Source organism: Nocardia tenerifensis NBRC 101015 (assembly GCF_000308715.1).
Classification (GTDB): Bacteria; Actinomycetota; Actinomycetes; order Mycobacteriales; family Mycobacteriaceae; genus Nocardia; species Nocardia tenerifensis.
Genome location: NZ_BAGH01000615.1, coordinates 57,672 through 140,519 on the forward strand (window position 1 = coordinate 57,672; position 82,848 = coordinate 140,519).

General features: G+C 67.2%; 71 protein-coding genes (1 of these 71 cut by a window edge). 38 read left to right on the plus strand and 33 right to left on the minus strand.

What is annotated here, in order from left to right; genetic code table 11:
* A protein-coding gene (locus ON39_RS49560; RefSeq protein WP_146251014.1) for a hypothetical protein crosses the window boundary here: on the minus strand, positions 1-425 show its beginning. Its footprint begins 442 nt before the window's first position; the window shows 425 of its 867 coding nt (coding positions 1-425); its start codon is at positions 423-425; the stop codon falls past the left edge of the window.
* A gap of 367 nt (positions 426-792) precedes the next feature.
* Here ON39_RS49560 and ON39_RS45165 point away from each other — a divergent pair, with 367 nt between their 5' ends.
* On the plus strand, positions 793-1,215 hold the full coding sequence (locus tag ON39_RS45165) for a hypothetical protein (protein ID WP_040743579.1): 423 nt from the start codon (positions 793-795) through the stop codon (positions 1,213-1,215).
* Positions 1,216-1,321: 106 nt separating this feature from the next.
* Here ON39_RS45165 and ON39_RS45170 read toward each other — a convergent pair whose 3' ends face one another.
* Positions 1,322-2,587 carry a KasA/KasB family beta-ketoacyl-ACP synthase gene (locus tag ON39_RS45170; protein WP_373283806.1) on the minus strand — a complete coding sequence of 422 codons (1,266 nt, stop codon included), beginning with the start codon at positions 2,585-2,587 and terminating at the stop codon, positions 1,322-1,324.
* Positions 2,588-2,608: 21 nt separating this feature from the next.
* On the opposite strand from ON39_RS45170, the gene ON39_RS45175 reads away from it, so the two are divergent.
* Positions 2,609-3,274: a TetR/AcrR family transcriptional regulator gene (locus ON39_RS45175; protein ID WP_051187959.1), complete on the plus strand. Its 666-nt coding sequence runs from the start codon at positions 2,609-2,611 to the stop codon at positions 3,272-3,274.
* A gap of 87 nt (positions 3,275-3,361) precedes the next feature.
* Here ON39_RS45175 and ON39_RS45180 read toward each other — a convergent pair whose 3' ends face one another.
* On the minus strand, positions 3,362-3,991 hold the full coding sequence (locus tag ON39_RS45180; protein WP_040743580.1) for a winged helix-turn-helix transcriptional regulator: 630 nt from the start codon (positions 3,989-3,991) through the stop codon (positions 3,362-3,364).
* 75 nt (positions 3,992-4,066) lie between these two features.
* Here ON39_RS45180 and ON39_RS45185 point away from each other — a divergent pair, with 75 nt between their 5' ends.
* Complete coding sequence (locus ON39_RS45185; RefSeq protein ID WP_040743581.1) at positions 4,067-4,957, plus strand: alpha/beta fold hydrolase; 891 nt, start codon at positions 4,067-4,069, stop codon at positions 4,955-4,957.
* A gap of 152 nt (positions 4,958-5,109) precedes the next feature.
* Here the strand turns inward: ON39_RS45185 and ON39_RS45190 are convergent, their stop codons facing one another.
* Complete coding sequence (locus ON39_RS45190) at positions 5,110-5,844, minus strand: cyclase (protein ID WP_146251013.1); 735 nt, start codon at positions 5,842-5,844, stop codon at positions 5,110-5,112.
* Between the two features lie 1,020 nt (positions 5,845-6,864).
* On the opposite strand from ON39_RS45190, the gene ON39_RS49565 reads away from it, so the two are divergent.
* The 4 genes from ON39_RS49565 (at position 6,865) to ON39_RS48065 (ending at position 11,715) form a co-directional block, all read left to right on the plus strand.
* Positions 6,865-8,526, plus strand: a complete 1,662-nt coding sequence (locus ON39_RS49565) for a hypothetical protein (protein ID WP_146251012.1) — start codon at positions 6,865-6,867, stop codon at positions 8,524-8,526.
* Complete coding sequence (locus ON39_RS45205; protein WP_040743584.1) at positions 8,519-9,514, plus strand: nucleoside hydrolase; 996 nt, start codon at positions 8,519-8,521, stop codon at positions 9,512-9,514. The genes ON39_RS49565 and ON39_RS45205 overlap by 8 nt, the downstream gene beginning before the upstream one ends.
* Positions 9,515-9,750: 236 nt before the next feature.
* Positions 9,751-10,788, plus strand: coding sequence for a hypothetical protein (locus ON39_RS45210; protein ID WP_146251011.1), 1,038 nt, complete (start codon positions 9,751-9,753; stop codon positions 10,786-10,788).
* 171 nt (positions 10,789-10,959) lie between these two features.
* Positions 10,960-11,715 (plus strand): histidine phosphatase family protein, encoded by a 756-nt coding sequence (locus ON39_RS48065; protein ID WP_157195671.1) that lies wholly within the window; start codon positions 10,960-10,962, stop codon positions 11,713-11,715.
* 225 nt (positions 11,716-11,940) lie between these two features.
* On the opposite strand, the gene ON39_RS45220 is transcribed toward ON39_RS48065, so the two are convergent.
* Together ON39_RS45220 and ON39_RS45225 are read right to left on the minus strand one after the other, a co-directional pair.
* Positions 11,941-12,849 carry an MBL fold metallo-hydrolase gene (locus ON39_RS45220; RefSeq protein ID WP_040743587.1) on the minus strand — a complete coding sequence of 303 codons (909 nt, stop codon included), beginning with the start codon at positions 12,847-12,849 and terminating at the stop codon, positions 11,941-11,943.
* A gap of 10 nt (positions 12,850-12,859) precedes the next feature.
* Positions 12,860-13,393, minus strand: a complete 534-nt coding sequence (locus ON39_RS45225; protein WP_040743588.1) for a YbhB/YbcL family Raf kinase inhibitor-like protein — start codon at positions 13,391-13,393, stop codon at positions 12,860-12,862.
* A 106-nt stretch (positions 13,394-13,499) separates the two neighbouring features.
* Here ON39_RS45225 and ON39_RS45230 point away from each other — a divergent pair, with 106 nt between their 5' ends.
* The 3 genes from ON39_RS45230 (at position 13,500) to ON39_RS45235 (ending at position 16,538) form a co-directional block, all read left to right on the plus strand.
* A complete protein-coding gene (locus ON39_RS45230; RefSeq protein ID WP_040743589.1) occupies positions 13,500-14,198 on the plus strand; it encodes a GntR family transcriptional regulator in 699 nt (232 codons plus the stop codon).
* Between the two features lie 292 nt (positions 14,199-14,490).
* Positions 14,491-14,667 (plus strand): hypothetical protein, encoded by a 177-nt coding sequence (locus tag ON39_RS49570; RefSeq protein WP_157195672.1) that lies wholly within the window; start codon positions 14,491-14,493, stop codon positions 14,665-14,667.
* The gene (locus tag ON39_RS45235) at positions 14,664-16,538 is read left to right on the plus strand and encodes a CheR family methyltransferase (RefSeq protein ID WP_040743590.1); all 1,875 of its coding nucleotides are present in this window, start codon (positions 14,664-14,666) and stop codon (positions 16,536-16,538) included. Before ON39_RS49570 ends, ON39_RS45235 begins: the two co-directional genes overlap by 4 nt.
* A gap of 12 nt (positions 16,539-16,550) precedes the next feature.
* Here the strand turns inward: ON39_RS45235 and ON39_RS45240 are convergent, their stop codons facing one another.
* The 4 genes from ON39_RS45240 to ON39_RS45255 all read right to left on the minus strand — a co-directional run bounded on the left by ON39_RS45240 (position 16,551) and on the right by ON39_RS45255 (position 21,227).
* Complete coding sequence (locus ON39_RS45240) at positions 16,551-17,846, minus strand: hypothetical protein (RefSeq protein ID WP_040743591.1); 1,296 nt, start codon at positions 17,844-17,846, stop codon at positions 16,551-16,553.
* A 169-nt stretch (positions 17,847-18,015) separates the two neighbouring features.
* A complete protein-coding gene (locus tag ON39_RS45245) occupies positions 18,016-19,002 on the minus strand; it encodes a chemotaxis protein CheB (RefSeq protein WP_040743592.1) in 987 nt (328 codons plus the stop codon).
* Positions 19,003-19,617: 615 nt separating this feature from the next.
* Positions 19,618-20,385, minus strand: a complete 768-nt coding sequence (locus ON39_RS45250) for an SDR family oxidoreductase (protein ID WP_040743594.1) — start codon at positions 20,383-20,385, stop codon at positions 19,618-19,620.
* Between the two features lie 155 nt (positions 20,386-20,540).
* Entirely contained in the window at positions 20,541-21,227 is a 687-nt protein-coding gene (locus ON39_RS45255; protein WP_040743596.1) for a TetR/AcrR family transcriptional regulator, read from the minus strand.
* 91 nt (positions 21,228-21,318) lie between these two features.
* Here ON39_RS45255 and ON39_RS45260 point away from each other — a divergent pair, with 91 nt between their 5' ends.
* The gene (locus ON39_RS45260; RefSeq protein ID WP_040743598.1) at positions 21,319-22,500 is read left to right on the plus strand and encodes a serine hydrolase domain-containing protein; all 1,182 of its coding nucleotides are present in this window, start codon (positions 21,319-21,321) and stop codon (positions 22,498-22,500) included.
* A 56-nt stretch (positions 22,501-22,556) separates the two neighbouring features.
* Here ON39_RS45260 and glsA read toward each other — a convergent pair whose 3' ends face one another.
* Together glsA and ON39_RS45270 are read right to left on the minus strand one after the other, a co-directional pair.
* Entirely contained in the window at positions 22,557-23,768 is a 1,212-nt protein-coding gene (glsA, locus tag ON39_RS45265; RefSeq protein ID WP_063713508.1) for a glutaminase A, read from the minus strand.
* A gap of 44 nt (positions 23,769-23,812) precedes the next feature.
* Entirely contained in the window at positions 23,813-24,604 is a 792-nt protein-coding gene (locus ON39_RS45270; RefSeq protein ID WP_051187961.1) for an alanine:cation symporter family protein, read from the minus strand.
* A gap of 223 nt (positions 24,605-24,827) precedes the next feature.
* On the opposite strand from ON39_RS45270, the gene ON39_RS45275 reads away from it, so the two are divergent.
* The 3 genes from ON39_RS45275 (at position 24,828) to ON39_RS45285 (ending at position 28,368) form a co-directional block, all read left to right on the plus strand.
* Positions 24,828-25,757 carry a patatin-like phospholipase family protein gene (locus ON39_RS45275; RefSeq protein WP_051187962.1) on the plus strand — a complete coding sequence of 310 codons (930 nt, stop codon included), beginning with the start codon at positions 24,828-24,830 and terminating at the stop codon, positions 25,755-25,757.
* A 262-nt stretch (positions 25,758-26,019) separates the two neighbouring features.
* On the plus strand, positions 26,020-27,126 hold the full coding sequence (locus tag ON39_RS45280; protein ID WP_040743600.1) for a baeRF11 domain-containing protein: 1,107 nt from the start codon (positions 26,020-26,022) through the stop codon (positions 27,124-27,126).
* A gap of 12 nt (positions 27,127-27,138) precedes the next feature.
* Positions 27,139-28,368, plus strand: a complete 1,230-nt coding sequence (locus ON39_RS45285) for a metal-dependent hydrolase family protein (RefSeq protein ID WP_040743602.1) — start codon at positions 27,139-27,141, stop codon at positions 28,366-28,368.
* Positions 28,369-28,725: 357 nt separating this feature from the next.
* Here ON39_RS45285 and ON39_RS45290 read toward each other — a convergent pair whose 3' ends face one another.
* The 6 genes from ON39_RS45290 to ON39_RS46670 form a co-directional block, all read right to left on the minus strand.
* Positions 28,726-29,169, minus strand: a complete 444-nt coding sequence (locus ON39_RS45290; RefSeq protein ID WP_040743603.1) for a PaaI family thioesterase — start codon at positions 29,167-29,169, stop codon at positions 28,726-28,728.
* A 120-nt stretch (positions 29,170-29,289) separates the two neighbouring features.
* Positions 29,290-29,715 carry a hypothetical protein gene (locus ON39_RS46665; protein ID WP_211336245.1) on the minus strand — a complete coding sequence of 142 codons (426 nt, stop codon included), beginning with the start codon at positions 29,713-29,715 and terminating at the stop codon, positions 29,290-29,292.
* On the minus strand, positions 29,712-30,137 hold the full coding sequence (locus ON39_RS45300) for a MarR family winged helix-turn-helix transcriptional regulator (protein WP_040743605.1): 426 nt from the start codon (positions 30,135-30,137) through the stop codon (positions 29,712-29,714). The genes ON39_RS46665 and ON39_RS45300 overlap by 4 nt, the downstream gene beginning before the upstream one ends.
* Positions 30,138-30,204: 67 nt before the next feature.
* Positions 30,205-31,017 carry an alpha/beta hydrolase gene (locus ON39_RS45305; RefSeq protein WP_083895118.1) on the minus strand — a complete coding sequence of 271 codons (813 nt, stop codon included), beginning with the start codon at positions 31,015-31,017 and terminating at the stop codon, positions 30,205-30,207.
* Positions 31,014-33,632 carry a PEP/pyruvate-binding domain-containing protein gene (locus tag ON39_RS45310; RefSeq protein WP_040743607.1) on the minus strand — a complete coding sequence of 873 codons (2,619 nt, stop codon included), beginning with the start codon at positions 33,630-33,632 and terminating at the stop codon, positions 31,014-31,016. The genes ON39_RS45305 and ON39_RS45310 overlap by 4 nt, the downstream gene beginning before the upstream one ends.
* The gene (locus ON39_RS46670) at positions 33,629-34,315 is read right to left on the minus strand and encodes a TetR/AcrR family transcriptional regulator (protein WP_051187964.1); all 687 of its coding nucleotides are present in this window, start codon (positions 34,313-34,315) and stop codon (positions 33,629-33,631) included. Before ON39_RS46670 ends, ON39_RS45310 begins: the two co-directional genes overlap by 4 nt.
* Positions 34,316-34,844: 529 nt before the next feature.
* Between ON39_RS46670 and ON39_RS45320 the strand changes: the two genes are divergently transcribed.
* The 3 genes from ON39_RS45320 to ON39_RS45330 all read left to right on the plus strand — a co-directional run bounded on the left by ON39_RS45320 (position 34,845) and on the right by ON39_RS45330 (position 37,994).
* Positions 34,845-35,624, plus strand: coding sequence for an ANTAR domain-containing protein (locus ON39_RS45320; RefSeq protein ID WP_040743608.1), 780 nt, complete (start codon positions 34,845-34,847; stop codon positions 35,622-35,624).
* A 67-nt stretch (positions 35,625-35,691) separates the two neighbouring features.
* Entirely contained in the window at positions 35,692-36,420 is a 729-nt protein-coding gene (locus tag ON39_RS45325; RefSeq protein ID WP_051187965.1) for a GAF and ANTAR domain-containing protein, read from the plus strand.
* An 83-nt stretch (positions 36,421-36,503) separates the two neighbouring features.
* The gene (locus tag ON39_RS45330) at positions 36,504-37,994 is read left to right on the plus strand and encodes a PucR family transcriptional regulator (RefSeq protein WP_040743684.1); all 1,491 of its coding nucleotides are present in this window, start codon (positions 36,504-36,506) and stop codon (positions 37,992-37,994) included.
* 37 nt (positions 37,995-38,031) lie between these two features.
* Here ON39_RS45330 and pucD read toward each other — a convergent pair whose 3' ends face one another.
* Positions 38,032-40,341 carry a xanthine dehydrogenase subunit D gene (gene pucD, locus ON39_RS45335; protein ID WP_040743685.1) on the minus strand — a complete coding sequence of 770 codons (2,310 nt, stop codon included), beginning with the start codon at positions 40,339-40,341 and terminating at the stop codon, positions 38,032-38,034.
* Between the two features lie 240 nt (positions 40,342-40,581).
* On the opposite strand from pucD, the gene ON39_RS45340 reads away from it, so the two are divergent.
* Entirely contained in the window at positions 40,582-41,580 is a 999-nt protein-coding gene (locus tag ON39_RS45340) for a LacI family DNA-binding transcriptional regulator (protein WP_040743610.1), read from the plus strand.
* A 46-nt stretch (positions 41,581-41,626) separates the two neighbouring features.
* Positions 41,627-42,418, plus strand: coding sequence for a GntR family transcriptional regulator (locus ON39_RS45345; RefSeq protein ID WP_051187967.1), 792 nt, complete (start codon positions 41,627-41,629; stop codon positions 42,416-42,418).
* 3 nt (positions 42,419-42,421) lie between these two features.
* Here the strand turns inward: ON39_RS45345 and ON39_RS45350 are convergent, their stop codons facing one another.
* The gene (locus ON39_RS45350; RefSeq protein ID WP_040743612.1) at positions 42,422-43,417 is read right to left on the minus strand and encodes an amidohydrolase family protein; all 996 of its coding nucleotides are present in this window, start codon (positions 43,415-43,417) and stop codon (positions 42,422-42,424) included.
* Between the two features lie 434 nt (positions 43,418-43,851).
* Between ON39_RS45350 and ON39_RS45355 the strand changes: the two genes are divergently transcribed.
* The 6 genes from ON39_RS45355 (at position 43,852) to ON39_RS45380 (ending at position 51,096) form a co-directional block, all read left to right on the plus strand.
* Positions 43,852-45,258: an amidohydrolase family protein gene (locus tag ON39_RS45355; protein WP_040743613.1), complete on the plus strand. Its 1,407-nt coding sequence runs from the start codon at positions 43,852-43,854 to the stop codon at positions 45,256-45,258.
* Positions 45,259-45,326: 68 nt separating this feature from the next.
* The gene (locus ON39_RS45360; RefSeq protein ID WP_157195673.1) at positions 45,327-46,736 is read left to right on the plus strand and encodes a uracil-xanthine permease family protein; all 1,410 of its coding nucleotides are present in this window, start codon (positions 45,327-45,329) and stop codon (positions 46,734-46,736) included.
* Positions 46,733-48,061 (plus strand): nucleobase:cation symporter-2 family protein, encoded by a 1,329-nt coding sequence (locus ON39_RS45365; RefSeq protein WP_051187968.1) that lies wholly within the window; start codon positions 46,733-46,735, stop codon positions 48,059-48,061. The genes ON39_RS45360 and ON39_RS45365 overlap by 4 nt, the downstream gene beginning before the upstream one ends.
* Positions 48,062-48,111: 50 nt before the next feature.
* Positions 48,112-48,717 (plus strand): UbiX family flavin prenyltransferase, encoded by a 606-nt coding sequence (locus tag ON39_RS45370; protein WP_040743614.1) that lies wholly within the window; start codon positions 48,112-48,114, stop codon positions 48,715-48,717.
* Positions 48,714-50,117, plus strand: coding sequence for a UbiD family decarboxylase (locus ON39_RS45375; protein ID WP_040743616.1), 1,404 nt, complete (start codon positions 48,714-48,716; stop codon positions 50,115-50,117). Before ON39_RS45370 ends, ON39_RS45375 begins: the two co-directional genes overlap by 4 nt.
* Positions 50,110-51,096: a CobW family GTP-binding protein gene (locus ON39_RS45380; RefSeq protein WP_040743618.1), complete on the plus strand. Its 987-nt coding sequence runs from the start codon at positions 50,110-50,112 to the stop codon at positions 51,094-51,096. The genes ON39_RS45375 and ON39_RS45380 overlap by 8 nt, the downstream gene beginning before the upstream one ends.
* Positions 51,097-51,234: 138 nt before the next feature.
* Here the strand turns inward: ON39_RS45380 and xdhC are convergent, their stop codons facing one another.
* From xdhC to ON39_RS45400, 4 genes are all read right to left on the minus strand, one after another.
* Positions 51,235-52,044, minus strand: coding sequence for a xanthine dehydrogenase accessory protein XdhC (gene xdhC / locus ON39_RS45385; RefSeq protein ID WP_085998385.1), 810 nt, complete (start codon positions 52,042-52,044; stop codon positions 51,235-51,237).
* Position 52,045: 1 nt separating this feature from the next.
* Positions 52,046-54,421: a xanthine dehydrogenase molybdopterin binding subunit gene (gene xdhB / locus ON39_RS45390; RefSeq protein WP_040743623.1), complete on the minus strand. Its 2,376-nt coding sequence runs from the start codon at positions 54,419-54,421 to the stop codon at positions 52,046-52,048.
* Between the two features lie 49 nt (positions 54,422-54,470).
* The gene (locus ON39_RS45395; protein ID WP_040743624.1) at positions 54,471-55,904 is read right to left on the minus strand and encodes a xanthine dehydrogenase small subunit; all 1,434 of its coding nucleotides are present in this window, start codon (positions 55,902-55,904) and stop codon (positions 54,471-54,473) included.
* Between the two features lie 409 nt (positions 55,905-56,313).
* Positions 56,314-57,246 carry a LysR family transcriptional regulator gene (locus ON39_RS45400; RefSeq protein ID WP_040743625.1) on the minus strand — a complete coding sequence of 311 codons (933 nt, stop codon included), beginning with the start codon at positions 57,244-57,246 and terminating at the stop codon, positions 56,314-56,316.
* 154 nt (positions 57,247-57,400) lie between these two features.
* Between ON39_RS45400 and ON39_RS45405 the strand changes: the two genes are divergently transcribed.
* Together ON39_RS45405 and ON39_RS45410 are read left to right on the plus strand one after the other, a co-directional pair.
* Complete coding sequence (locus ON39_RS45405) at positions 57,401-59,158, plus strand: adenine deaminase C-terminal domain-containing protein (RefSeq protein ID WP_051187969.1); 1,758 nt, start codon at positions 57,401-57,403, stop codon at positions 59,156-59,158.
* 47 nt (positions 59,159-59,205) lie between these two features.
* Positions 59,206-59,910, plus strand: coding sequence for a YczE/YyaS/YitT family protein (locus ON39_RS45410; protein ID WP_040743627.1), 705 nt, complete (start codon positions 59,206-59,208; stop codon positions 59,908-59,910).
* A gap of 210 nt (positions 59,911-60,120) precedes the next feature.
* Here ON39_RS45410 and ON39_RS45415 read toward each other — a convergent pair whose 3' ends face one another.
* The 7 genes from ON39_RS45415 to ON39_RS45445 all read right to left on the minus strand — a co-directional run bounded on the left by ON39_RS45415 (position 60,121) and on the right by ON39_RS45445 (position 70,072).
* Positions 60,121-61,323, minus strand: a complete 1,203-nt coding sequence (locus tag ON39_RS45415; protein ID WP_083895121.1) for an MFS transporter — start codon at positions 61,321-61,323, stop codon at positions 60,121-60,123.
* Between the two features lie 78 nt (positions 61,324-61,401).
* Entirely contained in the window at positions 61,402-62,748 is a 1,347-nt protein-coding gene (locus ON39_RS45420; RefSeq protein WP_146251009.1) for a circularly permuted type 2 ATP-grasp protein, read from the minus strand.
* A gap of 62 nt (positions 62,749-62,810) precedes the next feature.
* Complete coding sequence (locus ON39_RS45425; RefSeq protein WP_040743632.1) at positions 62,811-63,287, minus strand: DUF5825 family protein; 477 nt, start codon at positions 63,285-63,287, stop codon at positions 62,811-62,813.
* A gap of 6 nt (positions 63,288-63,293) precedes the next feature.
* A complete protein-coding gene (locus ON39_RS45430; protein ID WP_040743634.1) occupies positions 63,294-65,132 on the minus strand; it encodes a RiPP maturation radical SAM C-methyltransferase in 1,839 nt (612 codons plus the stop codon).
* A gap of 21 nt (positions 65,133-65,153) precedes the next feature.
* Positions 65,154-66,512 (minus strand): hypothetical protein, encoded by a 1,359-nt coding sequence (locus ON39_RS45435; RefSeq protein WP_040743635.1) that lies wholly within the window; start codon positions 66,510-66,512, stop codon positions 65,154-65,156.
* A 45-nt stretch (positions 66,513-66,557) separates the two neighbouring features.
* Complete coding sequence (locus ON39_RS45440; protein WP_040743637.1) at positions 66,558-67,712, minus strand: cytochrome P450; 1,155 nt, start codon at positions 67,710-67,712, stop codon at positions 66,558-66,560.
* Positions 67,713-68,506: 794 nt separating this feature from the next.
* Positions 68,507-70,072, minus strand: a complete 1,566-nt coding sequence (locus ON39_RS45445; protein WP_040743639.1) for a hypothetical protein — start codon at positions 70,070-70,072, stop codon at positions 68,507-68,509.
* Positions 70,073-70,323: 251 nt separating this feature from the next.
* On the opposite strand from ON39_RS45445, the gene ON39_RS48070 reads away from it, so the two are divergent.
* The 10 genes from ON39_RS48070 (at position 70,324) to ON39_RS45495 (ending at position 81,538) form a co-directional block, all read left to right on the plus strand.
* On the plus strand, positions 70,324-71,112 hold the full coding sequence (locus tag ON39_RS48070) for an SMP-30/gluconolactonase/LRE family protein (protein WP_146251008.1): 789 nt from the start codon (positions 70,324-70,326) through the stop codon (positions 71,110-71,112).
* A 110-nt stretch (positions 71,113-71,222) separates the two neighbouring features.
* Positions 71,223-72,233 (plus strand): NADPH:quinone reductase, encoded by a 1,011-nt coding sequence (locus tag ON39_RS45455; RefSeq protein ID WP_040743641.1) that lies wholly within the window; start codon positions 71,223-71,225, stop codon positions 72,231-72,233.
* A 166-nt stretch (positions 72,234-72,399) separates the two neighbouring features.
* The gene (locus ON39_RS45460; protein ID WP_040743642.1) at positions 72,400-73,002 is read left to right on the plus strand and encodes a hypothetical protein; all 603 of its coding nucleotides are present in this window, start codon (positions 72,400-72,402) and stop codon (positions 73,000-73,002) included.
* A 13-nt stretch (positions 73,003-73,015) separates the two neighbouring features.
* A complete protein-coding gene (locus ON39_RS45465) occupies positions 73,016-73,279 on the plus strand; it encodes a hypothetical protein (protein ID WP_146251007.1) in 264 nt (87 codons plus the stop codon).
* 67 nt (positions 73,280-73,346) lie between these two features.
* A complete protein-coding gene (murJ, locus tag ON39_RS45470; protein WP_246002708.1) occupies positions 73,347-75,032 on the plus strand; it encodes a murein biosynthesis integral membrane protein MurJ in 1,686 nt (561 codons plus the stop codon).
* Positions 75,033-75,101: 69 nt separating this feature from the next.
* Complete coding sequence (locus ON39_RS45475; RefSeq protein ID WP_040743643.1) at positions 75,102-76,550, plus strand: carboxylesterase/lipase family protein; 1,449 nt, start codon at positions 75,102-75,104, stop codon at positions 76,548-76,550.
* A 227-nt stretch (positions 76,551-76,777) separates the two neighbouring features.
* A complete protein-coding gene (locus ON39_RS46675; protein ID WP_051187971.1) occupies positions 76,778-77,347 on the plus strand; it encodes a MauE/DoxX family redox-associated membrane protein in 570 nt (189 codons plus the stop codon).
* Between the two features lie 333 nt (positions 77,348-77,680).
* Positions 77,681-79,423, plus strand: coding sequence for a glycosyltransferase (locus ON39_RS45485; protein ID WP_040743645.1), 1,743 nt, complete (start codon positions 77,681-77,683; stop codon positions 79,421-79,423).
* A 233-nt stretch (positions 79,424-79,656) separates the two neighbouring features.
* Entirely contained in the window at positions 79,657-80,103 is a 447-nt protein-coding gene (locus ON39_RS45490; protein WP_083895123.1) for an SAM-dependent methyltransferase, read from the plus strand.
* A 508-nt stretch (positions 80,104-80,611) separates the two neighbouring features.
* Positions 80,612-81,538: a hypothetical protein gene (locus tag ON39_RS45495; protein ID WP_040743647.1), complete on the plus strand. Its 927-nt coding sequence runs from the start codon at positions 80,612-80,614 to the stop codon at positions 81,536-81,538.
* Positions 81,539-81,569: 31 nt separating this feature from the next.
* Here the strand turns inward: ON39_RS45495 and ON39_RS45500 are convergent, their stop codons facing one another.
* The gene (locus tag ON39_RS45500) at positions 81,570-81,773 is read right to left on the minus strand and encodes a hypothetical protein (protein ID WP_040743648.1); all 204 of its coding nucleotides are present in this window, start codon (positions 81,771-81,773) and stop codon (positions 81,570-81,572) included.
* Positions 81,774-82,212: 439 nt separating this feature from the next.
* Between ON39_RS45500 and ON39_RS45505 the strand changes: the two genes are divergently transcribed.
* Positions 82,213-82,407: a hypothetical protein gene (locus ON39_RS45505; protein ID WP_146251006.1), complete on the plus strand. Its 195-nt coding sequence runs from the start codon at positions 82,213-82,215 to the stop codon at positions 82,405-82,407.
* On the opposite strand, the gene ON39_RS45510 is transcribed toward ON39_RS45505, so the two are convergent.
* The coding region (locus ON39_RS45510; RefSeq protein WP_169335980.1) for a PucR family transcriptional regulator at positions 82,404-82,848 on the minus strand (445 nt) is incomplete at its 5' end. The genes ON39_RS45505 and ON39_RS45510 overlap by 4 nt on opposite strands.

Sequence of the window (82,848 nt, forward strand, 5' to 3'; positions counted from 1 at the left end):
TCATACCAGCCGATCCGCTGCCGCCAGCTCAGCAACGGTGCACCGGTGCCCGTCGCCGGCAGCGGTGGCGGCGGCTCCCAGCGACACACTTGATTGGCGTAGTGCAGGATCCACGCCCGCCCCTCCGGCCCCGCGAACTCCCACGTCCAAGCCATAGGGCGACGTACCATCGCGAGTTCTTGACGATGCCTCGGTGAACTCCTCCCGCGCGCCCGTCGCCCACCCGCCCGCGCCACCCCCGGCAGATTGTGGCAAAGATCAGCCAGAAACCGAATCCGCTCCACATCATCCGCGAGCACAACACCCGGCTCCTCCCGCCGAGCCGCCCCCGCGAGATACCGAATCTCCACCAGCGCCTGGGCGGCCAGAAACGCAGCCACCTTCCGATCCGTCTCGGCGGCAACCAATTCGCGGAGAAACTTCATGGCCGTTCAACGACGAACCCGCAGTACCCGTTCCCGGCCATCCCCGCTACTCGCTGCGGAGCTGAAGCAGCAAGCCGCACAACGGTTCCGATGCGTCCGAGTCCGGCAGCTAGGGCAATCGTGGTCGCCGCCGTCCGGGACCGCGGCGACCGACGCGGTGTTGATGATGACGCCGTGCTGGCACGGTCACCTCGGGTCGGCCTCGACCCGTCTGCCGCCAGCTCTGTTTCACGCGTAGTTCAGTCCGTCGCTCGGCGAAGCTAGGTGCGCGCGTCCATGGTGGTTCGGCGTCGAGCGATTCGATGACGATCTCGCTGACCGCAGCTTCGTGTAGGTCTAATTGCACTGTCGCTGTTGATGTTTCGCCGTGGCAGAGAACAACACCTACTCTCTTTACGCATGGGGCAACTTCCTCGATGAGACCGGTCTGGATCGCCTGGACGCCTGGCTCGATCCCGATGTGCTCAGCGGTGCGCGACTGTTCGAGAACCCCGACGTCACCCTGTACGAGGAGCAGTTGCGCATCGACGCGAGTAGCAGCTACTACTTCGTCGGCGGTGAGTACGTTCTGGGCCGCGATCTCGCCGAACCCTGCGCCGATTGGCGGGCAGCCTACCTGTGCCTTGCCACGGACGGAACCCTCGACGGCGCATTAGAGGTAGTGGCGCAGTTCGAAGACGAGTGGGATCGCGATGACACACCGACCCGCAATCCTCTCCCGGCAGGCGAGGTCGTCACAGTCTGGGAAGACCCGCACGGACAGTGGGACCTAGCTCTGGTGCGCAACTAGACCTGCCTAACCGCCACCGCGCGCCAGCGAGAGCGGCCTTGTCGAGCAGCGAAGACTGAGCGGACGACGGACTCGTCGCCTTCGATCTCGATCAGGCGCTGTGTAGTCAGCGCCGGCCGAACGCCAGCGCCACATTGTGTCCGCCGAATCCGAAGGAGTTGTTGACCGCGTAGTCTATTCGAAGCGGTCGGGGACAGCCGGAGACGATGTCGAGATTCACTGCGGGGTCCTGGTTTTCGAGGTTGAGAGTCGGCGGAATGAGCTGGTCGCGCAGGGACAAGACGGTGAGAACCGACTCGAGTGCACCGGCTGCGCCGATGGAATGCCCCAACGCGGATTTCGGCGCATACACCGCCGCGTGATCACCGACGGCGGTGTTGATCGCCCTGGCTTCGGCCTCGTCACCGATCGGTGTGGCGGTGGCATGAGCGTCGACGTGGTCGATGTCTCGCGGTGAGAGTCCCGCGGTTTGTATCGCTCGAGTAATGGCACGGGCGGCTCCCGTGCCTTCGGGATCCGGTGCTACGAGATGAAATGCGTCGGAGGTAGTGCCAACACCGAGTAGTCGCGCCAGCACCGTCGCGCCACGGGCGACGGCATGTTCTTCGGTCTCGATCACCATGAGCGCGCCTGCCTCACCGAGAACGAACCCGTCTCGGGCCGAATCGAACGGTCGCGACGCGGAACCGGGGTCCTCGTTGCGAGTGCTCATCGCGCGCATCATCGAGAAGGCCGCCACCGGCACCGGGTCGATGTAGCCCTCGACGCCGCCGGTGACCACGATGTCGGCGTCGCCCATCGCGATCATCCGCCAAGCGTTAGCGATCGCCTCGGAGCCCGACGCGCACGCGGACACCGCTGTGACGACACCCGCTCGTGCGCCCAACTCGAGGCCGACGACGGCCGAGGGGCCATTGGGCATCATCATCTGTACCGCCAGTGGGGAGACGCGTCGGTACCCAGACGAGGCCAGGTTCTGATGGGCTTGAATGACCGCATCGCCGCCGCCTTGGCCGGTGCCGATCGATACCGCCAAACGGTCTCGGTCGACGTCCGGACTTCCGGCACCGACCCACACCTGTCGCCCGAGGACTGTCGCGAACTGCTCTACGTAGGACATGCGGCGCAATTCCACACGGGTCAAGCAGCTTTCGGGCCTCACCTTCAACGGACCACCGATGCGTACCGGCAGGTCGTACTCGGTGACCCAGCCCTCGTCGAGCGCCTCGATCCCCGACTCGCCCGCTAGCAGTCCGGCCCAGGTGCCCTCTGCGTCACCAGCTATAGAGGTCGACGCCGCCACGGCTGTGACCACCACGCTCGGGAATCGCCCATCGACGGAGAACGGATTGCGCACCTTCTCACCCTTCAACTCGGATTTAGTCCAGATGGTTTGACCATATGGTTCAACCACCTGGATCACAAGGGCTGTACGCTGCACTGTGTGGGTAATCGAGAAGATCTACTTCGCGGCGCTCGCCGCTGCCTGGAGGAGCGTGGCTGGGCCAACACCACCGCCCGTGACATCGCCACGGCCGCAGGCGGAGTCAGCCATGCCGCGATCTTCTACCACTTCGGCTCGAGGGAAGCCCTGCTCACCGCGGCGCTGATCGAAGCCGTCGAAGAACGACTCACCACCTTCCGTGACGCGATCGCGCAGTCGCCGTCCGCAGACACCGCCACTCAGTTCCGAAGCCTCTGGGAGCAGTTCGACGAGACCTTCGAATCGCAACGCGGGATGTGGCTTTCGCACTTCGAAGCCGTCCTGCACGCCCAGCAGTCCGACACCCTCCGGCAGGTCCTCACCGACAATCAAATAGCCGGCCGGATCGGTGGGGTTGCCTGGCTGACCCAAAACGACGCGAGCACAGTCGAAGCCGACGAGCGCACAATTCGTTCGCTCGGCTCGGTTTACCTCGCCCTGATCGCCGGTGTGGCGTGGCAGCGACTCATCGATCCCTCCACCGCGCCGCGCTCAGGTGACGTAATCGAAGGCATCAACATGCTGGCGTCACTACTGGCAGCTGGGCCAACGCCGTCAGACCGCGGATCTCTGTAGCCTGCTCGGCCTGATGCACAGACTCCCCATACGTTTCACAGGGCTTGGTGGTCTTGTGAGACGTGTGGACGGTCTGTGGGTCTCGCCCTAGGCAGGGTCGAAGACTGCGCGGACGACGGACTTGTCGCCTTCGATCTCGATCAGGCCGAGGGTGCGGGCGTCGTCGAGGGGGAGGGCGCCGGCGGCTAGGGCGAGGATGTAGGTGGGGTCGGCGCGGAGGGTGGCGTCGAGGTCACGACCGTCGTGGGGGCCGACGTCGATGCCGGTGCGCGTCGCGCGGAGTTGTAAAGGGGGACCACCGATTTCGAGGCCGATCGTCATCGAGCGGCGGGCCTTGACCCGAGTGCTGAGCAGGGCGGGGACTGCGAGGGCTAGCCAGTCGGGGCGGAAGGCGTCGCCTTCGGGGCCGCGGATCATCAAGGGGATGGACCAGCGGATGAGGCTCTCGATGGGCTGGCGCAGTTCGGCGCCCCACGGCGTGAGGACGTACTCCACGACGCTGCCCGCACCGGTCAGGCGCCGCTCGATCACGCCCGAGGCCTCCAGATCGCGGAGCCGGTCGGCGAGCAAATTGGTCGCTATGCCAGGGAGGCCGTCGATCAGGTCCCGGTAGCGGGCGGGGGCGATGAGGAGTTGGCGGACGATGAGGAGGTTCCATCGATCGCCGACGACCTCGAGCGACCGGGCGAGCCCGCAGTATTGGCCGTAGCTACGCATCGAAACCCTTGCTTGATGTTCTCAAGTGCACGTGACAAACTCAAGTCTACTGTGGGGAGTCGAGAGGGGGTCGACATGGCCGAGACCGCCGAGAGTGCGCGGCCCGCGTGGGTCGATGACAGTCTGTTTCCGTTCGAGAGTCATTTCGTTGAGATCGATGGGCACATCGTGCATTACGTGGACGAGGGGTCCGGTCCTACGCTGCTGTTCCTGCACGGGAATCCGACTTGGTCGTTTCTCTGGCGTGACGTTATTCGCGTGCTGCGCAACGACTTTCGGTGTGTCGCCATGGACTACCCGGGATTCGGGCTGTCGACGGCGAAGGCCGGCTACGGCTATCTGCCCGAGGAGCACGCGGATGTGGTTACCGGGTTCGTCGACGCGCTCGGCCTCGGCGGGGTAACTCTGGTCGGGCAAGATTGGGGTGGTTTGATCGGACTGGCGGTCGCGGAGCGGCGGCCGGATATGTTCGATCGGCTGGTGCTCGCCAATACTTGGGCCTGGCCGGTCAACGGCGTTCTGCACTTCGAATACTTCTCGCGCATCTTCGGCGGACCCCCGGGCCGGTTCCTGGCTCGGCGGCTGAACTTCGTCGTCAACGTGTTCATTCCCTTGGGCCATCGGCGGCGAAAGCCGTCGAGAGCCGAGATGGCCCACTATCGCCGGGCCATGGACACACCCGAGCGACGCAAAGCCTCTGCTGTATTTCCCCATCGGGTTCTTGCGAGCCGCGCGTTCTTCGCCGAACTGGAGCGTCGCCTTGCGGACCTGGCTCACCTGCCGACACTGATCGTGTGGGGTGATGCCGACATCGCCTTCCGTCCTCGCGAACGCGAGCGTTTGGAGGCGACGTTCATCGATCACAAGACGGTGATCATCAAGGGCGCAGGCACTTACGTGGAGTCCGACGCGCCCGAGGAGTTCGTCGCCGCGCTCCGCGACTGGACGGCGACGCGTGCGACGTAAGCCGTACAGGAGAGACGTATAGACGCCACAGACGAAAGCCGTCGCATAGCAACGGCTTTCGTGATCATCAGCACTTTATCGACAGGGACTTGCTATCGGCGCCTGGTGGACTCACTGCGTGCCCCACGGCGACAGGTAGCGCCGATGATCGATCACCCGTGGCTGCCCTGCAATCCGAGGTCGGGCAGCAGTGTGAACTCGCCGGGCGCGCTGGGTTCGGCGGGCTGCGGCTCCTGCTTCGTGATGCCGGGTTTGATGACAGTCGTGGTGAAGATCGGCGCGGGTGACGGGTAACACGACACCGGAACGTTCACCGGGAAGGGACCGGCTTGCGCGTTGACGACCATTGTCAGGCCCGGATCGGTGTAGCTGGTACCGGACAGTGTGGTCGTGATCGAGCCCGAATTGCCTGCCTTCACGTTAACGCCGATTGTGGGCAGCGTGAACGTCGAACCGCCCGGAAGCCGGTCGGTCACCTTGATTACGGCTTTGCCGCTACCGGTGTCGATCGTTGCCCTGACGGTGCCGCCGGACAGGGACGCGGACACGAAGGTGGAGTTGGCCGGGAACGGGGCCGTCAACGTCAGGTCACGAACGTAATTGATTTTGTATCCGCCTTGATCGCTGGGAATCTGCCCCTGGCCCGGGACGAGCTTGATGGCGACCGCCGAACCGGGTGGTGCACTGGCCGGTGCGGTGCCGGTGACCTGCATGGTCATCGTCGATTCCTGCGGCGCGCCGATCGGCGGCTTGGCCTGGCACTTGAAATTGACGGTCACCGGATCCGCCGCAGCCGGCCCGGCCAACAGCGCAGCCGGCGCAAGCGCCAGCGATGCCAGAGCCGAGATTGTGGATATACGAACAAAATTTGCCGAAAGTTTTTTCATCGCCGTTCCTCGTGAATTATTTGGCGCACGACCGACCGCGATGAGCCGGAAGTGACAGCGAGCAGTGATGTAACAGCCGAATCATCCGAAATTCAGATGCTTCTGATTGGTACAACGATTATGTGCAGGCTGCACACCGCAAATAAAGCAACACGACTGGGGATCTGTCTGGGGAATCCCCTGGCGCACATACAGTTTCGCCACAATTCGCCGCCCGCCCGCGTCGCACCGCAGCGAGCGGTCCCTAACCAACTGCACGCCGGACCTCTCCCGGGCGCTAAGCCGGCACCGGAATGGCAAGGTCCTAGCGCAGGAGATTGATCCCTCCCGTCGCCACGGCCATCACGCCCTTTCGTGCAGAAGCGGTGAGTCGCTTGTCGGCCAGTGTCACTGTGGCCCGGCGGTTGAGCGAACGGCAAAACGCAACCCACGTACGGCGTGCTCCGACGCGGGGGCGCAGGCCCGTGAACGCGACGGCGAAGGTTTCCCATGCTCGCACCGTCCAAGCGTGCATACATTTGCACGGTCGCGCCCTGCCTCGGTTAACTGAGAGGTCGCTCCATTGCGTACGAGTTCATGATTACCTGCTTGATATGGTGATCGGCTCGCGTACGTCAGTTGCGTGAGTTGATCTAGACGTGTAGTCGATATGAAAATGAGATTAGGCTGAGCATTCTTGGACGCTGCTCGTTACCGAATGGTGTTCCACGACAGACGATTCCACTTCTCATAGCCCCGCTGCATCTCCTTGTCGGTCGTTATCCTGAGGTAACAGCGTGGCATTCGGCGTCGCCGGAGTGCGGGGGTGTTCGTCATGGACGAACTTGTACTCGATCACAATTACATTCTGATCGCCCGGTCAATTTCGTTGCGGGTGCGTTTCGGGTGGGAGTTCGCGGTTCTGAAGCGAGTGGCTCCGGGTCCGTCGCTTGGCGCTGAGCTAGAGCCCTTGCATCGCAGATGGCCGTCCAACCTGTTCGAGGATTCCAAAGGTTCTGATGTGCGGGGGGATTCATGAGAATGGATCGTCCCGACAGCGGATACGACGCCGATCATCACCACGCGCAGGGCGCCGAGCACGCCGACGCGTCACCGCCGGCCGCGTCGCACACCGACGTCCAGCGAATGGCTCGAATCGAAAGCAGCGACAGTCCTACAGATATGCCCACGTCTCTGGCGAGTCAGCGTCCCCCGCTCACCGAGGCAGCGCGGATGATCGAGCGCGAAGCCGACCTCGATCTCACGCAGGAAGACCCATCCGCTACTTCCGACATCGTCCACAGCGAGGACGACGACCATCGGATTCCTCAACCCCGCGGACCGGATCACCGCGAGCATGCAGCGCCCCTTGCGGAGTCTGCGGCACCGTCGTCCGATACAGGCGAAACCGCCACTGCGACAGACTATCCCACTACGAGTCGCGTCGATCTGGCGAATCATCTGGAACAGCGCCGACTCGATGCCATCAGAGAGGTATGCGCCAAGTACGCAATCGAGGACCCGGAGAAAGTCGCCACAGTGAAAGGCGCTCATCAACTCGTCAGCGACTACCACGCACCCTTCGTCGTAGACCGCCTCTTGGATATTCTCGACCACTGCCGAGCCGATGTCGCCGCTCATCCGGGAACGAAGGTGGTGTTCTTGGGACGTGACGGCGACAGCCTGGCGCTTGCTGCTCGCGAACTGGATCCGGAGTTCTACGACAAGCACTGCACGAGCGTCACGCTCTCGCGGTGCCTGGCAGATTGTTCGGTCCAAGATATGGAAAACCTAGGCAAGTCATTCCCCGAACTCAAAGGATTCCGCACCGCAGCCGGTGACGTCGACCCCGGTGACGTCGACGGCGCCCGCGCACGTCAGATCGAGTACCTCGAATCTCGCAAAGTCCCGGTCGGTACGCCGGGCGCCAGGATCATCCTGATCGATACCAGTTTCCGAGGGACCGTTCAAAACCTGCTCGCCGCAACCCATTCCAGCGCAGATTTCCATGGCAAGTACCTGTTCTACAGCGAATCAGAAGGCGACCCTCACGCAAGCCAGAAGACAGGCTTCGCGCTGCACAGACGTCTCGACGGGACGGACATCGACCCACGCGCCGCGACCGAACAGCCGACCGCCGTCGGCCCTACCCCTCTCTCGATCTTCGCCGAAAAGGATTCCGTACTCGCGCTCGAACAGATCCTTCGCGGATCGCTGTCCAAAGCCGTGCGCATCGTCGACGGCACACCCGAACAGCATCTGGAATCCCCGCCTTTGAACCAGATCAACCCGCTCGAGGTAGCCGATCGTTACCGCGACGACCAGGTTCGGTTGGCGGTGATGGACATCAACCAACTCGCGGTGGCCGATTACGCCGCCGCAATGGCCGCACTTCGACGTGACGGCGGCTCTTGGCGTGCCGAAATGGGTGCCAAAGCCGAGGAATTCGTAAACCAGGTGGGATCATGGTGTCGACGCGATTCCGACATCGATCCCGCCCTCGCGGAGTTCCTCGGCTCCTTCGTTCGTCGCGAGGACAAAGAGCTAGTCGCCGAACTGCATGGCCTGATCGAAGAGCGACACCTAGACAGCGACGTGCAGTGGCAGGCATACCAGGACTGCGGCTCACTCGCCGAAAAGAGCGCCTACGTCGACAACGTACGCAAAGACACCCCTGCGTCAGGAGGAGCCAGCCATGGGTGATACCGACACCCCGGAACCGTACGAATCGCTCGAATCACAATGGGCGTCATTGCTCGGGTTCGCTGATCGATACCGCAACCTGGGCTACGGACCGCTGGCGGACGCACTTCGGGAGGGCGGTCCGCCGCCACCGCGAGTGCAGGGCACTCCCATCATTTTCGACACCCGCCTCGGCGGAGATCCCGGCGACGCCATCGCCTTGACCTGCGCGGCACGCAATCTACCCGAACTAGCACTGGTGGTCACCACCGACGAACATCGTGGCGACGACCGAGCGCGACTGGCGCGATATGTTCTCGACCTGAACGACCGTTCCGATGTCCCCGTCGTCACAGGCGCCGATTTGGGCAACATCAGCTACTGGGTGACAGACGGCTTTACCCCGCAGCAGATTCCTACGCAACCAGACGACCTCCTCACCGCGGTCCGTGCGGTTTGCTCGCGGGTCGATACCCCGGTGCGCTGGATCGGGACAGGACCCTTGACCAACCTGTCTTACGTCCTCGAAAACGCCCCCGAGCTCGCGTCTCAGCTGGCCATCACTCAGACGGGAGGAGCCATTCCCGACGGCGACAGAGCCGAGCGAAACTTCGGCCTCGACCCCGGAGCCGCCCGCCGCGTCGTAGGTGCAGCACAACGACTGCTCCTGGTGACCGCGGAAGTATCGTCTCGTCCGGAAACCGCCGTCACCCCTGACAGTGACCTCTATCAACACCTCGCACGACCAGACGCGCCGGCCTGGGCGCGGTTGTTACACACCCATTTCGACCGCTGGTACATCGAGAGTGGCCCGCCCAGCACGCAAAACGCAGCGTTGACCCTCGGCGCCGCCCTGCAACTACCGTTCATAGACTTCACCCGCGCCAGCCTTACCGTCGACACCGACGCAAGAATTCGCATCGACGCCGCCGGCGACCCGACCTGGATCACCACTCGAGCCGACTACCCGACGTTCTGGGGCTGGCTCACCAAACAGTTGCATTACTGAACTCGCTCCCATACCCGTTGATCCCGTGGACGGTTGTACGGCAACCCAGCTACCGAACCGTGGACTGTGTCAACAGCCACGGGCCGACCGGCTGTGCTCGCCGACCGTGCGGAGGTGGGCTGTGCCGCCGGTGCCGAACCGAGCGTACCGGCAGACCAAATGCCTACGTAGGGAAACCTTTTGGGAATTTCTTCTTGAAACCTTCCAGACGCCGGTGCAGGCGGCATCATGAACGGGTGCCAACACCACATCGTCCTCTGGAGGTTGCTCTGCTTGATTTCGTTCGCACCAATCGCCGACTAACCACAGAGACTCTCACCGCTCATGGCAAGAAGGTCCTGTCCGCGCTGGTCGGCGGCTCGATCGTTTCGGAGCCGCACCTGTTGGCCCAATGGATCATCGACACCCTGCCGGCCCTGATCGACCGGCTCCCCGAACAACGGGACCGGTGGATCGCACAGATCGCTTTTCCCATGCACGAGGACTTCAGAGGAAGTGGTGTGGGGGAGCGAATCATGGAGGCCGACCGGCGAGGATGGTTCAACGAACGGTACTACTGGAACCATCGCAACAGGGTGGCTGAACACATCGCGGCCGGGCTACGCACCGCCTACCTCCTCCAGAGGCGGTACGCCGACGCGGCTGACCCGGTACAGCGTCGCCCCCGGCTGGCCGGCCCAGCCCATGACGGGTCCTTACGGATATTCATCGCCGCCTACTACGAGGGGTCGGCGTGGGACCCTCTCGCGGCTGCGCTCGGCGCAGCACTCATGCAACGCCTTCCCGTCCCTGTGCGTGTCTCGTCGATGGCTTCGAAGGCCGCGCTCACTGTCGGTTATGCGGTGGCTGAGCAGGCCAGAAGCATGAACGCTTACACCCCGGAGCTCTACACGTTGTATCGGCGCACGGAATCCCGTCGCGCTCAACCAATCCTGCGTTTTCTCGGCCGTACCGAATGTTTGTCAGGCGATATCAACCAAGTACGACGCGATATCCTCAGCCGCTGCGATGCGATGATCGTGATAGGCGGCGACGATGGTACGGCCTATGAAACGCGGCTCGGCGACGATCTCGGTGTCGCGGTGCTTCCGGTCGGGGCGACCGGTGGCGCAGCCTACACTCGGTGGGGCAGCGATACGACTCTGCGAGACGGCAACCCAGCCACGGCTGCGGCTTTTCGCGACCTGGGCACGCCGTGCAGGGCCATCAACGGGACAATCGCTCTCCTGGACGACCTCTACCGTCGTTTACAGTCATCGCCGTCACAGTCGTAGCCTAGAACCTCGAATTCTGCCAAGTCCGAGAACCGTTATGAATCGCGGAAATTCGGCGAGTCGACGCGAGGGCGGATGCATGTGTACGTGTCCGAAACCTGTTTCACAGTCTTTACTGCTGTGGTGACTCAGCAGCGAACCTTCCCTAGCCAGAACGACTTTGGAGCTGCCATGTCCAAACCCGCTTCATCGCAACCTGCTTCAAGCACCAGCACAGCTTCCTCGACTGATGGCGAGGCTAGACTTCCACGCGCCATCGTAAGATCATCACCAGCAAAGCCGTACAGTGGACTACGGCTGATCCTGGTCCGACACGGCGAAAGCTGGAGCAACGTCGAGAACGTCTTTGCCGGCGAGAAGTCCTGTCGAGGCCTCACCGACCGTGGGCACCGTCAAGCCGAAGCCGTGGCTCGCTATCTCGCCGCCGAGAAGCACCGGCTCGGCACCATCGAGGTGCACTCGACCGCTGTTCGCCGAGCAATACACACGGCCCAACACATCGCGCAAGAGCTCGCGGTCAGTGTGCGAGTCGGCTTCCCCTACAACGAATTAGGGTCCGCGGAAGGACAACAGCGGCACACTGTCGTTCCGGAGCGTGCACGGGGAGACTCCCCGGACTATCCGATCGCTCCCGGCGCCGATTCCTGGCCTGAGGCCGCCAACCGAGTCGGTCGCATGCTCGACGTTCTGACCGCTCGAGCCAGCTCCGACACGATCATCCTCTGCTGTCACAGAGAAACGATTCTCGCTGTAGCACAACACCTTCAACGCATCACGCCGACCCTCTACTACGCCACCGCCGAAGTCGACTACACCGCCATCACCGAATGGCAATGCCGCGGACGCAGCAACAACCCCGGCCACCGGCGGTGGGTCCTGATCAGACACAACGACACTCGCCACTTCACGGCCGCAGTCCCGACTTGATCGCGGTACGAGCTCGTACGCCGCCGCATACCTCGCCTTAATAACCGAGGGCATGGAGCGGGTATCGGGGGAGCGGGCCTGGAGCCCACTCCCCGTCCCGGCGGGTTGTGCGAAATGGCGGCTGTGCTCGGCTACGAGCACGGGCACGGGCACGCCACCAGTGAGTGGAGGCATTCTCTGGCAATCCGAGTCAGGCCAGGTTTCGTTCCGAGCCTGACTCGTTTTCTACCGTGCTGGTTCCGGAACCAACTTGTAAGCGTCACCGTCGCGGATGATGTGGCCGCCGGTGGGGGTGCCGAAGTGGGTGCCGAGGATGAGGGTGGGGGTGTCGGCGAACCGTTCGAGGAAGGCTTTTCTGCTGTCGGCTGCTGCTTCGGTGTCGGTGTCCATCGCCACGGACCAGTCGGGGTGGGCGATCTGGAACTGGCTGTGCATGAGATCGCCTGTGATGACGGCACTTTCGGCCTCGTCCTCGAGCAGGATCGAGACATGACCGGGCGTGTGGCCCGCGGTGCTGATGAGTGAGATGCCGGGAACGACGGTCTGTCCGGGCTCCACCCAGGTGATCAGGTCCGCGACCGGCGCTAGGGAGTCCTCGTACACGGCCGCGCCATCGACCATGCTGTAGCCGAACTCCGAATAGGTCTCGTGCGCATGGGGATTCCGCGCGAACGACTGCCAGTGTTCGTACTCCTCGCGCACGAAGTAGTACCGCGCGTTCGGGAAGGTCGGCCGCCAGCGGCCGTCCTCGCGGATGGTGTTCCAGCCGACGTGATCGATGTGCAGGTGGGTCGCGAGGACTCCGTCGACCTCCTCCCGGCGCCACACCTGCTCGAATCGCTCCAGGAAGTCGGTGTCGAGGTTGTCGAAGACGGGCGAGATGCGTTGCTTCCCATTGCCGATCCCGGTGTCGACCACGATCCTGTGGGTGGGCGTCTGCACCAGCAGCGAGTGGACCATGCCGTTCATGTTTTCGCCGTCGAAATAGGTGGGGCGCAACCACTCGATTCGTTCGATGTCTTCCCGGGTCGCCGCGGGAAAGATGTCGAGCAAGAAGTCGAGGGGCGTCCACCCTCGAGTCTCTTCGATTTTGGTGATCGAGATGTTCCCGACCCGCCACTGTTCGGTCGTCATGGCGCTCCTCTCAGGCCGCTGTCTCGGCGGTGGCGGTCAGGACCGCGCGACCGAGGATGTGTCCGGCGATGGTGAAGCCGAGATAAGCGGGGGTGGAATCGGCTGGGACGCGGAGGGTTTCGACGTCGAGGGCGTGCACCACGACGAAGTAGCGGTGCACGCCGTGTCCGGCGGGCGGGGCGGCGCCGAGGAATCGGGCGACGCGGGCGTCGTTGGGCAGTTGGAGGGCGCCCTCGGGCAGGCCGGATCCAGCGTCGTCGCCGGCTCCCTCGGGCAGTTCGGTGACGGTGGCGGGGATGTCGGCCACGGCCCAGTGCCAGAAGCCGGAGCCGGTGGGAGCGTCCGGGTCGTACACGGTCACCGCGTAGCTCTTCGTGCCCGCCGGCGCGCCGCTCCAGCGCAGGTGGGGGGAGATGTCCTTGCCGCCGGGGACGCCGGCGGAGAACTGCTCGGGTGACCACGCGGCGCCGTCGGCGACGGTGGTGCTGGTGACGGTGAAGGGCGCCGCTTGCGGAAGGCGGGCGAAGGGGTCGTTGGTACTCACAGTGTCTCTCCTTGAAGGGGGCGGGTGCGTGTTGCGATCGGAGCGCATCCGAGATCGACGATAGCAGAGATAATCGATTATCTGTCAAATAGTCTATGCTGGTGACATGACGCACACGGACGTGCCCACCGCCCGACCGGGCAAACAGATGCTCTCCGAGCAGATCCACGCCCACCTGCGAGACGCGATCATGCGCGGCGACTACACGCCCGGCACGCCGCTCAAACCGCAGGACCTCGCCAGGGAACACGGCGTGAGCCTGGCCGTCGTGCGCGAGGCGCTCGTGCGGCTGGTCGGCGACGGCCTCGCCGATCGACTACACAACCGCGGCTTCGCGGTGCCGGCCTTCTCCGACCGGCGCTGGCAGGAGATCGCCGAGGCCAGGCGCGCGATCGAGCCGGTCATCCTGCGCATGTCCGTCGAGCGCGGCGACCTGGACTGGGAGGCCCGCGTCCGCGCCGCCCACCACCGCCTCGCTCGCACGCCGCCGTACGCGTCGAAAGGCAACAAGCACTACACCGAAGACTGGGCGGAGGTCCATCGAATCTTCCACCGGACGCTGCTGGAGGGGTGTGGCAACGCCGTTCTGCTGGAAACCTTCGACCGGATGTGGACCGCGAGCGAGCTGACCCGCCGCTGGTCGGCGCAGCGCAACCCCGACCGGAACGGCGCCGTCGAACACCGCCGGCTGGAGGAGGCAGCGTTGGCCCGCGATCCCGACGCGGCTGCCGAAATCTTGATGAAGCACCTCACGCTGACCGCAACGGGGCTGACCGAAGGCTCGGCGAAGCGAGGGAGAGCCTGATATAGCGCAATGCAAACTCCGGCGGCCACCTACTCCAGAGTTGCCGCGAGCCACGGTCTCGGCGCGCTCCACTGCCGGACCTGCCGCACCTTGCCCGGACCGAGGACGACAGGGATCGGCGCGCAAACTTCCGGCGCGCGCGATTCGACGGCCTCGCGCCGAGGCGAGCGACGCCCCGGTGCGGCGACCATGCGGGCCAACGTAACTCGGCGGGGCTCGTCTACTGGATCATCTCCCCGCGCTAGGCTTATGGCGTGCTCGGATACCGTTCGTGCTGCCAGGAGCGGCCGAGATGACTGCGGAATCGGATGATGTGACCGTCGAGTTCGCCGACGCGACGGTAGTCGCCGCCGTGCCTGCTCGGCGAGCCTCCCGCGCGATCAGGTCGGCCGTCGACCGAGATCGGGCCGAGCCCTGCTCTCACCTGCCTGTGCAGCCGCGCGGGGTGGTCGAACGGAGCGCGGTGTGACAGATCCTGGCGAACAGACCCCGGTCGATCCGAACGGCGACGCAGACAGCGCGCTGGAGGATCTGCTCATATTCATCCGAGATTCGCGGGGTTTCGACTTCACGGGCTATAAGCGCACCTCGCTGCGCCGGCGTATCCGCAAGCGTATGGCCGAGGTCCGGATCGCCGACTATCACGACTACCGGGACCATCTGGAGAGCAACTCCGACGAGTTCCGGAGTTTGTTCAACACCATCCTCATCAACGTGACCAATTTCTTCCGTGATGTCGACGCATGGCACTATCTGCAGCGCGATATCCTGCCGGAATTGCTCTCCAGGATAAAGCCGTCCGACGAGATACGGGTCTGGAGCGCGGGGTGTTCGAGCGGTGAAGAGGCGTACTCTCTCGCAATAGCTTTCGCCGAGGCGCTGGGCATCGAGGAGGCCGTCGCCCGCGTCAAGATCTACGGCACGGACGTCGACGAGGAAGCCCTGCGTGACGCCCGCGCCGGCATGTACACGGCGAAGGCGCTGGAGCCGTTGAGCGGCGAGTTGCGCAGCCGCTACTTCGAGCCCAATGGCGACAAATTCGTCTTCCGGCCCGATCTGCGGCGCAGAGTGATCTTCGGCCGCCACGATATCGGCCGCGACGCCCCGATCTCTCGCCTCGACCTGCTGGTGTGTCGCAATACGCTGATGTATTTCAATGTCGAGGCGCAGTCGCACATCCTCGATCGCTACCATTTCGCGCTGCGCGAGGGCGGGTTCCTGTTCCTCGGCAAAGCCGAGATGCTGCTATCGGACGGCGAACGCTTCGAGGTGGCGAACATGCGCCAGCGCATGTTCCGGCGACGTGAGGGGGACAGCGTTCCCTTGCCCCCTCCGGGATCCCCGCGGCTGGATATAGGCGCCGGTCAGGAGGTGCAGGGATTCGTGCGGCGGCGGCTGCTGAACGAACTCGCCTTGGAGACTGTGCCGTTCGCGGTGATCGGTCTGGACACCGAGGGCCGGGTAGCGGTCTTGAACAGTCAGGTTCGCCACCAGTTCGGGCTCACGACCTACGATATCGGGCGCCCGCTGAGCGATCTGGAGATTTCCTATCGCCCGGTCGAACTGCGTTCGCTGATCGAACAGGCTCTTGCCGAGCGCCGCACCATCCGCGTCAACTCCGTCGAACGGCCGGTCGGCGCCGACGAGACACAGTTCTATGACGTGCAGGTCCAGCCGCTGTGGACCGGCGACGGCACCTATGTCGGCGTCGTGATCAATTTCGTCGACACCACCGTGTCGACGCGCCTGTCGCATGAGGTCAAGGTCAATCGCGAGGAACTCGAAACCGCCTACGAGGAACTGCAATCCACCAACGAGGAGCTCGAGACCACCAACGAGGAACTGCAATCCAGTATCGAGGAACTCGAGACCACCAACGAGGAACTGCAGTCCACCAACGAGGAACTCGAGACGACCAACGAGGAATTGCAGTCCGGCAACGAAGAACTCGAGACCATGAACGAGGAACTTCGTATCCGGAGCAATGAACTGGACGAGACGAAGACGTTCCTCGAGGGCATCCTGTCCAGCATCGCGGCCGGCGTGGTGGTGCTCAACGGCGATCTGCGGGTGCGCAGCTGGAACCGGGGTGCGGAGGAGCTGTGGGGTTTGCGCGCCGACGAGGTGCGTAAACAGTACTTCAACTCCTTGGACTTCGGACTGCCGACCGAGGAGCTGCGCGACACGATCGAGGAATGCCTGCGATCGGGTCGCCGGTCCGGGCCGGTGCATGTGCCTGCGGTGAATCGGATCGGACGTTCGATCGTCTGCCTGGTCACCTGCACGCCACTGGACGGTCCTCGGGAGGGCGTCGTGCTGCTGATGGAAGAGGGCATTTGAGCAATCTCACCGTTACACCACGGCGGTCAGTTTGGCTACGAACCAGTCGCGCACAGCGTTCGCGCCGTCCTCGGGAAATACGTCGGGCCCGTCGGGCATGTCCATGAGGACGCACTCCCCGGGTATCGCGGCCTGCGCGATGCGGTGCAACTCCCGCGCGGCGGCGTCCTGCCCGGCCACGATGAGCAGGGTCGGGGCGGTCACATCGATCAGCGCCACGCCCGCGAGATCCGGTCGCCCGCCCCGGGACACGACCGCGGCGACGCCGATCAACGGATCGGTCGCGGCCGACAGCGCCACGCCCGCGCCGATTCCGGCTCCATAGAGCCCGATCGGCAGACGCGTCAGATACCGCTGGCCGGTCGCCCACCGTGCCGCGCCGACCAGCCGTCGCGACATCCGCGCGATGTCGAGCAGCCGTGAGCGCTGTAGTCTCTCGATCGGCGTGAGCAGGCCGACCAACAGGGTCGCCAAACCCGCGCGATTGAGAACCGCTGCGAGAGAAAGGGTTTGGGGGCTTCGCGCGGAGTTCGCACCGCCGTGCGCGAGCACGATGATCCCGATCGGACGCGCCGGAATGGTCAGCCGCGCCGCCAGGTCGTATCGATCGAGGGTGAGCAGCACCTCCTCGTCGCGCAGTGGCGGATCCGCGAGTTCCGCACCGGGACACCGAATCTCGGCCTCGCGACGGAGCAACCCGGCGACCGTGGATTCCTCGACCGGACCGAGCCGCTCGTACCACTGCCGGGTGTCGACGGTCTGGGTCGGCGCGCTGAGGCAGACCAGCTCGTCGACGATCGGCCGCAGCGCGTCCAATGCCAGCTCCGCGCCCACCGGGACCGCCCACACGACACGGCGCGCCGCGGCGTGGCGGGCGACTCGGCACGCGGCACGCGCGCTCGAGCCGGTCGAGATGCCGTCGTCGACGACGATCACGGTCTTGCCCCGCAACGGCACTCGGGCCGCGCCGGACCTGAAATAGTCGAGCTCCCTGCGCATTTGGACGATCTCGTGGCGTTCGACGGAGGCCATCTGCTCGGCGCTCATCCGCGCCTGACGCAGCACGCGGGTGTTGATGATGCGGATGCCGTCCTCGCCGACCGCGCCGAAGATCAGCTTTTTACAGTGCGGCACAACGAGTTTGCGGACACCGACGACATCGAGCGGGGCGCCGAGCAGCCGGGCGACCTCATAGGCGACCGGTACGCCGCCGCGAGGCAGACCGAGCACAGCGACGTCTGGATCGGCGAGGCTCTGAAGGTGCGCACCGAGCTTGTGCCCGGCATCGTGACGATCGCGAAATTTCATCGGACCCCTCCAGGCTGGTTTCTCGCGAACACCTTGCAGGTAGGGGCCGGCCCTCGCACTCGACTCCACGCAGCGAGCGAGTGCCGAGACGTCACGTTGCCTGAACCGGGCTAGATCCTAGGACCACCATAGCGAAACCACAGGCCGGAACACCGGCGGTCGGCGCTGGTCAGGCTGATCGAGGTCCGAGAAGTCGCCGCAGAACCTCTGCAGTGTGTGAGTGCTCGGCGCCGCGCTCGGCGTAGGTCTCCGCCAACAAGTCCTGGCCGCGATCCAGCGCTGCGGCGTGCATCCGGTCGGCCAGTTCGCGTTTTTCCTGAACGAGTCGCAGAGCCGACCACAGCGCGCGTTCGACTTCCAAATGCTCCTCGAGCAGCAGCGCCTCTGCGGTCCACGCATGCCCGATGCGGCAGCGGAAGCGCCGATCCGGCTCGGCGGTGAACAGCGGGCCGCCGCAGTCGGGGCAGATCAGTCCGGACGCGGGCATCATGGTCTTCACCTCCTCGGTACTGTTGCGCTCGCCGGCGTCGATGCGAGCCTCGAGCGCGTCCAGCTGGGAAACCGGGGCCGGAGTGGCCACGGTCCGGGTGCGCAACTGCTCGACCAGCGCACGTCCGAGCTTCTCAGCCGGCAGGACGAGATCGACGTCCATGGCCGCCAATGCGTTTTCGGGCATGCTCGGATAGTTGGCATCCTCGGGATCCTGGACCGCGGTGAGCCCGCCGCGAGCTCGGATCACAGTCAGTCCGGCCGTTCCGTCATCGAGAGTTCCCGAGAGTACGACCCCGGCGACGCGCGGACCCCAGGACACCGCGGCGGAGCGGAACAACGCGTCGATGCCGGGGCGGTGCCCATTCTCGGTGGGACCGTTGGACAGAAGAATGCGGCCGTCGGCGACCAGGAGGTGATGGTCGGGTACCGCGGTGTACACCCGCCCTGCCACCAGCGGCTCGCCGTTTTCGGCCGCGTCGACCGGCACGGTGCCCACGCGGCGCAGGATCGAAGCCAGCGCGCTCGGGCCGCGCCGCGGCAGATGCAGAACCACCAGCACTGCCGCCGAGAGGTCCGCGGGCAGGCCGCCGACGAAATCGCGTAGCGCCTCGACGCCCCCCGCCGAGGCGCCGACTACGATCAGGTTTGCTGGAGGAGTGGTCACGATAGCCCCTTCCGGTCAGTTGGCGGACTACCCGGCGCGGGAGTGGGCAAACCGCCCGGGTGGAGGCGGCCGCGACCGAGCATCGGCGTCGGCGGTCGGCGATGAATCGGTCGTTCTCCCTCGGTGCGCCGTATGAAAAGTGCTGGCGCGAGAGGATTTTGGGTGGTGATCGCGGACCCCCGAACCGGTGGGGTGTGCTGAATTTGATTGGGTCGCACTCCGGATCACCGCGCCGACGCAAGGATGGAGTCGACCATCGCCGCGCCCAGTACCGCCTGCCGTGTAGTAAACGCTACTCCTGACTGTGCCTCTGGAACCTGGACACCGCGACATCGGGCTACTCCAGATTGTGCGACCGTGCCCGCCACGCTCCGCGCGGGCTAGCAGCGGACCGGTGAGCGAAGCGCGTCGCGACTGACCGGTGAGCCGTGCGCATTGCAGTTCGACTGGTGAGCCGTGCGCGTCGAAGCCTCCGGTGAGCCGTGCGCGTCGCGGCCGATTGATGAGGCCGACCCGACCTATGGCGCACGGCTCCCCAGCCCGGCTACGTCGACAGTGTCCAGCGCCGACCCACGGGACATCACGGGAGAATCCGCAGCGACAACGCCGCCCGGATCACCAGGGCAGCGGACCATCCTCACTGAAGAATCCGGCGGTCGGCCCGTCCGCGCCGAGGGTGGCGAACCGGACCAGAACCGCGGCGCCCTGGGCGACCGTCAGAAACCCTGTGTGGTTATTGCTGTCGGTGTCGACGTAGCCGGGCGCGACGGCGTTGACGAGCATGCCGTCCTTGCGCAACTCATTGGCGTACTGCACGGTGAGCGCGGTGAGCGCGGCTTTGGACGGTGTGTACGCGGCCGAGGGCAGCAGCCCGGCGAAGGGACCGTCCGGGTCACTCAGCAGGGTTGTCGACGCGGCGTGGCTGGCGACGTTGACGATGCGCGCCGCCGGTGACCGGCGCAGCAGCGGCAGCATGGCGTTGGTCGTCGTGATCACGCCGAAGACGTTGGTCTCGAACACCTTTCGGACAATGTCCAGCTCGACGGTGCTGGGCAGCTGATCGTAGGCCTCGTTGGGATCGACCTGCCCGGAGCCGGTGATGCCGGCATTGTTGATGAGGATGTCGAGCCGGCCGAAGCGCTGGTCGATCTGTTGCGCGGCGGCTTGAACGGTCGCCGGATCGGTGACGTCCAGGGTGATCGCGTGCGCGTCGCCGCCGGCCGCACGCAGCGACGTCGCCGCCTCCTCGCCGCGCCGCGGGTCGCGGGCGCCGATCAGCACCGTCGTGCCTTGCGCGGCGAGTTGCTCGGCGGCCCCGCGGCCGATTCCCTTGTTCGCCCCGGTGATCAGCGCGATCCGCTGGGTTGTGGTGTGCTCGCTCATGTCGTCCTCCTCGGTGTCTGGCTTGGAACGAACATGAGATGCCGCGAGACTCAGCCGTGTGACGGCCTGATGGTGTGACAAAACCCACTGGACCGGATGTCACAAAACGAACGCGGCCAGCATCGTCTCTCACACGGGACCCGCGAACTGCGTCCTCAATCCCGTTGTGCGCGAATCTCGATCGCATCCATGAACAAATCCAGCGCGACCTCGAATTGGTCCTCTTCGTCCACCTCGGCCAAGTGCGTCGCCACGGCGGCAATGCTGGGATAGCGCGTGGGTGACAAGGCCAGATATTCGCGACTCCACGCGTCCCGGTCGCCCGCCAAGGCTTCCTCGGGTAAGGACATGAGTGTCGCTTCCAGCGACGAATACGCCAGTGCGATCTCGACCAATGCCCGGTAGCACGACGCGGCTTCGCGGCCCCGCAGGCCCGCCCGCAAAAGCGCGCCGATCACTATCTCGGCGCCTACGAACTCCGATTCCCGGCGCGTGGTGCGTCCGGAGACGACGACGGCGACCTGCGGGTGGGCGCGGCAGGCGAGCCGCACCCGCTGCGCCAAGTCTTTGAGTGTCGCGCGCCAGTCGTCGGTGACCTCGATTCCGGTGAGCGCCTCGGCCATCAACCGATCAGCTAACGCCAACATGAGTTCGTCTTTGCCGCGGAAGTGGCGCAGCACCGCCGTGTGGTCGACGCCGAGTTCGGTGCCGAGTCTGCGGAAGGTCAGCGCGTCGGCGCCGTCGCGCTCGATGATCCCCATCGCCATCTCGATGATCCGATCCGGGGAAAGAACGCCACGTGGGCGACGTTTCCGGGCGGGCGCGGCAGGGCTGGTCGGCATCGCGTCAGCATACTCGCGCGCTTAGTCACCACTGTTGACACCTATGGTTCGAAGTGGTTGCATGCTGGCACCTCACAGGATCGGAGAGCCAATGTTGAAGCGAAGTTTGGTCGCCGTGGTCTCGGCGGCGGCGGTGCTGGCGGCGCCCTGGGCCGCGCCCGCGCACGCCGACGGTGCGTTGCCGTTGCCGCTACTACCGCACGTGCCCTTCTACTCGACCGACACCGCGCCGGCGTCCAGCCGTCCGGAGCCGCTGACGACGAACAACCCGAAACCGTTGGACGCGACCTACGTCTACAACGGAAAGACCCAGACGGCGAGTGACTTTCTCGAGCGGTCGTCCACGCGAGGTTTCATGGTCATGCGCGGAAACCAGATCCTCGATGAGCGCTACAGCGGCGGCTACTCGGCAACCAGCCGGTTCAATTCCTGGTCGGTCGGCAAGTCGATCACCTCGGCGGCGGTCGGCATCGCCGTCGCGGACGGAAAGATCGCCTCGGTCGAGGACCCGGTGACGAAATACGTTCCGGAGCTTACGAAGAGCGGTTACAACGGCGTCAGCATCCGCCACGTACTCCAGATGTCGTCCGGCGTCGCCTACGACGAGACCGAGTACACCAACCCGACCAAAGGTTCCACCGCCACCACGATTCGCATGGTCGCCGGCACGTCGCTGACCGACCAGGCCAAGGAACTGAAGCGAGAACGGCCCGCGGGAACGAAATGGAACTACGACTCCATGGACACCTTCGTCCTGGGCTGGGTCGTCACCAAGGCCACCGGGAAATCGCTGTCTGACTATGTCGCGGAACGGATTTGGAAACCGGCCGGAATGGAATCCCCGGCACTGATCGGAAAGGACTACAAGGGCAACACCATCGGCTACTGCTGCTACCACGCCACCGTTCGTGACTTCGCGCGCTTCGGCCTGCTCTACCTGCGCGATGGTCAGGCCGGCGGCAAACAGGTCGTGCCCCGGCAATGGGTGCACGACTCCACCCACACCACCGAGCCATACCTGCAACCCCACCGCCTCCGTCCGGACAAGCCCGAGAGCCCCGAGAACAACTACGGCTACGGCTACCAGTGGTGGCTCGGTGACGGCGATCGCGGCGACTACACCGCCGTCGGCATCCTCGGCCAATTCATCTACGTCTCACCCAAAGACGACATCGTGATCGTCAAAACCAGCGAAGACCTCAACTCCGAGGAAAACATGGGCGAGGCGATCTACGCCTTCCGCGCCCTCGCCGACGCCGCTGTCAAGCGGTAACCTCGAAGTAATGACGCACGTCCGGTTCCGCCATAGGGACCGGACGTGACGCATGATCAGCCCAACTCCAGTAACGGCGATGGATCGGGGCTGATGGCGCGCACCGCGATATCTCGGCTGCGCAGATCCGTGAATGTCGCGGTGAGCAGCTCGGATCCGGCGGCCTGCACGGTGGTGACGTGGGTCAGGTCGAGGTCGATTCTGCTGAGCGGATAGGTCGCGGCCATCTCCTGGAGGTGGCGCACGATCCGTTCGGCGCTGATGAAATCGACTTCGCCCTGCAATTGGACGTTCAATACCTCGTCGTGCAGGTCGGAGGCGGCGATCGGGGAACGATGCCCGGTCGGTGCGGTGAAGACGTGCAGTCCGAAACGCTGAGACATCTCGTGCAGCGCGGCTTTTCCGCGCACACTGTTGCCGCCCGCATCCAGGCGCGGGCTGAAGACGCCGATGCCGAATTCGCCGGGCAGCGCCGACACGATGCCGCCGCCGACACCGCTCTTGGCGGGCAAACCGACCTGAACCATCCACTCGCCGCTGGCATCGTACATACCGCATGTCGACATCACCGACAGCGTGATGCGGGCGATCTCGGCGTCGATCACGCTCCGTTTGGTGACGGGGTTGACGCCGCCGTTGGCGAGGGTGGCGGCCATGACGGCGAGGTCGATGGCCGTGACGCGCAGCGCGCATTGCCGGAAATAGGTGTCGGTGACCTCCTCGACCGGTCCGGCGAGAACCCCTTGCGACAGGGTGAGATAGGCCAGGGCGCGGTTGCGGTCACCGGTCGCGGATTCGGAGGCGTAGACCGCCTCGTCGACGCCGAGTTCCCGTCCGGCGAAGGCGAAGAGCGTCGCCTGGATGCGCGCGAACTTTTCCGCGCGGTCCGCGCCGGCGACGAGCGCGGTGGTGACGATGGCGCCCGCGTTGATCAACGGATTGGCCGGTCGGCCGGTATCGGGTTCCAGGCTGATGGCGTTGAACGGCTCACCGCTGGGCTCGAATCCGACGTGCCGGGTGACCGCGGCCAACCCGAGATCGCTGAGGGCCAGCGCGTAGACGAACGGCTTGGACACCGACTGGATGGTGAACTCGGTTTCGCTGTCGCCCGCATGATAGATATCGCCGTGCAGGCTGACCATCGCCGCGCCAAGGGAATTCGGGTCCACGGACGCCAATTCGGGAATATAGTCCGCGACTGTGCCCGTGTGATTCGGGGACAAACGGTGCAGCAGATTCGTCAGCGCGGTGGTGACAGGATCGTCCATGGCCAAGCACCTTTCGGAGGTCGACAGCTCACCGGAGGTCCCAATCAGGTCGTCGGCGCGGGATGATGCCCGCCCGGCACGCTCCACACCCCGCCGGGCACCGACCGAGGGAGCGTGCTTTCCTGAAAGACCGGGCGTCGGCGTCCGCGACACTGGTCGTCCCAGTCGCTGATGGCCGCCCGCGCTTGCGAGAACAGCAGCACGACCGTCAACGCCGCCATGGGTACCGCGACCGTCCGCGCGTCCACCCGGGTCGCTCCGCTGATCGCGTCGGTGATCGTGCTCGCCTGAACCATGACGAACGCGCACCCGACCGCGACGACGAACAGCACGGCGAACACGCGCGCGGCCCGCACCGCGCCCAGCCCCTTCTCCAGGTAGAACGCCGGACCGCCGCGGAACGAACCATCCGCGAGTGGTTCCTTATAGATCTGCGCGAGCGTGTTCTCGACGACCGAGCACGCCATGCTCAGCGCGGCGACCACCCACATCCACAGCATCGCGCCGGGGCCTCCGACGACGAGCGCGACCGCCATCCCGGCGATGTTCCCGGTTCCGGTGCGGGCGGCCAACCCGACGCAGAAGGCCGCGAATCCCGAGATCGCCTGGGTGTCGCGCTGCGCCGCATCGTCGTCGGTGAACAGGCCGGTGCGCAGGGAAAGGCTTGCGGCGGAGGCGAATCGCCTGAACTGGACGGCGCGGGTGCGCACGGTGAAATACAAACCCGCGGCGATGAGCAATGGTGCGACTATCCAGAGATAAACGATGTCGGAAACGCCGGTCAGCCAGTCGTGGCGGAACCATTCGAAGTCTGCGGCGAACACCGGGTTCTCCATCCGTGCAGGATAGAACGGGCAGAGCGCGAATCGACTGATGCACGCCGCGCGCCTCATCGGTGCGGTGCACACGTCCGTAAACCATTGCGGCTATCTCGGAGCGAATTGATCGGACGAGGACGCTCCGTGCGGTCCGAGGTGCCCCGGAATCGGCGGTGTCGTTGCGAGAATCCACCTCGGGTGTAGCGAACCCGTCGGGTCCGGACAGTCGCAGGAGGCCGATATGCCGACACACAAGCGCGTCAAACTGGCTCTCGGGAGCGGCGGCGCGCGCGGCTACGCCCACATCGGCGTGCTCGCCGAACTGCGAGAGCGCGGCTACGAGGTCGTCGGAGTGGCGGGCTCGTCGATGGGCGCCCTGGTCGGCGGCTTGCTCGCGGCCGGGCGACTGGACGAATTCACCAGTTGGGCAACGACTCTCGGGCAGTTCGAGGTCGTGCGCCTGCTCGATCCCGCGCTCGCCGAGCCGGGCGTGATCCGTGCCGCCAAGGTGCTCGGTCACCTCCGCGACCTGCTCGGCACCCTGCGCATCGAGGACCTGGCGATACCCTATGTCGCCGTCGCCACCGATCTCACCGCCGGCCGCTCGGTCTGGTTCCAGAGCGGCGACCTGGACTCCGCCATCCGTGCCTCGATCGCCATCCCTGGGTTCATCACGCCCGTGCTCGTCGACGGCCACGTCCTGGTGGACGGCGGCGTCCTGGACCCGCTCCCCGTCGTGGCCACCATGGCCCTCGGCCCGGGCGATCTGACCATCGGCGTCGATCTCTCCGCCGCCCCGGACCCCGCCTACGACCGCATGCCGGCGCGTACCAACCGGCTCGGCCACTGGTTGCGAACACCCGCGCGCCGCCACGCCCGCCCGGACACCGAACCGCACCCCCTCGCCGGTGTCGGCGCCCTCGATGTCGCGCAGCGCGCCATCGACCTGATGCTGGCCGCGCTGACCCGCACGCACCTGGCCGCCCACCCGCCGGACCTCGTCATCGGTGTTCCGCTGAATGTTTGCGGCACAATGGATTTCCATCGCGCCGAGGAGATGATCGCCGTCGGCCGCGCCCTCGCCGCCACGGCATTGGACGCGGTCGCCGATACCGGCCGAGATCCGGTAGCCGATGAGGAGCCCGGCGACGACTCCGCCGAGCGGCCGTGATGGTTGCTATTTGGTTGCGATTATCGCCGAAGCGTGCGGCCCACTGCGCCGCGTCGCCCGTTCAAGGACGTATTTTCGCAGCTCGTAGCGCGATCATCCTTGGTGGACAGGCTTCGACCGGGCTGCCTAGGCTCTGAACCTGTGGTTGCTGAGCCCGACGTCAGCGCCGACCGGTGGTGCGCTGTCGTTTGGGCGGATCCGGACGCCACGGAGCCCGGTTCACCCATTGATGTGTGAGAACGAATGCGACGGAGGAGCATCGATGCTGCACACCGACATTCCCACCCGCAGTGAGATTCAGGCCCTGGCCGCCGTCACGGACGACGTGTGCGTGTCGATCTACACACCCACCGAAGACGATGTCGCCGATCCGGAGCAGAGTCGAATTGCCTTCCGCAACCAGGCACGAGACGCACTCACCCACGTCAGCGGACCGGCCGACAACGAGCTCGAGCAGGCGTTCGACGATCTGCTCGAGGACGACGACTTCTGGCGGTTCCAATCCCGAACGCTCGTGGTGCTGGCGACCCCGACTCGGCTGCGGACATTTCGCCTGCCCAACCGCCTCGGCGCGGCGGTCGCCGTCGGCGACCGGTTCCTGATCAAACCGCTCTTGCGCGCGATCACCTTCCCGCAGACCGCGTTCATCCTGGCGCTGTCCGAAGGTGCGGTACGACTGATCGAGATGACCGCGGACTCCGCCGCCCACGAGGTTCGGGTGCCCGGATTGCCCACCAGTGCAGCGGATTACGCGAACAAGGCGTCGCTGAGCGATCGTGCGCCCAAGCGCCGCATCCAGGGCGGCGAGGGGCGCAAACTGCGGGTGCGGCAGTATGCCCGCGCCATCGACCAGGAGTTGCGCGCGGTGCTGGCGGGCCGCGACGTGCCGATGATTCTCGCCGCCGCCGAGCCGACCGACTCCCTGTTCCGTGCGGAGAACAGTTATCACGCACTGCTCGACGAGTCCATCTCCGGCAACCCGGAGACGTTGACCGACGACGAGCTCGGGACCCGGGCACGGGAGATCCTCGACCGGCACTACGAGTCCGAAATACGCGACTTCGCCGCGCTTTTCGACGCGCGCCGCTCCGAGTCGCGCGCCCTCACCGATACCGCCGACATCGCTCGCGCCGCCACGTTCGGCCAGATCGATACGGTGCTGGTCGATGTCGACGCGGCGATACCCGGCACCCTCGCGCCGGAGGACGGCGCGATCACGAGGGAGGCGGACCCCGGCACCGAGACGCCGGGCATTCTCGACGAGATCGCGCGCCGCGTATTGCTCCATGGTGGAAAGGTTTTCGCGGTGCGCGCCGACGACATGCCCGAAACCACCACGGCGGCGGCCATTTTGCGCTACGCCGCCTGACCGGACAACCCGATGGTGACGGTTCTGGCCGGCGCGACGGTGTGGGACGGACTCGCGGACAATGCGATCGGTGTCCGCGACATCCTCGTCGAGGGTGCTCGGATCAGCCGAATCGCCGAGGCGATTCCGGTGCCCGACGGCGCCGCGGTGATCGACCTCACCGGTCACACGGTCACCCCGGGATTCATGGACTGTCACACCCACGTCACCATCACCCCTGCCCTGACTCCGGCCATCATGCGCTCGGCCACCGCGACCGCGCTGGCGACCATTCCGGTCCTGAAGACGTTGCTGCTCAACGGTTTCACGACGGTGCGCGACTTGATGACGGCCGATCGGTTATACAACACCGTCGACCTGCGCGACGCGGTCGCGGCCGGACTGATCGCGGGGCCGCGCATGCTCGTCGCGCCACATCTGATCTCGGCGCGCGGTGGGCACGGCGACTTCAGCGCGGTATTGGCCGACGAGTTCCAAGGTGATCCCCGGCTGCTGGAGCTCGCGGCCGCCGACGGGTGCGCGGAGATCCGATCGCGGGTGCGCACGGAGGTCCGCGCCGGGGCGGACTGGATCAAGTTCGGCGCGACCGGAGGCTTCTCCAGTCCCTCCGACGACCCGGCACAGACCACCTACTCCCAGGAAGAGATGGACGTGCTCGTCGCCACCGCCCGTGATCTGGGGGTGCCCGCCACGCCGCACTGTTACGGCGACGAAGGGGTCCGGCGCGCCGTGCGGGCCGGGGTGCGCAGCATCGAACACGGCAACCTGGCCACCGCGGAGGCCTTGCGGCTCATGATCGACCACGGCGTCTACCTGGTGCCCACCCAGTTCACCATCCTCGACGACGCGCGCCGGGTCGACGACGACGCCTACTGGGCGGACAAGCCCGCGTTCAAACGGCGCAAGTTCCGCTTTCACCGAAAAGCGTTGCTTGACTGTGCCGAACACGTCGCCGCCGCCGAGATCAAGCTCGCCTTCGGCACCGATGCCGGCATGTTCCCGCACGGGGAGAACTGGCGCGAATTCCCCACGATGGTGTCCACCGGCATCAGCCCCGTACGCGCCCTGAAGGCCGCGACCAGCGTCGCCGCCGAGCTGCTCGCCCTCGACGATCTCGGCGTCCTCGCCCCTGGCAAAATCGCCGACATCATCGCCATGCCTGGCGACCCCTTCGCCGATATAGCGCTGACCGGTCGGGTCGACTTCGTGATGAAGGAAGGCGTTGTCTACAAACGCCCCTGACCTGCCTGTCCGAACTAGAGCGGCACGCACCCTCCAGCTATTGCCCGGCTATCGATCGGTGAGTAGGGTCGAGGGTAGCGAGTCATTCATAGAGGACTTATGGAACCGGGCCGTAGCGCCCCCGCATAGGAAACTCGGGACAATGACATTTTCCGCAGTGCTCGATTTCGACACGCTTTTCGGTCCACCGAGTGAATGCCCGGACTGCGGTTCGGTCGCCGTAGGCATCGTCCACGACCACGGCGACACCCGGTTCCACTGTCGGGATTGCGGTACAGATTGGCCGTGGGCGGATGCGGAAGGGCGCGCCAGCGGGTCGGACGTGCGGGTGTAGATCCCGGTTAGAACGTTTCCCGCCTATGCCGAGGGCATCGCCATCAACGTCGCCTGCATGAGAGCGATCGGCCGCGACTCGTCCTTGTCGGACACGACCTCCGCGGTGCAAATCGTGAGCGTCCGTCCGGCGCGAACCACCGTCGCCGTCGCGCGAAAAAACGCACCCACGGCCGGGCTCATGAGGTTCACCTTGAACTCGACGGTGAGGATGTCGCGATCGGGCGGCTGCATGGACATCGCCGCGTAGCCGCACGCCGAGTCGGCCAAGGTCGTGATGGCGCCCGCGTGGACGAACCCGTTCTGCTGGCAGAGGTCCGCACGGAACGGCAGCTGGAGCGTCACCCGCCCCGGGCCCAGGTCGGCCACCGTGATCCCCATCGTGGTGAGCAGGGTCTGTCGCCCGATGCTCTCGCGCAACCGCTGGTCCTGCTCGCGGCTCAACGCGCCGTCCTCGATGACCGTCATGCGCGCATCCTAAACCGGGCCGGTGGCTCGGAACCCTGCCGATCCGGCACAGCACCCATCGACGCGTAAGCCGTGCCAGTGTGCGCGGACTCCCAGCATTTGGCAGGCGCTGCGGCAGGCTCAACGGTTCGTCTCGGCCTCGGGAGGTCGCCCTGCACGGGTCAGGTGGGTGGGGAAGGGGGCTCGGTCCGGGGCGACCCAGCCGGTGCGGGCGGCGGTGCTGGCCAAGGTGGAGGGTTGGTAGAAGCGGATCAGTAGGCGTTTGTCGAGCAGCTCGGGGTTGCGGTCGATGAAGTCGGCGAAATCGTCGGCGGGTGTGTGCCGGAGGTGGTGGGCGACCAGGTGGACCCAGGCTCGGCTGACGGTGGAGTTGTACTTCTGGGGCACGCCGGCGTAGCGGGCCGTGCTTCGCAGACCGTCGTCGACCAGTGCGATGGTCTGGTGAATTCCGAACCGCCGCAGGGCCAGCCAGGTGACGTGCACGTGCTCGCGGTGGCCGAACCGTTCGGCCGGCACCTCGGCTACCAGGTCGTCGAACGCCGTCATGACTTCGCCAGCGCTTTCAGCACCCGTCGTGTGTCCGCGATGGCCCGCGCCGAAAGACCCTCCAGCAGACGGCCTTCCAGTTCGACCATCGCCTGCCGGACCGCCTTGGCGGCCGCCGTCCCCGCAGGGGTGAGCTCGATCAGCACGGCACGCCGGTCGCCTCGGCGGGTTCCCCGCGTGATGAGGTCTTTGCGCTCCAAACGGTCGAGCACCCCGGTGAGCGTGGTGGGGCGGATGCCGATGGCCGCGCCCAGCTCCGAGACCGTGCGGCCGTCGCCCTCGGCGAGATTGGCCAGCGCATTGGCCTCGGAGTCTGTCACATCCAGGTCGACCATCTGCGCGGCCAGCTCTTGCAGGGTCGCGTGAGTGGCTCGCTGCAGGGTCAGCAGCAGTGGCTCAGCTACTACGGATTCGTACTTCACGGATATAGGTTATCCGAATCCGTACTACATGGATAGGGTCACAATGCAGGCGTCGAACGGTCGTTGGTCAGAATCCGTGGGAGTGGATCCAGTCGAGGTAGCGGTCGAGCCAGGTGTCGCACGGCAACCCCTGCGGGCCCTCGGCGAAGCCGTGGCCGCCGCGCTCGTAGACGTGCATCTCCACCGGGCGGCCGGCGTTACGCCAAACCTGTTGTAAGGCAAGGTTTTGGCCGACCACCTGCTCGTCGTCGGCGGCGAAGCAGAGGAACAGAGGCGGCGCGCCAGATGGGACGCGGTAGCCGTGCCAGATGGCGGGATAGATCGGCGCGGCGAAATCGGGCCGCGCGGCCGCGTCGGGATCGGTGGCGGCGGCCAGGGCGAGCAGGCCGCCCGCCGAGAAACCGAGGACGCCGATCCGGTGCGGGTCGAGCCCCTCTGCGGCGGCGCGGGCGCGGACCACCCGAATGGCCTGCCGGACATCGGGAATCGGTACGTGGGAGTGGGCTTTGATCGCGTCGATGCTGTGCCCGCCCCAGTCCCGCAGGAACTCCTCGTCGGGGATCGGGGTGGGGAGCAGGCGATATCGCAGCACGAAGGCCGTGATGCCCTCTTGGGCCAGTCGTTCCGCGATCTCGGTCCCGGTCTCGGTGAGGGTGACGAAACTGCCTCCCGGACAGATGATTACGGCGGTGCCGGTGGCCCGGCCCGGCGCGGGGCGATGGACCGTCAGCGCCGGTTGTGCGACATTGCGGATCACCGCGAAGTTCCGGCGTCCCTGCAACTCGGGGATGACGGTCAACTGACCGTAGGGTGTCGGATCTCGCTGCGGGTCCGGTGCGTCCGGTGACAGGGGAACGAGTTCTGCTACGGCGTGGGTCATCTCGGATCCTTCTGGTCGTGCACGGCCACGGTGCCGTTGTCACCGTCGACGGTGATCTGCTGACCGTCGTGCAGGCGCTCGGTGGCCGCGCCGGTGCCGAGGACGGCGGGGATGTGGAACTCGCGGGCGACGATCGAGCTGTGGCTCAACGCGCCACCGACATCGGTGACGATCGCCGAAGCGAGGGCGAACAGCGGCGTCCACGCCGGGGTGGTCATCGGCGCCACCAGCACGTCGCCCGGCCGCATGCGGTCGAACTCGCTCGGGCCGTGGATGATCCGAGCGGGGCCGGTCACCTGCCCCGGGCTGCCGGGCGTGCCCGCGATGACGGCGGTGGGGTCGTCCGGGCGGTGGCGTCCGCCCTCCTTGCTGAAGTCGATGCCGAGCACCTTCGCCTTCTCGGGCAGCATGTGCGGTGGCTTCATCGCCCGCTGGGCCTGCCACTCGGCGCGGCGTCGAGCGACCGAGGCACGCGAATCCACCGGCGGCGCTTCGGCATCCAGTGCCGCTGCGGCAGCCTCCAGCTCCGGCAGGCGCAACCAGTACACATCGCCGGCGTCGGCGATGACCTCGGCGGCGGTCAACCGGCGACCCAACTCGCCGAACAGTTGTCGAACCGCCGGCCAGCCGAGACCGACGTCGGCCAGGGCGTTCTCCCGCAGCGGAGCCGCCGACTGCGCCCAGCCCATGAGCCGTAGCGCGAGCGAACGCCGGAGACCGCGGCGCTTGCTTCGCAAGACGCGGACCGCCTCGGCACGGTTGTCGGCCGCGACGCGTTGGCGCACATGGGGATCCGCGGCCTCGTCGGTGAGGAAGTAGAGCAGCGTCTGGAGCAGGGTCGCGGGATGCTCCGCCGGAAGGGGTTTGGCGAAGTCGAGGTCGTAGACCATGTCGCCGTAGGTCTGGAGGTGCGCGCGGAACCGTGCGCGGAATTGTTCCCAGACTTGGTCTTCGGGGTGATCCTCGGTGAGGACGTCGGCGCGGCGGGCGGGCGGAAGTTCGGTCAAGCGCTCGGCTAGTCCGGGCTGGGAGCGCGCCCACCGCGCCAGGTCGTACAGCGCTTGCTCGGCCTGGATCGGTTTGCTCGGATAGCCGAGCAGGAATGCCGTGGCCGGGGGATCGTCGCCGCGGCGCACGAGGTTGTAGGCCTTGGTGAACAGTGCTTCGCTCATGTAGGCGGCGGGCAGCGCGCCGCCCTGAATCGCCAGATAGTAATCGGCCGCCGCGTCGACGATCTCGCGCGCACCGGCGAGTAGACGCCCGGCGGCGACGGTGGCGGGATCGATGGTCTGCCAGTGATCGGCGGCGGCGCGGTAGCTTTCGTGCGCCGAGCGCCACCGCTGCGGGGCGGTGCGCAGATGGCGGGGCAGTGTGCGGGCGAGGAATCGGGGCTGCGCCAACGCCATTCGCAGCGCGAGCAGGCCGGTGTAGTTGGTGTTGTAGTAGCCGTAGCCGTTGATGACCGCCATCGGGTCGTCGAAGTAGGGCAGGTGAATCTCGTGGTAGTGCGCGCTGGTCGCGCGCTCCCACGCCGGAATCGCGAGCGTCGCGAACAGCGGCGACAACGGTTCGGGCAGTAGCTCCATCACGCTGCCCCGCACGTATTTTCCACGGGGGTCCGGCAATTCCCACCGCGGCTGCGGCTGCGGCTCCGGGAGGGCGGTGATGGGACGGGCTTGCACGATGAAGAACCGGTGGTCGCGCAGCGCCCATTCGATGTCCATCGGCCCGCCGTAGTGGTCCTCGATGCGGGTCGCGAGGCGGGCGAGTTCGGTGGCCTCCGCGGGGCGCAGCACCGGTTCGAGGCGGCGGTTTTCCGGGACCGGCTCCTCTCGGGTGCCGGTCGCGGTCCGCACCGTCATGGTCTTCTTGTCGCTGATGTCCTGCCGCAGCACCGCGCCGTCGGACTTGCCCACCACCACCGTGTCCGGGGTGACCTGACCGCTGACGATCGCCTCGCCCAGCCCCCACGCGGCATTGATCAGCACGCGGTCCCGCGCGCCGGTCACCGGGTCGGCGGTGAACGCGACACCGGCCGCGTCGGCGAAGACGAGCTCCTGCACGACGACCGCCAAGGCCACTTCTTCGGACGAGACCTGGTGGCGCGCACGGTATCCGATGGCCCGATCGGTCCACAGCGATGCCCAGCAGCGCCGCACGGCGTCGAGCACCTCGGGCAAACCGTGAATGTTGAGGTAGGTCTCCTGCTGACCGGCGAAGGACATGCCGGGCAGATCCTCGGCCGTCGCCGAGGACCGGACCGCGACCTCCACCCCGCCCAGCCGCTCGTACGCGGCGGCGATCTGTCGCGCGATATCTTCCGGAACAGGCTGGGCGGCAAAGAGTTCGGTGATCGCGTCGGCGGCGGCCGACCACGTCTCGGGGCGGTCGGCCACCGCGTCGGCGGCCAGTGCGACGATCCGGTCGTGCAAGCCGTCGGCCGCGACGAAGCGTCGGTAGGCGGCGGTGGTCACGTGGAAGCCGGGCGGTACCGGCAATTCGGCCGCGGCCAGCCGGGCCAGGGAACTGCCCTTGCCGCCGGCGACCTCGAGTGTCGCGGCCGGATCGGCGAGGGGGAGGGTGTAGGAATCGGTTTGGGAGGCAACGGTACTCATCGACCCTCTGTTTCGGTGCGTTCGGCGAAGTCGGTCTGTGCCGCGGCCAGTGTGTCGAGCATGACGGATTTTCCGGCCTCGAGATCGGCGCCGGAACTCGGCGTCAATCCGAGCTCCAGTAGCTCCGCCAGGGCGTCGATCACCTGCTCGGTCGACGGGGTCGGCGGTGTGGCGCCGGCATGTGGGAAGGTTTGTCGCAGTGCGGGTGTCAAGGCGTCGAGCACGAAAGCCACTGCTCGGGTGTCGACTGCGGCTCTGACCGCTCCTACCCGTTGCATCGCGTCCAGAAACGGCTGGGTGCCGACGGTTTCCAGGCTCTCGAACACGTTGCGGGGCCGACGCAGATACTTGCCGAAGATCTCCTTGTCGCGGGCGACGATCGCCGCCGCGAGCGGCAACTGTTGCAGTGCCCCGGCCATCGCGCGGTAGACGCTGGCCACGCTGCCGCCCTGCGGGTCGGCCAGCAGACACTCACGCCACCGCGCCGAGTACCGCTCCAGCTCCCGCCGTACGACGGCCTCGACCAGCTCGTCCTTCGACTTGAACCGCAGATAGACCAGGCCCCGGTGCAGCGCCACCCTCTCGGCCACCTCACCCATGGTGAGTTTGTCGTACCCCGATCGCAGCAACAGCGCCGCCGCCGTATCGAGGATCCCCTGCGTGCGTTCCAGCTCGTCTACCACTGCCTTGACTCTCTGACAAAGTTTGTGAATCTGTCAAACGCGAGCGTAGACGCTTAGCGCGCCGGCGTCAACGGAGCGGTGGTACGGCCAGAAGGAATGCGCCCGAGGCGAACTCCGGGCGTTCCGAAAGCCGCCAGGAAGTCGGCGATCAAAGCGGGCCTCGACGAACCCGCATCCAGAGAGGTTGTACCCGCCCTTCTCTCCGGTCTGCCGGGCGAATAGACTCGATGTGACGTGGACCCGTGTTGATGCGGGATCCACCCTCCTGACAGCGATGCCGGCCCCGGCCCCCGGTCGGATCGTTGTTTCCTCGAGTTCGGCGGCATGGCAGATGCTCGAACCGCGCGATGGGAATCCGGTTGCGGACACCGCGTACTCGGGTGCGGGCCGCACACGCCGAACGTGTTCGGTGGGCGGTGATGGTCATGATCTCGATCGAGTTCGAATGGATGTGTACTGAACGATTGCGTGGCCGGTCCGCGGCGGTGGGTTGTGGCGGTCGGCTAGTCGCCGGCGCGGCAGGTCCGCGATGAGCGAAACCGACGCTCTCACAGCGCGATTCATGGCGGCGGTGCGTCAGGAGGTAGCCGCCGTGCCGCGCGGGGCGAACCAGGTGTGCGCGCTGTGTACGCAGTTGCTGCCGGTGGACCGGGCGGCCGTGATGGCGTGCACCGGCGAGCAGGTCTGGGAGATGCTGGGCGCCTCGGACGACATCGCGGCCGGCTTCGCGCAGGTGCAGGTCGTCGCGTGCGAGGGACCGGGTCCGCAGGCATATCTGACCGACGCGCCGGTGCTGGTGCCCGATCTCGGCGCCGCGCTGGCGGCAGGGCGGTGGCCGCTGCTGGCGGCGGCCGGATCCGGCGAGCGCAGCGGTGCGGTGTTCTCCTTCCCGCTGCGCCGGGGGGCGATCCGCGTCGGCACCCTGGACTTTTACACCACCGCGCCCACGGCGCTGGACGCGCACGGGTTCGCCGCGGCGGTGCACGTGGCCGACCTGGTCACGGTGCTGCTGCTGACGTCGGTGCGCGAGGACTCGCCGGAATCGGCCACGGGCGTGGAGACGTACGAGAGCAACGGCCGCGGGCTGGGTCCTTGGTGGACGGTCGCCGAATCCACCCGCGAGATCCATCAGGCCACCGGTATGGTGGCCGCGCAACTCCAGGTCGATCTCGCCACCGCGCACGCCCAGTTGGTCGCGCGTGCGCTCAGCGCGGGGCAGCCGATCGCGAAGTTCGCCGCCGATATCGTCACGCGCCGAATCCGCTTCGCGCCGAACGAATCCGGTGATCGAGATTGGCTGGGGTCCTGACGATCGAGGATATGGAGCGTGTGCCGATGAAGAGCCGGGAACAGGTACTGATCGCGGCTTCGTCCGGATGGCGGATTCGCTGGTCGCCGACTACGACCCGGTGGAGTTGGCCCAGGAACTGGTCGAGGTCGTGGTGGAGGTGCTGCCGGTCGGCGCCGCCGGGGTGATGCTGGCCGATCACGCCGGCCGACTGCAGGTGCTGGCCTCGACCAGCGAGGAGACCCGGCTGCTGGAGCTGTTCCAGATCCAGTCGGCGGCCGGGCCGTGCTTGGCCGCCTACGCCGAAGGTCATCAGGTGCTGGTGCCCGATCTCGACGAGCAGCGCCGTCGCTGGCCCAACTTCACCGACCGCGCCCGCGCCGAGGGCTGGACCTCGGTGTACGCGCTGCCGATGCGGCTACGTCAGGAGCGCATCGGCGCGCTCAACCTGTTCGCCGCCGCGGGCCCCGACCGGCTCTCGGCCACCGACACCGCTGTGGCCCAGGCGCTGGCCGACGCGACGACGATCGGCATCCTGCACGCCCGCGTCCTGGCGGACTCGGTGTCGGTGGCCGCGCAACTGCAGGGCGCGCTGAACAGCCGGACGGTCATAGAACAGGCCAAGGGGGTGCTCGCCGAACGCGGCGGTCTCGAGATGGACTCCGCGTTCGAGTTCCTGCGCGCCTATGCCCGCGCGCACACCATCCGCATGCTCGACCTGGCCCGTGCCGTGATCGACGGGACCGCCGACACCGCCGCCATCCTGGCCGACCACGACCGGACGGTGCCCAAACGACGGGATTACGAGAACAACTGAGCCGCAACCTGCGATGGGCATTGCCCGAGCCGGTTCGTGCCGTATCCGGCTACGTCGCAGCGTATTTCGGCTACCGTGAAACGGTGCGATTGCGTTCCCTGCTCACCATCGCCGAACTGGGCTTCGAGCTCCTGTGCGGCGCGGAGAACCAGGATCGCTTCGTGCGCTGGGTGATCACCACGGACCTGCTCGATCCCGGTCGCTACCTGTCCGGGGGAGAGCTGGTGCTCACGGGGTTGCATTGGCGGCACGGCGCCGCCGACAGCGAGGCGTTCGTGTCGGCGCTGGCCGGCGCGGGGGTGGCGGGAGTGGTTGCGGGCCAGGCTCGTTACGGGGGAGTGCCGCAGGACGTCGTCGAGGCCTGCCGACGCCATCGCATGCCGCTGTTCACCGTGCCTGTCAACGTGAGTTTCTCGGTGGTGACCGAGCACATCAATCGCGGGTTCGCCATCGGCCGCGCCGCGGACCTGAGCGCGGCGCTGCATCGGAACCGCGAACTGGTGGCCGACGGCGGACTCGGCTCGGTGCTGGCCTTGCTCGAGCGCGACTTCGGCCTGCGCTGCTGGGTGATGACGTCGACCGGTCGGCTCGTGGCCGGCTCGGGAACGCCGCCCGCCGCCGCGCTCGACACCTTTCTTCGCGCCAGGAACCTGCCCGTGGTCCTGCGTGATGCCGTGCCGTACACCGTGTTCGCGGTCGACGGGCCTCGTTTCGCCCGGGCGGCGGATTGGCTGCTGATCTTCGAGGGCGATCGCGCCGAGTGGCCGGAGGAGCGGCGCGCTATCGTCGCCGATCTGGCCGCCGTCGTGTCGCTGGAACGGGCCCGTCCGGACGATGAGCGGCGGGTCGAGGTACGGCTCGCGCGGGAACTCGTCGAGCAGATCGCTGGCGGAGCACGCGGATCGGAAACCGCTGTGCGGCTTGATCTGACCGGCCTCGGAACCGCCGATTCCTACCTCGCGGTGGCAGCGACCATCGACTTGGACGCGTTGCGCCCGAGGGAATTACGCGGTCTACTACGCGAGATCCTGCACGGCACACCATGTGCGGTCGGATCGGTGGATAGCGAAGCGATCGCCCTGCTACCCGCCGACGCCGACCCCGTCGGCAACATTCGGCGCACCGTCGCGACACTGACACCCGGTCTGCACGGTAGCCGACTAGCAGTCGGTGTCAGTGCCGCCGTCGAGCAAGCGGACCTGCGGATCGCGGTCGAGCAAGCCCGCGTCGCGTGTCGATCAGCCGTGACCGGGCCGAACAGCGTTGTCGCCCATGAGGATTTGACCGCCCGAACGCTCCTGCTGGCCAGCGTGCCCGACGACGTACGCCTGCTCTTCCAGGTCCGCCTGCTGCACCCGCTGCGCGCCTACGACCGATTGAACCGCACCGACCTCGTGCACACCCTCGAGAAATTCCTCGAGGTGTCCGGCGCCTGGACCCGATGCGCCGAACTGCTGCATATCCACGTCGGCACCCTGCGCAACCGCATCCAGCGCATCGAGGAACTGACCGGCCGTGACCTCTCCCGCCTCGAGGACCGCGCCAACTTCGTCCTCGCCCTCGCGCTGAGATAGGCGGCGGCGAAAGACAACTCGCCGCCGCCCACACCCCTCAGCCCAAATTCAGCGCAATGTCTTCAGGGCGCACGGGAATTCGTGGCAGATCCAGTCCGGTGGCATTGCGCAACGCGTTCACGATGGCGGGAGTGGACGACAGCGTGGGCGGCTCGCCCACACCGTTGAGTCCATACGGTGAGTCCGGATGCGCGAACTCGAACAGCGAGATCGGCATCGGCGGCACGTCGGCGATGGTCGGGATCAGGTAGTCGGTGAACGACGGATTGCGCACCCGCCCTTCACGATCCACCAGAATCTCCTCCATCAGCGCCAACCCGAGGCCCTGTGCGCTGCCGCCCTCGATCTGCCCCTCGACGGCCAGCGGATTCATCGCCTTGCCCACATCCTGGGCCACGGCCAGCTCGACGACGCGCACCAGCCCGAGCTCGACGTCCACGTCCACCACGGCGCGGTGCGCGCAGAACGCGAAGGCGATGTGCGCGTTGCCTTGTCCGCGTTCGGGGTCGATCCCCTCGGTCGGCCGGTGGTGATACTCGTAGACGCGCTCGAGGGTGTCCGAGCCGACGATCTCGGCGATCGAGGCCACCGGTTCGCCGTGCACGATATCGACGATGGCGTTGTCCCGAAGCGCGAGGGCCGCGGCATTGCGACCGGTCGCCGCCTCGGCCCGGCGCAGCAGCTCGCGTGTGAGCTGCCGGCAGGCGCCTTGCACGGCCCCACTCGACATCCAGGTCATCCTGGACGCCGAGGCGGAGCCCGCGTCGCCGATCCTGGTGTCGGCGGGCAGCACGACCACGCGGGTGACACCGAGTTCGGTGGTCGCGATCTGCGACTGCACCGTCGTTATCCCCTGCCCGCACTCCGCCGCGGCCGTGTGGATCGACAACACCGGTTTGCCGGCCGTCACGGAGAGGATCACCCGGGCGGTGGAGATATCGTCGACGCCGCCGGAGTACCCGATTGCCTTGACGCCCACCGCATAGCCGATGCCGCGGCGAATGCCTTCGCCATGCGTGGTGTTGCCTACCCCGCCGGGCAGCGTGCGCACGTCACCGCTCGACTCCGTTTCGGGCAGCGGCCTGTCGCGGAGCGCGTCGAGCAGTTCCCGAACAGGGGCGGGCCCGTCGACCGGTTGGCCCGTGGGCAAGACGGTTCCCGTGGTCATCGCGTTCTTTCGCCGCAGCTCGAGCGGGTCCATCCCGAGCACGCGGGCGAGCTTGTCCATATTGGACTCACAGCCGTACGCCGACTGCACCGCGCCGAAACCACGCATCGCCCCGCACGGCGGATTGTTGCTGTAGACGGCCAATCCGTCGATCTCCGCGTGCTCGACCGCGTATGCCCCGGCCACGAAGTACGACGCGTTCGCGATCACGACCGGCGACGTCGAGGTGTAAGCCCCGCCGTCGAGCACCAGCCGTGCCTTGACATAGACGAGCTTGCCGTCGCGGGTGGCGCCGTGCTCGTAGCGCATCTTCGCGGGATGCCGATGGACGTGCCCGAAGAAGGACTCGTAGCGGTTGTACACCATCTTCACGGGCTTGCCGAGGCGCAGCGCCAGCATGCAGGCGTGCACGTGCACCGAAAGGTCTTCGCGCCCACCGAAAGCGCCGCCGACCCCCGCCATCGTCAGCCGGACCTTGTCCGGCGGGAGCGCCAGGCAGGGCGCGATCTGTTCGAGATCCTTGTGCAGCCACTGCGAGGAGACATACAGCTCGACCCCGCCGTCCTCGGCGGGCACGGCGAGACCCGATTCGGGGCCGAGGAAGGCCTGATCCTGCATGCCGACCTCGTAGTCGCCGGTGACCACGACCTCGGCCAGCGCCCGCGCCGCGGCCATGTCGCCGTGCCGAATCTTGACGTGGCGCACCAGGTTCGGCCCCTCGTGAATGGAGCGCGTGTGCGGATCGAGGGCACGCTCGGCATCGGTGACCGGCTCCATCAGCTCATAGTCGACCCGCACGAGTTCGGCCGCGCGCCGCGCGGTCACGGGGTGGTCGGCGGCCACCAGCGCCACCGGTTCTCCTTGGTATCGAACCTCATCGAACGCGAGCACCGGCTGGTCGGCGACCTTCATGCCGTACGTCTTCGCGCCGGGCACGTCCTCGTGGGTGAGGACCGCGTGCACGCCGTCGACCGCGAGCGCCGCGCGCACATCGATGGACCGGATCCGCGCCGCCGCGTGCGGACTGCGCACCGTGGTGGCCCAGACCATGCCCGCCATCCACAGATCCGAGGAGTACGCGAATTCGCCGGTGACCTTGAGCAATCCATCCGGACGCACCGCGCTGTCGCCGACGCCCTTGCCCTCGCTGGTCTGTGCGGGACGCACCAGGGTCGTCATCGTGACCACCGGACCCGCGGTGTGCCGGACGGTCGGGATCGGAATGGCGCGCTGCGCATGTGCTGGCTCCTTGGATGTGCGGCGCCTCGCGGACGCCGGGAACTGACCGAGGTCGCCGGTCCCTTCCCGCCGCGTCGCAGTGTTCACCGGGCCGTCGGCACATCCCCGACCGGATACCTCGGACGATTCTACACGTGTAGACATTGCGCTGCATAGACTTTCACCACGTACGCTGCGCAGGTGCAGCGAATCACGCGAGACGATGTCGCACGGCGGGCGGGCACCTCGACGGCCGTGGTGAGCTATGTGCTCAACGACGGCCCCCGGCCGGTCGCGAAGGCGACGCGGGCCAGGGTGCTGGCGGCCATCGAGGAGCTCGGCTACCGCCCGAATCTGGTTGCCCGAGCCTTGCGGTCGACCCGGAGCAATACGATCGGCCTCGTCGTCCCCGACAGCAGCGAGGCCTTCTTCGCCGAGCTGGTCCACGCCGTCGAGCGCGCCGCCTTCGCCGCCGATTCGCTTGTGCTGCTCGGCAATTCCGGCTACTCGCGAGCGCAGGAGGCCCGGTACGCGCGAACCCTGGCGAGCATGCAGGTCGGCGGCGTCCTGCTGGTGCGCTCGGAGGTCGGCGAGCCGCACACCCATCCCGCCGATCTCGGTGTGCCCGTGGTCTATCTGAACTATCGGGCGCCACGCGGCGTCGACGCGCCATCGGTGACCCTCGCCAACCGGCACGGTGGCCGGTCGGCCGCCGAGCATCTGCTCGAGCACGGCTACCGTCGGATCGGTTGTCTCACAGGGACTTCCCGATCCGGCCCGGTGGCCGACCGGGCCCGTGGGTGGGCGGACGCGATGCGGGCGGCCGACCGCGACGCCTCGGCCGTGCGACGCACCGGACTGGATCGGCCGGCGGCACGCGAAGAGGTGAAAGCCTGGCTGCGGCAGAAGGATCGGCCCGACGCCGTCTTCGCCGCCGCGGACGGACTGGCCCTGGATGTGCTGGCGGCGGCGCAGGAGCTGGGGTTGCGCGTGCCGGAGGATCTGGCGGTGGTGGGTTTCGGTGCGACCGCTCCCGCCGCGTACAGCTGGCCGCCGCTGACGACCATCGGACGGTCGTTCGACGACTTCGCCCAGGCGGCGGTGACGGCCTTACAAACGGTGCGGGAGAAGGGAAGTCGACAGGCGGACCAGGTGCTCGCCGTCTCCCTCATCCCGAGACGCAGCTGCGGGTGCCCATAACGTTGCATGTAATATGTCGGCATTGTCGAAAGGGAGGCGTGCCGACATGTCCGACTCGTGGGTACTGGAGAGCATCGCCTCCGGCGAACTGCTCACCGACCGTACTTACGAGGCGCTGAAGGCGGCGATTCTCCGCAATCAGCTGGCGCCGGGCACCGCGCTGAGCGTGCCCGAGCTCGCACGTCAGCTCAATGTGAGCCGCACGCCGGTGCGCGAGGCGGTGCAGCGGCTGATCTATGAGGGTCTGGCCGATCACGTCAGCCGCCGCGGCGCCGAGGTGAGCAAGGTCGACATCGCCGACCTGCGGGAACTGTATGTGGTGCGCGAATCGCTGGAGGGCCTGGCCGCCCGGTTGGCGACCGAGCGCCTCGACGAGAACGGACTCGCCACACTGCGGGAAATCCTGGCCGAGCACGAACGCGTCCTGGCCGGCGGCGCGGACAACGCCGCCCATATCGAGCTGGACATCCGATTCCATCGCACCGTGCGCGAGATCGCCGCGAACACCCATCTCACCGCCGCGCTGGAACCGATCGCCGGACGCTCGCACCTCGCCCTGCATTCGCTGTGGCGCAGCAAGGACGCGCCCCGGCTGGCGCTGGACGAGCACATCCACATCGTCGACGCGATGGCGGCCGGCGATCCAGAGTTCGCCGAAACCGTTGCGCGCCGCCATATCTCGCGGCTGCGCGTGCGACTGTCCCAGGCGACCACGCGGGACGGCATGTCGGGCGACGCACCGCGCCGGCGAGACTTCTCACTCGCCGGCGACGATGCGCCCCGGCGACCCGAGGGGCGCGCCGATCGTCCCGAGCGCCCGCTCGAGTCCCCGCACTAGCGGCTACTTCGCGGTGTCCAGTGCCGCTTCCTCGGCCCAGGCCGAGGGGGTGTAGCCGCTGTAGTGGTCGGCGTGCGAGTTGGTGGCCGAGGCCTGCGGGATCTCACCGCGCAGGTATGCCTCCGCCTCGGCCTTGTCCTTGGGCGGGGGAGTCGGGGCCAGGCCGAGCAGCTTCGCCATATTGTTGCCCAGGTAGCCCTCGAGATCGTCCTCGGAGAGGTTCAGCCCCTGCGGCGGCTCGTGGCACAGGACCTCGAGTTCGCGCGCCCACATTCCGGGTTCGTTCGGCGGCGAGTCGGTGCCGAACACCATCTTGCTCTTCTTCATCTCCTTCGCGAACTCCACGATGCGCGATTGGAGCAGCCAGCCGGATTCGCCGATGACGTTCGTGGAATCCTGGATCATCCAGAATGCCTCGAAGCAGTAGACGCCGCCGGTCTGGATGCCGAAGTGCCCGAGAATGAAATTGACGCCGGGGAACTCACGGATGATCGGGTAGAACTGCGTCGGAATGGAGTACGGGCCGTCGCCGGTGTGGATCAGCACCGTCACGCCGAGCTCGTCGCAGACCCGCAGCGCGGGGCGCAGCCAGTCCAGCGCCCGGTCCGGGCGGTACGAGTGCATATTGGCGTGCAGTTTCATCATCTTGTAGCCGTATTCCTGGACGTGGAACGCCAATTCGGCGGCCCCGTTCTCCGGCCCGAAACGCGGGTTGTAGATGAAGTTTCCGACGAAACGGTCCGGATACCGCTGGACCAGCGAGGTGATATAGGCCTGGTAATCCCGGATGCCTTCGCGGCCACTGCGATTGCCTTCACGCCAGGCCGTGTTTCCCGGCGGCGGCATGATGCAGCTGATGTCGACCCGGCGCGGCTTGCCGTTGATCCACATCGGGCCGTCCATCATGGCGAGAGTGCGCTCACCGGTGAAGGGTTCACCGGTATGACGCCACGCCTCGTCGACGAGGTTCGTCGGATGGACGTGCGTATCGATGATCATCGTGGCTCCTCTTGATCAGGTCGGGATGAGATCCCGGCCGCGAGAAACCGCACCTACGGGCCGCTGGATTGACTGCGGCGCCGAGCCGGCCCGACGTCGACTCGATGGAATCGAGTCCAGCACAACGCAACCCGTGTGTCAACGAGATTGCATGTAAACTATTGATCGAACGAATTTAACATTTCCGCAGTTCAGTTGAGTTACCATGCCGCGCCGCGCAAAATCCCTGGTCGAATTCGAGGGTTGACAGCGACATCCGCGCGGGGTTTACATGTATTCGCATCGGTTTTCGGACCGATCGCACCGCCGGTGACCTCCCGATCCTGGGTTAAACCGTTCGGCGATCGCCAGGGCTGTGCCCTGGCGGGGAGTCAACTCCCTTCGCCCACGGATTTCGAGGCGGCTCAGCCGCCCTGGGAAAGGCAGAGGCGGCCATGGCACCTCCATCCCCCAAACGCTGCGATCTCCTGCTCACCGGCGGGACCGTGATCACCGTCGATGACGCGCGTAATGTGCACCTACCCGGCGCGGTCGCGGTCTCCGGATCGCGCATCGTCGCGGTGGGCACCGCGGCCGAACTCGCCGACTGGCGGGCCGACACCGTCCTCGACTGCGGCGGCCGTGCGGTGCTGCCCGGCCTGGTCGACGGCCACAACCATCTGTACCAGGCCCTAGCCCGCGGGCTGGGCGAGGGCATGTCCATCGTGCCCTGGCTGTGTGAGTTCATGTGGCCCTACTCGATCGCGATGACCCGCGAGGACGCGGTCGCGGCGGCTCGCCTCGGCGCGGTCGAGGCGCTGCGCGCGGGCACCACGACCGTCATCGACAACCATTACGCCCCAAGCGATTTGGCTACCACGCTGGCGGTCGCCGACGTCATCGAGGACGCCGGTCTGCGCGGCGTGGTGGCCCGCGGCGTGCTCGGCGACCGCACCGCGATCGCGGCGCGACGCAGCCAGCCGCCGGGCCTGTTCCGCTACCGCAGCGCCGACGATCTCGCGATCACCCGCGAGGCCCTCCAGCATCGCCCACGCGGCTCCAAGGTCGAGATATGGCCCGCCCCTTTGAATCTCACGTATGTGGATCAGGACGTGGTGCGCGGCTGCGCCGAGCTCGCCGCGGAGTTCGACACCAAGTGGCATACCCATTGCTGCGAGAGCCGCAGCGACCCGCGCAGTTACCTCGAGGAGTACGGCCTGCGGCCCGTGCAGTGGCTGGCCGAGGCCGGCCTGCTCGATGAGCGGGCGACCCTGGCCCACGCCATCTGGCTCGACGATCAGGAGATCGAACAGGTCGGCGCCGCGGGCGCGGGCGTCGCGCACAATCCGGCCTCGAACGCCTATCTCGCGTCGGGCACCATGCGGCTGCGCGAGCTCCGATCCCACGGCGCCCCAGTGTCTCTCGGCAGCGACGGCTCCAGCTGCGGGCATCGGCAGGACCTGTTCGAGGCGATGAAGCTGTCGATCTTCGCGCAGCGGCTGTCCACCCTCGACCCCACCGCCGCCCACGCCGAGGACGCGCTCGTCCTCGCCACCCGCGAGGGCGCGGAGTACGCAGGCATCGACGCCGGCGTGCTCGAGCCGGGCCGGCTCGCCGATATCATCGTCGTCGATCTCGACCGCCCCCACCTTCGCCCGCTGCACCGCGCGGTGAGCTCGCTCGTCTACTCGGCGCGCGGCTCGGACGTGGAGACCACGATCGTCGGCGGGCAGATCGTCTACGACAAGGGGCGGTGCCTGCTCGTGGACGAGGAAGCGGCGATGGCACAGGCCCAGTTCCGGGCCGAGCGACTGGTCGCCCGCGCGGATATGACGGCATTGCGCATGCCCTGGTCGAGCTGACCGAATCCCTTGGGCGGCAGCCCATTTCTCGACGACCTGTCCCACCGCCGGTGGGGCCAGGAGTAATCATGAAGTTCTTCACCCGCAGTTCCGCCGTCGAGTCGAGAGACCCGGTCGACACGATTCCCCCTCTGCGCCACCTGATTCCGCTCGCCCTGCAGCACGTGATCGTCGCCTACTCCGGGATGGTCACGCTGCCGCTGGTCATCGGCCTGGGCATCGGCCTGTCGCCCGCGCAGATCACCACGCTGGTCACCGCGAACGTCTTCGTCAGCGGCCTGGCCACGCTGCTACAGACCCTCGGCCTCTTCAATGTCGGCGTGCGGCTGCCCATCGTCATGGGCTCCACCTTCACCGGTATCGCGCCGGCCATCATCGTGGGCACGACCGCAGGCCTCCCCGCCGTCTTCGGCGCGACCATCGTGGTCGGCCTGCTCACCTGGCTGGTCGCACCCTGGTTCGCCAAGCTGACCCGATACTTCCCGCCCATCGTGACCGGCACGACCATCGCGATCATCGGCTTCTCCCTGGTGCCGAAGGCGGCGACCCTGATCGCCGGATCATCGACCGCGGCCGAGCACGGCGGGGCCAAACGGCTGCTGCTCGCCCTCGGCACCATCGTGCTCGTGGTGGTCCTCGAGCGAGTCGCGCGCCCGGCCATCGGCCGCTTCGCCATTCTCATCGCGCTCATCGCCGGGACGGCGGTGGCCTGGCCGCTCGGGCTGACCGACTTCTCCGCCACCGCGTCGGCGCCGATATTCGATGTGGTGCGGCCGTTTTCGTTCGGTACGCCGACCTTCGTCCTCGCCGCGATTCTCCCGATGCTCGTGGTGCAGGTGGTCAATATGGTGGAGTCGACGGGGGACACGCTGGCCACCGGCGTGGTCGTGGGGCGCGAGGTCGGCTCGCCGGATATCGCCCGCGCGCTGCGCGCCGACGGCGTCGGCACGGCGCTCGCGGGGATGTTCAGCAGCTTCACCTTCGTGACGTTCGGCGGCAATGTCGGGCTCGTCAGCATCACCCGGGTCATGAGCCGCTATGTGGTGGCCGCCGCCGGGGCGATCCTCGTCGTCATCGGCCTGATGCCCAAGCTCGGGGCGGTGGTCGCGTCGCTGCCGGGGCCGGTGCTCGGGGGGATCGCGGTGGTCATGTTCGGCACCGTGGGCGCGATCGGCATCAAGTTCATGATGGCGGCGGACTTCAGCCAACCGCGCAACCACTTGATCGTGGCCATCGCCTTCGGATTCGGGCTCATGCCGGTCGGAAATCCGGACTTCTACGCACAGTTGCCGGGGCCGTTCCAGACCGTGCTCTCCAGCGGTATCGCCGCGGGAGGTATCGCGGCGTTCCTGTTGAACCTGCTGCTCAACGGAGTTCCGCGCGACCAAGTGGACAGCGCTACCGAAAAAACAACGGCCACAGTCGAGCCCGCCGATGACTCGGCCGCCGCTCACCCCACGAGTCGAGAAGTGTTATGAGAGAACAACAATCGGACGCGGTCGACGAGCGACTGCCTTTCACGCAGTCGGTGCTGCTGGCCCTCCAGCACGCGCTCGTCATGTACGCGGGCGTCATCGTGGTCCCCATCGTCGTCGGCACGGCCCTCGGCCTCTCCGACGCGGAGATCTCCGATCTGGTCAGCACCGATCTCATCCTCGCCGGCGTCGGCACACTCCTGCAGGCTCTGGGCCTGTGGCGCTTCGGCATTCGGATGCCGCTGGTGGTCGGCGCGGCGTCCAGCGGAATCGTGCCCATGGTGCTGATCGGTCAAAACGAAGGACTGCCAACGGTTTACGGCTCGCTCCTGGTGGCAGGCGTGATCTGGGTGCTGGTCGCGCCCTACTTCAGCAAGCTGCTCGCGCTGTTTCCGGCCGTGGTGACGGGCACGGTCATCACGCTGATCGGCCTGACCCTCATCCCGGTCGGCGTCCGGCTCATCGCGGGGTCGGATCCGAGCGACCCCGGTTACGGGCGGCTCAGCCATCTCGCGCTCGCCGGTTTCACCATGGCGCTGATGGTGATCTTCCGTCGGCTGTTCCGCGGCCTCGTCGGGCAGCTCGCCATCCTCTTGGCGCTCGTCATCGGCGCGATCGTCGGATGGTCCACCGGCATAGGCAGTCTCGCGCACGCCGGTGCGGGGCCGATCGTGGGCCTGATGCGCCCGCTGCACTTCGGCGCTCTGCAGTTCCATATCCCGTCGATCCTGCTGTTTCTCGTCATCGTCTTCGTGCTCATGGTCGAGGGCGCGGGGCAGGGGCTGGCCGTCGGCGAGGTGGTGGGCAAGCCGGTCGGACCGGACGACATCGCGCGGCTGCTGCGCGTCGACGGCCTGATGACGGCGTTGAGCGGCGTGTTCAACGGGTTCGTCTACACCACGTTCGGTCAGAACATCGGTCTCATCGCCCTGACCAGGGTGCGGAGCCGCTATCCGGTCGCCGTCGTCGGCTTGATCCTGTTGGGGCTGGGCATCATTCAGCCCGTCGGCCGGGTGGCGGCCGCGATTCCCGAGCCGGTGATCGGCGCGGCCGCTGTGGTCACGTTCGGGGCGCTCACGGTATCCGGCATCCGCATCCTGTCGCGGGTGGATTTCGATCGGTCCGGCAACTCGATGCTCGTCATGCTGTCGCTGGGCATCGGGGTGATTCCCGCGTACGCGCCGCGCTTCTATCAGCAGCTGCCGACCTTCGCCGAGGTGTTCTTCAAGAGCGGCGTGGCCACCGGCACCGTCCTGGCGGTCGTGCTGAACATCGTCTTCCATGCGCGCCGCCGCATCCCCGACGACGCGCGCGCGGTGCCCGATTAGCGCCTCGCGCAGCACATTCCGAAGCCATCCCACTCCGAGAAAAGACCCCTATGCCCTACGAACACGACAAGCCGCGGCTGATCATCGGCGTCACCGGCGCCAGCGCACCACACCTCGCCATCCATCTGCTCACCGCCCTGGCCCGATTGAACACCGTGGAAACGCATCTCGTCGTCTCCCGCGCGGCCCACCGCACCCTCGACCTCGAGGCCGATCTGCGCGCCGACGACCTGGCCGGGCTCGCCGACGTCCACCACCAGCGCGCAGACATCGCGGCGTCCATCGCCTCCGGTTCCTTCCTGACGATGGGCATGGTCGTGGTGCCCTGCTCGATGAAGACGCTGGCCGGCATCGCGCACGGCTACTCTGACGAATTGCTCACACGCGCAGCCGATGTCTGCCTCAAGGAGCGTCGCCGCCTGGTGCTGGTCACCCGCGAGACGCCGCTGAGCCTGGTGCATCTGCGGAATATGACGGCGGTGACCGAGGCGGGCGCGATCGTGCTGCCGCCGGTGCCCGCCTTCTATCAGCGGCCCGCGTCCATCGAGGACCTGCTCGCGCACGTGAGCGGCAAGATACTCGATCAATTCGGCATCGCCCACGACCTGTCTCCGCGCTGGCGCGGAGCGGCCCCACTGGCGGGAGGAGTTCGATGACCTACCCCGGGCTGTCGCGGCGACAGGACCCGCACGCCTTTGTCGAGGACTACCTCGCGGCACATCCCGAGGACGTGCTGGCCGTGGACGAGGCGATCGCCGCGGATCAGGGCGTCACCGGCTTGATCTACGCGCTCGCCGCCCGTGGTCGCGAGGAGATGCTGTTGTGCCGCAACGTGTCCGGCGTACCCGTTCCCGTGGTGAGCAATGTGTTCGCCTCTCGCCGCCGGATCGCGCGGCTGTTCGACGCCGAGCCTCGGCGTCTGCACGAGGCGTTCGCGGCGCGGGCGGCCCGGCCGCTGGCGCCGCGGCGCGTCGACTCGGGGCCGATCCGCGAGGTCGTGCACACCGGAGCGGACGTCGACCTGGCCACGGTGCCGATGCTGCGGCACTTCGCCTCGGACCGGGCGCCCTACATCACCAGCGGCATCATCGTCGCCGAGGATCCCGAGACCGGTGCCGGGAATCTGAGCTACCACCGCTCGATGATCCACTCGCCCAACGAATTAGCCACCAGCCTGCATTCGCGCGGCGACCTCTGGCGCATTCTCGGGCGCTACGCCGAGCGCGGGAAGCCGATGCCGGTCGCCATGGTGATCGGCGGCCACCCGCTGTTCATGCTCGCCGCCTCCGCGCGGGTGGGTTACGAGGTCGACGAACGCGCGATCGCCGGCGGCCTGCTCGGCGAACCGCTCGAGGTCGTGCCGACGCCCGAGCACGGCATCGCGGTGCCCGCCTGGTCCGATTTCGTGCTGGAGGGCACGATCGACCCCGGCGCGTACGCCGAGGAGGGGCCGTTCGGCGAGTTCTCCGGCTACTCCTCGAATCGCTCCACCAACAACGTGATTCGGGTCACCTCGATCATGCGGCGGGACCGGCCGATCCTGTTCGACGTCGAGGGCGGCAATACCGCCGAGCATTTGAATCTGGCGAGAATTCCGCGCGAGTCGGAGATGGCGGAGAAACTCAGAACGCGATTCCCCGACGTGACGGCCGTGCACTATCCGACCTCGGGAACCCATTTCCACTGCTATGTCGCGCTGCGGCAAAGCCGGCCGGGGCAGGCCCGTCAGGTCATGCTGGGTCTGCTCGGCTGGGATCCGTACGTGAAAACGGTCGTCGCCGTCGACAGCGATATCGACATCACCGACGACGCCGCGGTGCTGTGGGCGCTGGCCACCCATTTCCAGCCGCACCGCGACATCCTGACCGCCGACGGGCTGCCCGGATCGCCCCTGGATCCGTCCTCGACCAGCGACGGGACCACCTCCCGCATGGGCCTGGACGCGACCCGCGGCCCGGACTTCGACGGGCGGCGGATCGAAATCTCGGACGACGCGCTGGCGCACGCGCGAACCATCCTCGAGCAGAACACATCACACGGAGGAACACATGCCTGACAACGCCAAAATCCCGGTGACCGTCCTGACCGGGTTTCTCGGCTCGGGAAAGACCACCCTCGTCAATCACATTCTCACGGCGAACCACGGCCATCGAATCGCGGTGATCGAGAACGAGTTCGGCGAGATCCCCATCGACAACGATCTCGTGCTCAACGCGGACGAGAAGATCATCGAGATGAGCAACGGCTGCTGCCTGTGCTGCACGGCCCGCACCGACCTGATCGAGATCCTGCTATCGCTCCTGGCGCGCAGCGACCGCTTCGATCGCATCCTCATCGAGACCAGCGGGCTCGCCGACCCCAACCCGGTCGCCCAGACCTTCTTCGTGGACGAGGAGATCGCGCGGCACTTCGCCCTCGACGCCATCGTCACGCTGGTCGACGCCCAGCACGTGCGCGCGCACCTCGCCGAGGTCGATCACCACGGCGTCGGCTCCCAGGTGTTCGATCAGATCGCGTTCGCGGACCGCATCGTGATCAACAAGGTCGACCTGGTCGACGCCGAGTCCGTGCGGGCGGTCGAGGCGGCGGTGCGCGGGATCAACGCGACCGCGGACATCATCACCTCCGAGTACGCCGCGGTCGACCTCGCCGATGTGCTCGGCATCGGCGCGTTCGACATGGCGCGCACCATGGCCGGCGATCCGCACTGGCTCGACGAGGACACTCATCAGCACGATCCGGATCTGACCTCGGTCGGCGTCGAACTCGACGGCCGGGTCGACCATCGCGCGCTGGAGTCGTGGCTCGCCACCCACCTGGCCGAGCGGGGCGACGACGTGTATCGGATCAAGGGGTTGTTCGCCGTCGAGGATGACAGCCGCCGGTTCGTCCTGCAAGGCATCCACTCGTCCTTCGAGATTCGGCCGTCGGCGCCGTGGCAGGGTGAGAACCACACGGGGAAGGTCGTTTTCATCGGCCGTGACCTCGATCGCGCTGAGCTCACCCGTGGCTTGCGGTCTTGCCTCGCAGGCTGAGCCCCGAACACGCTGCCGGACAGGCCAATTCGCTCGATAGCCTGTTTCGGAAATTGGTCGAAGACGCCGCGCCCATCGACAATGGGCGCGGCGCCGGCAGCTTCTGGCGCGCCCCGAAAGTGTTCGAATGGGCAACGCTCAGCGTCGGTCCTGTTCGAAGGCTCGCAGCAGGTCCGCCGCGACGCCCACCGCGATGGTGGCCGGTTCCTTCCCGGTGATGTCGGGCAGTCCGATCGGCGTCTTGATCCGGTCGATGGCGGCGGCGTCGTGGCCGCCCTCGGTGGCCAGGCGCTGCCGGAACCGCGCCCATTTGGCGGCCGAGCCGATCAGGCCGATCGAGCCGAGATGTGTTGCGCGCAAGGCGGCGTCGCACAGCGCGGCGTCCTCGGCGTGGTCGTGGGTCATGATCAGCACGTGGGTGCCCGTGGGCAGCTCCGCGAGCACCTCCTCCGGCAGCAGCGGCGTGTGGTGCACGTGCAGCTGCGCCACCGCGTCGCGCAGCACGCCGAGCCGTTCGTCGGTGAGCACGTCGGGGCGGGTATCGATCAGATAGAGATCGAGGTTGTGGCGGGCGAGGATGCGGGCCAGTTCCAGCCCGACATGCCCGACGCCGAAGATCGCCACCGCAGGCCCCACCGGCAGCGGCTCGACCAGCACCGTGACCACCCCGCCGCAGCATTGCACGCCGTGGCGGTTGGTGACCTTGTCGTTCAGCGCGAACTCCAGCAGCTCCGGCTCCGGATCCGGCGCGCCCATCAGCTCGCGGACCCGATCGATCGCGACGGCCTCGATATTGCCGCCGCCGATCGAGCCCCACGTCTCGGTCTGGCCCACAACGAGTTTCGCGCCCGCGCGCCGGGGCGCGTGCCCTCGGACGGACGCGACGGTCACCAGCCCGCCGGGCTCCCGGCGGGCTCGCAACCGCGCGACCGCGGTCACCCAGGTCATCTCAGACACTGCTGAAAGCGCCTGTCTCGGCGACGATTTCACTGGAATCCTCGGCGCTCCTGGCCGCCTCGATCGCCCAGTACACTGCCTCCGGCGTGGCCGGTGCGGCGAGCTCCACGCTGATTCCGGCGGGTCCGAAGGCCGCGGCGGCCTCCCGCAACGCTTCGCGCACCGAGAACGCCAGCATCAGCGGTGGCTCGCCGACCGCCTTGGACCCGTACACCGCGCCCTCCTCGGTGGCGTTCTCCAGCAGCGTGACGTCGAAGTCCTCGGGCATCTCGGAGAAGCTGGGCAGCTTGTAGGTGCTGGCGGCCTGCGTCAGCAGCCGGCCGCGGCCAGGCCCGTCGCCGGTGTCCCACCGCGGATCCTCGAGCGTCAACCATCCTGCGCCCTGCACGAACCCGCCCTCGACCTGACCGATATCGATCAGCGGTGAGAGGCTGTCGCCGACGTCGTGCACGATGTCCACGCGCCGGATGCGGTAGGCGCCGGTGAAGCCGTCCACCTCCACCTCGGTGGCGGCGCTGCCGTAAGCGAAGTACTTGAACGGCGTGCCGCGGAAGGCTTTCGCGTCCCAGTGCAGCCCCTCGGTGCGGTAGAAACCGGCCGCCGACAACTGAACTCGCTGCATGTACGCGGAGTGCACGAGCGTGTCCCAGTCCACCTCCCGGTCGCCGCCGAGCGAGCGCGCCACACCGTCGATGATGCGGACATCGGCCGCGTCGGCGCCCAGCCGACCCGCCGCGACCTGGACCAGCCGCGCGCGCAGTTGCTCGCAGGCGTTCTTCACCGCCGCGCCGTTGAGATCGGCGCCGGAGCTGGCGGCGGTGGCCGAGGTGTTGGGCACCTTGTCGGTCCGGGTGGGCGCCAGGCGCACCTTGCGCAGCGGGATGCCCAGGGTGGTCGCGGCGACCTGGAGCATCTTGGTGTGCAGGCCCTGGCCCATCTCGGTGCCGCCGTGATTGATCAGCACCGAGCCATCCTTGTAGATCAGGACGAGGGCGCCGCCCTGGTTGAAGGCGGTGAGGTTGAACGAGATGCCGAACTTGACCCCGGTGACCGCCAGCGCGCGCTTGGTGTGCGGGTGCGCGGCGTTGAAGGCCGCGATCTCGCGCCGGCGTCCGGCGAGATCGCCGCGCTCGTGCACCTCTCGCCAGGTCCGCGAGATCCGCTCCGCGCCAACGACTTTCTGCCCGTACGGCGTGTGCTGGCCCGGCCGGTAGAAGTTGCGCTCGCGCAGCTGTGTCGGGTCGAGGCCGAGCAGCGGTGCGCAGCGGCCGAGGATGTCCTCCATGACGAGCATGCCCTGCGGGCCGCCGAAACCGCGGAAGGCGGTGTTGGACACCTTGTTGGTCTTGGCGATGCGACCGGCGATGCGCGCGTGGGGAATCCAGTAGATGTTGTCGATGTGGCACAGCGCGCGCGCCAGGACCGGTTCGGACAGGTCGAGGCTCCAGCCGCCGTCGGCGGTCAACGTGGCGTCGAGGGCTTGCAGCCGGCCGTCGGCGTCGAACCCGACCCGCCACTCGGCATGGAACCCGTGCCGCTTGCCGGACATGGTCATATCCTGAGTCCGGTTGAGCCGCAGGCGAACCGGACGACCGGTGAGCACGGCGCCGAGTGCGGCGATCGCCGCGAAGCCGTGCGGCTGCATCTCCTTGCCGCCGAAGCCGCCGCCCATGCGCAGGCACTGCACGGTCACCTCGTTGCTGGGCCGGCCGAGCACGTGCGCGACGATTTCCTGCGTTTCGGACGGGTGCTGGGTGCTGCTCTGGATGAACACCTGCCCGTACTCGTCGACGTGCGCGAGCGCGGCGTGCGTCTCCAGGTAGAAGTGCTCCTGATCGGCGAACTGGAACTCGCCGCTGAAGACGTGCGCCGAGTCGGCGAAACCGGCGTCCACGTCGCCGCAGTGCACGGTCGGCTGGGCGCCGTGAAAACTCTTCGCGGCGATGGCTTCCGACAGTGTGATGAGCGCGGGCTGCTCGTCGAGCTCCACCTCCACGGCCGCCGCGCCCAACCGGGCGGCCTCCAGGGTCTCGCCGAGCACCCAGCACACGGCGTGCCCGTAGAACATGACCGTGTCGGGGAAGAGCGGCTCGTCGTGTTTCATGCCCGCGTCGTTGACGCCGGGGACATCGTCGGCGGTGAGCACCCGCACCACGCCCGGCACGGCGAGGGCCGGTTCGGTGCGCAGCGCGGTGATCCGGCCGTGCGCGTGCATGACCTGAACCGGATAGGCGTGCAACGGATCCTTGGTGCGGTAGACCAGATCGTCGGTGTAGAGCGCGGCGCCGGTGACGTGCAGGGCGGCGCTCTCGTGCGGCATCGGGACGCCGACCACCGGGTTCTCGGGTCGCTGGGACAGGTGACTCATGGTTGGACCTCGCTGACATGCGGGCTGTTCGTGCTGGGGTCGCGGCGGATCACGACGCCACCGCCTCGGCGTTCTGGGCGTACAGCTTGCGCATGCTCTGGCCGAGCATGGCGCGGCGGTACGCGGCGCTCGCGCGATGATCGCTCATCGGCGTGCCCTCGGACTGCAATGTCCGGGCGGCGGCCTCCGCGGTCGCCGCCGACCACGGCCGGCCCACGAGGGCGTCCTCGGTCTCGCGGGCGCGGATCGGCGTGGCGGCCACACCGCCGAGTCCGATGCGCGCCCGGCCGATCACCCCGTCCTCGATGTCCAGCGCGAAAGCCACTGCGACGCTGGAGATATCGTCGAAGCGGCGCTTGGCGATCTTGTGGAAGGCCACGATCGGCGACAGCGGCAGCGGGATGCGCACGGCGCGGATCAGTTCGTCCGGCCGTCGCACGCTGCGGCGGTAGCCGGTGAAGTAGTCGGCGACGTCGACCTCTCGCTCACCGTCGGCGTCGGCCAGCACCAGTGCCGCGTCGAGCGCGAGCAGCACGGGCGCGCTGTCGCCGATGGGGGAGCCGGTGCCGAGGTTGCCGCCCAGCGTCGCGCCGTTGCGGATGAGCCGGGAGGCGAACTGCGGGAACAACACCGCGAGCAAGGGCACCCGGCCGTCGAGGCGTCGCTCGATCTCGGTGAGCGACAGGGCCGCACCGAGCTCGAGGTGATCCGATTCGACACGCAGGCCGCGCAATTCGGGGAGGCGGTCGATCGCGATCACGTAATCCGCGCGCTGGGCGCGGATATTCACCTCCACGCCCCAGTCGGTGCAGCCCGCGACGAGCACGGCGTCGGGCCGGTCGCGCAACAGCCGCACCGCCTCGCTCAACGTCTCCGGCCGCCGGAACGTGCGGCCGTCGCGGGCGTAGTCGGTGGAGACCGGTTCGGGTGGGTGCTGCGCGCGGCGGCGCGCGAGCGGGTCGTCGGCGTCCGGCGCACCGACGGCGTACGCCGCGTCGCGGATCGGGCGGTATCCGGTGCAGCGGCAAAGGTTTCCGCTCAGCGCGTGCAGGTCGAAGCCGTTCGGGCCGTGCTCGGTGTCGGTCGGTTCCGGAGAAGCGCAGCGGTCGGGGCGGTAGTACTCGGCGGCCATGCTGCAGATGAAACCCGGTGTGCAGTAACCACATTGCGAGCCGCCGCGCACGGCCATCTCCCGCTGGACCGGATGCAGTGCACCGGACGTGAGGCCCTCGGCGGTCACGATCTCCTGCCCGTCGAGGGCGGCCGCCGGTACCAGGCAGGCGTTGATCGCCACCCAGTCGGTGGGCTGTTCGACGCCCGGCCGGGCCACCATGATCGAGCACGCGCCGCATTCGCCCTCGGCGCAGCCTTCTTTACTCCCGGTGAAGCCACTCGCGCGCAAGAAATCCAATACCGTGACGTGGGGTGCGGCGGGGGATATCGGTGTGGGCTTTCCGTTGACCGTGATTCGCGGCTCTGTCATGACGCATCATCATTTCGGTGCTCGACGGATCTTTCTGTCCAAGTAGCCATTTCAGAACTTTCTGATTCAATAGCGCGGCACGGAGAATTCGGTGCGCGAATCAGCACGCTGAGACGTGCGTGCGGTGGGGGACGAGGATCGGATATGCGGCCGCGATGGCGCACGCCGGAAATACGGTCCGCTCAGCAGCCGTGTGCGACCCGACCCGGAACCCAGGCGGTCCGGTGCGCGAGGCGACGCAGGTCAGAGACGACGGACATCCGACTTCGCCCCCTTTCCGGCAGCTCGCAGATCGGTACGCTCAAACTACGTCGCGAGCAGGGGATCGGTCAAGCAATAACGCTTGTAGGAAAGTACGACAAACCGTCCTGGCAGCGGTAATTGATCGGCTTATCGTACAAAGGGAAAGTCAGGCGTTCGGCAACGCCGGATCGGTCGCCGGTCGTGGCTCGCCCGGCCGCAGGACACCCATGATTTCGTCGGCGAGCAGGAAACCGGCCAGCCCGTGGCCGTGCTTCTCCCGGCGCACGAGCGAGACGATGTTGTTGCTGAAGGCGTCGCGCACCTGCCGGAAGGCCAAGCGGCCGTCGCGCAGCTCCTCGGCGACGTCGAACTCGCTGAGAAAGGCGATCGCCTCGCCCGAGGTGGCGAGGCGCTTCATCGTCTCGATCGAGTTGGTGTGGAACGCCGGTTGCACATCGAGCCCGGCATTGGCGAAGGCCTCGGCGACGATGCCGTGTATCACCATGGTGCGGTCGGCGAAGATGAGCGGGTACGGCGTGCACTGGGCGAGCGGGACCGTGTCCATCTGAGCCAGCGGATGATGCGGGGAGACAACCACTCCCAGCCGCGTGTTCAGCTGCCAGCAGACCTCGATCTGCGTGGACGCCGGAAGGTTGAAGCCGAGGCCGAGGTCGGCCTCGCTGTTCTCGACCGCGCGCAGGATCTCCAGGGTCGTCATGGTGCGGATGGCGATGCGGACCCGGGGGTGCCGGGCGCGGAAGGTGGCCGCCGCGGTGGCGACGACGCCGCTGGCCAGGCCGGTCATCGTGGCGATCGCGACCTCGCCGCTGCCGAGTGCGTGGAGATCGCGGATGTCGGCGACGGTCTCGCGGTACTGCTGGAGTGTGCGCCGGATGTGCGCGAGCAGCGCCTCGCCGGCCGGGGTGGGCCGCATACCGCGCGGCAGGCGCTCGAACAGCGGCTGGCCGAGTTCGGCCTCGAGCATCAGGATCTGGCGGTTGATCGCCGAGGGCGCGACGTGCAGGCGGGCGCCGGCCGCGCGGATGGAACCGAGCCGCGCCACCTCGTCGATGTACTGCAGCAACCGAGCGTGGAGCACCCGCGCACCTCCTGAGCGAACCGTACGAAAAAACAGTACACGTTGTGCGCAAACGAATGCTTGTCAGCAACGGTGCGGTCGAGTTCTATCAGACCAGGCACAGTGGCCGCGCATCGGTCGCCCTGCCGCACGAACGAGCACCGAGAGGACCGCAATGCTGCACCAGGCTTCGACCACCGACACCCCACCCGCGGAGGTGGCCGCCCAGGACGATCACGTCCGCATGATCTTCGGCATCCTGGAGGGCGAGCAGGAGGCCGACCTGCTGCTGCGCAACCTGAACATCCTCGATGTGCACAGCGAGACCGTCTATCCCGGAACGCTTCTCGTGCACGGTGAGCGCATCATCGCCCTGAATCCGGACGAATCGATCGTGCGGTTTCGCGAAACCTTCGAGGGCGAAGGCCTTTACGCGATCCCCGGCCTGATCGACGCGCACCTGCATTTCGAATCCCAGCTCGCGCATCCGGCGGCGTTCGGCGAGGCGATCGTGCCCAGCGGCACCACCACCGTCTTCGGCGAGACCCTCGACTTCGCCAGCGCGGCAGGCGCGGAGGCGGTCGACGCGGCCCGCGCGCTGTTCGCCGACCACGACCGGCTCCCGTACCGCCTCTACGCCTTCGCACCGGGGAAGAAGACCTCGACCGAGGTCACCGAGGCGATGCTGGCGATGGATCCGGTCATCGGGCTGGGGGAGCTGGCGCACCTGTCGTACATGACCGGCAACGCCGACGACTTCCGCAAGTCCGCGCTCGGCCGGGCGAACGCGGGAGTCGTGAACTGCCACTGGGGCGTTACGGCGCTGTCGGACACGCTGCTGAACTACATGCCCGCCATCGGCGTCGACAACAACCACGACGTCTGGAACGAAGACGACATCGAGAAGAGCATCCGCTACGGCCTCAACACCCAGATCAAGTTCGGCGTCGGTAGCCCCGAGGTCATCCGAACCATGTTGCGCGCCATCGTGAAACGCCGCTGGCCCGCCGAGAACTTCCAGCTCTGCGCCGACAACATCTCCGTGGATCGGGTGCTGCGCCAAGGGCATATCGACTGGGTCATCTCCCTGGCCATCGAGATGGGCATGCCGCCGATCAAGGCGATCAAGATGGGGACGCTCTACGCCGCGCGCTCGTTCCACCGGGACCGCGACCTCGGCTCGCTGAGCCCGGGGCGCTTCGCCGACATCGTGCTGACCGACAGCCTCTCCCGGATCAACCCGCGCTACGTGTTCAAGGGCGGCAAGCTCGTCGCCAAGGACCGCAGGCTGCTCGAGCCGGTCGGCATCGACTACTCGGTGCTGGCCAAGGAGCCCCGGCCCGGCCTCGGCGACCTACGGGCCGAGCAGCTCGATCTCGCGCCGATCGAGGTTTCCGACGACGGCACTCAGGCCAAGGTGCTGCTCTTCGACGTGTACGGGCGTGGGCATCTGAAGTTCGCGCAGGAGATCTGGGTTCCGTTCCGCGACGGTGCGGTCGTGCCCGAATATGAAGGCGCGCAACTGAATCGCATCTCCATCGTGCAGCGGTACGCGGACGGCGCGCGGCACATCGTGAACGGGTTGTTCAAGGGCGTCTCGATCGACCGCGGCGCGGTCTCCACGTTCTGGCCCGCGCCCTCGGCCTATTTCGTGGTCGTCGGCGCCGACAGCGCCGAGATGTGCGGCAACCTGAAGCAACTGGACGGGCTCGTCGGCGGCTGCGTGGTGACCGAGGACGGTGACGTGAAAGCCGTTCTGCCGCTGGACTTCTACGGTGTGATGGCCGATATGGACCTGGCCGGACTCGTCGAGGCGACCCGGTCGATCGACGACGCCCTGGCGAAGCTCGGCAACCACAACGAGGGGGAGCCGGTCGTCAACAAGCTGCTGACCCTGTTCATCTCGCTCGACCGCTTCGGGTTCATGAAATAGCCCGGCGCACCGACTATCTCCGACACAGCAACAGAATCGCGACCGTTATGCAGCACGACAAAGACGCAGGAGTCATCGACACCGGTAACAAGGTGCGACGCTGGATCACCTACGTTGCCGGTATCTACATCCTGACGCTCGGCCTGAGCCTGGCCATCAGGGCGGGCATCGGCATCTCCCCGCAGAGCAGCCTCACCCGCACGATGACCCTGGTGCTTCCGCCGCTCACGCAGGGCACCTTCAACCTCATGCTCGAGGTCATCATGCTCGGGCTGACCTTCCTGGTCAGACCGAGGGCGTTCCGGGCCGCCAACCTGCTTTCGATGATTCCGGCGCTGGTCTTGGCCGCGCTGCTCGACTTCAATCTGATGGTCACCAAATGGATCCATCTCGGGCCGTACGCGGCGAACCTCGTGCTGCTCTTCTTCGCCGACGCGATGCTGGCCTTCGGCCTGTTCTTGATGATCCGCGCCAACCTGGTGCTGATGCCCATCGATCTGTTCGTCAACACCGTCCAGCAGAAGACGGGCCGCAAGTGGGGCAATATCAAAACCGTCTCCGACTGCACCCTGCTCGCCCTCTCCGCGAGCATCGGCCTGATATTCCTCGGCGCACCGCACTTCATCCGTGAGGGCACCATCGTCAACGCCGTCCTCGTCGGCCAATACATCAAGCTGTACTTCTTCCTGTACGAAAAGTACGCGGCCCGAAAAACGCTCGCCCCCGAGCTCGCCCATCCCGTGGCGGACTAGCAAACGCTGATGCCGGACAGGCTACTGTCCGGCATCAGCCGCATCCAATGCCGTTTCATACCGGACAGGTGCCGTCGGCCGTGTTGCTCCAGAGCGTTCCGGTCAGATCCGCGGTGCTCCGCCGACCATCGTTGGCGGAGAAGTGGATTGCCCCGTAGCCGGCACCATGGAGTCGGCGTCGGTCGGGTGCGGCGTGGAATGGCCGCTTGCTCAGGGGGTTTCGTCGGTGACTTCGAGGGGCTTGGGGTCGGGCGTGAGGGCGTGGATCACCGTGACGACCGACAGGACGCCGGCGCCGGCTATGACGATCACCCAGCGGGGGCCGAGGGTGTCGATGAGGGGGACGGCGACCAGGTATGCGAGGGAGCTGGCGGCGAAGGGGATCGACATGGTGACGCCGCTGACCGTGCCGAGCATGTGCTCGGGGGTGGCGGACTGGACGACGAGATCGGTCGCCACATTGCCGATGCCGTTTCCCGCGCCCGCCACGGCCTGGGAGGCGAAGGCGGTGCCCAGCCACGGGGCCGCGCCGAGGGTCAGCGCGCCCAGCCCGAACAGTCCCTGCCCGAACCGCCAGGTACGCAAAGGATTTCGGCCTCGCTGCACGCGCCCGAGGAAGATGGCCGGACCGACCAGCATGCCGAGGCCGTACACCCCGACCAGCGCGCCGTAGGACCACGTGGGCCCGCCCAGGTCGTCGCGGGTGAGGAACACCAGGGACGCGGTGGTCATCGCGGCGAACGAGACGACGAGGAACAGCCCCAGCGCCACCGAGCCGAGAGCCCGGTTGCTGAGCAGCTCCCGGAACCCGACCAGCAGCGTGCGCCCGTACCCGGCCTGATGCTCCAGCGCGCGGGGCGTCGCCGGAAGATCGAGGCGGACGATGAGCGCGATGGAGGCGAGGAACGTCACCGCGTCCACCAGCACGACCACACGCGCGTCGACGACGGCGAGCAGCGCGCCGCCGAGCAGCGGTCCGGCGGCGAAGCCCGCGTTGAAGCAGATCGCCATGGCCGCAAAGGCTTTCGGCAATTCCTCACTCGCGACCATGGCGGGAATGGACCGGCGACCGGCCGGCAGGAACAGCGTGTGCAGCAGGGTCGCCACGGCGATGAGCGGGACACTCACCGCGAGGTCGAACGGAACCAGCGCGACCGCGGCGAACAGCACCGCTTGCCCCGAGTCGGTCAACACCATGATCTTCTTGGCCGAGTACATGTCGGCCAGCGCCCCGCCGAACGGGCCGACCAACCGCGGGAGCGACAGCGCCAACAGGACCATGCTGGTGGCGAGCGGCCCCTCCGGCGCGGCCATGACGACCAGCGCCACGCGTGCGACCTGGTCCCCCGCGAAGGACGTCACCCGAGCGAACCAGAATCGTCGAAAGTTCTGGCCTGCCGGTAGAAAGCTCACTGCGTCTCCCTAGGCTCGAAGCGCGACCCGGCGTGCATTGTGGAACAGGTCAGGCCATCCTTAGCCCGGGGCGCGGAATCACAGGATTTGAACACTTCCTTGGGCTGCTCCGAGAGACACGGCCACGTTCAGACCGAGGGACGGATCGCATCGCCGGATCGCCCCCGCGAACCTTCGGCCGATGGCGAAGACGCCGGTCTGGGTGGAGTAGTCGGCGAACGCCACCCCGCTCAGGCCGGGGGAGGCCAGGTGAACCATGGGCGACGAGACGACCCGCTGCACGATCCAGCGCTGGTCTCCGGTCACGGCGTCCTCGACGGCTTGCTCCCAGGCGCGCTGCTCGGTGGCCGGGCCGAAGATCAGACCTCTCCCGCAGAATCCGTCCGCGGGCTTCAACACGCAGTCACCGCGTCGCCGGACGACCGTCTCGGCGAACTCGTCGACCATCATCCTGGTCCACGGCAGCGCCGCGTTGATCCGCCCGGGCAGGGGGGCCGCGAGGTGACCGGACCCGGCCGCCTCGGAAAGCATCGCTATGAATGCCTTGTCCAGGTAGACGTCCGCGCCCTCTTTGCCGATCATCGCGACGGAGCCGCGGCGGACATGCTCCAACAGGTGGTGCCAGAGTTCCTCGTCGAATCCCGGCACGCTGTCGGTCTCGGCGAAGAAGCGGTAGACGGCGTCGACGCGCCGTCCGTCGAGTCTGACGCACTCGCCGTCCAGGTCGAGGTCCTCGACCGCCGCGGACACGGCGGTGACGCCGTATCGAGCCAGCGCGTCGACGAGTCCGCGGTAGGCGTGCGGCGGCACGTTGTCGTCTTCGTTGCCCCAGTAGGCGATGACCATCAGACGCGACCGGTCCAGGTGTTCGACCTCGATGAGATGCTCGGCGAGTGCCCGCACGGTATCGACGTGCGACGCGCCCGCGCGGCGCAGATACTCCGCCGCGGCGGGCCACGCCCCGTACATCCGGGCGAGCACCGCGCTCATGGCGAGACCGCCCAGCGGTGTTCCCGCGTTCAGTTCCACGAACCACGGAGCGCCCGCGCTATCGAAGACCACGTCGGGTCGTGCGATGCGCGCCCAATCCCGGCCGGGGGCCAACCAAGGGAGGTTCCGCTGCCACGGCGGCAGCCGCAGGGCTTCGGCGATCCGGCCCGGATCGTGCCGGAACTTCTCCCGCAGCACCGTGTCGATTCCGTCGAAAATCGCGGTGAGGCCGGTCTGGAGTGCGGTGTGGGTGCCGCGTGCGAGGAACTGGGGAGTGAGGACGAAGGGCCAGGTATCGATCGGCACGCCCAACTCGATCATCTCCGCCAGGGCGGCTCCGGGCCGGGACGGGTCGATGGCGAAGTGGCGCTGGGCATCTGCCCGGTGGTCCTTCAGCCAGTTGTTGAAGTCGGCTTCGTGGTCCGTGGTACTCACCTCGATCGGGTTTGCGGATCCGCTTGGCGCTGTGCCGAATTGGTCGAGCGATTCGCCGCGCATCAGAGCAACTCGGTCGGCAGCGTCAGTCGGGCCAGCCGGTACGGCAGGGTGATGCCCTTGCCGCCCAGTTCGAATAGCACGCCCAGGGCGCGTAGCGCCGCGGTGGCCGGGCACGGTGGCACTGCTCCGGGACGGTGCAGCCGATCGAAGAGGGCGAGTTGCTCCGGATCGTCTATGACGGTCTCGGTTTCGTCGCCGGAACGGCCGTCGTAGACGATGACGAACCCGGGTCCGCGTCGGAAGTAGAACTGGCCCGGCCGGTGTCGCGCGCGCCAGTCCGTGGGTTGGACGCCGGACGCGAGGTAGAGCGGCGGTACCAGGTGATGCAGCCGCGCAAGGATTTTCGGCTCAGCGTCGCACGACCACCGGATGGATTCGCCCCGGGCGGTCAGGTCGCGCAGGTCCGCCACGAAATCGAGGAACTCCTGCACGCGGTGCATATCGACGTGGGTCAGGGTGTCGGGGCTCGAGAGCATGGTCGCCTACCGATCGTTCGCGGACTTGATGCTCGCGCGCCGGGTGGGCAGCGACACGACCCGGCCGCCTTCGTGGAACACCAGACCCAGCCGCTCCCATTCGCCGACGAGTTCATCGGCTGCCTCCGGGGTGAGACCCGCTGCTCGGGCGGCGCCCGCGATGGTGTGCGGCGTATGCAGCCGGCGGAACAGCTCCGCGGCGGGCCCCGCCTCGATCTTCAGATCGTGCGCCGGCCAACCGGCTCGGCGGTCCTCGATGAGCAGCGTGCGGTCCGGAAGTTCCCGTGCCACAAGGCTGCTCGCGAGGTACACCTGCTGCCACGAGGTAATGGCACTGCGCACGGTGCCCTCGTAATCGGTGCCGATGCCGCAGTGCGGCGCGTCGAACTGGTAGGCGAGGTCCTCGAGTTGCTCGCGGTCGAGATCGTAGACGTGGTCGTACAGGGCGGCCGGGCGGCGTTCGCGGAAGCCGAGCTCCGGCCGCTCGAAATGCGGGCTGTATCGCTCGAGCAGAATCCGCACGCTGCCCCCGGGCGGCTGAAGGTGGGCGAGCGCCGGGAGTTGCCGCAGGACGATCGCGTAGTCGTCCTCGGTTTCGCCGGGGAAGCCGTACAGGTAGTTCCAGTCGACCGTGATGTCGTGGTTTTCGCAGTCCCGCAACAGTTTCACGTTCTGCGTGGCGTGCACACCCTTGTCCATGATCGACAGCACCCGGGAGCTGAGGTTCTCGATGCCGGGCTGGATATGGACCAGTCCGGCGCGGCGCAGCAGCCGGATATCGTCCTCGCGCAGATTGGCTTTCACCTCGTAGTAGAAGTGCAGGTCCCAGTCCAGCTCCGCGAGGCGCGGCAGGAGCGTGCGCAGGTACTCCATGTCGAGGATGTTGTCCACGGCCACGATATCGAGCACGCGGTGCCGCTCGACCAGCTCGTGCAGGTGGGTCAGCACCTGCTCGGCCGGGCGCGACCGGAATTTCATGGTGAGGCCGTTGAGTCCGCAGAAGGTGCAGGTGTGTTTCTCGCCCCACCAGCAACCGCGGGCCGCCTCGTACACGAGCCGGGGGCGGATCGCGTCGCGAATCGGGCTGGCCGCCAGCGCGGCGAACCACTCGGTGTAGTCGGGCGCGGGAATCGTGTGCATGGCCGGGGAGGGTGCGGGCGGGTTGGTGACGGTGGTGCGGTCGGGCGCGCGCCAGGACAGGCCGCGCACCGCACTCGCCGACCGCTCGCCGTGCAGATAGTCGAGGAAATCCACGAAAGACTGTTCCGCTTCGCCGCTCATGACGTAGTCGATGAACGAGAAGTTGCGGTGGATCGCCGGGCCCATCGGCATATCGCAGTTGCCGCCGCCCATGATGATGGTCGTCTCGGGCCGCAGCGCTTTGATCCGCTTGGCCAGCGCCAGCGAAGGCACGTTCTGCTGGAAGGTACTGCTGAAGCCGATCAGGTCGGGCGCTTCGTCGGCGATCCGCTCGGCCTGCATCTCGATGAACGCGCGGGAATGCCGGGCCATCTCCAAGGACGCGCCCAAGCGGACGCCGCGCCGTGCCAGGTACGCCTCGTAGCGGTCGCGACGCCACTCCGGCGTGTCGTACAGGGCCGGTGTGAAGATCCAGTCGCCCATGCCGTGCCAGACACCGACATTGGCGACGTAGTCGTATTCGGGTATCCCGATGTGCCCGTCCGTGGCGTCGCGCAGATACTCGGCCCACGCGAGGTTGAGGTAGCGATCGCCGACCTCATGGGCCACGCCGCAGCGCTGGGCGGCGACGACCCGAAGCGTGGCCACCGGCAGCGACGGCGTCTCCAGCAGATTCCACGGCATCGAGACCAGTAGTACCTTCACCGCTGACTCCTCTCGGGCCCGTCATTTCCAGCCGGCACTGGCGGCCGGGTCGTATCCCAGGCGCAGCGCGCACGTCCGTACCGCACCGTCGGCGATGATCGGCTCGAGCAGCGCGCGGCGCCTGCGCCACCGCCCCGGCTCCGGCCGTTGGCTCGCCATGATCACTCCGGAACGCGCCGGTCGCCGGGCCCGCAGACGGCAGTGCCGCAGGATCGCGTCGATGGCCGCCTGCCGCGTGGCGTCGTCCATGACGTCCTCGGCCCGCACGCGCAGCGCCGGCAGGGCGGTGGCTTCGAGCGCGTCGAGGATGTGCGAGTGCGCGGCGGTCCACTGCGCGGCGCATACCAGGGGCAGCGGCCGATCGATCAGATCGCGCCAGCCCGGCGGGAGATCGAAGTTCCACCACTGCGTCGACCAGCCCGCGGTGCCCGAATAGCCGGGTATTCGTAGCTCGGCGCGGTCGCTCAGGTTGTACGAGAAGAAGCCGCGGTCGCGCCAGCCGTCGATGAGGCCGTTGATCGCCGCCGCCGGGTTGCGGACGAGGTGGACGACGGTCAGCTCGGACTGCGGAAAGAGGTGCGGTAGCGCCGCGAGGCGGTACGCGTCCATCGAGGCCTTGAGCAGCAGAGGGCGATCCAGGTCGGCCGGGCCGGGCAGGGGAGCGAGGCCGGGTATCAGAAAAGGGGGCGCCTCCACCGTCCGGGTGAGTCCCGGTGGCGGGCCGGCGGGCGGCGCCAGCTCGCTGAAGGCGGAGGCGACGATCGCCGGGTCCACGTCGAAGTACCAGGGATCGATCGGCCAACCGGCCAGGCGCAGCGCCCGCACGCTCGCCATCAGCAATTGCGTTGGGCCGCAGGCTCGCTGGCGCCACCGGGCGATCGTGTCGTGGACGATCGCCCACGCATTCTCGATGGACAACGAGCACGGCGTCCACTGCTGGGCGAGTACCCGCACGAAACGGTCCGCGAGCACCGCGGGATCCCAGTCCCCGGGGCGGATCGGAGTGCGCTCGGTACCCGTGGTGACATCGGCCGCGAGATCGGCGCGGAAGCCCGACGGGTCCGCGGCGTCGGTGATCGTTCCGTCGAAAACGTCTGCGCCGGCGGGCAATCCGAGCCCGTGCAGCTTGTACAGCACGCTGTGCTCGCCGCCCAGACTCAGGAACGCGCCAGTCGAGCGCAGCAGTTCGTACAGCAGGCTGCTGCCGCCGCGCGAGGAGGACACGATGACGACCACCCGGCGGAAGGTGGGCAGCCCGTGGCGTCCTTCGCGGCCGAGCGGGTACCGGCTCCGTACCGCGCGGCAGAAGGCGACGTGGTCGTCGGCCGTGCCGGCGCCTCGGGTCGCGGGCGCGGTGGTCTGGATGGCCTCGATGGTCATGGGCGCGACCTGTTTTCGCGCCCCGGCTTACAGCACATCACTCCGTCACCTCAACCACACCGGCAGTGAGGCGATTCCGCGAATGCTGGCCGTTGCCCGGCGAATCGGCCGCCCGGCCGGCGTCGCGTGCGGATGCTCCGTCAGGAACGCTTCCAGCACAGCCGAACCCAGCTCTACGGAGAGGTTGGCGCCCAGGCACGTATGGGGACCTCGGCCGAAGCCGAGATGCGGGTTCGGTGTTCGCCGCAGGTTCAGCCTGTCGGGGTCGGCGAAGGCCGCGGGGTCGCGGTTTGCTGCCCCGGTCAGCGCGAGCACCGTTGCGCCGCAGGGGATCTCGACGCCGGACAATTCGATGTCTTTGGTGGTGAGTCGTTTCGCCACCTGTACCGGGCTGTCATAGCGAATGACCTCGTCCACCGCGGTGGCCCGCGCGGCTTTCGACGTCAGCAGCCACTCGCGATGCTCCTCGAAGACGTCGCGGTGGATCAGCAGATGGAGCAGGAGGTTCTCGACCAGTCCACTGACGGAGGAGTATCCGGCGTGCAGAACCACCCGCACCGTGTTGGCGAGGACGTCGTGGGGGTAAGTCGTGACACCCTTGCGTAACTTGCTGAAGAACGCGGAATCACGGTGCTCGTCGAGCCAGGAGTCGGTCAGCTCGGACAGCTCGCGCCTGGCCGCGAGGCTGGGCTCGAGCGCCTCGGGGCGGAAGCCGTAGTCCATGCCGTGGATGAGGCGGTCGCTCACCTCGGCGAACCACGTCGGATCCGGTTCGCGGGCGCCGAGCACGCCGCAGATGAACCGCAGGGCAAGCGGTCTGGAGAACTCCTCGATGAGGTCGACGGGCCGGTCGGGGCGAGTCAGGCCGGCGAGGGTTTTGGTGACCAGTTCGGTGAAGGTGCCCGCGGCGGCCGACAGCCCGGCGTGGATCGACTCCGCGACGGCCTTGCGCAGTGCCACGTTCTCCGGCGGATCGATCATCTGGATGCTGCGCCTGATGGCCGGGAACGCACGGCCGAGGCGGCCCGGATCGGTGGCGAAAATGGTTGGCGTTTTGAGGATTTCGACACATCCGGCGTGGTCGGTCACCAGGTAGGCGTCGAGATCGTCGTCACGGGTCACCGGTGCGGCGTCGCGCATTCGGGAATACAGTACGTAGGGGTCGTCCAGCCATTTCGGCGACAATGGCTCGAATTTCAACGATCACTCCATTCGTAAGTCCCGACGGTGGTGGCCGGTGCCACCCGGCGGTGCGAGACCGTCGGGTGGCACCGGCAAATTCAAGTCAGTGACCGTATTCCACGCAATTCACCTCCTTCGATACCCGAGTTTGCACGCCCGGCACGGCGCGACCGTTTTAGATATTCGAAAGGATCGGTGGTGACATGCGTGTGATCGGCATCGTGTCACGGTAATTCAACGCGCCCCCTCGATCTGTTCACCCAACTGACCATCTGAGCGTGAGGCGCCGCTGTGCAGTGCGAACGGCGCATCCCCTAATTGATCTACAGCACACTCGATTTGACCTGACCGGTCGGCTTGAAGTAAGTCAACTATGTGGCCTTACCGCGGTGCTTGTCAAGCAGGTGCAAGGCGGGGCATTACCTAACGCATACATAATCCGGTTCGCTGAGAATTCACGATACGGATGGAGGTCAGTACGCTCGTGGCGGTGAACTCGATTGAGGGGCAACGATTCAGCACTCCGAGCCGGCGACGAAAGCGGTTTCGAGTTGCGCGCTGTGCAATGCACCGGCTTCATGCGAGCGGTAGTGGCCACGCGTGAGACCAGGGTTGCCCATTTTCGCGCCGATTGCGCAAGAGATTTTTATAACCAGAAATCGGGCCGACCGGAGATCGCCGCTATGCCGCAACGGCACACTTCGGCAAACTGTCCGCGCTCTTCCGGGCCGATGGCGGGAAGCGCGAACCTGGACTTGCGGAAAATTTGCAAATGAAAGAAGTTCGGGCTCGGTGGACGATGTCGGCTCCCGTCAGTTCGGGCGATGGCGGGCGGTCCAGCGGCGGTCGAACGGGGCGTAGCGTTCTTCTCGGATGATCTGCCAGGTGACGGCGGAGCGCCGTGCCTCCTGGCGGTGGGTTTCGGCGATGATCTCTTGGATCGTTCGGATGTTCTCCGGTGTGAGCGGCTGTTGTTCGAGGTTCGCGATGGCCTCGTCGGCTTCCGGGTCCGGCGGTAGGTCGGGGTGCATGCGTTCGGGCCGGCCGGCGAACATGATGAAGGCTTCGTCCGCTTCACCGGCCCGGCGCATCGCGGTGCCGAGGGAATGGATCATGGGGTCGCCGAATCGGATGAAGCACTTCATGATCCAGTATCGATAGCGGGGTTCGGGGTAGCGGAAGGTCAGCTTTCGGAGATCGGCGAAGATCGCTCGATGTTCGGCTACCCGCTCGTCCAACCAGAAATGGCGCAGCGCTTCGCTGGGGCTCCAGTTGGTGTACTCGTCCAGCCGGAGCGTTTCCCACTCCGTGTAGCGGCAGTTCATCTCCGAGGCGTAGAGCGTGCTCAGCCGGTTGATTCCGCGCTCGACCGGTGACTCGGGTCGCGCGTAGGCGGTGTCGAATCTGAAATAGTCGGCGCAGGCCCAGTTGTCGACGACCCACTGGAGCAGGAAGTAGCGGGTCATCCGGCGGAAGTCGCCGGGCCAGGCTTCGCGCATCCAGTGGTAGGCCGGGGTCTGCCACAGTGCGTCGAAAGCCTTCTGGCACAGGGCATTCAGTGGTTCAGCCTGAGTGGTCGGCCGCGAGGGGTGCTCGAGGGCCAGGAATCGGGTGACGTCGCGCGGCCGGTCCGGGCGCAGTACGGCGGCCGCGCGGCCTTGGCTTCGGGCGTCGAACGTCCAGCGCTTATCGTGCACCGCGTGGGCGAAATCGGCCCATGTCGTGAAGTGGAAGTGGAAGATCTCGAATACTCGCGTGGCGAGTGCGATGGCCTTGTCGCGCTGGGCGGGCGTGAGCGTTGTGGTGCGGAACGGGCGCTCGTCACCATCCTGTAGATGTCCGGTCTCTCGCTCGAGGTGGTACCTGCCGAAGTACGGGAAGGACTCGTCCGGTCCGAGCGCTTCGGCGATCGGCACTGTTCTGGTGAAGAAGACCTCTCCCGCCGCCTCCATCGACTCGATCAGCGCGAAACGGAAGAGGGGGTCGGGATTGTGGTAGACGAGCGAGGTGAGCTCGAAATCGGCGCGGCGCGAGCTCACCGTCTCGTCGCAGGTCAGCCACCAATAGAGGTCGCGCGGGGCCCAGTCGAAGACTTTGTCCAGCTCTAGCGAGGCCCAATCACGCAGCAGCAGCGCGGAATGGGTCTCGTCTTCGCGCGAGTGCGCGTTCAACGAGGCTTCCAGCTCGTTGCGCGGCTCCGGGTACCTGACGAAGTACATGTTGAAATCGCGGAACCCCATGATGAAGTCCAGGGCCATCGGGGTGAAGACGAACTTCTCGCGCAGCGGGATCGCGTCGTTGTCGAGCCAGCCGGTGAACAGGGCGTGCCGGGACAACCGGAGCGCCTCGGAATCGATGTGGCGCAGAACATCTTTCATGACGCTCCCGGGCAGATGAGATGGGACAGCGCCAGACTACGGTCCGCGTGAGCGCGATCCGCAGCGCCGAGTCCGCTCACCGGACCGCTCGTTGACAGCATTACCCGCTTGTCGGAGCGGAACTGGAACGCCGGCTCACCTCCCCGGCGGCGAGTCGCCTCTTCGTGGAACTCGGTGAAGGGGTGAACTAGAACTAGATTGGTCGCTGACTCAGCGCCGAAACGACGTCGCGACGATTACTTGGAGGTGTGATGCCTGAGCAACTGCTCGCGATGCCGGGTCTGCTCGAGGCGCCGCTGGTGGAGCCCGGCGGTGGCGTCGTGTTCTCGAATGTCACCGGCGGCGGAGTCTTCCGGTACGCGGAGTCGCGACTCAGCACCGTGCTCGAGTCCAGGCGAGGCATCGGGGGACTGGCGCGGCACGCGGACGGCGGTTTGATCGTGACCGGACGCGACGTGTCCTACGCTCGCGGCGGCGTGCACCGGACGATCCTCGCCGTGGACGGGGCGACCGGGTTCAACGACGTGACGGTCGGCGCCGACGGCTCGCTCTACGTCGGAGTGCTTCGACACAATCCGCAGCGCGGAGAGGCGGTCGTGCCGAGCGAAGTGCTCCGGATCGATCCCGCGGGCGTGGTCACCACCGTGGCGTCGAATATCCTGTGGCCCAACGGTCTCGGCTTCGCTCCCGACGGGGAGACGCTGTACGTCTGCGAATACTCCGCGCGCCGGGTGCTCGCCGTGCGGGACGGCCGGACGACGCTGTTCGCCACGGCGCCCGCGGGAGAGTGCGACGGTCTCGCGGTCGACAGCGACGGTGGGGTGTGGGTCGCGCTCGGTAGTGCGAGCGCGATCGCGCGTTTCACCGCGGACGGTGCGCTCGACGCGCGCATCGACTTGCCCGGTGGGTTCGTCTCGTCGCTGGCCTTCGAGGGGGACGCGCTATACGTCACCACCGCGGGTGCGGTGCTGCGCGAGAACGTGGACAGGATCGGGCTGCCGGTGCCGGAGGCGCGTATACCTACCGCCGGGTTGTCGTGAAGCATTGCGGCAGAGGCGCTTTGGGGGTTTTGTCTCATGTATGGCGTCCGCCTATGCCATGTACGGCGTACCTGTTGCAAAACCCTAACCGGTAGCGTTAATTTGGAGGCATGAAAGCAGTCGTCTTCTCCGAGGCCGGTCCCTCCGATGTCCTGCGGTTGGTCGAACGCGCGGATCCCAGCGCCGGCCCGGGGGAGGTCGTCGTCCGTATCGCGCGTTCCGGCGTGAATCCGACGGACTGGAAGCTCCGTGCGGCGGTCGGGCCGAGCGGTCCGCACGACGAGATCACACCGGGCCACGACGGGGCGGGCGTGGTCGAGGCCGTCGGTCCTGGCGTCGGCCACGTCGGTGTCGGTGACCGGGTGTGGGTGGTGCTGGCCCAGGTCGGCCGGGCATACGGCACGGCGGCGGAGCTGACGGTGCAACCGGCGAACCATGTTGTGCCGCTTCCGGATACGGCATCCTTCGACCTGGGCGCCGCGTTGGGCGTGCCGTTCATGACCGCCCACCGGGCGCTGACCTCCGGCAGCGTGTCGCGGCTCGAATCCGGTGCGCTGACCGGGCAGACCGTGCTCGTCGCCGGCGGCGCGGGCGCGGTCGGCAATGCCGCGATCCAGCTGGCGCGCTGGGCCGGGGCGACCGTCATCACGACCGTCAGCTCCGCGGAGAAGGCCGCCCTGGCGCGAGCCGCCGGAGCCCACCACGTGGTGAACTACCGCGAGGGCGACCCCCAGGCCGAAATCCTCGCCGTCGCGCCCGCGGGCGTCGACCTGGTCGCCGAGGTCGCGCCGGTCCCCAACCTCGCGCTCGACCTGGCGGTGACCCGGGTCCACGGCACGGTCGCGGTCTACGCCCGCGAGGGCGGCGACGATCTGGTGCTGCCGATGCAGTCGGCCATCGGTAAGAACCTGCGCTTCGAGTTCCTCGTTCTGTACACGTTGGCCGAGAAGCTGGTACAGGCGGCGGTGGCGGACATCTCGGCCGCCCTCGCCGAAGGTGCTGTGCGAGTGGGAGAGTCGGCCGGACTGCCCCTGCACCACTACGGTCTCACCGAACTCGCGCAGGCCCACGACGCGGTGGAGCGAGGGATCATCGGCAAGGTCTTGGTCGAGCTGGACTGAACTGCCGTTGGCGGGTCAGTGGCCGGCCCACTGCTGCTTTGCTCAATGCGAACCGTCCACGCGAGACATCCAACGCGGCCCACTGTGACCCGATATTCAGGGGGTCGCTGGGCGAGCGCGGTGCCGCCTACGCTTGCCTGACATTCACTCCACTCCCGGGAACTTCATGCGAATCTTGCAGACCGTCGGCGCCGCGTTCGCCGCCACCCTTGTCGCGGGTCTTGCGGCTTGTGACTCCGATACGGCAAGCGGCCCTGCGACGAGTTCGGCTGCGGCGAGTTCGGTTGCGCCGACGCCGATCACGACGTCGGGCTCCGAAACGCTCGGCCCCACCGGCTATCTCGGCATCGAGATCGGCGCGAGCTGGGCCGCGGAGACGGCTCGCAACAGCGGCAAGCCGATCGGCGAGCTCGGCTTCGACGGCGCTCAGCACACCGAGGCCGAGTACATGATCAGTTGCGCCCCTTTCCGTTTGCCGAACGGGGGCAGTGGGTGGCTGTACGACGGCCGTGTCATCGAGCTGAGTGCCGAGAACAGTTCACCGGCCATCCACACCCCCGAGGGCATCCGGGCCGGATCCACCCTCGACCAGGTCCGTACCGCCTACCCCACTCTGCACCTAGGCGTGAACTGGAGCTCCGCCGACGTCCCCGGCCACCCCGACCTCCGCTATGGCTTCCACGGGCTCTATCGAACCGACGCCAACACAGGCGAGACCGTCAAGTCGCTACTCCTGTACTCCGGTCAAGGCGACGGCTGCCACAACTGAGTCCGCTGACGAAATGCGCCGTCGCCCAGTCGTGTTCCTGGATGTCGACGGACCATTGATCCCGTTCGGCGAACCTCCCGTGCACTCGCCGCCGCCGACCCTGGACCAGCCGCCCGGTACGAATCCCCTTGTGATGCAGCTCAATCCCGATCTCGGCCCACTCCTGTCGGCACTCGACTGCGAGTTGGCGTGGGCGACGACCTGGCTGCACGAGGCCGACACGTCCCTCGGTCCCGCATTGGGCTTGCCGGCCCTGGCGGTGGTGGATTGGCTGTGACGCCACCGGCGATGCGCACGGCATACGTAACCTGGATCGGGACCAGTCACGGGACGAGGGGGACGTATTGAACGACTACGGCAGCTTCGCGACGCAGCCACTGCCGATTCGGCGAGCGGTGCGGCGGTCGGGCGAGCCGGTCAAGCTGAAAGGTGTTGGCGGGCAGGGTGGTGCGGGCGCGGGGCTTGTTCGCTCGGGTGGGCATGTCGCGCTGGCCGGTGTCGTCAGTCGGCTCACGGGGTTCGCGCGGACGCTCGTGGTGGCCGCGGTGCTGGGGACGGCGGCGGTGGGCGACGCCTACAACGGCGCGAACAACTTGCCCAACATGCTGTACGAGTTGCTGCTCGGCAGCGTGCTGGCCAGTGCGGTCGTTCCGGTGCTGGCCAGGGCTCGACGCCAGGGGCGCAAGCGATCTCGTGAGTTCACCCAGCGGGTGATGGTCGCGGCCGTGGTGGTGCTGGCGGGGGTCACGGCGCTCACCGTGGCCTGCGCTCCGTTGATCGTTCGCGTGTTCGTGGCCGACGCCGAACAACGCGGTCTGGCAACGTGGTTCGCGTACCTGTTATTGCCGCAGATCTTCTTCTACGGGGTGTCGGTGGTGGTGGGCGCGGTGCTCAATGTGCGCGACAGCTTCGCCACCGCGGCGTGGGCGCCGGTGGTCAACAACGTGATCGTGTTGGTGACGTGCGCGGTGTTCGTGCTGCTACCCGGGCCGGTCACCCTGACACCGACCACCATGACCACCGCCCAGGTGCTGACCATCGGCGTGGGCACGACCGCGGGAATCGCAGGGCAAGCGGCGTGGGTCGTCGCGGCCTTGCGCCGCAACGGTTTCGCGTGGAGTTGGCGAGTGCGGCCACTGCCCTACACGTGGCGGCCGATCCGCTCCGGACTGCCGATCCTGGGATGGTTGCTGGTGTATGCCGCGATCAGCCAGATCGGTGTGGCGATCACGATGCGGGTCGCGTTCGACCACGGTGGCGTCTCCATCTACACCTACGCCGAACTGCTGTTCCAGGTGCCCTACGGCATTCTCGCCGCGTCCGTGCTGACCGTGCTGATGCCGAGGATCTCGCGCGCCGCCGCCCTCGGCGACCATGCCGCGGTGATCGCCGACCTCTCCCGCGGCGCGCGGTATCTGTCCGTGGCGCTGATACCGGTGACCATGGCGATGAGCCTGCTGGGGCCGGGATTCGCCGCGCTCGTCTTCGCCGGACGGGTCGACGCCGAGGCCGCCGGGCTGATCGGCACGGCGGTGGCGTGCTCGGCGTTCGGGCTCGCGCCCTTCGCCCTGGTCATGCTGCAAATGCGAATGTTCTACGCCTATCACGACACTCGCACTCCGACCGTGATCAACGTCGTCATGGTGGTGACCAAGGTGGGAGTCTTGGTGCTTTCGGCGACCATGCTCACCGACCATGCCGTCATCGTGATGCTCAGCGTCGCCAGCTCGCTCGCCTATGTCGCCGGCGCGGTGACCGGGCACCTGCTGCTCCGTCGACGCCATGGGCTGCTGGGTTTCTCCGCCGTCGCCGCCACCGTCCACCGCGTCGCGTGGGCGACCGTGCCGGCCGGTGCCGCCGGACTGGCCGCGATCGCGCTCATCCGCACGACGGTCCGTGCACCCGACATCGAGCAGCTCGCCACCCTCGCCGCGGGGGCCGCCGTCGGCACAATGGTGTTCTTGCTCGCCGCGCGCGTGATCGGGATTCCTGAGATTCGTGCGGTGCGGGCCATGCTGGTGCGTTCGTGACGCCGGGCTGATAAGACCTCGGGCGGCCGTCTAGCGTGGGGTGGCGCATAGAAGAGGGAGAGGTGGGTGATGACTGTTCGTACTGTGGACACCGAGGCGGGGCGGGTGTCTGGGAGGTGCGCGAACGGCGTTGCTCGGTTTTTGGGGATTCCTTATGCGGCAGCGCCTTTGGGGGATTTGCGGTTCGCGGCTCCGGCTCGTGGAGAGCGGTGGGCGGGGGTCAGAGAGGCGGGGGAGTATGGCGCTACGGCGCCGCAGCCGTCGTTGCATCCCGCGCATGCGGTGCTGGGGCCGTTGACCGGGCCCGGCTGGGTCATGGGGGACGGGGAGTATCTCAATCTCAATGTGTGGACACCTGAGCCGGGCGCGGGTGGGCTGCCGGTGATGGTCTATATCCACGGCGGCGGGTTCATGATCGGCGCCGGGAGCGCGCCCGCGTTCGACGGAACCTCGTTCGCGCGCGACGGTGTCGTCCTGGTCACCATCAACTATCGGCTCGGTGCGGAGGGGTTTCTCGCACCGCTCGGTGGGGCCACGAATATCGGGCTGCGTGATCAGATCGCGGCGCTGCGCTGGGTTCGCGACAACATCGCCGGGTTCGGTGGAAACCCGGACAGTGTCACCGTTTTCGGCGAATCGGCGGGCGGATCGGCGGTCGCGCTGCTGCTGCACTCGCCGCCGGCCGCCGGGCTCTTCCGGCGTGCGATCGTCCAGAGTGGGCACGATGAGATGGCCCGTCGGCTCGAACTCACCGAGGAACTCACGAAGGCGCTCGCCGCTCGGCTCGGAATCGCCCCGACGGCAAGCGAATTCGCGCAGGTGCCGGTCCGCGACCTGTTGCGCGCGCAGGCGGTTCTGTTCAGGAGAGCGGCGCGACCGGACCTGCGCGACGACAACGGCATCGATCCGGGGCACGGCCGGGCGCCGTTCCTCCCCACCACGGGTGACGACGTCGTCCCCGATCCGGTCGGCGTCGCGAGCACCCACTCGCGCGGCGTCGACCTGCTGACCGGTACCACGCTCGAGGAAGCCGCCCTCGGTTTCGGAGCCGAGAAGTTCGCCGCCTTCGACGCCCACGACGCGGTAGCCGAGTTGGCCGCCACCTACCCCGAGGCCGAATCGGTCCTCGAACGGCATGGTCTGCACGATCCGGCCGTCACGCCCGCGCAGGCCCTCACCGCCGCCTACACCGAGGTGATGTTCCGAGCGCCGAAGCGCCGCACCGCGCTTCGCCACCCAGGCCCGACCTACCTCTACGAATTCGCCTGGCGCGCACCGCGGTACGGTGCCGCGCACGCTCTCGACGTCCCCTTCGTCTTCGACACCACGCAGGCCTGCCGCGGCCTCGTCGGCGACGCCGTACCCGAATCCCTCACCCGCGCAATGCATCGAGCCTGGATCGACTTCGCGACTCACGGAGATCCCGGGTGGCCCACCTACGACGGCGGAAAAGTGATGAGATTCGACGCCGATTCCCGCCTCCGCGACGACACGACACCGGGAGGCCGCTCATGTTGACCGTCGACATCCTCGAACGAACCGCGGCCGGCTGGCGAATAACCCACCGCGTCGTCCGCCCGCGCCGAGTACCGCTCCGGCCTTGACCGACGCCGACGCATCACATCGCGCGTACTCCGCTGATCCGGGGCACGACCGGCGGCGAAATCGATTCCCATCCGAGCGGGCAGCGGCTCCGAATAGGAGTTGTTCAGGGAAGCTGTCGGCGGAGAAGGCGGGAGGTCAGGGTGTCGCAGGTCTCGGTGGCCGGTCTGTCGTGGGCGTTTTTCGAACTGGCCGTGCGCTTGGTCGTCGGTGGGTTCTTGATCGTCAGCGGAACGGTTTTGCTGAAGTCGGTGCGGACGTGGCGGCAAGTGTGGTTGGCGCTGTACCAGTTGGTGCCCGTGCCGCTGGTGCGGCCGATCGGACTGTCGCTGCCTGCGGTCGGGATTGTCGCGGGAATGACGTTGATACTGGGAGCTTTCGGGCCCCTCGCGCCGATACCGGCGGGTGCCGTACTGGCGTCGATCGTCGTCGGCGTCGTTCGCGCTGAACGACGCGATCTGGTGCTGGCGGCCGGTGCGTTCGGTCAATTGCGGCCACTCTTCTCCCGATACATCGTTCTGCGTAACGTACTGCTGCTCACTGCGCTCGGGGTCGTCGCGGTCCGCGACACCTTGACCTGGACAATCGCCGAGTTCGATCCACCGACGCAGGTCGCCGCGGTGGCGGTCATGTCAGGACTGATTCTTTCAGCAACCGCTTTTCTGAATCGCGCGGAGCGACGTCAGCGGTTCACCGCGGTCGCCGGCGCCTGAGCGAAATGGAGATGCCGATGTTGTCCCGCCGTAATATTTTTCGATTCTCCGGCGCCGCCGCGGTGGTGGCGGTAGCCACCGCGGCCTTCCCCGAATTCGCCGCAGCCGATGTCGGTCGGAGGGACGACCGAGCAGGCAGTGACACCGATGTGAGACGAAACGAGGATGACAAAGCATATGGACGTCGCTCCCATTACCGATACAGGAAGCCGTACAACTACGGGAAATACGGCCGAAAGTAGCCCACCGCCACCGCACACGAGCTATCCGAACCGCCGACGGTCGGCATGGCCGGCATCGGCGCTCCGGCGTTGGCGAACAAGAACCGCATGGGTGACGCTGATCGGCGACTTCATCGATGACGGCTACGGATGCACGAACGACTACATGGCACGGGGCATGCGCCGCGCCGGCGTCCGCGTCAGCGCGGCGCATCTCGGGGCGGACACACGCGGGTGCTCGCCGGAGTTCCGGCGATTGATCCTCGAGTCCCCGGCCAGAGTCGACGGACCGGTGCTCTTCTGCGGCTGGCCCGACCGCCCGGAGTTCGATTGCCTGGCCGGCACGGAACTGTTCGTCCGAACGACGTGTGACAGTTCGCGTACTCCGCCGGAGTGGACGGCCTCGTTCAACCGGGCGCGCGCGCTCATCGTGCCCACCTCGCACGCGGCGAACGCCTTGCGCGCCTCGGGGGTCACCGTGCCGATCTACCTCGTGCCGGCCGGGGTGGACACCGACGTCTACACCTATCAGCACCGCGTCCTCCGCAAAGGCGTTACCACGCTGATGATCGGAATAATGGAGCCGCACAGCGACAACTACCAGGAGGGCATCGCCGCCTGGCAGGATGCGTTCCGCGACGACCCGGATGCCCGGCTCGTCATCAAGTCCTGGAAAGGGTGGCCCGACTCCCACATCGCGACCGACCCGCGCGTCCATGTCGCCACCTTGACCGGGCACACTCGCAGCACCGTCGACTGGTATGCGAACGCGGACGTGTTGCTGGCGCTGGGCAACGAAGGTTTCGCAGCCACCATGCTGGAGGCGATGGCGACCGGACTGCCCGTCGTCGCGCTGAACTCCGAGGCGCAGTCCGATGTCTGCGCCCTCGCCGCCGAACACGTGCTCGCGGTGGAACCGGTGACGTGGCGGCCCGTCGGTGACGGCGTGGTCGGCGTTCCCGAGGCCGCCGAGATCGCCGCGCGACTGCGCTGGGTGGCGCGGCACCGCGCGGACGCGACGGCAATGGGGAAAGCCGCGGCCGACTGGGTGCGCGAGCATCGCGGCATCTGGAACTGCGGGCCGGATGTGCTGGCGGTCATGGAGGAACGCACCTGCACCCGGCGTCCATTGCGCCACAACGCATCTCCCGTACTCCGTGGGACGAGTCCGGTCGCCGAGCTCGCGGATGTACCGGTAACTCCATTGGCGGGCCTCATCTTCCAGCCGGAGAGCCCGCCGCTGTGGAGCTACCGGCCCACGGGCGTCGCGGCGCTCGGAGTCGTCACATTGTGGAACCCCGAGATCGACAGTTGGGCGCGGCAGTACGCCGAGGACAAGCGAACCTACTGCGAGCGAAAGGGTTACGCCTTCTACGGGTACACGGACGTTTTCACGAAATCTCGGTCACCACACTGGTCGAAGATTCCGGCGGTGCAGCGGCATCTCGCCGACCACGACTGGCTGTACTGGATCGACGCCGACGCCGCCATCACCAACTTCGATTTCGACCTGTACGGTCTGTGCGACGACGACTACGACTTGATCATCACCCACGACGAACTCGGCGTGAACACGGGCAGCTTCCTCATCCGCAACACCGACAGTGCCCGCCGGATGCTGCGCCGAGCATGGTCGCAGGACGTCACCGACCTGTTCTACGAACAAACCGCCGTCGCCCGCGCCATCGCCTTGCAACCGGACCTGCGCGTCAAGGTACTGGACCAACGCGCTATCAACAGTTTCTGGAACCAGCATCGGCCGGGCCATTTCGTCATCCACGCCGCCGGCCAGCCGACGGAAGTGAAGATTCCGCTGCTGGAAGCCTTTCGCATGCGCACACCGCGACACCCTTGATCGTGCAGCGCCTGTCGGGCGCGTTCGCCGGATCCCGGCCGCTTCCGGACTCTTACAGACTGGGCCGTCCAAACGAGTGCGATTCTGTCGCAACACGTTTGCTGGCGATGGTTCCGCCACGCGTGCGCTCGACCTCTTGTACTGTGCCCAGCAAACACAGGTGGCGGATACGAGCGACTCCACCCGGCAGCGGGGGTTGCTGGTGTTCACATTGAGCAAGGAGCCAGCGGTCTATGTCTCGGGAACCCGCGATTCGAACCGATATCCCGCACTCGGCGCGGATATGGAACTACTGGATGGGTGGTAAGGACAACTACGAGATCGACCGGGTCCAGCCGGTGGCGGTGATGTTCATGGGCGTGCTCGGCCACGTCGCCACCTACGACGACGCGCGCCGGGTCGTGTCGACCGTGCTGGACGGCGTGCCCTCGGGCAGCTACCTCCTGCTCTACGACGGCACCACCGACGACGAGGGCTACGTCGCGCTGTGCGCGGAGTACACCAAGAGCGGCGGCGTGCCGTACCACCCGCGAACCCGCGAGGAGGTCGCCGGATACTTCGACGGCCTGGAGATGGTGGAGCCCGGCTTCGTGTCGATCACCCAGTGGCGTCCTGAAAACCCGGACGTAGGCGCGGTTCGAGAGATCGGCGCCTACTGCGCCGTGGCGAGAAAGCCGTAATCCAGCGCGAGTTGTGCCAGACTTTTCTCAGCTGAGTCGGCTCGAGGGGGCGACAGGTGCGGATTCGTTCTGGCCCAACGGTGCTCGTTGGCGCGGCGCTCGTCGCGGCGGTGATATCGGCGTGCGGGGCCGAGCCCGCCGGGGGAGGCGCGCCGGTGTCACCGGGCGCTTCCGGCCAACCGGCTTCGGGCGAGCGACCGGCGGAGACATTGTCGCCGCGGACATCGTCGGCGGCTGCTTCGGGACAGCCGCCGCCCGGTGAGGCGGGGACGACCAAACACCGGTTGGTCATCTCCACCCCGCCGCTGGTGACGTCGGCCGGTCACGAGCCCGTCGCGACCGCGCCTCAGCCGCCGGTTTCCGTGGTGCCCACGGGCACGGTGACTCCGGTCTTTCCCCAAGAGGAAGGGCCGACTGATCCGTCCTTGTCGAGGCCTCGGCCGAGCACGACGGTGCCTCCGTCGTCGAACCCCGGAGTGCCGCCGAGTTCCGGGAGGCGTTGAGCGGTATGGGCCAGGTGGAGCCGACCCCGTTGAAGTCGGCGGTGACGATCGCCGGGGCGCTGGCGTCACAGGCCGCCGTGCTCGTCCCGGTCCTGTTCTACTTCGGCGCGGTGTATACGCGCGCCTGGTACGGCTACTTCGGCCTCGACTCGGGACTGCTCGGCTACTCCGTCAACGATTTCGTCCGGCGGTCCGTGACGCCCACCTTCTGGCCGGTGATCCTGGCGATGGTGCTGTTACTGATCCTGCTGGCGGCGCGCAAGTTACCGCTCGAGGTCGCTCGGCGCACCCGCAATGAGCCTCGGGCCCTGCGGGTTTGGTATGTGACGATGCTGGCGTCGGGGGTGGCGGTGCTGGCGATCGCTCCGAGCATCCGCATATTCGGTGTGCCGTCATGGTTTCCGCTGAACGACTACCTGATGCCCGGCTCGATCGTCCTCGGCAGCGTGCTGATCGGCTATGCCGTCACCTTGAACTCGAACACCCCCAACCTCTGGCCGGCCCCGTCGCCAGACCGGGGGCGTTTGCGTCCGCGACCGCGTGCCTCGAATCAGTCGCCCACCATCGTCCTGATGATCGCCCTGTTCACCCTCGGCCTGGCAGGCACCCTCTGGGGCGTCGGTGTCTTCGCCGCCGAGCAAGGGCTGAGGGACGCACGCGATCTCGCCAAAGGCGGATTCCACGACCAGCCCTCCGTGATCGTGTGGAGCGTCGACGCGCTCGGCATGGACGGGCCGGATGTGGAGGCCACCGAGATAGGCACTCCCGGTGAGAAATACCGTTATTACTACGGCGGCCTGCGACTGCTGGACCGAACCGCCGACGCGTACCTCCTGATTCCGCAGAAGTGGCAAGCCCGTCGCGATCGGGTCTTCATCGTCCCTCGCGCCGACACGATCCGCATCGATATCAGTGCGACACACAACAATTGAGGACGCGGGCCGCCCACGCTCCAGCACAGTCCTACCCCGGCTCCCACAGGCGACCACATGGCAACGGCGGCAGGTGGGGGTCCACCGAGTCGTCGACGGTGACGGTCAGACCCGCGTGGGCGGTCAATGAGTTTGCCACGCTGCGGATTTGCTCGTCGGTGCCCTGAAAGTCCAGACTCAGCACGCCGTACTCGATACGGATGTGGCGTCGCCTATGGGAGCGCCGTGTACTCATGGCCTGCCCCGTCTCATCGAATCGACTGGTGCACGGCGCGTTTCGCCGTGGCAGCGCCGAGCGACGGGACCATCACCGAGCCACTGAGCGCGATCTGCCACATACCCTCGAACTCAACCGAACTCCATTCTCGCTCCGCCGCGAACCCGTGGCGATGTGCGAGGAACCCACACCCGCCTGTCCGAACGTAGGGCGCATACCCACCTCTCGATCGGTGACACCGCGCGAACGCCCGAACGCGGAGGCGGATTCGGCCGTCGCCCCGCTCTTTCGCGTCGTAGGTGACCGTTCCCCATGTATTCGTCGAGGTCAGTAGGGGTTGTTCACATTGAGCCGAGACCGAACGCGGCCATAGTGTGCGAGCTCACAGAGAGTCGAGGACATTGTTCCGGGGAGACGTCCTGCTGATGTTTCCGTGAACCACGCTGAGGAGGGCTCGATGCCCGACCATCCCCGGCCACGGTGCGATACCGGTGCCGGAACCGCAGAACGCGACGGCATCTCGGTCACGACCGTGCCGGCGCCGCAACCGATCACGACCGCCGACGGCGAAACAGGCGGCGCCGCTGTGGAGATCGAGGACCTCTCCCGCGACGGCATCGCCGAGCTGCCCCTCGGGTCGCCGTGGGGCTAACAGTCCTTCGCCTTCAGCAAACGCAGGGCCACCTGGATCTCGAGCAACTGCTCGGGCTCGCGCCAGGCGTCGCCGAGCAACTGGGCGACGCGGGTCAGCCGCTGGGTGACGGTATTGACGTGCAGGTGCAGGAGCGCGGCGGCTTTCGTGCTGTTCTGGCCGGTGGCGCAGAAGACGTCGAGCGTTCGCAGCAGTCCGGCACGCCGTTCCCGGTCGTAGTCCAGGATCGGGCCGAGAACGGAGCGGATGAAACCGGAGATGTCGGGATCTCCGCTGAACAGGGTTCCGACGAAACCGAGGTCGCGAGCGACCCCCGTCTCACCGATCCGGCCGAGCGCGATCATGGCCCGCGTGCAGCGCGCCGCCTCCTCGAACGCGGACGCCACCGCGGCCGGACCCGCCGCGACCGCGCCGCCTGCGGTGACGCGACCGCGCGACACC

What these genes read in the sequence shown, in the direction of transcription:
- ON39_RS45255 (WP_040743596.1), bottom strand. Translation starts at nt 21,227, where the DNA reads ATGCCGACCAGCCCTGCCGCGCCCGCCCGGAAACGTCGCCCACGTGGC.
- ON39_RS45270 (WP_051187961.1), bottom strand. Translation starts at nt 24,604, where the DNA reads ATGGAGAACCCGGTGTTCGCCGCAGACTTCGAATGGTTCCGCCACGAC.
- ON39_RS45190 (WP_146251013.1), bottom strand. Translation starts at nt 5,844, where the DNA reads ATGAAAAAACTTTCGGCAAATTTTGTTCGTATATCCACAATCTCGGCT.
- ON39_RS45260 (WP_040743598.1), top strand. Translation starts at nt 21,319, where the DNA reads ATGTTGAAGCGAAGTTTGGTCGCCGTGGTCTCGGCGGCGGCGGTGCTG.
- ON39_RS45435 (WP_040743635.1), bottom strand. Translation starts at nt 66,512, where the DNA reads ATGACCATCGAGGCCATCCAGACCACCGCGCCCGCGACCCGAGGCGCC.
- ON39_RS45360 (WP_157195673.1), top strand. Translation starts at nt 45,327, where the DNA reads ATGAAGTTCTTCACCCGCAGTTCCGCCGTCGAGTCGAGAGACCCGGTC.
- ON39_RS48065 (WP_157195671.1), top strand. Translation starts at nt 10,960, where the DNA reads ATGTCCAAACCCGCTTCATCGCAACCTGCTTCAAGCACCAGCACAGCT.
- ON39_RS45375 (WP_040743616.1), top strand. Translation starts at nt 48,714, where the DNA reads ATGACCTACCCCGGGCTGTCGCGGCGACAGGACCCGCACGCCTTTGTC.
- ON39_RS45220 (WP_040743587.1), bottom strand. Translation starts at nt 12,849, where the DNA reads ATGACGACCGAACAGTGGCGGGTCGGGAACATCTCGATCACCAAAATC.
- ON39_RS45380 (WP_040743618.1), top strand. Translation starts at nt 50,110, where the DNA reads ATGCCTGACAACGCCAAAATCCCGGTGACCGTCCTGACCGGGTTTCTC.
- ON39_RS45395 (WP_040743624.1), bottom strand. Translation starts at nt 55,904, where the DNA reads ATGACAGAGCCGCGAATCACGGTCAACGGAAAGCCCACACCGATATCC.
- ON39_RS45350 (WP_040743612.1), bottom strand. Translation starts at nt 43,417, where the DNA reads ATGATCATCGATACGCACGTCCATCCGACGAACCTCGTCGACGAGGCG.
- ON39_RS45285 (WP_040743602.1), top strand. Translation starts at nt 27,139, where the DNA reads ATGGTGACGGTTCTGGCCGGCGCGACGGTGTGGGACGGACTCGCGGAC.
- ON39_RS45425 (WP_040743632.1), bottom strand. Translation starts at nt 63,287, where the DNA reads ATGCTCTCGAGCCCCGACACCCTGACCCACGTCGATATGCACCGCGTG.
- ON39_RS46665 (WP_211336245.1), bottom strand. Translation starts at nt 29,715, where the DNA reads ATGACGGCGTTCGACGACCTGGTAGCCGAGGTGCCGGCCGAACGGTTC.
- ON39_RS45275 (WP_051187962.1), top strand. Translation starts at nt 24,828, where the DNA reads ATGCCGACACACAAGCGCGTCAAACTGGCTCTCGGGAGCGGCGGCGCG.
- ON39_RS45500 (WP_040743648.1), bottom strand. Translation starts at nt 81,773, where the DNA reads ATGAGTACACGGCGCTCCCATAGGCGACGCCACATCCGTATCGAGTAC.
- ON39_RS45280 (WP_040743600.1), top strand. Translation starts at nt 26,020, where the DNA reads ATGCTGCACACCGACATTCCCACCCGCAGTGAGATTCAGGCCCTGGCC.
- ON39_RS45230 (WP_040743589.1), top strand. Translation starts at nt 13,500, where the DNA reads ATGACGCACACGGACGTGCCCACCGCCCGACCGGGCAAACAGATGCTC.
- ON39_RS45345 (WP_051187967.1), top strand. Translation starts at nt 41,627, where the DNA reads ATGTCCGACTCGTGGGTACTGGAGAGCATCGCCTCCGGCGAACTGCTC.
- ON39_RS45370 (WP_040743614.1), top strand. Translation starts at nt 48,112, where the DNA reads ATGCCCTACGAACACGACAAGCCGCGGCTGATCATCGGCGTCACCGGC.
- ON39_RS45250 (WP_040743594.1), bottom strand. Translation starts at nt 20,385, where the DNA reads ATGAGCGAGCACACCACAACCCAGCGGATCGCGCTGATCACCGGGGCG.
- ON39_RS45475 (WP_040743643.1), top strand. Translation starts at nt 75,102, where the DNA reads ATGACTGTTCGTACTGTGGACACCGAGGCGGGGCGGGTGTCTGGGAGG.
- ON39_RS45455 (WP_040743641.1), top strand. Translation starts at nt 71,223, where the DNA reads ATGAAAGCAGTCGTCTTCTCCGAGGCCGGTCCCTCCGATGTCCTGCGG.
- xdhB (WP_040743623.1), bottom strand. Translation starts at nt 54,421, where the DNA reads ATGAGTCACCTGTCCCAGCGACCCGAGAACCCGGTGGTCGGCGTCCCG.
- ON39_RS48070 (WP_146251008.1), top strand. Translation starts at nt 70,324, where the DNA reads ATGCCTGAGCAACTGCTCGCGATGCCGGGTCTGCTCGAGGCGCCGCTG.
- ON39_RS45205 (WP_040743584.1), top strand. Translation starts at nt 8,519, where the DNA reads ATGGGTGATACCGACACCCCGGAACCGTACGAATCGCTCGAATCACAA.
- ON39_RS45305 (WP_083895118.1), bottom strand. Translation starts at nt 31,017, where the DNA reads ATGACCCACGCCGTAGCAGAACTCGTTCCCCTGTCACCGGACGCACCG.
- ON39_RS45310 (WP_040743607.1), bottom strand. Translation starts at nt 33,632, where the DNA reads ATGAGTACCGTTGCCTCCCAAACCGATTCCTACACCCTCCCCCTCGCC.
- xdhC (WP_085998385.1), bottom strand. Translation starts at nt 52,044, where the DNA reads ATGACCTGGGTGACCGCGGTCGCGCGGTTGCGAGCCCGCCGGGAGCCC.
- ON39_RS45490 (WP_083895123.1), top strand. Translation starts at nt 79,657, where the DNA reads ATGTCTCGGGAACCCGCGATTCGAACCGATATCCCGCACTCGGCGCGG.
- ON39_RS45465 (WP_146251007.1), top strand. Translation starts at nt 73,016, where the DNA reads ATGCGCCGTCGCCCAGTCGTGTTCCTGGATGTCGACGGACCATTGATC.
- ON39_RS45365 (WP_051187968.1), top strand. Translation starts at nt 46,733, where the DNA reads ATGAGAGAACAACAATCGGACGCGGTCGACGAGCGACTGCCTTTCACG.
- ON39_RS45460 (WP_040743642.1), top strand. Translation starts at nt 72,400, where the DNA reads ATGCGAATCTTGCAGACCGTCGGCGCCGCGTTCGCCGCCACCCTTGTC.
- ON39_RS45185 (WP_040743581.1), top strand. Translation starts at nt 4,067, where the DNA reads ATGGCCGAGACCGCCGAGAGTGCGCGGCCCGCGTGGGTCGATGACAGT.
- pucD (WP_040743685.1), bottom strand. Translation starts at nt 40,341, where the DNA reads ATGACGACCCTGGTGCGTCCCGCACAGACCAGCGAGGGCAAGGGCGTC.
- ON39_RS45240 (WP_040743591.1), bottom strand. Translation starts at nt 17,846, where the DNA reads ATGAAATTTCGCGATCGTCACGATGCCGGGCACAAGCTCGGTGCGCAC.
- ON39_RS45495 (WP_040743647.1), top strand. Translation starts at nt 80,612, where the DNA reads ATGGGCCAGGTGGAGCCGACCCCGTTGAAGTCGGCGGTGACGATCGCC.
- glsA (WP_063713508.1), bottom strand. Translation starts at nt 23,768, where the DNA reads ATGGACGATCCTGTCACCACCGCGCTGACGAATCTGCTGCACCGTTTG.
- ON39_RS45325 (WP_051187965.1), top strand. Translation starts at nt 35,692, where the DNA reads ATGGCGGATTCGCTGGTCGCCGACTACGACCCGGTGGAGTTGGCCCAG.
- ON39_RS45290 (WP_040743603.1), bottom strand. Translation starts at nt 29,169, where the DNA reads ATGACGGTCATCGAGGACGGCGCGTTGAGCCGCGAGCAGGACCAGCGG.
- ON39_RS45445 (WP_040743639.1), bottom strand. Translation starts at nt 70,072, where the DNA reads ATGAAAGATGTTCTGCGCCACATCGATTCCGAGGCGCTCCGGTTGTCC.
- ON39_RS45505 (WP_146251006.1), top strand. Translation starts at nt 82,213, where the DNA reads ATGCCCGACCATCCCCGGCCACGGTGCGATACCGGTGCCGGAACCGCA.
- ON39_RS45180 (WP_040743580.1), bottom strand. Translation starts at nt 3,991, where the DNA reads ATGCGTAGCTACGGCCAATACTGCGGGCTCGCCCGGTCGCTCGAGGTC.
- ON39_RS45355 (WP_040743613.1), top strand. Translation starts at nt 43,852, where the DNA reads ATGGCACCTCCATCCCCCAAACGCTGCGATCTCCTGCTCACCGGCGGG.
- ON39_RS49565 (WP_146251012.1), top strand. Translation starts at nt 6,865, where the DNA reads ATGGATCGTCCCGACAGCGGATACGACGCCGATCATCACCACGCGCAG.
- ON39_RS49570 (WP_157195672.1), top strand. Translation starts at nt 14,491, where the DNA reads ATGACTGCGGAATCGGATGATGTGACCGTCGAGTTCGCCGACGCGACG.
- ON39_RS45405 (WP_051187969.1), top strand. Translation starts at nt 57,401, where the DNA reads ATGCTGCACCAGGCTTCGACCACCGACACCCCACCCGCGGAGGTGGCC.
- ON39_RS45320 (WP_040743608.1), top strand. Translation starts at nt 34,845, where the DNA reads ATGAGCGAAACCGACGCTCTCACAGCGCGATTCATGGCGGCGGTGCGT.
- ON39_RS45410 (WP_040743627.1), top strand. Translation starts at nt 59,206, where the DNA reads ATGCAGCACGACAAAGACGCAGGAGTCATCGACACCGGTAACAAGGTG.